Consider the following 110,909-nt stretch of genomic DNA (forward strand, 5'->3'; position numbering starts at 1 on the left):
CCACTTTGATTGGAAGCGCGAACAAGCTAACGATTCACGGCGAGAGGCACATGCATTTGAGATCGGTTCTAAGCGGCACGCTTGCGCTGCTGCTCCTATCAGGCGTCACCGCACTGGCTAGCGGCACAGGGCAATCAACCGACAGCGGCTTTTCCTTTCACCTGCCAACGATCGAGTTGCCCGGTATCTTTGGCGAAAAGAAGCAGCCGGATCAGGTGCAACTGGCTCAGCAGAGCGGCACCGGCGTGACCGCGCTCGAAGAGCAACTGCGGCAGATGAACGGCAAGATCGAGGAACTCAATTTCCAGGTCCTGCAGATGCAGGAGCAGATCCGCAAGCAGCAGGAAGACAATGAGTTCCGCTTCCAGCAGCTTGAAGGCGGCGCGCAGGGCGGACAGCCTCCGGCCCAGAAGAAATCGGACGCCGCCACCGATACCAACACCGACGTGGCGGCGGCTCCGGCAACCCAGGCGCCGGCCGATGCCGGCACCGCGCCCGGCGGCAATCAGTCCACAGGGGGCAAGACGGTCGAGGACGTCATCGTCGAATCACCAGACGGTGACCCCGGCAAGGTTATTCCCGGCACGGGAGCGCCCGAAAAGACCTTCGGCAGCATCACCGTCGACAAGAATGGCAATGTGATCGATGCCGGCGGCAACGTCCAGGCGGCGGCGCCAGCGCAAGACACCGCCCCGGCCACCAGCGCCCCGGCCAAGGCCGGCAAGTCCGACGGCACGGTGGTCGCGGCACTGCCCTCCACCAACGATCCCGAAGAACTCTACCGCAACTCCTATCAGTTCATCCTGTCGGGCGACTACAGCACCGCCGAGCAGGGCTTTCGCGACCATATCGCCCGCTTCCCCCGGGATGCGAAGGCGGCCGATGCACATTACTGGCTGGGCGAATCGCTGCTTGGCCAGCAGAAGTACCGCGACGCGGCCGAGACCTTCCTCGCCGCCAGCAAGGACTACCCGAAGGCCAAGAAGGCTCCCGACATGTTGCTGAAGCTCGGCGTGTCGCTGGTCGGCCTCAAGCAGCATGATGTGGCCTGCGCCACCTTCAGCGAGATCGGCAAGCGCTACCCCGATATTTCCGGTGCGCTCAAGGAACGCGTCAAGCAGGAGAAGGCTCTGGCTGCCTGCTGATGCTCGACATCGAGCCTGATCTTTCGACCAAGCTTTTTTCGCCTATCGACTTTACCAGCGGCGCCGTTGCGGCCGTGTCCGGCGGCAGCGACTCGACTGCCCTGCTCCTTCTTCTCAAACAACATCTCGATCGTGTCGCGCCGGCAACGAAGCTGCTGGCAGTGACGATCGACCACGATCTGCGATCTGGTTCGGCGGCGGAAGCGCAAGCGGTGTCGAGGCTGTGCGCCACATGTGGAATTCCGCATCGCATCCTGACATGGTCGGGACGCAAGCCGTCGACCGGCCTGCCCGCCGCGGCGCGGGAAGCGCGCTACCGGCTGCTGGCCGAGGCCGCGCAGGCGGAAGGCATCGGCCTGATCCTGACCGGCCATACCGCCGACGACCAGGCGGAAACGGTGCTGATGCGGAAAGCACGCGAGGACGGACTGGCCCGTGACGAGGGCCGAGATCATGCCGACGCGGCAGGCCGGGGGCTTGCCGGCATGGCGCCGGCCACTCTGTATGACTGGCGCACCTGGATCGTGCGGCCGTTTCTCGGGGTCCGCCGCGCGGCACTGCGCGATGTCCTGCGGCGTCGAAGCGTCGGCTGGGCCGACGATCCGACCAACGCCAACGAGGCTTTCGAGCGGCCACGCATGCGGGCAGCGCTCGCGGATGGGAACGGCGCGCAGCGCATTGATGAAGCCCTGGCACTGGCCGCGCGTGAAGGCAGCGCGCGCACCCAGCTAGGTCTCGAGGCCGCGGACTTGATCCGCGATCTCGCGACCCAGCCGGTGGCCGGGCTCATCCGCCTCGACCCAGGCTTGCTGAAGGCCGGCAAGGACCGGGCCGCCGTCTATGTGTTGCGCATTCTGCTGGCGACGACCGGCGGGGTTGCCTTCCTGCCGGATCAGGCGCGCGGCGAGGCGCTGTTCGACCGGCTGAAGGCGGGATTTCTTTGCGCCACATTGTCGCGGACGGTTGTCGATTACCGGCGCGCCGGCCTCTTCCTGCGCCGCGAGGCGCGCGGCTTGCCGGACGCCGCCGCAGCCACCGGCAGCGTCGTCTGGGATGGCCGCCGCCGCATCACATTGAACGACGGAAACGGCGCATTGTTGATCGCGCCGTTCGGGGCGGCAGCTGCCAGGCGGCTGGCCGTTGGCGAAGGCGAAACCCCGCCAAGCCTGATGCGCGCGGCGTTCGCCGCCGAGCCGGTCTTGTGGCGAGCCGGTGAATGCCCTGGTTCGCCGGGGGGTGGCCGGGTGCTCACAATGGTCGAGGCCCAACCGGTGGTGGCGCCTTTTGCACGGTTCCTGCCGTCCTTCGATCTGGCACCGGCGCGGGCCGTTGCCGGGCTGATCGGCGCGGCGCCGTTTCCCGCCCCGCCTTTCGGCGGCCACAGTGCCGATTGATGATGGGGCGAAAGCTTAACCCAGACGTGCTGTTCTGCTTGGCAAGGGGAGGCGCTCTCCCTATGTTAGGCCCAAGTTTCCTCTCATGACGCGTGTCCGCCCTGCGGATGCCAACGGGACAATTGATGAATCCGAATTATCGCAACCTCGCGCTCTGGGCGATCATAGCGGTCCTGCTCATTGCCCTGTTCAATCTGTTCCAGACGCCGCAGACGCGTGGGGCTTCGAGCGATGTGCCTTATTCGCAGTTCCTGCAGGATGTCGCGGCGGGCCGGGTCAAGACGGTGACCATTGCGGGCGCCCGCATCACCGGCTCCTACACGGACAATGCCAGCGGTTTCCAGACCTATTCACCGGGCGATCCGTCGCTGGTCTCGCGGCTGCAGGACAAGAACGTCACCATCAATGCGCGGCCTGAGACCGACGGTTCCAATTCGCTGTTCGGCTATCTCATCTCGTGGCTGCCGATGATCCTCATCCTTGGCGTCTGGATATTCTTCATGCGCCAGATGCAATCCGGCTCGGGACGCGCCATGGGCTTCGGCAAGTCGAAGGCCAAGCTTCTGACCGAGGCGCATGGCCGCGTAACCTTTCAGGACGTTGCCGGCGTCGATGAAGCCAAGGAAGACCTCGAGGAGATCGTCGAGTTCCTGCGCGATCCGCAGAAGTTCCAGCGGCTCGGCGGCAAGATTCCGCGTGGCGTGCTGCTCGTCGGCCCTCCGGGAACCGGCAAGACGCTGCTCGCCCGCTCGGTTGCCGGCGAAGCCAATGTGCCGTTCTTCACCATTTCCGGTTCGGACTTCGTCGAGATGTTCGTTGGCGTCGGCGCCAGCCGCGTCCGCGACATGTTCGATCAGGCCAAGAAGAATGCGCCTTGCATCATCTTCATCGACGAAATCGACGCGGTCGGCCGCCATCGCGGTGCCGGCCTCGGCGGCGGCAATGATGAGCGCGAGCAGACGCTGAACCAGTTGCTGGTCGAGATGGACGGCTTCGAATCCAATGAGAGCATCATCCTGATCGCCGCCACGAACCGGCCCGACGTGCTCGACCCGGCGCTGCTGCGTCCGGGCCGCTTCGACCGCCAGGTGGTGGTGCCGAACCCCGACATCGTCGGCCGCGAGAAGATCCTCAAGGTGCATGTGCGCAACGTGCCGCTGGCGCCCAATGTCGACCTCAAGGTTGTCGCCCGTGGCACGCCCGGGTTCTCCGGCGCGGACCTGATGAACCTCGTCAACGAATCCGCGCTGATGGCGGCGCGGCGCAACAAGCGCCTCGTGACCATGGCGGAATTCGAGGACGCCAAGGACAAGATCATGATGGGCGCCGAGCGCCGCTCGTCGGCCATGACCCAGGCCGAGAAGGCGTTGACCGCCTACCACGAAGCCGGCCATGCCATCCTCGCGCTCAACGTGCCGTCGGCCGATCCGCTGCACAAGGCCACCATCATCCCGCGTGGCCGGGCGCTCGGCATGGTCATGCAGTTGCCGGAAGGCGACCGCTATTCGATGAGTTACAAATACATGATTTCGCGCCTCGCCATCATGATGGGTGGCCGCGTCGCCGAGGAGTTCAAGTTCGGCAAGGAGAACATCACCTCCGGCGCCTCTTCGGACATCGAGCAGGCGACCAAGCTGGCGCGCGCCATGGTCACGCGCTGGGGCTTCTCCGACAAGCTCGGCCATGTCGCCTATGGCGACAACCAGGAAGAGGTATTCCTCGGCCATTCGGTGGCGCGCACGCAGAATGTCTCGGAAGAGACGGCGCAGATCATCGATGCCGAGGTGCGCCGACTGATCGACGAGGCCTATTCGACGGCGAAGTCCATCCTGACCAAGAAGAAGAAGGAATGGATCGCGCTGGCGGAAGGGCTGCTCGAATATGAGACGTTATCCGGCGAAGAGATCAAGCAGCTGATCGCCGGCCACAAGCCTTCCCGCGATCTCGGCGACGATACGCCGCCCAGCCGTGGCTCGGCCGTGCCGAAGTCCGGCGGTCGCCGCAAGAAGGGTCCCGAGCCCGAAGGCGGCATGGAACCGCAGCCATCGAGCTGAGGGCCAAGAGGCTGATTTCCAGGAAACGCCGCGGCTTTGTCCGCGGCGTTTTTGTTTGATCATAAAGGCTGTTTCTGACGGTCTATCCTGCTTCAAGGCCGGTCAATTGTTGTAGACGGCGCCGCCCCTCATTGCCCAGCCGGGCGTTCGTCACTCGAAAAGCCAAGCAATTGAATTGGCTTTTCGTCCGCTCGCGGACCGCTCCTCAACCCCCGTATAGTGACGGGGAGAAGGGGCTGGTCGCAACCTTGGTGCCCTTCTTGCACCGCTTGCGATTGGCGAACCATCGATGACAGCGCCCCTCTCCCCGTAGCCACAACGGAGGAGAGGATGCTGGCAGGCAGGGGCGGCGCCATCGAGGGCGGAATGGCTCGCTCGGCATTTGACAAGAAAAAGCCCGCGAACCTTGCGGTTCGCGGGCTTTGCGTTGTTCAGATATTGTTGTCGCTCAGCTCTTCAGCTTGGCATTGCACAGGCTGTAGAAGCCGCCGCCCTTCTGGATCCACTTCAGGCCGCCAAGCGCGTTTGCGTCCTTGAGGGCATAGTACTGGTCGAGGCAAGTATGCATGCGGCCCTTTCCGGGGGTCTCGCTGGCATATTTCGGCGAGATCGCGGACGGGAAAGTGACACCCTTGGGCGCAACCGTCGTCGGCTTTGCCGGCTCCTTGGTGTAGTTTGCCTCGCTGGGCGCAGGCACGGTATCGTCATCGGATGCGCTGGCGCCGCATTCCGTCTTGCGGAAGTCGTTCCACTTCATGCCCTTCAGCGTATTCGCCGTCTTGGCCGCCTGGTACTTGGTGCTGCATTCAGCCATGGTCAGACCCTTGCCGCCATTGTCGGCGGGAGCCGCCGCGGCCTTGGTGGTTGCCGGCTTGGTGTCAGCGGCGGCGGATGCGCCGGCGGCGCATTCGGCCTTGCGGAAGTCGTTCCACTTCATGCCGTTCAGCGTACCGGCTGCCTTTGCCGCCTGGTACTTGGCGCTGCATTCCTTCGCCGTCAGGCCCTTGGCCGTGCTGCCGGCCGCAGCAGTGGTGGCCGCCTTGGCCGGCTTCGTTTCAGCCGCCTTCTTGGTGTCTGTTGTCTTCTTGGTATCTGCTGCCTTGGTGTCGGTGGTGGCCGCGGCGTCGGTGCCGCACTGGGCCTTGCGGAACTGGTTCCAGGTCTGCCCGGCGAGTGTCCCCGCGTCCTTGGCGGCGTTGTACTTCGTGCTGCACTCGGCCATCGTCAGCGCGTTGGCTGGCGCAGCCAGGAACAACGTTACGACGGCGAGGCCGGTCAGAGTGGCAAGTCGGTGGATGAGCATAGCGTTTCTCCGTTGCAGCAGCCCATGATACGTCCCGGCAAATCAATAACGCTCAACGGCCGGTTGCGCCAGATGCTAAGTTGCGTATATATCGCCGAAAGGTGGCTCCTCTCCATAAGGTGATGAAATTGTTGGCCGTTACCGGCTTCCGGACAAGATTTTCCAGGTGCATCTGTGCTGAAGGGCTCGCATAACTGGTATACTGCACTGTCGCAGTCCCAGCATGTTGGACTGGGGCCATATTGTGTGCGGCGCACAACAATGATTTTCTAAGGATTGGTAACATATAATCACACAATGTGATCATAGCGCCCTGGCCAATTGTGGCATGACGTGCCGGGGAAGAACTGTCGAGGAAACTGGTTAGCATGGCAGGGAATTACTTCGGCACGGACGGTATTCGCGGGCGCGCCAACAAGTTTCCAATGACCGCGGAGATCGCCATGCGGGTCGGCATGGCCGCCGGCCTTTCGTTCCAGCGCGGCAACCATCGTCACCGCGTCGTGCTTGGCAAGGATACCAGGCTTTCCGGCTACATGATCGAGAACGCGATGGTGTCGGGCCTGTGCGCCGCGGGCATGGACGTGTTCCTGCTCGGCCCGATCCCGACGCCGGCGGTCGCCATGCTGGTGCGCTCGCTGCGCGCCGACATCGGCGTCATGATCTCGGCTTCGCACAATCCCTACTACGACAACGGCATCAAGCTGTTCGGCCCCGATGGCTACAAGCTCTCCGACGAGATCGAGGAGCGCATCGAGAGCATGCTCGACAAGGATATCGAACTGTCGCTCGCCGATTCCGACGGGCTTGGCCGCGCCAAGCGCGTGGACGGCGTCCATGACCGCTATATCGAATTCGCCAAGCGCACCTTGCCGCGCTCGATGTCGCTTTCGGGCCTCAGGATCGTTGTCGATTGCGCCAATGGCGCCGCCTACAAGGTGGCGCCCGAGGCGCTGTGGGAACTCGGCGCCGAAGTGGTCGCCATCAATGTCGAACCCAACGGCTTCAACATCAACAAGGAGTGCGGGTCGACCCATCCCGCCGGCCTGCAGAAGAAAGTGCACGAGGTGCGCGCCGATATCGGCATTGCGCTCGATGGCGATGCCGACCGTGTCGTCATCGTCGACGAGAACGGCGCGATCGTCGATGGCGACCAGATCATGGCGCTGATCGCCGAATCCTGGCAGCAGAGCGGGCGGCTTGCCGGTGGCGGCGTCGTCTCGACTGTCATGTCCAACCTCGGGCTCGAACGTTTCCTTGGCGACATGAACCTGCAATTGCACCGCACCAAGGTCGGTGACCGCTATGTCGTGGAGCATATGCGCGCGCACGGGCTGAACGTCGGCGGTGAGCAGTCGGGCCATATCGTGCTGTCGGATTTCTCGACCACCGGCGACGGCCTCGTTTCGGCGCTGCAGGTGCTGGCCTGCATCAAGCGACAGGGACGGCCGGTCAGCGAGCTGTCTAAGAAATTCGAGCCGGTGCCGCAGTTGCTGAAGAACGTCCGTATTTCCGGCGGCAAGCCGCTCGAGGAAGCGCCGGTCAAGGCGGCCATTGAAGACGCCCGTCACCGCCTCGGCAAGGCCGGGCGCCTGGTCATCCGGCCATCCGGCACCGAGCCGCTGATCCGCGTCATGGCCGAGGGCGACGACCCGCAACTCGTCGAAGCCGTCGTCAACGAAATTGTCGACATCCTTTCGGAAACACGCAGCGCCGCCTGATCCTCATCGCGCCCGGGACGGCATCGCGCCGCGGCGCCTTCACCTTTTCCAAGCCCGCCATCCGGCGGGCTTTTTTGTTGGCCGCCGGTCAATCCCGTGCCTCGAAAATCATCCCCGAATTCCTCGAATTGTAGAGATTCGTGGTTAAGCAACAGGGTTAAACGCCTTTTAACCTTTGCAATTCATTATCCACGACTGAAAGCCAATCGCATTTCGGACACGATCGCCGTTCCGAACTTCTCAGGGGTGACAGCATGTTCAATACAGCAAGAAGGGCCTTGTTCGCCGCGCTGTTCGCGGGCGTGGGGGGACCGGTGTTCGCAGCCGATCTAGCGGAGCCGCCGGTGGTAGAAGAGGCTCCGCCGCAGGCGGTCTACGAGCAGCCGGCTCAGGAGTATGGTGGCTGGTACATTCGCGGCGACATCGACTATCACTGGTCGAAGTTCGGCGGCGCCGACTACATCACCTATGGCACGCCGCCAAGTACCGGCACCTTCGCGACGGGTACATTGAAAAGTGCCTTCTCGGCCGGCGGCGGTGTCGGTTACCAGATCAACCAGCACTTCCGCACCGACCTCACAGCCGACTGGCTGAGCAATTCGGATTTCCGTGGCTCGACCAATGGTTTCTGCGGTGTGGCACAGACCCCCTGTACTTCGACCGACACGTCTTCCTATTCGGCCTTGCTGTTGCTTGCCAACGCCTATGTCGACATCGGCACCTGGCATGGGGTGACGCCTTACGTCGGCGCCGGCATCGGCGGTGCCTGGATGAAATGGGATACGTTGCACAACAGCGATAGCGATGGTGACTTCTTCCATCGCGGCGGCAAGGGCTGGCGCTTCGCCTACGCCCTGATGGCCGGCGCGTCCTACTGCCTGACGGACCGCGTCAAGCTCGATGTCGGCTACCGCTATAGCCACATCAACGGCGGCAAGATGTTCGACTACGACTCAGCCAGCAATGTCGGCCCCGGCTATGACGATGGCATCAACGTGCACGAAGTGCGCGGTGGCCTGCGCTACCAGTTCGGCAGGTCGGACTGCGCCCCGCCGCCGGAACCCTATGTGCCCGAGCCGGAGCCGGTCTACACCAAGTAGCCGTCTCGAAAGGAATTCGTCGACCGCCCGGCACCAGCCGGGCGGTTTTCGTTTGGGCTTTTTCAAGCGGAGTTCTGTTCGAAATCAATTTGCTAACGCTCTGTTAGCCTTAACCGGCACTTAACCACTATGGTTAACAATGGCTCTTGAAACGATGGCTGCTGTCCTGATTGCGGGCCGCACCAAATTCGGGAGTCGGGGACCATGAAATTCACATCGCGTATGGCGCTTGCCGCACTCGGCCTCATGCCGCTGACGCCCGCGCTCGCTGCCGACTATGATCCGCCGATCTATGTCGACCAGGCGCCAGACTATGTGCCGGTCGAGGTCGGCTCCGGGTGGTATCTGCGCGGCGATGTCTCCTATCTGGTGCAGAAAAGCTTCAAGAACGGGGATTTCACCTTCCCGTCGGCGATCAACAACGAAAACTTTAGCGAGAGCGAAGACGCAATTTTTGCGAGTGTCGGCTTCGGATATCATTTCAACGATTACCTCCGCGCCGATCTTAACTTCGGCTATTTGCCGGGTAACAAGGCCAGCTTCGGCTATGACGATTCAGCGGTCGTAGCACTGCCGACATTGCCGACCCAAGGATCGGGATCGCTGAAGAACTATGCCTTCTCGGGGATACTCAACGGCTATGTCGATCTCGGCACATATGTCGGAATCACGCCTTATCTCGGCGCCGGCATCGGTGTTGTCCGCAGCACGCGCAAGCTTTCGGCGAGTTACACAGATAACAATGACCCCGCGAACAGTTTCAACCTGCAGGACAACAAGACACAGTACTCCTTCGCCTATACGTTGAATGCGGGCCTTGCCTACCAGGTTTCCAAGAATGTTGCCGTCGACCTGGGCTATCAGTATTTCTCCGCTCCGAGCGCGGAGTATGTGACGGCCGAAAGCCTGACGTCCTTCCCGGTCAAGAAGGGGATCAGCAATCATCAGGTCAAGCTCGGACTGCGCTACGATCTCTGGTAGGCCCGGCACAGACCAGGATTTTGGCGGCGGATCTCTCGGTCCGCCGTTTGCGTTTGAAGGCGCGACATCCTGATCACGGAACGCGGGTATCCTGCCAACGACAAAAACTTTCCTCTTGACGCCCGATGCCTGAACGCATATCGCCGTCCGTGGGCCACCCCTCCCCAACGAGGGGCCACTATCTGGAAGGATAGACCACGATGACGACGCATACGAAGCCCGGACTCCGTCCGGCAAATCCCAATTTTTCCTCAGGTCCCTGCGCAAAACGCCCCGGCTGGTCGGTCGAGACGCTGAAGGCCGCTGCGCTCGGCCGTTCCCATCGCGCCAAGATCGGCAAGACCAAGCTCGAGCAGGCGATCACGCTGACGCGGGAGATTCTCCAGGTCCCAGCGGACTACCGAATCGGCATCGTTCCGGCATCGGACACCGGCGCGGTCGAGATGGCGCTGTGGTCGCTGCTCGGCGAGCGCGGTGTCGACATGGTCGCCTGGGAGAGCTTTGGCTCCGGCTGGGTCACCGATGTGGTCAAGCAGCTGAAACTCGCCGATGTCCGCAAGATCGAAGCCGGCTATGGCCGATTGCCGGACCTGGCCAAGATCGATTTCGACCGCGACGTGGTGTTCACCTGGAACGGCACCACGTCGGGCGTGCGCGTGCCGAATGGTGACTTCATCCCGGCGGACCGCAAGGGACTGACGATCTGCGACGCCACCTCGGCGGCGTTCGCGCAAAGACTCGATTTCAGCAGGCTCGACGTCGTGACCTTCTCCTGGCAGAAAGTGCTGGGCGGCGAGGGCGCGCACGGCATGCTGATCCTGTCGCCGCGCGCCGTCGAGCGGCTGGAGAGCTACAAGCCGGCCTGGCCGCTGCCGAAGATCTTCCGCCTGACTTCGGGCGGCAAACTGATCGAAGGCATCTTCAAGGGCGAAACCATTAACACCCCGTCGATGCTGTGCGTCGAGGATTATATCGACGCGCTGCACTGGGCGAAGTCGATCGGCGGCCTCGACGCGCTGGTCGCCAGAGCGGATGCCAATGCGGCCGTCCTCGATGGCTTTGTCGGCAAGTCCTCATGGCTCGGTCATCTCGCCGTTGAGCCGGCGACGCGGTCGAACACCTCCGTCTGCCTGTCCTTCACCGATCCGGATGTCGCGGCGCTCGACGCCGACGGACAGGCGGCTTTCGCCAAGGGGCTGGTGTCAGTGCTCGACAAGGAAGGCGTCGCCTACGACATCGGCGCCTACCGCGATGCGCCGCCAGGCCTACGCATCTGGTGCGGTGCGACGGTCGAAACGTCGGATCTCGAAGCACTGCTGCCCTGGCTCGACTGGGCCTTTGCCGCGCAGAAGGCATCGCTGAAAGCGGCGGCCTGAGATCATTCACGGCGGCCTTCGGGCCGCCGATCCCTAACGGATCAAATCCCATTTTGAAGGAGGCCGCCATGGCGCCCCGCGTTCTCGTCTCGGATAAACTCTCTCCCACCGCCGTGCAGATCTTCAAGGATCGCGGCGTCGAGGTCGACTACCTGCCCGATCTCGGCAAGGACAAGGAAAAGCTGCTCGAAGTGATCGGGCAGTATGATGGCCTCGCCATCCGCTCGGCGACGAAAGTCACCGAGAAGCTGATCAATGCGGCCACCGGGCTCAAGGTCATCGGCCGCGCCGGCATCGGCGTCGACAATGTCGATATCCCGGCGGCGAGCCGCAAGGGTATCATCGTCATGAATACGCCCTTCGGCAATTCGATCACCACCGCCGAACATGCGGTCGCGATGATCTTCGCGCTTGCCCGCCAGATCCCGGAGGCCAACGCCTCGACCCATGCCGGCAAGTGGGAGAAGAACCGCTTCATGGGTGTCGAGATTACCGGCAAGACGCTGGGCGTCATCGGCTGCGGCAACATCGGCTCGATCGTCGCCACGCGCGGCGTCGGCCTGAAGATGCACGTCATTGCCTTCGACCCGTTCCTGTCGGACAAGCGCGCCGAGGAGCTCGGTGTCGACAAGGTGGAATTGGAGGAGCTCTTTGCCCGCGCGGACTTCATCACGCTGCACACGCCGCTGACCGACAAGACGCGCAACATCATCGATGCCGCAGCAATCGCCAAGATGAAGAACGGCGTGCGCATCATCAACTGCGCCCGTGGCGGACTCATCGTCGAGGCCGACCTGGTCGCGGCGTTGAAGAGCGGCAAGGTGGCGGGCGCCGGCATCGACGTGTTCGAAGTCGAACCGGCCGAGAACAATGAATTGTTCGGCATGGAAAATGTGGTGGCGACGCCGCATCTCGGCGCCTCGACCGCCGAGGCGCAAGAGAATGTCGCGCTGCAGGTCGCCGAGCAGATGGCCGACTATCTGATCAAGGGCGCTGTCTCCAACGCCATCAACATGCCGTCGATCACCGCCGAGGAAGCGCCGCGGCTCAAACCCTTCGTCAAGCTCGCCGAAGTGCTCGGCGCCTTTGTCGGCCAGGTTACCGAGGATCCGATCAAGGAGGTGGAGATACTGTTCGACGGCTCGACCGCGACGATGAACACTCGCGCGCTGATCAGCGCCGCCCTTGCCGGGCTGATCCGGCCGCAGGTCTCCGACGTCAACATGGTGTCGGCGCCGATCATGGTGAAGGAACGCGGCATCATCGTCGCCGAGGTCAAGCGCGACAAGTCGGGCGTGTTCGACGGCTACATCAAGCTGACGGTCACGACCGAGCACATGACGCGCTCGATCGCCGGCACCTGCTTCTCTGATGGCAAGCCGCGCTTCATCCAGATCAAGGGCATCAATCTCGACGCCGAGGTTGGCCAGCACATGCTCTACACGACCAATGCCGACGCCCCCGGCATCATCGGCCTGCTGGGCACGGTCTGCGGTGAGAACGGTGTCAACATCGCCAACTTCCAGCTTGGCCGCAACCGGCCGGGCGGCGACGCCATCGCGTTGCTCTATCTCGACGCACCGTTCCCGGAGAATGTGCTGGAGCAGGTCAAGGCGCACAAGTCGATCGATTCGGCCAAGCGGCTGCAGTTCGACGTCAACGCGATGTGACCGGACTTGCCATGGAAGATCGAAAGGCGCGGCGTGGTCCGCGCCTTTTTTATGTTCAGCCTGTTCTGGCCGATGCCAGGTGCGCCATCTTCCGGCCGCTGTATTCGGCAAGCCCGATGCCGCCCAGCACGAGCACCAGCGCCAATGCCTGATAGATCTGGAACGTCTCGCCGACGATGAGCACGGAAAGCAGCGTGCCGAAGATCGGCACCAGATTGATGAACAGGCCGGCGCGGTTGGCGCCGATCAGTTCGTTGCCCCTGATATAGAAGATCTGCGAGATGACCGAAGCGCCGATCGCGGTATAGACGATCACTGTCCAGCCGCGCGCGTCGGGCACGATGACCTTGCCGGCGGCGATCTCCCACAAGAAAAAGGGCAGCGAGGTGATGAGCGCGGCGATCGACATGGCCAGCATCAGGCTCTGCCAGTGCATTACCGGCTTCAGCCGCAACCCGACCGAATAGCCGCTGTAGAGAAGCACGGCGACCAGCATGATGGCGTCGCCGAAATTGAGCTCCAGCGTCAGCAGCCGGCGCGGATCGCCGTGGCAGGCGGTCAGGATCACGCCGGCAATGGTCAGCACGACGCCGGCGATCTGCGCCCAGTTCACGCGCAAGCGGAAGAACACGAAATTGGCGACGATGATCAGGATCGGCATCGCCGCCTGCTCGATCGAGACGTTGATCGCCGTCGTGTAGTTAAGCGCCGTGTAGAAAATGGTGTTGAACAAGGTGAAGCCGCTGGCGCCAAGCGCGGCCAGGACGAACCAGTGCTTGCGCACCACCGGCCAGTCCTTCCGTATCGTCTGAAGGCCGATCGGCAGCATGATCAGCACCGCCAGCACCCAGCGCAGGAAGACGAGCGTCATCGGCGAGACGTGATCGACCGCCAGCTTGCCGGCCACCGAATTGCCGCCCCACAGCAAGGTGGTCAACAGCAGGAATATGTAGGCGCTTCGATGCATCGCGGGATTCCGGCCGCCGGAGGTGAATTGCGGTGTTTGCCGGCCTATTGCCCGCGCTCGCCCAAGTAAATGATGTCAAAGCCGAAAATTGTTGTGCCTCAGGGCATTTTCGGCGGCAAAGAAAGGTCGCGCTCGTGAGATCTTGACGTTATAGAGGCCTGTCGTTTCGAACCATATTCAAGCCGCTTGGCGGCGTCTCAAGGGAAAAGAAACATGGCCAATGTGGTGGTCGTCGGCTCGCAGTGGGGCGACGAAGGCAAGGGCAAGATCGTCGACTGGCTGTCGGAGCGTGCCGATGTCGTGGTGCGTTTCCAGGGCGGTCACAATGCCGGCCACACGCTGGTCGTCGACGGCAAGGTCTACAAGCTGTCGCTGTTGCCGTCGGGCGTCGTGCGCCAGGGCAAACTGTCCATCATCGGCAATGGCGTCGTCTTCGACCCGCACGCTTTCGTCGCCGAAGTGGCGAAGCTCAAGGCACAAGGTGTCGAAGTGACGCCGGATCGCCTGAAAATAGCCGAAAACACAGCGCTTATCCTGTCGCTGCACCGGGAACTGGACGGCTTCCGCGAGGACGCCGCCTCCAATTCCGGAACGAAGATTGGCACGACGCGCCGTGGCATCGGTCCCGCCTACGAGGACAAGGTGGGCCGGCGCGCGGTTCGGGTGATGGATCTGGCGGATTTGGACACGCTGCCCTTGAAGGTCGACAGGCTGCTGACGCACCACAATGCGCTGCGCCGGGGGCTCGGCCATGCCGAAGTCACGCATGACGCGATCATGCATGAGCTGACCTCGGTCGCGGCCGAGATCCTGCCCTATATGGACCGCGTCTGGAAAATCCTCGACGACAAGCGCCGCGCTGGCGAGCGCATCCTGTTCGAGGGCGCGCAAGGCACGCTGCTCGATATCGACCACGGCACCTATCCCTTTGTCACTTCATCCAACACGGTCGCCGGCCAGGCGGCCGCCGGTTCCGGCGTCGGCCCGGGTGCCATCGGCTATGTGCTCGGCATCACCAAGGCCTACACGACACGCGTCGGCGAAGGTCCGTTTCCGACCGAGCAGAGGAATGAGATCGGCGAGTTCCTCGGCACGCGCGGCCATGAATTCGGCGTCGTCACCGGCCGCAAGCGCCGCTGCGGCTGGTTCGACGCGGTGCTGGTGCGCCAGGCCGTCGCCGTCAACGGCATCAAGGGCATTGCGCTGACCAAGCTCGACGTGCTCGACGGGCTGGACGAGATCAAGGTCTGCACCGGCTACCGCCTCGACGGCGAGATGATCGATTATCTGCCGGCCAGCCAGGGCGCGCAGGCGCGCGTCGAACCGGTCTACGAGACGCTGGAGGGCTGGAAAGGCACCACCGCCGGCGCACGCAGCTGGAACGATCTGCCGGCCCAGGCCGTCAAGTATGTCCGTTACATCGAGGAGCTGATCGGCGCACCCGTCGCGCTCCTTTCCACCAGCCCGGAACGGGACGACACGATACTTGTGACCGATCCGTTTCAAGACTAGTTTCTGAAGCCTTTCCGGGCATCGCGGCTGATTTGCGGGGGCCGGCGCGGAAACAAAATACAGGTCGACTGAAGCATGGCAGATTTCGTTGCTGTTCTGAAAAAAACGATAGACAACCTCAGCGATCAGTCGCCGGAGATGCGGGCGAGGGTCTATGACAAGGCCCGCTCGACGATCGCAGCGAAGATTGCCCAGCGCGATCCGCCGCTGTCGCCGTCGGATGCCGCCAAGCAGAAGCGCGGTCTGGAAGATGCGATCTCCAGTGTCGAGCGGGACTATACCAAGGGCGTGCCGGAGACGGATCCGCTCGCCGAGCTGGAACACATCTTTTCCTCCATCGACCGCAACAAGAACCAGCCGAGCCACACGCGCCAGCCGGTGAAGGCGGAGCCTGCGTGGCCGGCGCCTCCCGCCCCCAAACCAGAGCCTTACCGGCCAGCGCCGCCGCCCGTGGCCAAGGCCGAGCCAAGCTGGCCAAAGCCGACGCCGGCCCCTTCCGTGCCTTCCCGCGCCGAGGCGACCCATGCGGGGATGGACGGTGAGGCGGATGACGACGAGGTCGATGTCTTTGCCAGCAACGAAGAGCCGGTGTCGGACACTTTCCAGCGCCTGCGCCCCGCCGAACGCAAGCGCAGCTATGGCGGGCTGATCGCCGCCGTCGCTGTCTTGCTGGTCGTTGCCGGCGGTGGCTACGGCATCTGGCTCAACAAGGATGCCTTCAGCAAGATGCTGGGGCTTGACGGTACCAAGGTCGCGAAGACCGAACCGGTCAAACCGGCGCCGGCCAAACCAGCGACCGACGCCGCAGCTCCGGCGCCCGCGGCGGGCGGCACCGAAGCCGAAGGCACGAAGTTCACCCAACGGCTGACGCCGCAGGGCAGTGAAGTCGACCCCGGCCCGGCCGCTGGACAGAGCGGCATAGGCGAGGGTGAATCGGTTGCCGCGTTGACCACGCCGCCATCGGCGACGAACGCGCCCGCCGCACCACCACCGGCGGTCCCCGTACCGGCCGCCGGCACGCCAGCCGCTGCGGCGCCGGCTGCGACGTCGCCGGCGGCGGGCGCCACGCCTGCGACACCGCCTGTCAACGGAGCCGCACCGGCGGCGCCGGCCGATGCCGCCGCCCCGCCAGCACCGGCGGGTGCCGCGCCGACGGCGCCGGCGCAGGCCGCGTTGCCGGTCGGCCAGAAGGCGATCTTCTATGAAGAGCGCACCAGCACCGCCCAGGGGTCGGCGGAGCCGGGCAACATCGTGTGGTCGCTGGTGCAGGAATCGCCCGGCGGTGACCTGCCGCCGGAACCGGCGATCCGCGCCGAGGCAACCATTCCCGGCAAGGACATCCAGTTGCGCATGACCATCCGCCGCAACACCGACCAGACCCTGCCGGCCAGCCATATCATCGAGATGATCTTCCTGACGCCCGACGGCTTCGAGGGCGGCGGCGTCGACAACATCCTGCGCGTCGCCATGAAAAGCTCCGAACAGGATGCCGGCAGTCCGCTGATCGGCATTCCAGCCAAGATCGCCGACGGCTTCTTCCTCGTCGCGCTCAACGACACCAAGGCCGATGAGGACGCCAATCTGACCTTGCTGCGTGGCCAGGACTGGATCGACGTGCCGGTGGTCTACAAGACCGGACGGCGGGCGCTGCTGACCATGGAAAAGGGCATTCCCGGCGAGAAGGTGTTCGACGAGGCGATCAAGGCCTGGCAGGCGAAGACGGCGGGCTGAGAAGGCCTTCTGGTGGATGCGGTTGGGTGCCCTCCCAGAAGCCGTCAGAGGGCTGGCTGGAGGTTGCGGCGCGGTATCAAAACAGCCGATACTTGGCTAGGGGCAGCCCATTTCGACTGACATAGGCGTTCCAGCCTGCAATGGTGGCCTTGTTCTCTTCCTGCCATCGATGCGTCTTTTCCGCAGCAATCGCTTTCGCGATGCCCGCCTCGGCGGCGCGCGAGATGTCGATGCCCAAGGCTTTGGCATCTTCGATCAGCTGAGAACTGATTGGTATATTGACCGGTCTTGGCTGTGGTTTCGATTTCGGCCGAAGCACGGAGCTTGCCTCCTCTTTACCCTTCCATTTCCTCGCGCAGCATCTCCAGCTCCAGCCATTCCTCCTCCAGCGCAGCCAGCGTCGCGCGCTCCTTGTCGAGGGCGGCGATGGTCTTCTGGAACGAGGCCGGATCGCGCTCGTAATAGGCCGGATCGGCGATGTTGTTTTCCAGTCGCGAGATCGAAGCGGTCACCGCCTCGATTTTCTTGGGCAACGATTCCAGGGCGAATTTCTGCTTGAAAGACAGCTTCTTCGCCGGTCCCTTTGGGGCGGCCGCCTCGCTCTTGGCCTGTGCTGGCGTATCGCCGGCCTCGGCCTTGGCGCGGGCCTTGCGGTCGTCGAGCCCGGTGCCGCCACGCTGCGCCAGCATGTCGGAATAGCCGCCGGCATATTCGATCCAGCGGCCATCGCCGTCGGGTGCGATGATGCTGGTCACGGTGCGGTCGAGAAAATCGCGGTCGTGGCTGACCAGGATGACCGTGCCGGCAAAACCGGCAACCAGTTCCTGCAACAGTTCCAGCGTCTCCATGTCGAGATCGTTGGTCGGCTCATCGAGCACCAGAAGGTTTGCCGGTCGCGCCAGCACGCGCGCCAGCAGCAGCCGCGCCCGCTCACCGCCGGAAAGCTCGCGCACCGGCGTGCGCGCCTGCTCCGGCTTGAACAGGAAATCCTTCATGTAGGAGACGACGTGGCGCTGTTCGCCATTGATGACGAGGTTCTCGCCGCGCCCGTCGGTGAGGTACTGCGCCAGCGTCTCCTGGGGGTCGACCGCCTCGCGTTTCTGGTCGAGCGTGGCGATTTCAAGATTGGTGCCGAGCCGCACGGAACCTGCATCGGGCTTCATCTCGCCGGTCAGCATCTTCAGCAGCGTCGTCTTGCCGGCGCCGTTCGGCCCGACCAGGCCGACGCGATCGCCGCGCTGGATGCGGGTCGAAAACCCCTTGACCACGGTCAGATCGCCAAAACTCTTCTCGATGTTCCTGGCTTCGATCACCAGCTTGCCGGACTCGGCGGCGTCGCTCGCCACCATGGTGGCCGAGCCTTCGGCGCCGCGATGGCCGCGAAAACGCTGGCGCATGGTCTGCAACTCGCCAAGCCGGCGCATGTTGCGCTTGCGCCGCGCCGTCACGCCATAGCGCAGCCAGTGTTCTTCGCGCACGATCTGGCGGCCGAGCTTGTGCTGCTCGCGTTCTTCCTCTTCCAGCACCTGGTCGCGCCATTCCTCGAAGTGGCCGAAACCCTTGTCCAGCCTGCGGGTCTGGCCGCGATCGAGCCAGATGGTGGCGCGCGATACGCGCTCGAGGAAGCGGCGGTCGTGCGAGATGACGACCAGTGCCGAGGAGGTGCGGACGAGCTCCTCTTCCAGCCATTCGATGACAGACAGATCGAGATGATTGGTCGGCTCATCAAGCAGCAGGATGTCGGGCTCCGGCGCCATGACGCGGGCAAGGGCCGCGCGCCTGGCCTCACCGCCGGAAAGATCGTTCGGCCGCTCCTCGCCTGTGAGACCGAGATGCTCCATCAAATAACTGGCGCGGTAGGGATCGTCGGCAGGACCAAGTCCCGCCTCGACATAGGCGCGCACCGTCGCGAAACCCTCCATGTCGGGCATCTGCGGCAAATAGCGGACGGTCGCCGAAGGCTGGCGGAAAACCTCGCCGTCCTGCGGCTCGATCAGGCCGGCGGCGATCTTGAGCAGCGTCGACTTGCCAGAACCGTTGCGGCCGACTAGCGCGATCTTGTCGCCGGCGGAAGCCGTCAAGGTGGCACCATCGAGCAGCGGCGTGCCGCCGAAGGTCAGTTTTATCCCGTCGAGATTGAGAAGGGGCGGGGCCATATCAGCTTTCGGGTAATGGATAGGGGTGAGCGAGCAGCATCGCGCGGCCATGATCCAGGGCGATTCCGAGGCGGCCCTTGACCTCGTTGGAAATGGTCAGCGACGAGCCGAACGCCACCTTCACGTGGTTCAGCGGCCATTTGGCGCCCGTGACGGTCAGGCCGGCAAGCTCGGAAAAGCCGAGCACCGAAAACAGCGTGCCGTCGGCATAGTCGAAGCCAGCCGTTCCGTACAGCAGGGGGACAGCTTCCTGGGCGCCGCTGGTCAGAAGCACCTCGGTCCCGGCTTCGGCCAGCCGCAGGCCAAGCGCCATATGCAGGAAGGCGTGGTCGGCGCGCTTGCCGCCGAAAGCGCCGGCGAGCACAAGGCTGGTCGCGCCGCGTTCGAACGCGGCGGCGATGGCCAGTTCGCCGTCGGTCTTGTCCTTCTCCGCCGGAAAGGTCCGGCGGGGCACGGCGGCGAGAGCATCCGGCAGATTGGCCGGCACCGAATCGAAATCACCCACCCACAGTTCCGGGACAAGGCCGAGCAGCCGCGCATGACCGATGCCGGCGTCGGCGGCGATCACGCGGGAACCCTCGACCTGGCGGTCGAGCCGGGGCGTGCGGATGAGATCGCCGCCAAGCAGGATGGTGAATGTGCTCATATCTTGTGGCCCTTACCAGCCCGGCAACGGAAACGGAAGGCCGGCAGACTCCCACTTGCGCGGTTCATCGGCCGGGCCTATGTGTCGAAACGCTCTAACGGGGTGCCGGACGCGATCTTCGCGGACCGGCTGAGAGGCAGTCTCGCCAACCCGCTGAACCTGATCCGGTTTGTACCGGCGGAGGGATTAGACGTTTCGGACAGTCCGACGCCTCAATTCCTTTCAATTCGAACGAAGGAGGCGCCGATGCGCACGCTTTTATACTCTCTTGTCTCGGCAATGATCGTGGTGCTATCCGGGCCGGCCTTGGCCAAGGACAAGCTCACCATCTACACTTATGAGAGCTTCACCGCCGACTGGGGGCCCGGTCCGGTGGTGAAGAAGGAATTCGAAGCCGAATGCGGCTGCGATGTCGACTTCGTTTCGGTCGCCGATGGCGTGGCGCTGCTCAACCGCGTCAAGCTGGAAGGGGCATCGACCAAGGCCGATATCGTGCTTGGCCTCGACACCAATCTAACCGCCGATGCCAAGGCCACCGGCCTGTTCGCGCCGCATGGCGCGGTGGCGGACATCAACGTGCCGGGCGGCTGGAGCGACGACACCTTCGTGCCGTTCGACTATGGCTATTTCGCCGTCGTCTACGACACCGAGAAGCTTAAGACACCGCCCAAGAGCCTGAAGGACCTGGTCGAGGGCAGCGCCGACGACAAGATCGTCATCCAGGATCCGCGCACCTCGACGCCGGGCCTCGGCCTGCTGTTGTGGGTGAAGTCGGTCTATGGCGACAAGGCGCCGGAAGCCTGGGCCAAGCTCAAGGCGAAGGTGCTGACCGTGACGCCGGGCTGGAGCGAAGCCTATGGCCTGTTCACCAAGGGCGAGGCGCCAATGGTGCTGTCCTACACCACCTCGCCGGCCTACCATATGGTCGCCGAGAACACCGAGCGCTACCAGGCGGCGTCCTTCGAGGAGGGCGAGTACCTGCAGATCGAGGTTGCCGGCATCACCACGACAGGCGCGAAAAATCCGCTGGCGGAAAAGTTCATGACCTTCATGACCGGACCGAAATTCCAGGACGCCATCCCCGAGACCAACTGGATGTTCCCCGCCGGCAAGACCGACAAGCCGCTCAACCCGGCCTTCGACAAACTGGTCAAGCCGACCAAGACCTTGCTGTTCAGCCCGGAGGAGGTCGCGGCCAACCGCAAGGCCTGGGTCGATGAATGGCTGGCGGTGATGAGCAAATAGGGTTCAAACCGCGTCGGATGTTTATGCCAAGCCACCCCCCTCTGGCCTGCCGGCCATCTCCCCCGCAAGGAGGGAGATTGGCAGCTCTTTCGCCTCGCTCATTCCTGTCACTTCGCAGATTGGCCCAGGCGGTGGAACGCGCAATCTCCCCCCTTGCGGGGGAGATGTCCGGAAGGACAGAGGGGGGTGGGTGGGAACTCGAGCCGAGCCAAGAATTTACTTCGATCAGCACCCGTTGCGGCGTTGGGTAGCGCGACATGCATACGCGCCATCCGACCGATCCCCGCATCACCGTCGGCATTGTCGCGCTTGCCGCGATCGCGCTGCTGATTGGCGGCGCGTTTGCCGGCCTGCTTTTCGAAGGCGCCCATGACTTTTCTGGCGCATGGGCAGCCTTCGATCCCTACCTCCTGCGTATCGTGCGCTTCACGCTGTGGCAGGCGGCACTTTCGACGCTGCTTTCCGTCGGCCCGGCACTGTTCGTGGCGCGCGCCCTGTCGCGCCATCCACGTTTCCTAGGCCGCGCCTTCATCCTGCAGCTTTTCGCCGTGCCGTTGGCGCTGCCGGCCATCGTCGCGGCTCTCGGCATCCTCGCTCTCTATGGCCGCGCCGGCTATTTCGCCGGCGCGCTCACGATGATCGGTGGTGGAACCTGGCCGGGCATCTATGGCCTGTCCGGCATTCTCGTGGCGCATGTCTTCTTCAACCTGCCGCTGGCGACAAGGCTGTTCCTCGAGGCGCTACAGACCATCCCGGCCGACCAATGGCGGCTGGCGAGCCAGCTCGGCATGGGAGCCCGGCCGGCATACCGGCTGATCGAGTGGCCGACGCTGCGGGCATCCGTGCCAGGGGTTGCCGGGCTTGTCTTCATGCTCTGCATCACATCCTTCACGATCGTGCTGACGCTTGGCGGCGGCCCGGCCGCGACGACACTCGAAGTCGGCATCTATCAGGCGCTGCGCTTCGACTTCGATCCCGCGCGGGCCATCACGCTGACATTGCTGCAGATCGCGTTGACCTTTGTCGCGGCGCTGGCACTGACGCGGCTCGGTGCCAGCGCTGTCGGCGACACCAGCCTGCCGGTCGCGCCGCGCCGCTATCTTTCCGTCAGTGGGACCGAGACCTCGCTGAACGTCGTGCTGATCGTGCTTGCGCTGGTGTTCGTTGTCGGACCGATGGCGGCGACGGTGATGGCCGGGCTTGGCGCCGATCTCGGCCGGCTGGCCGGTGAGGCCGCGGTGCGACAGGCGACGCTGACCAGTGTGGTGCTCGCCTTCCTGTCAGCCCTGCTTTCGGTGATGCTGTCGCTGGCGCTGACCATCGCACGCCGTGCGCTGGCGCTGGCTCGCCGCGCCGGCGCAAGGACGCTGCTCGAACATGCCACCGATACGGGCGCCGGTTTCGTCCTCGTCGTGCCGCCGGTCGTCATCGGCGCCGGCTGGTTCCTGTTGCTGCGTCATGTCGGCGATGTCTTCGCCATCGCCCCGGTCATGGTCGTCACCGTCAACGCCGTGATGGCAATGCCGTTCGCGCTGCGCGCTGTCCGTCCCGCCTATGATGCGGCAAGCGAGCGCCACGAACGGCTCTGTGACCAGCTCGGCATTGCGGGCTGGAACCGGCTCATTCTGGTCGACTGGCCGTCGCTGCGGCGGCCGCTCGCGACTGCTTTCGCTTTTGCCATGGCGCTGTCGCTCGGCGATCTCGGCGTCATCGCGCTGTTCGGCAGTGATTCCGTGCAGACATTGCCCTACCTTCTCCTGGCGCGCATGGGCAGCTACCGCACCGAGGACGCCGCCGGCCTGGCGCTGCTGCTCGGCCTCGTCTGCCTCGCATTGATCATGGCGGCGCACTGGCTGGGAAGGGAGAAGATCCGGGATGCCTGACGGGGCGGCTAGCGGGCTTGAAAAAGGCGCTTCGGTGCGGCTGGACAAGGTGTCGTTCAGCTATGGCGAAGCGCCGCTCTTCTTCGATGTCGATTTCGCCACGGCGAAAATCACCGCCATCATGGGGCCGAGCGGTTCCGGCAAGTCGACGCTGCTCAATCTGATCGCAGGGTTCGAGATGCCGCAGTCCGGCCGCGTGCTGATCGGCGGCGCCGATGTCAGTGCCGAGCCGCCTTCGGCGCGGCCGGTGTCGATGGTGTTCCAGGAAAACAACCTTTTCGCCCATCTTTCCGTCGAGCAGAATGTCGGGCTCGGCCGTTCGCCGTCCCTGCGGCTGACCGAGGCTGATCAGACCGCCATCGCCGAGGCGTTGGAGCGCACCGGCCTTGCCGGTAAGGAAAGACGCCTGCCGCGCGAACTCTCCGGGGGTGAACGCCAGCGCGTCGCACTGGCTCGCGTGCTGGTGCGCGATCGTCCGGTGCTCCTGCTCGACGAACCCTTCGCTTCGCTCGGGCCGGCCTTGCGCGACGACATGCTCGACCTCATCGCCGCTGTGCACGCCGAACGCGGCATGACGGTGCTGTTCGTCACGCACCAGCCCGAAGATGCCCGCCGTATCGGTCAGCACGTGGTGTTCCTGGACAATGGCGTGGTGGCGGCGACCGGCAGGGCGGAAGATTTCTTTGCCGGGGCTGGTCCGGACGTGTTCCGGCGCTATGTCGGTGCAAGCGCCAGGGATGCCGTATCACGAGATGTTGCCCGGAAGCGGACATAATTTACGGCCAAACCGGATTCAGGCGATGCGGCGCTTGCTTGCCATGACTGGGGTAGTGTGGCTAGGTCCGCGCTACTGGTCCGGCACTGGCCGTGATTTGCCTACAGCATTCGCCGCCGTCCGGAAGGACGCACGACGGATACTGTAGCAGTTTGTTTTTTGCGCGTGACACGTTCCGAAGATCGCCCCCGATTTTCGTGGTCATGCGCCGGGACCTGAAAGGAAGCCGTTCTGGCGATCGGCATTAACAGATTACGAATGAATCCGCTGGCGCGCTTTTTGGCACTGGCCGGCTTTGCCGTGGCGCTGGCAAGCTGCCAGATGTTCACGCCTCCGGAAGTGCAGGAATCCGGCTTCCAGCCGTCCGACAGGCCGATCACCGTCGACAATGTCGGCGCCAACAACAAGCTTGCCGAACTGGCCAAGGCGCAGCATCCGCGCATCCTGGCCACCTATGGCGGCGAATATTCCGACCCCAAGCTCGAGCGCATGGTCGCCAAGGTGGTCGGCAACTTGACCGTGGTGTCGGCCAATCCGACGCAGACCTATCGCATCACCATCCTGAATTCGCCCAACGTCAACGCTTTCGCGTTGCCGGGCGGCTATCTCTACATCACCCGTGGCCTGCTGGCGCTGGCCAATGATTCGGCCGAGCTTGCGGCGGTCATCGCGCATGAGATGGGCCACGTCACCGCCAACCACGGCTTGCAGCGCCAGCAGCTGGAGGCCGAGGAAGGCCTCGCGACCAAGGTCGTCTCGGACGTGCTCGGCGACAGCCCGACCGCCAAAGCGGCGCTGATCCGCGGCAAGCTGAGACTCGCGCAGTTCTCGCGCAACCAGGAGCTGGAGGCCGACGCCATCGGCATCAAGTCGATCGGCGAAGCCGGTTACGATCCTTTCGCCGCCGGCCGCTTCCTGCAGTCGATGTCGGCCTATACCGACTTCCGCTCGATCAGCGGTGCCACCGATGCCAGCCTCGACTTCCTGGCGACGCATCCCAACACGCCGCAGCGCATCGATCTGGCGCAGCGCCACGCCCGCCAGTTCGGCGCGCCCGGCTTTGGCACCCGCGACCGCGATTCCTTCCTCGCCGGCATAGACGGCCTGCTCTATGGCGACACACCCGAAGAAGGCTATGTGCGCGGCGAGACCTTCCTGCATCCGGGCCTCGGCGTGTCCTTTTCGGTACCCGAGGGCTTCATTATCGACAATTCGGCGGCCGCGGTGACGGCAACCGGGCCGGGCGACATCGCGATCCGCTTCGATGGCGTCTCGATCGACAAGAACCGCGCGCTGACCGACTATATCCGCAGCGGCTGGGTGGCCGGTCTCGACGACAGCAGCGTCAAGCAGGAAACGATCAACGGCAACGAGGCGGCTACCGCGCATGCCGGCGCCGAAGGCTGGCAGTTCGACATCGCGGTGATCCGTGCCGGCGGCCAGGTCTATCGGCTGCTGACCGCGGCACCCTCGGCCAGCACATCGCTGGACACCGTGGCGCGTTCGGTGAGCGGGTCGTTCCGTATCCTCAGTGCTGCCGAAAAGGCGGCGTTGAAGCCGCTGCATATCCGCGTCGTCACGGTCCAGCCGGGACAGACGATGGGTTCGCTTTCGGCCCAGATGGTCGGCGTCGACCGCAAGCTCGACCTGTTCCGCGTGCTCAATGCGCTGTCGCCGGGCGCCGCGGTTTCGGCCGGCGACAAGGTCAAGATCGTCACTGACAAGTAAGCGTTCGTTGCAAGCTGGCGCGGGCGCCGATGCGCCCGCACGGCCTCAAGCGGCAGTCGCCAGAAATTCCGGGTTCTGCTTCACCAGCGCGACCTTGAGCTTTTCCATGGCACGGGCTTCGATCTGGCGGACGCGCTCCTTGGAAATGCCGAGCGTCTCGCCGAGCGCCTCGAGCGTCGCCCCCTCTTCACTCAGCCGGCGCTCCTCGATGATCCTCAGTTCGCGCGCGTTGAGCGCGCCAAGCGCTGCTCTGAGCCAGACCAAACGGCGCTCGACATCGATCGTGTCGCCGGCGACCTCGTCGGGCAGCGGATCGTCCGAGACCAGGAAATCCATGCGCTCGGTGGCACCCGCATCGTCGGCCAGCGGCATGTTGAGCGAGGAGTCGGGCGCCGACAGCCGTGAATCCATCATGGCGACATCGGCTTCGGAGACGCCGAGCGCGGCCGACACTTCCCGGTACAGCGTCGCATTGGACAGCGGTTCGGCACCATTCGCCAGACGGGCACGCAGGCGCCGCAGATTGAAGAACAACGCCTTCTGCGCCGAGCTGGTGCCGCCACGCACGATCGACCAGTTGCGCAGGATGTAGTCCTGCATCGAGGCGCGGATCCACCAGGTAGCGTAGGTCGAGAACCGCACTTCGCGCTCCGGCTCGAAGCGAGCCGCCGCTTCGAGCAGCCCGACATGACCCTCCTGGATCAGATCGCCAAGCGGCAGACCGTAGTGGCGGAATTTGGAAGCCATGGAAATGACCAGCCGCATATGGGCAACGGTGATGCTGTGCAGCGCGTTCTGGTCGTTGTCTTCCTTCCAGCGCAATGCGAGCCGATGTTCCTCGTCACGTTCGAGATAGGGCGCCTTCATTGCCGCGCGGACCATGATCCGTCCTGCTGTGTCTTCCATCATGAGGCGCTCCCTGGCTCAGGCGATACGGATGACTTGCAAGTTTGGCCAGGCGCCGGGTTGAAATGGCGGCGTCGTGCCCTAGAAACCCAGAACGTGCCATGCGCGGGAATGGTTCCGTGGCTGTTGCGAGGCGGATCGTGGTGCCTGAGAGGCGTCGGCGCTGACCGACAAGGGCGTCAATCGCCGCTGGAAACGGCCATCTAGAGAATCTGGTTTCAGAAACCCATTGTTTTTGAAATCCTGTTCCTTATTTTTTCGTCTTGCATCTGTCAGTTTCCAGCGCTCACAACATGCCGGATATCAGGCCAAGGACGGGATCACAGAAAAATGAAATGGCTCAAGTCGCTTATCGTCGCCGGAACGCTGCAGGTTCTGGCCGTCACCGCTGGCCATGCCGGCGCCAATCTCGACCAGATCAAGCAGGCCGGGGTCATCAAGGTCGGCACGGAAGGCACCTACGCACCGTTCACCTATCATGATGCAGCCGGCGCGCTGGTCGGCTTCGACGTCGAGATCGCCAAGGCGATCGGCGAGAAGCTCGGCGTCAAGGTGGAGTTCCTCGAAGGCAAGTGGGACGGGCTGATAGCCGGGCTCGACGCCAATCGCTATGACGCCGTCATCAACGAAGTCGGCATCACCGACGCCCGCAAGGCCAAGTATGACTTCTCCGATCCCTATATTGCCTCCAAGGCGGTGCTGATCGTGCGTGGCGACAACACCGACATCAAGACCTTCGCCGATCTCAAGGGCAAGAAGTCGGCGCAGTCATTGACCTCGAACTTCGGCAAGCTGGCCGAGACGAACGGCGCAGAGCTCGTCGGCACCGATGGGTTCGACCAGTCGATCCAGCTGCTTTTGACCGGCCGCGCAGACGCCACCATCAATGACAGCCTGTCGTTCCTCGACTTCAAGAAGCACAAGCCGGACGCCAATGTGAAGATCGCCGCGCAGGAAGAAAACGCCGACTATTCCGGCGTCATCGTGCGCAAGGGCGATCCGGAGCTGGTCGCCGCCATCAACAAGGCGCTGGCCGACATCAAGGCCGACGGCACCTACAAGAAAATCGCCGACACCTATTTCGGTCAGGACGTCTCGAAGTAGTTTCACGAGGCGGGCCGGTTGCCGGCCCATGCAAGGATGCCTGGCGGCGGACCGTCTTTTGACGGCCCGCCGCCTTTCGCGTGATATGGCGTGTTTGTTCGCGCTTCGATGAAGCCGTCTCGCCTGGAACGGCAATCGCAAGGAGGGGCCTTTCGTGCCGCACTGGCTGCAACTGATGCTGGAGTCGCTGCCTTCGCTTTTGTGGGCGGCGCTGATTTTCACCGTGCCGTTGACACTGCTTTCCTTCGCTCTTGGTCTGACTGTCGGCCTGGGCGCGGCACTTGCCCGGCTGTTCGGCCCGAAGCCGCTGGTCGCGCTTGTGCGCTTCTACGTCTGGATCTTCCGTGGCACGCCGCTCCTGGTGCAACTGTTCCTGATCTTCTACGGCCTGCCCTCGGCCGGTATCCTGCTTGATGCCTTTCCGGCGGCGTTGATCGGCTTCACGCTCAACATCGGCGCCTACACGTCGGAAATCATTCGCGCCGCCATCGGCTCGGTGCCGAAGGGCCAGTGGGAAGCCGCCTATTCGATCGGCATGACATGGAGCCAGGCGATGCGGCGCACCATCCTGCCGCAGGCCGGCCGGGTCGCGGTGCCGCCGCTCTCCAACACCTTCATCTCACTGGTCAAGGACACGTCGCTGGCCGCCGCCATCACCGTGCCGGAGATGTTCCAGGCGGCGCAGCGCATCGTCGCCACCACCTACGAGCCGCTGATCCTCTATGTCGAAGCGGCGATCCTCTACCTGGCGCTGAGCTCGGTGCTGTCGGCCTTGCAGACGCGGCTGGAGACCCGACTCAACCGCTATGGCGGCTTCCTGGAGGCGCGCTCATGATCGGCCTCACCAACATCGAAAAGCGCTTCGGCGACAATCTCGTGCTGAAGGGGGTGACGGTCACCATCGCCGAGGGCAGCGTCACCGCGCTGGTCGGCCCTTCGGGCGGCGGCAAGAGCACGCTGCTGCGCTGCATCAACCTGCTGGAGATCCCGACCTCGGGCACGGTGCGCATCGGCGATGAGATGCTTGAGTTCCGCCCCGGTGGCAAGGTCGCGGCAAAGGACATCCAGCGACTGCGCCTGCAGACCGGCATGGTGTTCCAGAACTTCCAACTGTTCCCGCATCGCACCGCGATAGAGAATGTCATGGAAGGGCTGGTGACGGTGCTGAAATGGCCACCCGAGAGGGCACGCGAGCGGGCGCTCGCCCTGCTGGAAAAGGTCGGCATGGCGCACAAGGCCGACGCCTGGCCGGCGACGCTGTCGGGCGGCCAGCAGCAACGCGTGGCGATCGCCGGGGCGCTGGCGCCATCGCCGAAAGTGCTGCTGTGCGACGAGCCGACCTCGGCGCTCGACCCGGAGCTGGCGCAAGAGGTGGTCGACGTGCTTGGCAAGCTTGCCAGCGAAGGAACGACCATGGTGATGGCGACGCATGATCTGCGCCTCGCCTCCAAGATCGCGCAGGAAGTAGTGTTTCTCGATGCCGGCGTCATCGTCGAGAAGGGGCCGGCCGCCGTGCTGTTCGGCAATCCCGAGCACCAGCGCACCAGGCGTTTCATCGCGACGCTGAAGCAGGAGGCGGAGAAGGAAGGTGGCGGCGAGGCATAGGCGCGGCTTTCACCTCGACTTCCCAAGAAAAACAAAAAACCCGGCGCGAGGCCGGGTTTTTCATGAACTCAAGGGCGGAAAAGCTCAGGCAGCTTCTTCCTGCTCGGCTTCCTCATTGTCGGCCTTGGCACCGCGCTTAGGGCCCTTGTTGAGGTTAACCTCGATCAGGCGCACGGCTTCGGTTTCCGACATGCGGTTGACGGCCGCGATCTCGCGGGCCATGCGGTCGAGCGCCGCCTCGTAAAGCTGGCGTTCGGAATAGGACTGCTCCGGCTGGTTGTCGGCGCGGTAGAGGTCGCGCACAACTTCCGAGATCGAGATCAGGTCGCCGGAATTGATCTTCGCATCATATTCCTGGGCGCGGCGCGACCACATGGTGCGCTTGACGCGGGCGCGGCCCTGCACGACCTTCAGCGCGCGCTCGACATAATCCTCTTCCGACAGCTTGCGCATGCCGATGGAGGTCGCCTTGGCGACCGGCACCTTCAGGCGCATCTTGTCCTTCTGGAAGTCGATGACAAACAGTTCCAGCTTGTGTCCAGCAACTTCCTGCTCGTCGATCGAGACGATCTGGCCGACGCCATGCGCCGGATAGACGATGTACTCGCCGGTCTTGAAACCGTGACGCGCAGCGGTGGACTTCTTCTGCGGGGTGATCGTTGCCATTACGCCCTGAACTCCTTGTTGTGGCGCCGGCGTCCTGCCGGCCCGAACTCGCGCGATCGGGGAAACCGATCGTTAGCCGCACAACAGACGAACCCACCGGAAAAGCCGGGACCGGCAAACCGCAGAGATTGCGACCGCCTGGCCCAGATCGCTCTGGTCCGGAATGGGATTTTCACCTTTCAGTGATTTGGGGCGTCTGCGCCATCAATCGACGTTGTGTCACCGGCATGTTTTGCTGATGTAGCACAAAAAGTCGGAAGAATCAAGGTTTTGCTGCGTAAGCGAAGGCCACACGCAATCGCCGCCTGTCAAGGCGGTCAATGTGTCGTCCCTGTTACGTTGCGTAATACCGCTCTTTACGGCGGTGTTGTCAATCACCTTCGCCCGGCTCGGCCGAGAAGTATTTCTCGAACTTGCCGGCCTCGCCGTCGAACGATTTGGCGTCGGCTGGCGGCTCCTTCTTGGCGGTGATGTTAGGCCATTTCTCGGCATATTCGGTGTTGATCTGCAGCCATTTGTCGAGGCCGGGCTCGGTGTCGGGCTTGATCGCGTCTGCCGGACATTCCGGCTCGCAGACGCCGCAGTCGATGCACTCGTCAGGATGGATGACGAGCATGTTCTCGCCTTCGTAGAAACAGTCGACCGGACAGACTTCGATGCAGTCCATATATTTGCATTTGATGCAATTGTCGGTCACGACATAGGTCATCGGTCGGCTCCGGGACGTCCCATTTTTGTTGGGCTTTTTCCGTCAGGTAACGCCTTTGCCCGCCGCTTGCAAGGGCGGCGGTCGCCAGTGGCGCCAGGGTTTTCGGAATGAAATTCCAGACGGCCGGCGCGGCCGAGGCCCGACATGCCCGGCGGAGTGTCCTGTTTGCCGGTTCCGGGGTTTGTTTTGTGCATGTCGTTGGCCCAAAACCGCTGCGCGCCATGGGCCGGCATGCATCAGTCGTCGCCGAGCAAGTGGTCGGTCTGGCGGCGTTCCTTCTTGGTCGGGCGGCCGCTACCGGCCTCTCGCAGTGCCGGCATAGCGTCGGGAATGGCTTCACCCTTTTGCGCCGGCGGTGGCGACATATCCTCGTAGAGGGTGCGGGCTTCCTCGGCAGGGCCGCGCCGCGCACCGGCGCCGAGCACCTTCCAGATGAAGATGCGCCGTTCGAGCGTGATGGTCAGGACGTCGCCAGGCTTGACCAGATCGGAGGCCTGCGCTGCTTTGTCGCGATTGATGCGCACGCGGCCGGCGACCACCAGTTTCGCCGCCAGCGAGCGCGATTTCACGGCGCGCGAGAAGAACAGCCATTTGTCGATGCGCTGGCGGTCTCTCGCGGCGGTCGGGGCAACCATCGAAGCGCGCCGAGCCTACTTCTTCAACTGATCGCGCAACGCGGCGAGCTTGGCAAAGGGCGAGTCCGGATCGAAGCGCGCCGGGCGCTCTTCGCGCGGCTTTGGCTGGAAGGCGGGCTTTCCGCCTTGCGGACCACCCTTGCCTTCCGGCCTGCCGCCCTTCCAGTCGGGCCGGCCTTCGCGGCGGTCTGGACGCTCGCCTTGCGGCCGGCCTTCACGCCGCTGTTCGCCTTCGCCCTGCGGCTTGGGTTTGAACTTCGAGCGGTCGAAGCGCGGCTTGCCGGCGCCGTCGCGCCGGCCTTCATGGGCAGGACGCTCTCCAGGCGTGGCTGCAGCCTGCGTGCCTCCGGCATCGGCCGGGGCATCGCTTCGGCCGCGCGCGGCTTGTCCGTTGCGCGGGCGATTGTTCCTGCGGTTGTCTTCGCGATGGCGCGGCCGCTGATCGAAACGGCCCTGACGCCACAACAGGATGGGCTTCGGAGCTTCCGCTTCTGGTGCGGGTTCGCCGTCCGTGGCCTCCGCCACCGCGGGCTCCGCCGCGTCCGTCGCAGGCGCAGCATCCGACGCCAGCCCGGCCGGTGCGGCTTCTGCCACCGGTGCGGCTTCAATCTCGGCGGCCTCAGGCTCTGCCTGCGGTTCAACCGGCGCGGGTTCGGCGGTTTCGGCCGCGGCCAAGGCTGCGGGCGCGTCGTCTTGCACCGTTTCGACCTGAGCGCCCGGCTGTTCTTCCACGGCAGGTTCCGCCGCAGCGTCCACGGTGATTTCGGCTGCAATTTCAGTTGCCGTTTCTGAAACGTCTACCGCGTCCGATGCCGGCTCTGAACCTTCGGCTGGCGTTTCGGCGGCGGCATGCGCCGCCGCGTCTTCCGCTGCCTTGGCCTGCTCCGCGCGTGCTGTCTCTTCCGCCGCCAGCTTCGCCGCCGCCGCCTCGCGCGCGGCGTTGTCCTGCGCTTCGAGCCGGGCCTTCACTTCGGCCGGCGGCTTCGGCTCGGCGCGATAGCCGAGGCCTTTCAGGATTTCTTCCATGTCGTCGGCGGTGGCGCCGAGGATCGACATCATCGGCGGCGTCACCATGAAGGACTGGCCGTCATACGCACCGTCCGGCCGCTGGCCGAGACCGGGTTTCCAGTTGGTCGCCGGACGGATCAGGTCCGCCAGCCGCTCCAGAATGTCGATGCGCACGGCGCGGCGGCCGAGATTGCGGTAGCCGGCGAGCTTGTAGAACGTCTTGTCGAAGGTCGGGTCGATAACCACCGAGGTGCGGCCGGAAGCGAGCGCATGGACCACGTCGCCAAAGCCGGGCTTGTCCTTGCCGTCATTCTTCAGCGCCCACAGCAGCGTCACTAGTCCGGCCGGTGCCGGCTTGATCAGCGCCGGCACGAAGACATGATAGGCGCCGAAGCGCACGCCAAGCCGGCGAAGCGCGGCACGGCCCTCCTGGTCGAGCGACTTCATCTCCTCGGCGATGTCGCGGCGGTTTATAAGGCCAAAATTCTCGACAAGCTGGAAAGCAATGCCACGGCCTATGCCGGAAATCTGGTCGGCGTTCTTCAGGTCGACCAGCGGCTTCAGCAGCGTTTCGATCTGGAAATTGACGAAACGCTCGGCACGCGCCGCGACCTTGTCGCGCGCCGGGCCGGTCAGTTGTTCGTCGGCCAGCAGCACTAGGCGGGGCTTCAGCGCGTCTTCGCCAGCGACCAGCGTGCCGATCGGCGCGCCGATCCAGCGCAGCGTGCCATCCGAGCCGAGCGCGATATCGCCATTGGCGCAAGCGCCGAAGCGTTCGGCACGCGCCTCGAATTCGGCGGCCAGCGCCTTCTGGGCGGCGGTGCGTACCGCCTTGGCGTCCTCGCCGCCGGCGCTCTGGTCGGCGGTGAAGCGGAACCCTTGCAACTCGCCGACATGATGGCCTTCGACAAGGACGGTTCCGGTTGGGCTTATTTCGGCTTCAGGCATGGTATTTTCTCTAAGGCGCCGCATGAGGACGGAAGTCCTGCGGTCTACGAAGCGTTTCGTCAACCGCTCATGCAGCGCATCCGACAATCTGTCTTCGATTTCGCGCGTCTTTTCCTGCCAGTGTGCCTGATCGGCCAGCCAGCCGGGCCGGTTCGACACGAATGTCCAGGTGCGGATCTGGGCGATGCGATGCGACAGCGTGTCGATGTCGCCCTCGGTGGTGTCGGCGCGGCGCACCTGCTCAGCCATGTAATTCTCGTCGACATGGCCATGCCGGGCGAGGTCCATATAGATGGAGGCGATCAGGTCGGCATGCTGGGCCGGCGCGATCTTGCGGTAATCGGGCAGGGCACAGGCTTCCCACAGCAGCGCCACGCGTTTGGCATCGGTGGCGAGGGCGCGGATGTCCTCGTCGCGCGACAGATATTCAAGCGCCTGGGCATCGACCGCCGGCAGCGCGCGGGTCAGGCCTTCGACCGGGGCGTTGGTCTCGATCGAGCGCTTCAACGTATCGAGGCTGGCGAAGTCGAAATGCGCGGTACGCCACTGCAGTACCTTCACCGGGTCGAAATCATGGCCTTCGATCTTCTTGACCAGATCCTCGTCCAGCGGATCGACCTGGCCGGTGACGCCAAAGGTGCCGTCGCGCAGATGCCGGCCGGCGCGGCCGGCGATCTGGCCGAGCTCGGCCGCCGACAGGTTTCGATATTGGAAACCGTCGAACTTGCGGTTCTGGGCAAAGGCGACGTGATCGAGATCGAGGTTGAGACCCATGCCAATGGCGTCGGTGGCGATGAGATAGTCGACATCGCCGGACTGGAACAGCTCCACCTGCGCGTTGCGGGTGCGCGGGCTAAGCGCCCCGAGCACGACGGCGGCACCACCTTGCTGACGGCGGATCAGCTCGGCGATGGCGTAGACCTCGTCGGCGGAGAAGGCGACGATCGCCGTGCGGCGCGGCAGGCGCGTCAGCTTCTTCGAGCCGGCATAGGCAAGATGCGACAGCCTTGGCCGCGTCACCACCGAGACGCCCTTCAGCAGGCGCTGAAGGATGCCCTGCATGGTGGCCGCGCCCAGCAGCAGCGTCTCCTGGCGGCCGCGCAGATGCAGGATGCGGTCGGTGAAGATGTGGCCGCGCTCGAGGTCGCCGGCAAGCTGTACTTCGTCGATGGCGACGAAGGCGGCGTCGGTCTCGCGCGGCATCGCTTCGACGGTGCAGACCGAGTATCTGGCGCCGGCCGGCTGGATCTTTTCCTCGCCGGTGATCAGCGCGACCTTGTGAGCGCCGACCTTTTCGCAGACGCGTGCGTAAACTTCCCGCGCGAGCAGCCTGAGCGGCAGGCCGATGATACCGCTCTCGTGCGCCACCATGCGCTCGATGGCGAGATGGGTCTTGCCGGTGTTGGTCGGCCCAAGCACGGCGGTCACGTCGCGTCCCGACAAGATCAGCGGCTCAGTGTGTTTCGGCTGGATGTTCATCGACCTGGAAATAAGGCTTTCTGGCCTCTCGTTGTCGGGAGCGTGCCTCGAGTGGCGCGTATGACAGCCGACACATAGGGATTTAAGGCGCGAAGCGAAAGCGGAATGTTCCGGCGAGGGCCCGAAGGCGGTCCTGTCAAGCTCTCAACCGGCCGCGGATTAACAGTTGGAACGAGTCTGGAACGAATCGGCGACGAATCAGTGACTCATCCAGATTCAGGTTTTGTTCACGGCTATATGTGGACTTTGCGACCGCGACTCTTACCACATGCTGAATCGCCGAACTGGCCCGTTTCATGCAGGGTGAGCCCTGTCGTTAACTTTGCCGGTGAACGACTGCAACGTTCTGGTTCGCCTCATCCAAGATAATGAAATTGTTGGTCTTTCTTAATTCGCGTTAAGGATCCGGCAGGCGATTCCGGCCGCTATCGTTAACGTTCCGCTCAAAGCCGGAACGAATCGGCGACGAATCAGCGATCGCGGAATATTCCTGTTTTGTTCACCACAATATCTTGTGTTGTAAACAGGTTATCCACCGAGAATCCACAGGTTTGCGGACGAGTTTCGCACAAGAGGTGTCACCGCCGTTAACCTTTGCGTGCCGGATTGGATCATCGCCCCGCAGCGGGGCCTTCACGGCAGCCGGGCTGCCTTAAAAACGGACCGGTTCCCGATCCGCCTGTCGCAGTGCGATTGCCTGTATGAGGCCGTTGTCCGGGTTTCAGGCGAAGTACTGGCCGCCATTGGCTGAGATGGTAGAGCCGGTGATGAAGCCGGCATCGTCGGAAGCGAGGAAGACGACGCAGCGCGCAATCTCTTCCGGCTCGCCGAGGCGGCCGACCGGGATCTGCGGGATGATGCGCTCGTTGAGCACCTTCTCGTCGATTGCCTTGACCATCTCGGTGGCGATGTAACCGGGGCAGATGACATTGACGGTGATGCCGGCTCGAGCGCCTTCCTGTGCAAGCGCCTTCGAAAAGCCGATGTCGCCGGCCTTGGCGGCGGAATAGTTGACCTGGCCGGCCTGACCCTTCTGGCCGTTGATCGACGAGATGGTGATGACGCGGCCGAACTTACGGTCGCGCATGCCGCTCCACAGCGGATGCGTCATGTTGAAGACGCCCGACAGGTTGGTGTCGATGACCTCTTTCCACTGTTCGCGCGTGATCTTGTGGAACATGGCATCGCGGGTGATGCCGGCATTGTTGACCAGCACCGAGATCGGGCCGAGATCGGCTTCGACCTGTTTGATGCCGGTGGCACAGGCGTCGTAGTCGGCGACCGACCATCTGTAGACCGGAATGCCGGTCTCGGCCTTGAATTTCGCCGCCGCGTCGTCGTTGCCGGCGTAGTTCGCCGCAACCGAATAGCCGGCGTTCTTCAATGCGATCGAGATCGTCGCGCCAATGCCGCGCGACCCGCCCGTAACGATTGCAACCTTGCTCATGCGTTTCCCCTTTTTGATATCGCCCTGTTGTCGGGCTTGGCAGGCACTGGATATGGACCGGGCGGCCAAAACGCGTCACCTGAAGTAAATTCAGGCGACGCGCTTTAGCTGTCTGTTTTCATTCATGTCGTCTTCCCAAAACCGCTGCGCACTTTTGGGCGACATGCATTCGCCGCCCGTCCAGTGCTCTCGTCAGAGCGCTTCCACGCACATGGCGACGCCCATGCCGCCGCCGATGCATAGGGTGGCGAGGCCTTTCTTGGCGCCACGGCGGCGCATCTCATAGACCAGCGTGTTGAAGATGCGGGCACCCGAAGCGCCGATCGGATGGCCGATGGCGATGGCGCCGCCATTGACGTTGACGATCGAAGGATCCCAGCCCATGTCCTTGTTGACGGCGCAGGCCTGGGCGGCAAAAGCCTCGTTGGCCTCGATCAGGTCGAGATCGCCGGCCGACCAGCCGGCCTTGGCCAGCGCCTTGCGCGAAGCCGGAATGGGTCCGGTGCCCATGATCGCCGGATCGACGCCGGCGGTCGCCCAGGAGGCGATGCGCGCCAGCGGCGTGATGCCGCGCCTTGCGGCTTCCGCCTCGGTCATCAGCAGCGCGCCGGCGGCGCCGTCATTGATGCCGGAAGCGTTGGCGGCAGTCACCGTGCCGTCCTTGTCGAAAGCCGGCTTCAACTTGGTCATGGCGTCGATCGTGGCGCCGTGGCGGATGTATTCGTCCTGGTCGACGATGGTGTCGCCCTTCTTGCCCTTGATGGTGAAGGCGACGATCTCGTCCTTGAACTTGCCGGCCTTCTGTGCGGCCTCGGCCTTGTTCTGGGAGGCCAGCGCGAACTGGTCCTGGTCGTCGCGGGTGATCTGGAACTGGCGGGCGACGTTTTCGGCGGTGTTGCCCATGTGATAGCCGTTGAAGGCATCCCACAGCCCGTCCTTGATCATGGTGTCGATCATCTTGTAGTCGCCCATCTTGACGCCGGCGCGCAGGTGTTCCGCGTGCGGCGACAGCGACATCGATTCCTGGCCGCCGGCGACGATCACCTTGGCGTCGCCGGTGGCGATCTGCTGCATGCCCAGAGCAATGGCGCGCAGGCCCGAGCCGCAAACCTGGTTGAGGCCCCAGGCGGTGGTTTCCTTGGGCAGGCCGGCAATGATCGAAGCCTGGCGGGCCGGGTTTTGGCCCTGGGCGGCGGTCAGCACTTGGCCGAGGATAACCTCGTCGACCTCGGCGGCTTCGACACCGGCACGCGACAAGAGTTCCCTGACGACGACAGCACCGAGTTCATGCGCCGGGGTAGCGGCGAAGGCACCATTGAAGGAGCCGACGGCCGTGCGTGCGGCACTGGCGACAACGATGGAATTGGCAGAGGACATGTTCTTCTCCAGACTTCGAGCTGTCGTGTTTTTGGGCATTGTTGGGGGACTTTTCTTGCCCTTTCCATGATCCAAGTCAAACCTGAAAATGGACATGGCGCCCACGCGCCGCAACCAGGCCGCATGTCGCCACGGCGGCGGTCCCTGCATTGCTGCGCAGCATATTTTGCCTGCTATGCAGCATTATATGATCCCGCACTGCACAAACTGCTTGGAATTATGAGGCTTTTGCGCATATCCTCGAAAAAGGCACAATCGTTACCGGCGGCTTACTCAGCGCGTGCCGGTGTCCCGGGGAGGATGCAGATGGCCGCGAAAGACGATCCGATCATCATCAAGAAATACGCCAATCGCCGCCTCTACAACACCGGCACCAGCACTTATGTGACGCTTGAGGACCTCGCCGAGATGGTCAAGAAGGGCGAGGAGTTCACCGTCCAGGACGCCAAGACCGGTGACGACATCACGCATCCGGTGCTGACCCAGATCATCTTCGAGCTGGAGAACAAGGATGGGCAGAACATGCTGCCGATCCCGTTTCTGCGCCAGTTGATCGCTTACTATGGCGACCAGATGCAGATGATCGTGCCGAGCTTTCTCGAACAGTCCATGCTGGCCTTCTCCAAGGAGCAGGAACGGTTTCGCGAGCAGATGAAGGGCGCGCTCGGCAAGTCGCCGCTGGACATGATGAAGATCACCACGCCCATCAAGGCGCTGGAAGAGCAGACACGCCGCAACATGGAAATGTTCCAGAATGCCATGCGTCTGTTCACGCCGTTCCCGCCCGTGGGTCCCGGTGCCGCCGCCGCGCCGACGCCCGAGCCGGCCAGGAAGGAAACGCCGGAAAAGCCCGATGACCTTCAGGAACTGAAGGACCAGATCGCGGCCATGCAGCGCAAGCTCGACACCATGTCGTGAGACATCCGGATCGAAAGATCCAATAGGCAGCGGCGCGTCGGATTGCCGTGAGCCTTGAGCGCGTGGCGCTGAAACGAGTTCAGTCGGCGCGCCTTTAGCCTTTGTTTTTTGTATGCGGTGTCCCAAAACCGCGCTGTGCACTTTTGGGTGGCATGCATCAGGGCAGCAATCCCTGATAACGACCGCGCGGCCTGATGGCGCCTCCGCTTGTTATCTGTTCGACCGTGTGCGCGGCCCAGCCGACGCTGCGTCCGAGCGCGAACAGGCGGAACGGTGCATCGCGCGGCAAGCCAAGGCCGCGCGTCAGCGCGGCCAGGGCAAGGTCAATGTTGGGGCGGGCGCCGGTCGCGACAAAGGCGGCGTTTTCCAGGGATCGCAGTGTCTCGTCGGCATCAATAGCCGCCAGCAGGGCGACGGCCCGGGGATCGCCGTCGGGATAGAGCGGATGGCCGAACCCCGGCAGCGGCCGGTCGTGGCTGAGCCAGCGCCGGATCGCCGCATCGGCGCCATGCCGCGCCGCATCCTCGGCCAATTGCATCACCGCTTCGCTGGCGCCGCCATGGCGCGGGCCCGATAGCGTCGCGAACCCCGCGAGCAGGCAAGCGGCCAGCGGCGCGCCGGTGGAAGCGGCGACACGGGCGGCGAAAGTCGACGCGTTCAGCTCATGATCGGCGAGCAGGACAAGCGTGCGGCGGATCGCTTCCGCGCCGCCAGCATCCACGGACCAGCCTTGCGCCAACCGCCGATGGACCGGATCCGGTCCCGCCGGCGCGCCGAAGGCGCTGGCCAGAACGCCGACCGCCTGCGCGGCATCGGCATGCAGCGAGGTGGCGCCGCGCCCAAGCGACGGACGCCCCTGTGCGGCAGCCAAGGCAAGCTGCGCGAAGGCGGCCGCCCTGCCGCCCCGATGCGGCGCGTCGGGCGGCGGGGAAGCGAAAACCGCCGGCTCTGACAGCTCCCACAGGACGGCGGCGGTTTCCTCCAGCGTGGCGTGCCCTGAGAGCGCGACGGCATCCCGGCCACGATAGATGAGGCGACCGTGCCAAACGGTCGAGATCGAGGTGGCGATCGACGGCTCGCCCCACGCGATGGCGCTTTCGGCGATGGCCGACGGGCTGCGTCCGCGTGCCCGGCGGGTCGCCAGGGCGGCGATATCGTCGGCGCGATACTGGCTGCGGCGCGGATCGGCGCGGTCGGGCCGCATGCCGATGCGCCCACGGCTGACATAGGCATAGAGCGTCTGTGCCCGCACATTGAGGCGTTCAAGCGCTTCTTCCCGAGACAGCCACTCCGACAGGGTCGAATCCTCCTGGATATTGATTCTATTGATCAAGATTGATGACCATGTTGACTACCCTTATCTGCGATGTGGAAACGGTTCAAGGAGACAGGCGATGGCAAATGGGCTCGATGACGTGGTGGCGGCGGAAACCGTCCTTTCCGACGTGGACGGTCTTGGCGGCCATCTGACCATCCGCGGTCATTCGCTGCCGGAACTGGCCGGCCGCTGGAACTATGTCCAGGTGGTTCGGCTGTTGCTGGACCGTTTCTTCGAAGACCTTCCCGGCGATGCGGAACTGGCGCAGAGGATCGGCCAGGCGCGCGTCGAGGTGTTTGAGCGGCTTTTGCCCTCGCTGCCGTTGCTGGCATCGCTCGACGTCTACAGCGCGATGCGCGCCGGCATTGCCTTGCTGCCGGACGGCGAGACCTTGGCCGACGCCCTGAGGCTGATCGCGGCGCCAGCGGTGCTGACGCCGGCCTTGCTGCGCCTGCAGCGTGGCGAGGAGCCATTCGCGCCGGACAAGGCGGCCGACCATGCCGGCGATATGTTGAGCATGCTCAATGGCACCGTCGCCTCGCCAGCGCTGGCGAAGGCGCTCGACACCTATCTGGTAACTGTCTGCGACCACGGCCTCAACGCCTCGACCTTTGCGACCCGCGTCGTCGCCTCGACCAAGGCGGGCCTGACGTCGGCGGTATTGGCGGGTCTCGGCGCGCTCAAGGGTCCGCTGCATGGCGGCGCGCCGGGTCCGGTCATCGAGATGCTGGATGCAATCGAGGCGCATGGCGACGCCGCCGGCTGGCTGCGCCACGAGATCGCGCATGGCGAGCGCATCATGGGGTTCGGCCACCGTATCTACCGGGTGCGCGACCCGCGTGCCGACGTGCTGAAGGCGGTGGTGCGCAAACTCGGCAGCGAGGGCGAAACCGGTCGCCGGCTGGCCTTCGCGGAAAGGGTGGAGCAAGCGGCGCTCGATGTCCTGCGCGTCGCCAAGCCGTCGCGTTCGCTGCAGACCAATGTCGAATTCTACACCGCGCTGCTGCTGGAGGCCGCCGGCTTCCCCAGGCAAGCGTTCAGCAACGTCTTCGCCGCCGGGCGTGTCGCCGGCTGGATCGCCCATGCGCGCGAGCAGCAGACGACCGGACGGCTCATCCGTCCGCAGTCGCGCTATGTCGGGCCGGTGCCGGACCTCGTCGCCTGAGGCCATGTTGCGGCCCGAGGCCAACGTTACTCGCCCTTTCGCGGGAGTGCCGGCCGGGATTCGGCGAGCGCAGCGTTGCTGGCCGTCTCGCGGCGGCGGGCAGCCTCTTTGCATGACGAAAATTTCATGTCCTCTCGCAACGGAACCGCTGTTCTTGCGCCGATCAAGGCATATATGTTGCAGTGCAACATAGGCCTGTTCGTGCCGCAACCAGAGGATTCCGCCCTTGGCCATCAGAAAAACCGCCGTCGTCACCGGCTCCACATCGGGCATTGGCCTGGCCATAGCCCAGGCGCTGGCGGCCGAGGGCCATGATGTCGTCGTCAACTCCTTCTCCGACACAGCCGCCGACCACGCCATCGCCGATGCGATCGCCAAACAGCACAAGGTAAAGACAGCCTACATCAAGGCCGACATGTCGAAACCGGCCGAATGCCGGGCGCTTGTCGCCAAGGCGGCCGAGACATTTGGTTCGGTCGACATTCTCGTCAACAATGCAGGCATCCAGCATGTCGCGCCGGTGGAAGAGTTCCCGATCGAGAAATGGGACGCCATCATCGCCATCAACCTGTCGTCGGCATTCCACACCATCGCCGCCGCCATCCCGCTGATGAAGAAGGCCGGCGGCGGCCGGATCGTCAACATCGCCTCGGCGCACGGCCTGGTCGCCTCGCCGTTCAAATCGGCCTACGTCTCGGCCAAGCACGGCATCATGGGACTGACCAAGACCGTCGCGCTCGAGCTCGCGCGTGAGAAAATCACCTGCAATGCCATCTGCCCGGGCTATGTGCTGACGCCGCTGGTCGAGGCTCAGATTCCCGACCAGATGAAGGCCAACAAGATGGATCGCGAGACCGTCATTCGCGAGGTCATGCTGGACAAGCAACCAACCAAGGAATTCGTCACGGTCGAGCAGATCGCAGCGGCGGCGGTGTTCCTGTGCTCGGACGCGGCGGCGCAGGTCAACGGCACACATCTCTCGGTCGATGGCGGCTGGACGGCCGCATAAGTCCGGACATTTTCCCAGCTACCCACAGGGCCGGCCAAACAGAACCGACAAACCCGAAACAAGCCAGTTCGACAGATCAAGGACGACGCCATGACGAAAAACGGCAAGGCGGAGGAGAAGAAGAAAATCAACATCGCGCTTCAGGGCGGCGGCTCGCACGGCGCCTTTTCCTGGGGCGTGCTCGACCGGCTGCTGGAAGATGGCAGGCTGGAGATATCAGCGGTGTCCGGCACCAGCGCCGGCGCGATGAACGCGGTGGCGCTGGCCGATGGCTTCGTGCGCGGCGGGGTCGACGGGGCGCGGCAGAAGCTCGAGGATTTCTGGCGCGCGGTGGCCGCGAAGGGCCGGTTCAGCCCGGTGCAGCGCATGCCGTGGGATGTCGCCTGGGGCAACTGGTCGATCGAGAACACGCCGGGCTATGCTTTCTTCGACACCATGTCACGGGTGTTCTCGCCCTATGTCGCCAACCCGCTCGGCCTCAACCCGCTGCGCGACGTGGTTCAGCAGGAGATCGATTTCGCCAATGTGCGCGCCTGCAATTCGATGGAATTGTTCATCTCCGCGACCAATGTCGAAACCGGGCAGTTGCGTGTCTTTTCCGATGGCGAGATCGACCTCGACACGGTGATGGCTTCGGCCTGCCTGCCGCAATTGTTCCGCGCCGTCGAGATCAAGGGCGTACCCTATTGGGACGGCGGCTATGGCGGCAATCCGGCGTTGTTCCCGTTCTTCAAGACGGCAGCGACCGAGGACGTGCTCCTGGTGCAGATCAACCCGGTGGTGCGGGAAGGAACGCCAAGGAGCGCCAACGAAATCCAGAACCGCATCGACGAGATCACCTTCAACGCCGGGCTGCTGCGCGAATTCCGCTCGATCGCCTTCGTCAAGGAACTGATCGCCGCTGACCGTTTGCCGCATGGCGAATACCGTGACATCCGCATGCATCGCATCGATGCCGACGAGGCGTTCAAGGATTTGTCGGCGTCGTCGAAGGTCAATGCCGAATGGGCGTTCCTGGTCTATCTGCGCGATCTCGGCCGCACCGCCGCCAGCGACTGGCTGGAGGAGAACTACGACGCCGTCGGCAATCGCCCGACGCTCGATCTTTCCGGCCAACTGGATGACGGCTTCAAGCCGGTGCATGGTCCCGCACCCGGCCGGCGGGTGAAGGAATTCCTGGCGGCGCGCAAGAACCCGGAGGCGGTACGGCGTCAGGCCTGAGGCGGGCACTGAAAGTGACGGAGGTATTTTCTACCTCAACCCATGCGCTATTTTTTTCGCTGCCGGCTGGCGCCGCAGCATCAGCATTGCGACCACGCCAAGCAGCGGGCCGGGCGCGAGGACCAGAAAACTCCAACGCCAGCCGATGTTCTCCGCCAGGAAAGAGGTCAGGTGGATTGAGACAAAGGTAAGCGCGATGCCGATACTGAGTTGCAGTGACAGAGCCGTACCGACATAGCGCGGATCGCTCAATTCCGTTGCCATGGCCGAAAACTGCGCGGAATCGCCGATCACGGTCATTCCCCAGAGCGCGGCCACGGCGACGAACAGCCAAAGCGGTCCGTCGAAGGCAAAGCCGATCGTCAACGCACAACATCCAGACAGCGCCATCATCAGGGCGGCGGTCGCCGTCCGGCCGATGCGATCCGCTAGAACGCCGCCCAGGATCGAGCCGATCCCGCCCAACGCCACGACGATGAATGTCAGCAATGACGCGGCTTTCGCGTGACCGATGCCCAGACCGGGGCTTCCCGCGCTGACATAGGCCAGCATCCAGCCCCACATGGCGTAAAGTTCCCACATGTGCCCCAGATAGCCGAGATTGGCGAGCGCGAGCGGGCGGTTTTGCAGGACTGCTCCGATGTGGCGCGGATCGAAAGTCGATTTTCTGAACGGATAGGGCCCTTCGGTGCCGAGGCGCACGATCAGGACGCCACCCGCCAGTGCCGCTGTCGAGGTCGCTATGACGACCGCCTGCCAGGCGAGGCTGGCCGCGAGCGCGGACAGCAGGTGGGGAAACGCGGATCCGAGCGTCAACGCAGCAAGCAGGACGCCGAGCGCTGTCCCTCTTTCTCGGCTGAACCAGGTCGAGACGAGTTTGAGCGCCGGCGGATAGACTCCCGCAAGCGCCACGCCCGTGGCAAAGCGGGCAAGCAGCAGAACGCCCGCGGATGGCGCGAAGAGCAGACAGAGGTTCGCAGCGGCAGCGATCATGGCGCTAACCCCGATCACCTTGCGCAGCGAAATCACGTCGAGCAGACCGCTAATGCTCGACGCAAGTGCGCCGACAGCGAAACCGATCTGAACGGCACCGGTAATCCAGGCGCCCTGCACTGGAGACAAGTGCCAGACCTCCGTCAACTGTGGTGTGATCGCCGTGGCCGAGAACCACGTGGTCATGGCCGGAAGGCGCTGGCGCTGATCAAGGCAAGGATCCACCAGCGCCGGTCCGCAACGACGTCCACGGGTTTTACTGCGGTCACTGGGTCAACCTCCGACGAGCTTGAGAGAACAAACCCCAAGCAGGGGCGGCCACCGGTGTCGAGACGGACGCCTGGGCCATCGGGCGTTCACGCGGCGACGGAACTCTTCAGCCGCTCGAGGACGGGGAGCAGATCGGTGGGGTCGGGTCTGCGGGTGTAGTCCGGGCTGACCTCGGCATAGACAATGACACCGTCCCGGGCGACCACGAAGCGCGCCGGCATCGGCAACGTCCATGAAGGGTCGTCGTTCACCACCGCCAGGTCGACGCCGAAGCTCTTATACAGTGCGATCAGATCGTCAGGCAGGCGGAAGCGGAGGCCGAAGGCGTTGGCGACTTCGCCATTCGGGTCGCTCAACATTGGGAAAGTGACCTGCTTTTCACGTTTGGCCTTGCGGCCATTCATCAGGGATTGCGGGGAAATGGCGACCAACTGCGCCCCTGTGGCACGGATGGCGGCCGAAGCCTCCTGCAAGGCTTCGAGTTCAATGTTGCAATAGGGACACCAAACACCGCGATAGAAGCTGAGCACCAGCGGGCCGCGAGCCAGCAGGTCGGTCGAGGATAGCGGGCCGTCGTCAGCCTCCGCCAATGTGAAGCTCGGGGCGACGGCACCAGCCTTCAGGGCGTTATCAACCTGACCCGAAGCGATGAGTTCGGCGGTCGCGCGATGCATGATCTCGACCGCCTGTTTGGGGGCCTTCTTGCCTTCAAAGTCAGCTTTGAAGGCATCAAGCTTGTCTTGAAGCGACATGGGACTACTCCGGTTGTTCGCCGCTCTGGCAGCGGCAGAAACGTCCTCGCCTATTTCGAAAAAGAGGGGTAGCCTGCCGGAAAGGATAGCAATCATCCGGAAAATGAATGGCTGACAGGCTCCAGGAACTGGAAGTGTTCGTGCGCGTGGCGGAACGGGGTAACCTTTCGCAGGTCGCTCGCGAAATCGGCCTGTCGCAACCTTCGGTGTCTCGGATCCTCAACGATCTGGAGGCTCGCATCAGTGCCCGGCTCCTTGTTCGCTCCAGCCGAAAGGTCGGGCTGACAGAGGCGGGGCAAGTTTACCTCGAGCAGATTCGGCCGCTGCTCGCCGAGCTCGGGGCGGCAGCCGACACCGCTGCCGGCAATGAGGAACTGCGGGGACTGCTGCGCGTCGAGTTGTCGGTCACTTTCGCCATGCGCGCGCTCATTCCTCGCCTGCCCGTCCTGCTGGCCGAGCATCCAAACCTATCTGTCGAGCTGATGATGGACGATCGCCGGCGCAGCCTCGTCGAGGAGGGCGCCGATGTCGCGATCAGGCTGGGCGTGCTGGACAATTCAAGCCTGATGGCACGCCGGGTCGGGCAGACGCCGAGGCTGCTCGTCGCGGCGCCGGATTATATCGCCCGCCATGGCTTGCCAGTCAGTCCTGCCGACCTGGCCCGGCACCATGTCATTTTCGGCCCTTCCGACACTTCCGGCGCGACTTTTCAAGGTCCGATCAATCCGGAGGCAAACTTTGTCCTGCCCGAAAATCCACGCATCCGGGTCACGAGCTCGGCCGGTGTCACCGCATGCGTTTTGGCGGGCCTTGGCGTAGCGTTCGGATCTGGCTGGATGTTCGACGCCGAACTCAGGGATGGCCGTCTTTGTCGGCTGCTGCCGGAATTCCCGCTACCTGCCATACCGATCCACGCCTTGTTTCCGGCCGGTCGCCAGCCTAGCAAGCGGGCCAGGGGATTTGCAGACTGGCTGAGCAAATCGTTGGACTCGTAGCGCCAGGCTGCTGCGCGAATTCCGCTCGATCGCCTTCGTCAAGGAGCTGATCGCCGCTGGCCGTTTGCCGCATGGCGAATACCGTGACATCCGCATGCATCGCATCGATGCCGACGAGGCGTTCAAGGATTTGTCGGCGTCGTCGAAGGTCAATGCCGAATGGGCGTTCCTGGTCTATCTGCGCGATCTCGGCCGCACCGCCGCCAGCGACTGGCTGGAGGAGAACTACGACGCCGTCGGCAATCGCCCGACGCTCGATCTTTCCGGCCAACTGGATGACGGCTTCAAGCCGGTGCATGGTCCCGCACCCGGCCGGCGGGTGAAGGAATTCCTGGCGGCGCGCAAGAACCCGGAGGCGGCTCGCCGGCAGGCCTGAGGAGCGCCGGCGTCGGCAAGACGACAACCGCCGCGTGTGACGATCGCCTCATCATCCTGACGCCTGCTGCCATGCTGTTTTCGCGGCGCTGCCCCCAACCGCCAGAAACGAGCTGGCGGGACGGTCGGCGCAGCCGCTCCGAATGGCACAGGATATCGGCGGTGTTCTTGCCTCCGCGTTTCTGCGCGCCATGTCGCGAACGGCAGGTTGCGCTGGCTCAGTGCATCTCGTCGCCTCTCGCGTTCGCCCCCGCAACGTTTGGCTCGACGCTGGCCCGTCGGGCTTCGGCAATCAGGACCCGAGTTCGGCATTCCGCAATTTGTATAGCGATTTCAATTGATTGCTTGGATAGCCAGGCGCAGGGGGCTGGCATCTCTCGTCGCCCGAGGTTGTCCGGTACGACAAATTCCCGGCCGGAAATCCGCATCCAGATCAAGAAATCCGGCGCATCGGCGGCTTCATGTCGACGGTTGTCGCGCTGCATGTCGGCTGAGGAGAGGCCAGTCGTTCGCAGCTGGCACAGGGGCCGATCGGGAGCCGTTCCCTGGCACGACGACTGCCACCCACCAGGCGACCGGCAAAACCTGATGGCGGCAGGCGTGTCTTGTCCGGCCATGTAATGGTCTTGCAACTTTCAGACTATATTGCGGTGCAACTTTGATGTAAAAGCGCGCTTCGCCGATCACGGCAAATTGAACACGGCCTGGCGCGCACCCATATCGGCCACGCGCCCGCGTTACGAGGACGCTGGCCGAACCCGCAGTGGAAAAAATGACGATGCCGAGAATCAGGTTTCACAAGCTTGCAGCCGTTGTTGTGCTCATTGGTTTCGCGGCCTGGATGGCGACAGGCGAGTTTTCGTCCGTCGGCAGCGTAGCGGCGAACAAGGCCAAGGCAGCCGAGGTCGAGCAGGGCAAGGCGCCGGACGCGAGCAAGCCGAAGACGGCGGAAGCCGAGCCAAAGGCACCGCTGCGCACCGTCGCGGTGGTGACGCCGCCGCGCCGCACCTATGCGCGCGCCATCCGCATTTCCGGGCTGACCGAAGCCGACAAGCGGGCCGTGCTGGCGACACGCGTGGCCGGTATCATCGACAAATTGCCGGTCAAGCAGGGCCAGCACGTCAAGACTGGCGATTTGGTGCTGATGCTGGCCGCCGAGGACAAGATCTCGACGGTCGACAATGCCAGTGCAATTGCTGGTGCAGCGTCAGGCCGAGCTCGACGCTTCCGAGCGGTTGGCCAAGACCGGCAATCTGCCCAAGCTGCAACTCGACACCGCCCGCTCCAACCTGACCGCGGCGCAATCCATGCTGGAGACGGCCCAGGCCGAACTTGATCGCAACGAGGTGAAGGCGCCTTTCGATGGCGTCATCGACCGGGTGCCGGTGGAACTTGGCAGTTCCATCATGCAGGGCAGCGAGGTGGCGACCATCCTCAAGCTCGATCCGGTGATTGCCCGCGGTGAGGTCAGCGAGCGAGATCTCGGCTACCTCAAGATCGGCGACAAGGCCAGCGTAAGGCTGGTCAGCGGCCAGACCGTCGAGGGTACCGTGCGCTACATCAGCCGCGACGCGTCGTCGGCGACCCGGACCTTCCGCGTCGAGGTCGCGATCCCCAATGCCGATGGCTCCGTGCCGGCCGGCATGACGGCGGAAATCGCGCTCAGCGCGTTGCCGACGGACGCCATCATGCTGCCGCGCTCGGTGGTGACGCTCGGCGACAAGGGCGATCTCGGCATCCGTGCCGTCGACAAGGACAACAAGGTTGTGTTCTTCCCGATCGATCTGGTCGACGACACGCCGACCGGCCTCGTGCTCGGCGGCATTCCGGCCGACACGCGCATCATCGTCGCCGGCCAGGAACTGGTGAAGGAAGGCGATGAGGTCAAGCCGGTCGAGGCTGACCAGGCGACCATCCAGAAGCTGTTGGGCGAGGCGACCGCCGGGACGCAGTAGCGCGACTTGCGCCGGAAAGCCCTGGGCGGAGACAATCGGCTGCGACGCAGCTCCTGAAATTCAAGAACAGGCAGTAGCCATGGATATCGTCAGACTCGCAATCAACAATGCCCGCCTGACCATCTCGGTGCTGGTCTTCCTTCTGCTCGCTGGCTGGGTCGCCTATCAGTCGACGCCGAAGGAAGCAGAACCCGACGTTCCGATTCCGATGATGTATGTCAGCCTGATCTATCAAGGCATTTCGCCGGAGGATTCGGAGCGCCTCCTGCTGCGGCCGATGGAAAGCAAGCTGAAGAGCCTGAAGGGCCTCAAGGAGATGCGCTCTGCCGCCTTCCAGGGCGGCGGCTATGTGCTGGTCGAGTTCCAGCCGCAGACCAACCTGGCGACGGCACTGCAGGATACACGCAGCAAGGTGCAGGATGGCAAGGCCGACCTGCCGCAGGCGGCCGAGGAGCCTGTCGTCACCGAGGTCAATATTTCCGAATTCCCCGTGCTCGTCGTCACCCTGTCGGGCGAATTGCCCGAGCGTGTGCTGACCGCCGCGGCGCGCGAGTTGCGCGACCGTATCGAGGAAGTGCCCGGCGTGCTCGAAGGCTCGCTGCAGGGCTCTCGTGACGATCTCGTCGAAGTCGTCATCGATCCGATGAAACTGTCGTCTTATGGGCTGCAACTCGACCAGCTGATCGGCGCCGTCGGCGCCTCCAACAGCCTGGTCGCCGCCGGCAACATCGAAGGCTCGCAGGGCAAATACGCGGTCAAGGTGCCGTCGCTGATCGAGACGCCGGAGGATGTGGCGGCGCTGCCCGTGGTCGCCGGTCCCAATGCCGTTGTGCAGGCCAAGGACATCGCGACGATCCGCTCGACCTTCGCCGATGCCGAGACGATCACCCGTCTCAACGGCAAGCCGGCCATCGCCATCGAAGTCAAGAAGCGTATCGGCGCCAATCTGATCGACACGCTGACCAAGGTGCGGGCGGTGTCCGACGCCTTCGTCAAAACCATGCCGCAAGGCATGAACGTCACCTACACCCAGGACAAGTCGGTCTTCGTCAACCAGCTGCTCGGCGACCTGCAGAACCATGTGATGATCGCCGTGATCCTGGTGTTCATCGTCATCCTCTATGCGCTGTCCGGCCGAGCCTCGCTGCTCATTGGCCTCGCCATTCCGTCATCGTTCCTGATCGGCATCCTGCTCCTGGCGATGATGGGCTACACGATCAACATGATCGTGCTGTTCAGCCTCATCCTGGCGGTCGGCATGCTGGTTGACGACGCCATCATCGTCACCGAGTTCGCCGAACGGCGGATGAGCGAGGGCATGCCGAAGGCGGACGCGTTCGCGCTTGCCGCCAAGCGCATGGCCGGTCCGGTCATCGCGGCGACGATGACGCGCATTGCCGCCTTTTCACCGTTGCTGTTCTGGCCGGGCATCATCGGCGACTTCATGAAATACATGCCGATCACGCTGATCGTCACGCTGTCGGCCTCGATGCTCTATGCGCTGGTGTTCGCGCCGACGCTCGGAGCGATCTTCGCCAAGGCGCCGCAGCACCACGAGGATGACAATCGCGACGGCTGGTACATGGCCATCGTCAAGCAGGCGGTACGCTTCCCAATCACCGTGGTTTTGCTGACCGTTGCGTTGCTGTTCGGCGTCGGCTTTGCCTATTCCAAATATGGCGCGGGTGTCGAGTTCTTCCCCAGTGTCGAACCCGACTACGGCCTGCTCTACGTGCACGCCCGCGGCAACCTTTCGCTGGCCGAAATGGATACCGCGACGAAGATCGCTGAAAACAGGCTGCTCGGCTGGCCCGGCATCAAATCGGTCTATACCCGCGTCGGCAAGACGCAAGGCGGCGGCCAGGACGTTCCGGAAGACGTTGTCGGCGTCATCCAGTACGAGTTCGTCGACTGGCGTGAGCGCAAATCGGCGAACCAGATCCTGAGCGATCTGCGCGGCGTCATGGCCGGCATTCCCGGCGTCGATGTCGAGGTGCGCGTGCCGGAGGCCGGCCCGCCGACCGGCAAGCCGATCCAGATCAGGCTTTCGGCCGTCGACCCCAAGGGGCTGGACGAGAAGGCCCGCGCCGTCGCGGCGCGTATTGCCAAGGTGCCCGGCGTCATCGACATTTCCGACGGCCTGCCGCCACCCGGCGTCGACTGGGCGCTCGAGGTCGACCGCGCGAAGGCAGCCCAATACGGCATCAGCCCGACCTCGGTTGGAACGGTCGTGCAGCTCGTCACCAACGGCCTGAAGCTCAGCGAATATCGGCCGGCCGGTGCCGACAAGGCGGTCGACATCCGGCTGCGTCTGCCGGAGGATCGGCGCACGCTGTCGACGCTCGACGAACTCAGGGTGCAGACCGCGCAAGGCTCGGTGCCGATCTCGAACTTCGTCGTCCGCAAGGCGAAACCGAGCGTCGGCATCCTCAACCGCATCGACGGCGCGCGCACCGTGGTGGTGCAGGCCAACGTTGCCGCCGGGGCCCAGGTCGCCGCCGTGCAGCAGGAGGTTACCCAGGCTGTCGCCGACATGAATCTCGGCAGCGGCATCCGCTGGAAGCTGGCCGGCTCGAACGAGGACAGCGCCGAAGCCAGCGCCTTCCTCGGCAAGGCCTTCGGGGCGGCGATCTTCCTGATCTTCCTCGTGCTCCTGATGCAGTTCAACAAATTCACCAGCGTGCTGATGGTGCTGTCCTGCGTGGTCATGGCGACGATCGGCGTGTTCCTGGGACTGCTTTTGACCGGAGAGGCATTCGGCATCGTCATGTCGGGCATCGGTGTCATCGCGCTGGCCGGCGTCGTGGTGAACAACAACATCGTGCTGATCGACACCTATGACAGGCTGCGCGAAGAAGGCTGGGACAAGATGGAGGCGGTGCTGCAGACCTGCAGGGAACGCGCTCGGCCGGTGGTGCTGACGGCGGTGTCGGCGATCCTTGGCGTGTTGCCGATCGCCTTTGGTCTCGGCCTCGAGATATTCCATCACGAGACGACGATCAACGCGCCGTCGACGCAATGGTGGATTTCGCTGTCCTCGGCAATCGTCTTCGGCCTGTCCTTCGCCACCCTGCTGACGCTGGTGGTGACGCCGTCGATGCTGATGATCTTCACACGCAGCAAGAACAGCCGCTTCTACGCGTTTTTCCGCCGGCTATTCCGGCGCGGCAAGGGTACGGTTTCGTCGACCGACACGCCGAGCCCGGACGCGGGCGACGAGCCGGCGATCGCCTTTCCAAAGGCGGCCGAATAAACCTGTCTGCGAATTCCCGACTCAAAGGCCGCCCGGAACAACCGGGCGGCCTTTTGCATTGTGCCCTGGAGCAATGCCCAGCATTGCGCCGTGGCAGAACGTCAGATGCGGGGAATTTCTCATGCCGATCACCACCATCATCATCATCGTCCTGATCCTTGTCCTCATAGGCGCGGTGCCGACCTGGCCGCATTCGCGCTCCTGGGGTTACGGGCCGTCGGGCATTGTCGGCGTGGTGCTGGTGGTGCTCCTGGTGTTGCTTCTGATGGGACGGCTCTGAGCTGCCGCCCTCAGTCTTCTGTTCAGGCAGCCTTTAACGTGCCGGTCACGGTGGCGATGCCGATATCCTTCAGCGCCTCCGCGACCGCCTGGTCCAGCGGCGTATGCGGGATTTCGCCGATGATGCCGGCAAGCCGCGTCGAGGTCAGTTGGTGCGGTTCGAAGCGCAGATAGGACATCGAGACGATTTCGCGCCACATCGCCACGAACGGACTGCCGGCACGCAGCACCCACCAGGGCATCGAGGTCATCTTGAGCGGCCGGCCAACTGCCTTCTCGGCGGCGGCCTTGATCTGAAGGTCGGTGACCGCGTGGCCCGGAAAGTTCAGCGCTTCATAGGAGCCGAGCTTGTCGAGATTCCTGGCCAGCGCGACGAAGCCTACGGCGAAGTCCGGCAGGTAGGCCCATTCGTGCACCAGATCGACCGGGCCGGGGGCGGTGTAGATGCCCTTGCTGATCTTGGCGGCGACGACCAGGTCGAACCATGATCCGCTGCCGGTGCCGCCGAAGAAATCGCCGGCTCTGAGAATAATGGTGCGGACACGGCCGGCTTCGGCCTCGCGGCGAAACAGTGCTTCCATGGCGGTGCGGATGCGGCCCTTCTCGGTCGTCGGCCGGAACGGTGTGTCCTCGGTGACGATCGCCGGCATCGGCGAGCCGTAATTGTAGACGGTGCCCGGGAAGAGATGCAGGGCGCCGTTGGCATGGCAGGCGGCCATCACGTTCTCGGCCATCGGCAGGCATTTGCCCCAGTCGGTGTAGATCGGGTTGAGGCCGTTGAAGATGATGTCGACGCCCTGGGTGGCGCGGATCAGCGCCTCACGGTCGAGCGCGTCTCCGGCAACGGCGGTGGCGCCCTTGAGTTCGGCCGGCACCTTGCCGCTGCGGGTAATAGTGCGGACATCATAGCCGGCGTCGATGAAGGCCCCGGCGACGACGCGGCCGAGGCGGCCATTGGCGCCGAGAATTGCGATCTTGGTCATTGTTCGTCTCCTTGTTTGACGCGACGGGACAAGCCCGCCGCTTTCTGGATATTCCGAAGACCGCCGTTCAGCGGCTGCCGAAGAGGTCGCGGTTGCTGCCCTGGGGCTTCTGACCGGTGGTCTCGGACGTCTCGATCGACGTGGTGGTCGTGATGTCAGTGTTGACGACGGCCGGCCGGCTGGCGTCGTTCGAACCAAACTTGTCGCTGCCGGCAAAAGCAGTGCTGGCGGCGATGAGGAGGGCAGCGGCGGTGAGAGCGATCTTGGTCATTTTGAGTTCTCCTGGTTGGTGGTTGCAGTCCGTATCGGTGTTTGCAGGGTGAATATGATTGCCTCATTGATGAATTGAAATTGACCATGGATGCAGTTCTGATATTCATTATTGAATGGCAGACATCGATTGGAACCTGATCAAGAGCTTCGTCACGGTGGCGGAAACCGGCAGCCTGTCAGCCGCTGCGCGAAAACTGTCGGCCAGCCAGCCGACGCTTGGCCGCCACATCGGAGAGCTGGAACAGGCGCTCGGCGTCACGCTGTTCCGGCGTGGGCGCAGCGGCTATTCGCTGACGGAAGCCGGCGCCACGCTGTTTGAGCGCGGCAAGGCCGTCAGCGAGCAGGCGAGTGCGTTTTCACGACTGGCACTTGGCTCGGTCGAGGCAATCGAAGGCACGGTGCGCATTGCCGCCAGCGAAGTGGTGGCTGCCTATGTGCTGCCCAGCATGATGGCACGGCTCGGCATCGAGGAGCCCGGCATCGAGGTCGAGATCGTCGCTTCAAACCAGGTCGAGAACCTGCTGCGCCGCGACGCCGATATCGCCATCCGCATGGTCAAGCCGGCACAGAACGAACTGGTGGCGCGCAAGGTCTGTGATATTCCCCTCTGCGCCTGCGCGGCTATTTCCTATCTCGACCGGCGCGGCCGCCCGCTCGGGCCGGCTGATCTCCTCAATCATGCCCTGATCGGCTTCGATCGCAGTGACGAGATGATCCGAGGCTTCACGCAATCCGGAATCCCTGTCAACCGTGGCAGTTTCCGCTTCAGGGCCGACAACCAGATCGTCCTGTGGGAGGCGGTACGGGCGGGGAATGGTATCGGCCTCGGCCAGGAGCCGCTGGCCGATCGCGATCCGCTGGTGGAGAGGCTGCTGCCGGGCCTACCGCTTCCAAGCCTGCCGGTGTGGCTGGCCATGCATCGCGATGTGCGCGGCAGCGTGCGCATCCGCCGCGTGGCGGATTTTCTCCACGAGGAACTGAAACGCTATTCGGCGGGCGCGGGCGCGAATTCGGCGCGGTGAGCGAGGCCCGCCATCAACAGGACGACGATCAGCAGCCCCGACATGGCAATGAAGATCGGCCCGAAGCTGGAATGTTCGGCAACGAAGCCGATCGCCGATGGCGCCACCAATATGCCGGAATAGCCCATGGTGGTGACCACGCTCATGCCGGTGCCCGACGACATGCCTTCCTGGTTGCCGCCAGCAGAAAAGATGATCGGCACCATGTTGGCGATGCCGAAGCCGCACAGGGCAAAGGCCGCGATGGCAAGCCAGGCCGAGGGCGACAGGCCGGCGATCAGCATGCCGGCCGCGGCGACGACCGCCGAGCCGCGCAGGGTCATGACCGCGCCGAAGCGGTTGCGCACGCCGTCGCCGAAGAAACGCATGATCGCCATGACACCGGAAAAGGCAGCGTAGGCAAGGCCGGCAACGGCGAGGTCGGCGCCGAGTTCCTGCCGCAGATACAGCGCTGCCCAGTCGAGCACCGCGCCTTCGGAGATCATCGTCAGCAGCGCCATCAAGCCGACGAGATAGACCAGCGGGTTTGCCGGCAACGCGAATTTATGGTGCTCGGCCGCCTGCGGCCTGTCCTCGGCGATCAGATGGCCGACCGCTGCGGCGATCACCGCGAAAGCGAGCGCCGTCACCACCGCCGCATGGGCGAGGTGGCCGTAGGTCTGGATGGCGAAGCCGCCGAGGGCGCCGCCGGCGAAACCGCCGAGGCTCCAGAAGCCGTGCGAGGACGACATGATGGCGCGGGAGAGCCGCCGTTCCACCACCACCGCATTGGCATTCATGGCGACATCCATGCCGCCGATCGAGCCGCCGAAGATGAACATGGCGATGGCCGCCAGCGGCACGTTGGGTGCCAGCGCCACGACCAGCAGGCCGAGGCTGCCGCACAGCCCGAACCAGCGCAGCACGCTGCGCGAGCCATGTTTGGAGATCAGGTGGCCACACCAGGTCATGGCGGTGACGGCGCCGGCGCCGAACAGCAGTATCAGCAGGCCAAGCGTGAATTTCGATATGTCCAGCCGGGTCAGGAACACCGGGATCTGCGGCGCCCAGCTGCCGGTCAGGAAGCCGTTGGCGAGGAAAATGGCCGCGACGGCCCATCGTCCGCGAATGGCAACCTGCATGGCGTCTGATGCGTTCATCGGGCGAATCCGGTCAGAAAATGGCTTCGCGCGGCAAATTAGATCGATTCAATTCGCAGTCAAGCGCTCGCTACCGAAAGTTTTTGGACCAGACACGGCGTTGAAACGATCGAGGGGTGCCGACGGTTGACCTAGTGGTCCTTGGGTCGCCTTGCCTCGAATTCGGCCTTCTTGGCGTCGGAGGCCTCGGTCTGGTTGAGTGCCTGCCATTCGGCATAGGGCATGCCGTAGACGATCTCGCGCGACTGGTCCTTGGTGAGGTCGACGCCCTCGGCATTGGCTGCTTCGCGATACCAGTTCGACAGGCAGTTGCGGCAGAAGCCAGCGAGGTTCATCAGGTCGATGTTCTGCACGTCGTTGCGCTCGCGCAAATGCTCGACCAGCCGGCGGAAGGCGGCGGCCTCGAAATCGCGCTGCTGCTCGTTGCTGAGTTCGGTCATCGAAACCTCCGTCATATCGGCCCGGTGCGTGAGCCGAACATCTTCACGACATGTATATCGGGGCGGCGGTCGATCGCGTCAACGATAGGTGCCAGGCGATCGGCCCATGCAAGCGCGTCCTTGCCGCTGGCGATCAGGTCCTGGCGGATCTCGATTAGCGCATGGGCAAAGCCGTTGACGATGGCATGCCGGAACATGGTGTCGCCACGCAGCGCGCCGTCATAGGGTTCATTGTCGCCAACGATAAGGGTCTTGTCCTCGGCCAGCATGTCGATCAGTGGCCGCGCCACCCGCTCGTCGCGGTCCCACAGGATGCCGACATGCCAGGGACGTTGGATCCCTTGCATGACCGGAGTGAAGGAATGCACCGAGAAAATGAAGGGCGCCTTGGCTGAGGCCTGCGCGACCGAGGCGATCATGGCGCCGACCGCGTCGTGATAGGGCCGGTAGAAACTGTCGAGCCGCCTCTCGCGTTCTTCCGGGGCAAGAGGGTAGTTTCCTGGCACGACCGTGCCGTCATAAAGCTGACGTATCAGCGTTGGATCGTCCTCGCCGCGATTGGGATCGATCAGCAGCCGCGAAAAATTGGCGAGCACCGCCGGCACGCCGAGCAGCGAGGCCAGTTCGCGCGTCACCGTCTCGACGCCGATGTCATAGGCGATGTGGCGGTCGAATTCCGCCGCTGGCAGGCCAAGGCTGCCATAGTCGTCGGGCAAGTCGCGGCGGGCATGATCGGCCAGAAGCACGATGCCCCGCTTGCGGTCGCCCTCGATAATGTCGAAAGGCGCGAAAACTGTGGATCGGGTCATTGGCGGGAAATGGTCTGTTCGCTGGCTTCCGGGGAGGGTGCTATCGTCATTCCACGAAGACGACGCTCGCGCAATGCCGTTGTTTGGCCAAGGTTTCCCGGGAAATCTGGCAGAAGTCGGCGAATTGTGCGCCGGAGCCTTTCTAAATCGATTGGAATTGGACAAAACGGCGCGTTGACATGCGCCCGGACTTTTCCGAAAAGGGGCGCAGAGAGATGCAGATGTGGTTCTTGAGGGGTTTCGGGATGAGTTCCGCCGGCGGGCAGCGCAGGCGCTTTGCCTTCGCCATGCCGCTCCTGACGCTCGCCGTGGGCTTGTCGGCGATGGCCGTGGCCTCGCCAGCCCGCGCCGATTTCCGCGTCTGCAACGCCACGCAGAATCTCGTCGGCGTCGGCATCGGCTACCGCGCCAAGGCCGGCTGGATCACCGAAGGCTGGTGGCACATCGAAGGATCGAGCTGCAAGACGCTGATCGAAGGGCCGCTGTCATCAAGGTTTTACTATCTTTATGCAGAAGACGCCGAGCGCGGCGGACGCTGGGACGGCCCGATCAACATGTGCGTGGCCGAAAAAGAGTTCAAGATCGCCGGCGTAACCGACTGCGTCGCCCGGGGCTTCCAGCGCGCCGGATTCCAGGAATATGACACGGGCGAACAGGCAAGCTGGATGGTCCAGCTGACCGATGAGCCCGCAACGGGAGGCGCTCCAGCCGCCCCGGGAACAAACAGTCAATGAGACGCAGCCGCAAGGTCAAGATCCTAGCCACCATCGGTCCGGCCTCTTCTTCGGAGGAGATGCTGAAGAAGCTGTTCGAAGCGGGCGCCGATGTGTTCCGCATCAACATGAGCCACACCGACCACGAGCTGATGCGCACGCTGGTTGGACGCATCCGCTCCGTCGAGGAAGCGGTTGGCCGGCCGATCGGCATCCTTGCCGACCTGCAAGGCCCCAAACTGCGCGTCGGCAAGTTCGCCAATGGCAAGGAAGTGCTGACCGTCGGCCAGACCTTCACGCTCGACGACAATCCCGAGCCCGGCACCTCGACCAGGGTCTATCTGCCGCATCCGGAAATCCTGAGCTCGGTCGAAGCCGGTCATCGCCTGTTGATCGACGACGGCAAGCTCGAGCTGCGGGCGGTACGGAGCAACGGCAAGGCAATCGTGTGCACCGTCATTGCCGGCACCACGATTTCCGACAAGAAAGGCGTCAGCCTGCCCGATACCGACCTGCCGGTCGGGGCGCTGACCGACAAGGATCGCAAGGACCTCGATGCCGTGCTGGCCACCGGCGTCGACTGGGTGGCGCTGTCATTCGTGCAGCGGCCGGAAGACCTGGCCGAGGCGCGCAAGATCGCGCGCGGCCGGGCGTTGATCATGGCCAAGATCGAAAAGCCGCAGGCCGTCGCCCGGCTGGCCGAGATCATCGACCTGTCAGACGCGCTGATGGTCGCCCGCGGCGATCTTGGTGTCGAGATGCCACTCGAGGCCGTGCCCGGCATCCAGAAGCAGATCACGCGCGCCGCGCGCCGCGCCGGCAAGCCGGTGGTGGTCGCCACGCAGATGCTGGAATCGATGATCACCGCGCCGGTACCGACCCGCGCCGAGGTCTCCGACGTCTCGATCGCCGTCTTCGAAGGCGCCGACGCCATCATGCTGTCGGCGGAATCGGCGGCGGGCGCCTACCCGGTCGAGGCGGTGGCGATGATGAACCGCATTGCCACCAAGGTCGAAACCGACCCGACCTATGCCGGCATCATCAACGCGCAGCGTTCCGAGCCGGAAGCGACCGGCGCCGACGCCATTTCGCTGGCTGCCCGTGAAATCGCCGAGACGCTGAAACTGGCGGCGATCATCACCTACACGGCGTCCGGCAACACCGGCCTGCGCGCCGCCCGCGAGCGGCCGCAAGTGCCGATTATCGCGCTGTCGCCGATCGTCAACACGGCGCGTCGACTGTCGCTGCTGTGGGGTACGCATTGCGTCGTGTCGCCCGATGCCATCGATCTCGACGACATGGTCGATCGTGCCTGCCGCATTGCCCTGGAGGAAGAGTTCGGCAAGCCGGGCGACCGCGTCATCATCACCGCCGGCGTGCCGCTGAGGACGCCTGGCTCGACCAACATGCTGCGCATCGCCTATGTCGGATCGGACGGGCAGAGGAGCCGATAGAGCCGGTTCAGGCGGCCGCTCAGGTCGGCGCGAGCTCGGCTTCGGGCGCTTTGGTATCGGCGCATTTGCCGGCATCGTAGGCGTCGTTGGCGATCCTCGCCTCGACGGCCTTCGCCATTGCCTGCAGATCAACTGTCTTGCCGGCGACCTTCTCGATGGCGCCGACCACGAGGTCGGACGCAATCCAGTCCGGCTTGTGGCCGAGATTATGCACCCAGACGAGTTCGGCGCCTGAAATGTCGCGCTCGAGGCCGATCGAATGGATATGCGCATAGACGACCTTGTCGCGGTCGCCCGAGATGACCACCGTTGGCGCCTTGATATCGGCGTAGTGCGGTGCGGCGCCAAGAGCATAGCGATAGAGCCCGGCGACATCAGTGGCGTTGTCGCGGAAGGCCGATGGCCGCAGCACCAGCGAGATCGACGCGGCGGCGAGATAATTGTCCGGCGCCTTGTTGGGCGAGAAGACGCAGGTCGTGGCATCGGCCATCCGCAGCGCTCCGGCCGGATAGGCCAGTGTCTCGGAAAACAACCACCCGAGGACCGGAACGGTCGTCAGATCGTAGTACCAGGAGGTTGCGCCGCCCGGCCAGGGATGGGTCGCCGGCGCCAGGAAGACCAGCCCAAGTGTCTTCTCGGGATGCTCGCGGCCAAGGGCCGTGGTTACCGCGCCGCCGAAGGAATGGCCGACGATGACAGCCTTTTTGATGCCGAGACGGTCCATCAGCGCGGCGATGGTGTTGGCCTGGGCCGACGGATCCTCGTTGTTGCCCGGGCCGCGCTCCGACCAGCCAAAGCCCGGCCGGTCGAAGAACAGCATCTCGGCGCGGCCCTCGAGCAGTGGCCGCAGCGGCAGCATCTGGTCCCCGAGATTGGCGCTGGCGCCATGGATGAAGACGATCGGCGGCAGGTCCGCATTGGCAGGCGCCGGAACATGGACATAGTGGATGCGCGCGCCACCGATGTCGGCAAATTCGCCGATCGGCGGATTGCGGCGCTCGATCAGCCATGAGCCGACGCGGGTGACGCCGACGAGGCCGAATACAAGCGCCATCAGGAAGGCGAGCATGGCGTAGATCAGGTTCATGCGGGGAGATACGGGGGTGGAGGGGGATAAGTTCTGGAGTAGGGGAATAGGCAGTAGGCAGTAGGCAGTAGGGGGTGTGTGTTCCGCGGTGCGATCTGCACCTACTGCCCAATCCCTACTTCCTATTCCCTTAGCGCAATCAAATTAGCGCAATCAAATGCCTTCGCCGGCAAGCTCTTCCGAAAGCGTGGCGACCTGGTCCTGGGCGCTGCGCAGCATCGGATAGATGGCCAGCACCTTCTGCCAGGCCTCGAGCGCCGATTGCTTGTGGCCGGTCAGCGCCATGATCTGCGCCAGGCCTGACAGCGCGCCGAAATGGCGCGGCTCTAGCTGCAGCGTATGGTCGATGTCGGACATCGACTTGCCGTAGTTCTTCATCATGAAATGCACGGTGGCGCGCCGGTTCCAGCCTTCGGCATAGGTCGGCTGCAAGGTCACCACCTGATCGAGGAAATCGAGCGCGACGTCGAACTTCTGGCTCTCGATGGCCTTCTGCGACCATTGCATCATCAGGTCGATCGAGGCGCTGCCGGACTGGAACCATTCGCTCCAGATGTTGCCGGCGATGCGCTCGGCCGCCCTTTCGTTGCGCTCGCGCTTCAGGTCGCTGAACAACTGATCGAGACGGGCCTGTTTCGTGACGGGGGCGGCCTGCGGCGCGACCGCGTCATCCGCCCATGCCGGCAAGCCAATGGCGCCGGATAGAAGCAGGCTTGTGAAAAATGCAAAAAGAAACCGCATCGCCGGACTCTAGTCCCGGACGGCGGAACGTCAAACTGAATTTGGCGTGAAACGACCGGCAGGACCGGCGACAAGCATCAATTGGGCGGAGGCGACAAGCCTCCGGCCGAAACTCAGCCCTGGCGTGCCTTGTAGCGCGGGGCGGTCTTGTTGATGATGTAGACGCGGCCCTTGCGGCGAACCAGCTGGTTGTCGCGGTGACGCGCCTTCAGCGCCTTGAGCGAATTCTTGATCTTCATGGTCTTGCCTGTCGGTGTGGACCCGGTCCGGGTCGAGATTTTAAGGCGCGCCAGAAGACGCGCCTTTGAACTGTGGGTGGCTCATAAACGAGGAGCGTTGTCTGTGTCAACCACAAGCATGCGCCATGGCGGGTGTGAACGATCCCTGTCATCAAATATCCGCCATCGATGCCCTGCGGCATTGCGTGGCCAGAGTCCGGCTGGGATGATGCGGCCGCCGTAAAGTGATTTGGGGACGATTATGCGCCGAATTTTCCTGTCTGCCTGCCTTGTCCTGCTGGCGGGAGCTTCGGCTGCCCGCGCCCAGGAGTGCGACCGCGGCGACGACAGCCAGCAGATGATGAACATCTGTGCCGCCGAGGATTATCAGGCAGCAGACGCCAAGCTCAACCAGGCCTATCAGGACCTCATCAACTCCGATGATGCCGATGACAAGAAATTGCTGCAGGTAGCGCAACGCGCATGGATCAGTTTCCGCGACGCCGAGTGTGCACACTCGACCGCGGCCAGCAGCGGTGGTTCGATCCATCCGATGGAGGACTCGCAATGCCTGACCAGGCTGACCAACGACCGCATCAAGCAGCTTGCCGCAGCGGCCAACTGCCAGGAAGGCGATGCGAGTTGCGCCAGTCCCGACGAGGACGAGGGCGACGTCCAGTAGGTTGCCGGCCTCTCTCTTGTTCTGACGCAATTCCGGACTGAAAGCCGCTCCACGCTTTTCCTGGAAATGCCTAAGGGCGGCGGCTGATCCGGGTGAAATGGCCCATCTTGCGGCCTGGCCGCGCCTCGGCCTTGCCGTAGAGGTGCAGCATCAGATCGGGCTCGGCGAGCAGTTCGGCAACGCGCAGCACATCGTCGCCGACGAGATTTTCCATCACGCAATCGGAATGACGCCGGGGATCTCCCAGCGGCAGGCCGGCTACGGCACGGACGTGCTGCTCGAACTGCGAAACGATGCAGGCGGCCTCCGTCCAGTGGCCGGAATTGTGCACGCGCGGCGCGATCTCGTTGGCCAGCAGCGAGCCGTCGGCGAGCACGAAGAACTCGACGCCGATGACGCCGACATAGTCCAGCGCTGACAGTATCCTGGCCGCCGCTGCCTGGGCCGCCATCGTCGTCTCGGGTTTTATGCCGGCCGGCAAGGTCGATGTGTGGAGAATGCCGTTGCGGTGGACATTCTCGGCCGGATCGTAGCTGGCGACGGCGCCGTCCATGCCACGCGCGGCGATCACCGAAATCTCGCGCTCGAAGGGCACGAAGCTTTCAAGGATCAGCGGTACATTGCCCATCGCCTCGCAGGTGCCGGCAAAGCCGCCCGCTTCCATGTTGCGGAAGACGCGCTGGCCCTTGCCGTCATAGCCCATGCGCCGTGTCTTGAGGATGCCGCTGCCGCCAAATGCCTTCAGTGCCGCGGTCAGATCGTCGTCATTGTCGACCGGGCGGAAATCGGCGGTGGCAATGCCGATGCCATTGAGGAACGTCTTCTCGGTGACGCGATCCTGCGCCACTTCCAGCGCTCGCGCTGGCGGATAGACCGAGGCCTTGTCCGCAAGCGCGCTGGCGGCCGCGACCGGAACGTTCTCGAATTCGTAGGTGATGACGGAACTCGCCGCCGCCAGTTCCGCAAGTGCCGCCGGGTCGTCATAGGCGGCTGTTATCTGCCGGTTGGCCACCTGTGCCGCCGGGCAATCGGGTTGCGGCTCGAGCACCACCGTGCGGTAGCCGAGGCGGGCGGCTGATATCGCCAGCATGCGGCCGAGCTGGCCGCCGCCGATGATGCCGATGGTCGATCCGGCGGGCAGGCTCACGGCGTATCCGTCGGTTCGGTCGCGACCTTGGCGGTCTGCGCGGCGCGCCAGGCATCCAGGCGCGCGGCAAGCTTGTCGTCGTGGAGCGCCAGCACGGCGGCGGCCAGAAGTGCTGCATTGGTCGCGCCGGCCTTGCCGATGGCCAGCGTTCCCACTGGAATGCCGGCCGGCATCTGGACGATGGACAGCAGCGAATCCTGGCCGGAGAGCGCTTTGGATTCCACCGGCACGCCGAACACCGGCAGTGGCGTCATCGCCGCCGTCATGCCGGGCAGATGCGCGGCACCGCCGGCACCGGCAATGATCACCTTGTAGCCGGCTGCCTTGGCGCCCTTGGCGAACTCATAGAGCCGGTCCGGCGTGCGATGCGCGGAGACAATCAGCCGCTTGTGCGGGATGGCCAGGGCCTCCAGCGTTTCAGCGGCGTGGCGCATGGTCGCCCAGTCGGACTGGCTGCCCATGATAATGGCGACGTCGGCGCGTTGATCGTCCAAGTCTGTGCTCCCCGGCGACAAAGGCGCGCCTTAGCGGAATTCGGCAGCGACGGCAAGGATAGGCGGTCATTGCTGCTGTCCGGCAGGCGGAAACCAGCCCATCAGACGCCTTGGCGCTCGGCCTCGGGTGTCGAGACCAGCAAGGCCGAAGCGGCGTTGGCGGCGGTCACTGCCACCCGCATGGCGTCGCCACGGGCGAGCCCCGCGGCCAGCGCGCCGACGAATTCATCACCCGCGCCATGCGTGCTGACGACCTTGACCGGGACGGCCGGCAGCGCCAAGGCCGCGCCGGTTCGGTCGCAACAGGCGACGCCCTCGCCGCCTGCCGTGACGATCGCGACCGGGCAGAGATCGATCAGCCGCCGCGCCGCCTGCGCGGCGCCGTCGAGCGTCTCGACCACCGCCACGCCGGCCAGGAATTCCGCCTCGATGGCATTGACGACGAGGATGTCGACCAGCGCGAGAAAGTCGTCGGAGAGTTTGCGGGCGGGTGCGGCGTTGAGCACGACTCGGCCGCCCCTTGCCTTCACCGCGCGCGCTGCCGCAATGTTCGCGGCCTCCGGCACCTCGTTCTGCAGCAGCAGCACCGCTGTGCGTGCAACCACATCGGAAGCGGCCGTAACGTCCGCCTCGCCAAGCGTGAGATTGCTGCCCGAAACGATCACGGCGCCATAGTCGCCGCCTGCGTCGAAGATCGCCACGCTCATGCCGGAGCCGGCACCCGAAGCCACCCGCACGAAGCGGCGATCGACGCCGGCGCGATCGAGATTGCCCAGCAACGCCCGCCCGAAATCATCGTCGCCGACGGCACCGATCATCACCGCGCGCATCCCGGCCCGTGCCGCCGAGACCGCCTGGTTGCCGCCCTTGCCGCCGCATTTCGGATGCCGGGCATGGCCGGTTACCGTCTCGCCCTTGCGCGGTCGGTCGGGGGCATCGACCATGATGTCGTAATGCAGGCTGCCGAACACGGTGACCAGCGGCATCGTTGGCAGCGTCATGAGCCCCGGTCTTTTCGTTTCGATGTCACCGCCGACATGGTGCGGCCGAGATTGCGCTCCGCCGCCTGGTAGTCGCGCTGCGCCACCGCCACGAACAGCGCGTCGAGTATGTTGAGCTGAGCAATGCGCGCCGCCGCGTTCTCGCCCATCAATGGCGAGCCCTGCGCGGTCGAGCACAGCACGATGTCGGCCATCTGGGCCAGCGGCGAGTTGTCGTAATTGGTGATGGCCAGCGTGCGGGCACCGTTCTTGCGGGCCAACTGGATGGCGTCGATGACGGCCGACGTGTTGCCCGAATGCGAGAAGCCGACGGCGATGTCGTCCGCGCCGAGCAGCGAGGCCGACATCAGCATCATGTGCGAGTCATCGTAGACCGATGCGCGGATGCCGATGCGCAGGAATTTGTGCGAGACGTCGCGCGCGATCTGCGCCGAACCGCCGACGCCGTAGAAATCACGGTTCTTCGCACGGAAAAGCAGTTCGGCGGCGCGGTCGAAATCCTCGATATCGAGGATGGCCAGCGTCTCTTCGAGAGCCTGGATCGAGGTGCGGAACACCTTTTGCACGATCTCGGCCGAGCTGTCGTCGGACGACAGTTCCTGATGCATCTCGGTGGTCGGCAGGCGGCTGTATTCGTAGACGGCGGTGCGAAAGTCGCGATAGCCGGAGAAGCCGAGCTTCTTGGCGATCTTGACCACCATCGCTTCGGACACGCCGGATTCCTCGGCGATCTGCTTCAGTGGGATGCTCTCGTCGAAGCCGCGCCGGCCGAAGACCGTCTCCACCACCTTCGCCTCCAGCGGGGTGAGATGGGGCATCATCATGCGGATGCGCGGTCCTACCGCTTTCAGGTCCAGCCCGCTCAAGGTCATCCACGCCCCCTCGTCACGCGTCCGGCCCGAGCATGATTTCCTGGATGATGGCCTGCGATGTCACCGCGTCCTGGCTGTTGACGGCGGCGGACAGGCGGTTGTCACGGTCGATCCGGTCGACAACGCGCAGCATGCGCTTGACGGTGGCGATGTTGACCTGGCACTCATGCACCGGGTCGAGTCCGGTCATGTCCGGAAAGGTGTCGAAATAGATGGCACCCGCATAACCGTCGCGGCGGATCTGCCTGAGCAGTTCGATGGTCTGTAGCGTATGCACGGCGCCGACCATGAGGCCGTCATCGCGCTTGGCATAGCCGTCGTTGAGGTGCACGCCGAGCAGCTTACTGTGACGCGCAACCAGGGCGGCGGCGAAGGCCGGCTGTTCGTCGGCATAGAGCACATGCGCGAAGTCGAGCGTGACGCCGAGATTGGGCAGGCCGACATCGCGGATCGCCAGCAGGGTCGTCGCCGCATCCGGCATCAGGCTGTAGGAGCGCGGCTCGTTCGGTTTGTACTCCAAGCTGATCTGGCAGTCGGGATCATGTGCCGCAACTTCACGAATCCCGTCTATTTCGTGTTGCCAGAGCGTGGCATAGTCGGCCTGGAAAGCGTAGTCGAAGCCGTCCTGGCCGAGCCACAGCGTCATCAGGCTGGCGCCCGCCTCGCGCACGGCATCGATGCCGGCCTTGGTCAGGTCGATGGCCTCACGGCGCACCGCCGGGTCAGGATTGGTGAAGGCGCCCAGCTTGAAGGCCGGATTGGAATAGTAGCGCATGGCGAAGCCATTGATGGAAAGGCCGAGATCGCCAAGCTTGCGGGCAATTTCGGCGGGTTTTTCGCCGACATGATCAGGAAAATTGAGATCGAGGTCGGTCAGCCCGGCAACCTTGGCGGCGCGCGCAGCCATCTGCATCAGCGACGGCTTGCCGGCGAGACCGGGCCATTCGGCCTGCGGCCGCGAGGCAAAGGAATTCAGGCGCGTGGCGAAGCGATTGGCGGTCATGGTCGATCCTTCAATTATCATAACTTCACACAAATCCAAAAGCTTATAAAGTTACTATTTGAAGGTTGCAGGAGCCGCCGGCCGCAGTTGCGGCCGGGCTGAGCCACACAAAGGTGAGCCGGCAGTTTCCGGCCGGCGTCGTAGGCTGGAGGATCCGTCAGGCGGTGGGATCAGTTGCCGAGCAAAAACGCCTCACACGGCCGCCTTGCGGAAGCGGGCGACGAAATCGTCGAGTTCGGGCCGCTCCATGTCGGAGATCGCCCAGTAGGAGAAGGCACCGTCGCTCCAATGCACCATCGAGAAGCCGCCCGACGAAAGATCTTCCGGCGCGGTGGTGCTGCCGCCCTGCTGCGGTTCGGCGACCAATGTGATCAGGTGTTCGCGGTGACGGTAGACCAGTGCCGGCACCGGCCGGTCGGCGATCACCTCGACCCGTCCGCCGATGAGTGCGAAGCCGTCCTGCGCAAGGTCAGGCGCCGGCGGCGAAACGCCGATCCGGGCGTCGAGCCACGGCTTGACTGTATGGCGGTCGGACGAGACGATGTCGATCGGGCTGGCGGCAAGCAGGCTGCGGCGATGGCCGCTGGCGACCGCTGCGGCGAAGCCGTCGGACGCGCTGTTGAACATCACCCATTGCGTCGCGCCGCTGGCCAGCACCGCGCTGATCATGATCGACGCGGCCATGGCGCGCCAGTCGAACGAGCCGAAGCGACGCGCCCTTGGCAGCGCCCACATCTGCGACGGCCTTGTCTGGGCCTCCCGCCTCGCGGTTCCGCGGGGTTGGTCCCCCCTTGGCTGATCCGGTCGGGCCGACGGTATGTCCCGCCGCGGCTCCACCAGTTCGTCTCGCGCCGGCTCGTCTTGTGTCGGCGCGTCTTGGGCTGGCTGTGCCGTGGCTGTCGCACCAAGTGCGGCGATACGCGCCCGAAAGGCGTCGCTGACATCGGGGCGCGGCAAGCGGGTGACCGCCGCCCGCAAGGCGACGATGCGGGCATGTTCGGCGGCAAGCCGCGGGTCGGCGGCAATGCGCCGTTCCAGCGCCAACGCCGCCGCCGCGTCGAGTTCGCCATCGATCAAAGCGTGGATCATCAGCTTGATCCCTTCCGCGTCGTTGGGCAGTCCGTCGTCGCTCATGGCGCACTCCCAAGTTCAGATATAAGCAGGCTCCGCGCCCGCGCCAGCCGTGACATCACCGTGCCCATCGCCACGCCGAGCATGACCGATATCTCGCGATAGCTGAGGCCGTTGATGTCGCGCAGCACCAGCGTCTCGCGAAACGGCTGCGGCAGGGCGGCGATCGCCGCTTCCAGTGCCGCCGTATCGGCCCTGGCGATCAGGCTCGCCTCCGGACCGTCCTCGTCCGGCAGGCTGGTGCCATGTGCCGCCGCCATGTCGTCGAGATCACCGAGGTCGCCGACGGCCATGATGCCGCGCGGCCGGTTGCGCGACATCCAGGTGTAGGAGGTATTGCGCACGATGGTCAGCAGCCAGGCACGGGCATTGCCGCCGGCATAGCCTGATATGCCGGCATGTGCCTTGATGCAGGCATCTTGCACGACATCCTCCGCGTCGGCGGCATTGCCGGTCAGCCAGCCGGCAAGCGCCAGCGCGTCGCCAAGGTGCGGCAGCACCACTTCGTTGAAGCGCTCGGCCAAGGCCTTCTCGCTCAAAGCAGCACCATGATCCGATACTCCGGGACGGACAGGCCGGGCGCTCTCAAGCAGGGACGGTGATCTTGCGCTGCCTGTGCGGGCGAACCCCGCAGAAACAGGCAAAGTCGCCTGCCTGGGTGAAAGTGAATTCATCTGTGTCACCAGTGTCAAGCGCTATGGAAGGGAAGGGCGCTATGGCAGGGAAGGGTGCCATGGAGGAAGGACTGGCGACGATCATGCGCTTCAGCGCATGACGACGGCTGGTGCCGCGGCCATGTTCGCCGTCGTCCTCGCAATGATGGGGCATGCCGGTCTCCTCAACGCCTGCAGGTGGCGTATGTCAAGGAGACCCGGGACGGCGTTGGTTTATTCCCGCCGCGTGCAGATTCGCCTGTTCACAGTCGCGTGATCGGTCGGTGCATTTCAGTCCGTGGTCCGCTTGACGCTCAGTCCGGCCAGCGCAACACGCCTGACGAATCCTTGCGGACAGGCCTCATCGCATCGGCGGGACGATCCTTCGCGGTCAAAATGGCGCGCAGCCGTTCGGCGACGATCTCCGCCTCGCCGGGGTGAAGATTGCACGGGTCGAGGAAGAAATGGCCGCGCTCCACCTCGTGGTTGCGCACGATGATGGGTGGCGAGCCCGTCGCGAGTGCCGAGGTTAGACCTGCCGCCGTGAACCGGCTGTCGGGCGACACGAAGACCTGCAGGCGGTCGAGCGGATTGGCGGTCGGGTCGGGAATAATCTGCGCGACGATGCCCGGCAGTCCCTGCAGCGCGTCCTTCCACAGGTTGAGCGCCGCTTCCTCACGCCGGCGGATGCCGGCATGGTCGCGCTTTTCCCAGGCTTCGAGCGCGGCCATGGTGCCGGCGATGCTTTCCTTACCGACCTTCATGGCGCGCGCGACGCCACGGTTCTGCAGATAGGCTGATCGCACCAGGTCCTTGCGCCCGGTAACGATGCCGCTGGTCGGTCCGCTGAGGAATTTATGGCCGCTGTAGACGACGATGTCGGCGCCGCGCGCCAGGAAACCTCGCAGATCGTATTCGGACGCCGCGTCGACGATCACCGGAACGTCCTTGGCGTGGCAGATCTCGCAGAATTCCTCGAGCGACAACATGCCGTACTGCACGGTGTGGTGGGCAACGACGTAGAGGCCGGCTGCGGTACGGTCGTTGATCGCTTCGCGCACATGATAGTCCTGCGTCACGCTGACCGTCCCGGCGGGCACCACCTTGGCGCCGGCGACGCGTACCGACTGATCGATCGGGGCGCCGTAATTGACGATGTGGCCAAGCTGAATGACGACCTCCGACTTCAGGTCGCCTGTGTCATCGGGCAGACGCTCGATGGCGAGCAGGTTGGTTCCGGTCATCGCGCCGGCTATGGCCATGGTGATGCCGCTGGCGCAGCAGGCGGTGATGAAGCCGGCCTCGCTGCCGGTCAGGCGCGCGACGACCGTGCTTGCCGCACGCTGGAGATCGTCCATCTCCACCCATTGCGAGGCCATTTCGGCCATGGCGCTGATCGCGTCTGGGACGATGATCGACGCGCCGAGCGCGGTCATCGTGCCGGAGACGTTGATGATCGGGCGAAGACCGAGCCGTTCGCGGATTGTCGAGTTGGAGCCGCCGGCGGAAGTGGTTTTCATCTCTGTTGATCCCATTGAGGAGAAGTCAGGCGGCGATCTCGACGACCGCCTCGATTTCGACTGTGATGTTTCCGGGCAAGGAGCCGACGCCGATCGCCGAGCGTGCATGCCCGCCGATGCCGTCGAAGACGTCGGCGAAGAGGTCGGAACAGCCATTGACCACCTTCGGGTGGTCGCTGAAGGTCGGTATCGCGTTGACGAAGCCGAGCAGCTTGACGATGCGCACGATGCGGCCGAGGTCGCCAGCGGCCGCATGCATGACCGCGAGCAGATTGAGACCGGTGAGGCGGGCATGGCCGTAGGCCTCCTCGACCGTGACGTCTTCTCCCACCTTGCCGGTGAAGAGCGTGCCGTCGGCCCGCAGCGGCCCCTGGCCGGACAGGAAGATCAACCGTCCGCTTTCGGCGTGGGTGACGAAGTTGGCGATGGGCGTCGGCGGTTCGGGCAGCGTCAGGCCCAATTCGGCGAGCCGGATGTAAGGCGTCATGAAAAGGCTCCTTGCGACAGCTTTCGCCGTCTGGTGTCAGAAATGCGAAGCGCGGAAGCGCGCCAGGAAGGTGCGGAGGCGCTCATTATCGGTGTCCGCCGCCAGAATTTCGGCGGGTGGGCCGGCCGCGCTGACGCCGCCGTCGGCCATGAAGACGATGCGGCTCGAAGCATCGCGGGCAAAGGCCATCTCATGCGTGACCATCACCATCGTCATGCCATCCTCGGCAAGGCTGCGCACGACCTCGAGCACCTCGCCGACAAGTTCGGGGTCGAGCGCGGACGTTATCTCGTCCAGAAGCAGGATCTTCGGTCCCATCGCCACGGCACGGGCAATGCCGACACGTTGCTGCTGGCCACCGGACAGTTCGGCGGGAAGGCTGTCGGCCTTGTGGGCGAGGCCGACCCGACCGAGCCAGTGTTCAGCGATAGTGCGCGCTTCCGCGCTGCTTTTGCCGCGCACCTTGCGCAAACCAAGCATGATGTTGCCAGCCGCTGTCAGATGCGGAAACAGGTTGAAGCTCTGGAACACCATGCCGGTTTCGGCGCGCATCGTGGCGAGGTCACGTTCGCTGCGGCGCTGCCGGGTTCCGGTGTCGCGAAAGCCGACCTCCTTGCCGTCGATGCGGATCGAACCGCTATCGTAGCTTTCCAGGAAGTTGACGCAGCGCAGCAGCGTGGTCTTGCCGCTGCCGGAGGGGCCGATGACAGTCACCACTTCGCCGCGCGCCACCTGCAGGCTGACCGAGCGCAGCACCTCCACGGGACCGAAGGACTTGGAAACATTGGCGACGTCGAGAAGGGCCGGGGTGTCGTTCTTGGAGCTGGTGGACATCGTGCTATTCCCGGATGAAGGAGAAGCGCTTCTCGAGCCGCCGGCTGGCGAGCGAGAGCGCGTAGTTGACGGCGAAGTAGATGAGCGCGCCGAGAATGTAGAGCGGCATGGCCTCGTAGGTGCGGCCGATGACCTGGTTGATGGCCTGCATCAGGTCGGTGATGCCGAGCAATGACACCAGCGCGCTGCCCTTGACCGCATCGGTGACGCCGTTGATCCAGGGCGGCAGGAAGCGCCTGAACGCCTGTGGGAAGATGACGTAGGCAAGGCGCTGGCGAAACGTCAGTCCGATCGCCATTGCCGCCTCGGATTGCCCTTTCGGAATGGAACCGACCGCCCCCCTGAGGTATTCGATGACCTGCGCCGTCTTGAACAGGGTGAGCGCCAGCACGGCGGCCCAGAAAGACGGCAGATGAAGCCCGACGGCAGGCAGGCCGTAATAGACAAAGAAGATCAGCACCAGGATGGGTATGCCGCGGATGGTGTCGCTGAAGATGCGCACCGCCCAACGCAGTGGGGCGGGACCATAGACAAGGCCGACGCCCATGATCACGCCGGCGACCAGCGAGAACACCACGACCAGCAGTGATACCCACAGCGTCAGGGCGAAGCCCTGGGCGAGAAAAGGCAAGGCATAGGCGATCTGGGTGAGCATGTCAGCGCGCCGCCCTGAACCGGCGCTCGACAAGCCGAAGCGCGAAAAGCAGTGCATAGCCGGTCAAGAGATACATCGCCGTGGTGACCAGGTAGACCTCAACGATGCGGAAAGTGTTGAAGTTGATCCACTGCGCGCCATAGGTGAGCTCGGGCACCGAGATGACCGAGGCGATCGAGGTGTCCTTGAACAGCGAGATGAAGGTGTTGGACAGCGCCGGCAAAGTGATGCGCAGCATGGTCGGCAGGCGTACATGGAGCAGCCTTTGCCAAGGTGTCAGCCCGATTGCCTTGCCGGCGTCCATCTGTCCGCGCGGCACGGCCTCCAGCCCGGAACGAAACACCTCGACCAGATAGGCGCCGCTATAGAGCGCCAGCGTCGCGACGAACGAGGTCTGGGCGCTGTAGGCGATATCGACCACCGTCGGCAGGCCGTAGAAGACAAGGTAGACGAGCAGGATCAGTGGCACGTTGCGGATGAATTCGACATAGGCGGCGATGATGGTACGCACCACGCGCCCGGCCGAGACGTACCAGACCGCCAGCACCAGACCGATGACGATGCCAATGGCGATCGAGATCACGGCGAGCTCGAGGCTGAGCAGCAGCCCGCCCCACAGCTTGTCGAAATGCCGCCAGATCAGGTTGAAGTTGAGGGCATAGCCCATGCGTCCGCCTCAATGCGAAGGGCGTCGAAAAGAAGCAGGCGGAAGGGCGCTGAATGCCGCCCCTCCGCCGGCGGGATCAAATAACCGGGAAACCGGGATGCCCGGCCGGCGGCTCCTGGCCGAAATAGTCCTTGAACGCCGCATCGTAGAGCGCCGTTTCATGGCCGAACATGGCGATGGTGAAGGTCTGGTTGACGAAGGTCAGCCAGTCGAGATCGCCTTGCCGCAAGGCTGCGCCGTAAAGCATCGAGAACCAGCTCTTGCCGGCATCGAAGTATTTGTCGGGATTGCGCGAGGCGAGCCAGCGCACCGTGGAGAGATCGACTGCAGCTGCGTCGACGCGTTTCGATTCCAGTGCCTGCAGTACGTTGGCCTGGGTGTCGATCTGCATCACCTGCGACTGCGGCAGAGCGATGTGCACCGATGCTTCGGCGTCGACATTCTGCAGGATCGACACACGCGTCGCCGAACCGGCGGCAAGCAATTTGTCGAAGGTCTTGTTCTCGGCGGTCGGCAGCGTCAGCAAGGCAACGCCTTCGACATAGTAGGGTCTGGAGAAGTTGATGAGCTGCGAACGCTGCGCGCTCATGGTCATGAACTGGATGGTGATGTCGACCTTGTTGGTGGTCACGTTCGGAATGCGCTGCGCGGGGTCCTGCATGACAAATTCGACCTTGGTCGGATCGTCGAAGAGCCCCTTGGCAAGAATGCGTCCCATGGTGATGTCCATGCCGACGAGTTCGCCGGCATCGTTCTCGAAGTGCCAGGGCGCATTGGTGCTGCCGGTGCCGACGATCAGCTTGCCGCGGTCGAGCACCGTGCGCAGCAGGCTGTCGGATGCTGCCTGGGCAGCGGCCTTCTGAGCATCGACGGTAGCCAGCACGCCGGCCGTGGCCAGACCTGCCATTCCCAATTTCAGAAAATCACGTCTTCCGGATGTGTCGTTCACGGCGACCTCCTTTCGTGTTGTGTTCCCCTATGCACAGACAATACACGCGTCGGTGGACTTCAGAGCGATTGTCTCTTACAAGAGACGTTTGTATCCTGTACAAGACAGATACTAACATCAGGAATCAACAATGCAAGATGGCAGTGCCTTGGCAATTTCGGTTGGCCAGAAGACGGGAGGCTCCCGTGAAAAGGGCCTTAACCGGGTGCTCGAGATTCTGGAGTTTCTTCACACGACGCAGCGCGCGATCGGCATTGGCGACCTTGCCAAGGGGGTGAACGCACCCCGTTCGACGACCTACACGGTCGTGCGTTCGCTGGTCGAGGCCGGCTTGCTGGAGATGGCCGGCGACGGCAATCGCGTCTATTTCGGCAAGAAGCTCTACCTCTACGGAATGGATTATGTGCGGGGTAACGACCTGATGAGGCGAGGGCGTCAGGAGGTCGACCATCTTTCGCGCGAAACCGGCGAGACCTCGGAATTGTGCATGCTGCAGAGCGGCCGCTACACGATCGTCCATTCGAGTCCGGGAACCAGACCCTTCCGTATCAGTTCGGCCACTGGCCTGCAGATACCGCTGCCCTGGACCGCCTCGGGCCGGCTGCTGCTGGCGGGCCTGGAAAGGGCTGATATCGAGGCCATGGTGTCGGAAGACGATCTCACGCTGCCCGACGGCCGCCGACTGCTGTTGGACGACTTCATCACCGATATCGCGACCGCTCGGGCGACCGGCTATTGCGTCACATCAGGCCTGGTCGACGCCTATACAAAATGCCTGGCCGTTCCGGTGTTTTCAGCGCCCGGCAAGATTGAGGCGACGATGTGCCTGGTGGTTCCCATCGACACGTCAGAGGAACGGACCGGCAATCTCCTGGGCCTGCTGCGCGACCGCGCGGCCAGACTTTCGATCGGCGGATAGGTAAGTGACGAGAAGCGCCCGGGCGTTGCCGCTCACGCGATGATGTCGGGAATGATCCGGTCTTCCAGCGCCATCAGCCGGTCCTTGAGGACCAGTTTCTTCTTCTTCATGCGCTGGATCTGGAGCGGGTCGCAATTCGTGGCGATCATCGCGTTGATCGCCGCGTCGAAATCGGCGTGTTCCTGCTTCAGCCGGGAAAATTCGAGGCGAATATCGGCCTGTTCCTGATCGGACATTCTCTACCGTCTGCACGTCTGCGGCGCCCAAAAATGGGCCTGATTTGGGCGGGGCCGGCAACTTCTGGCACCGGCGCGCAGCCCATATCACATTTCACATTGTCGTGGAATGCTACCACGCAGCATTCGACATCGATGTCGGATGGTGGCACAGTGTCATGGTGCCGTCACAGAAGCGAGCCTGCGGTGGACGCGCCTTTGGCGGCTGCAATCGAGGAAACCATGAAAGGGAGAACCAATCATGTCTCTTGCTTCCCATCTTGATGAGTTGCAGCGGAAACACGGCGACATCGAACGTGAAATCGATGACGCGATGAACCACCCGTCGGTGGACGACCTCGAAATCGTGAATCTCAAGCGACGCAAGCTGGCACTCAAGGACGAGATTGAAAAACTGAGGGCGCAACCAACCACGCATTGATGCCCTTCTGACATAGCCGCTCACCATCCGCGGCCTCTCTTGCCGGCGGCAACTGCCGCCGGTGTGGTGGTTTTTGATTTTCAGTGCTGGCCACGATGCGAGTTGGACCTCCGTTCAGCTCCATTTTTGCTTCGACCGTCTCAAGCTCCATGGGTTGTTTCTGATCCCGGCGACAGGCCAATTGCGGCCAGTGGCGACCTGTCGCCATTGACAAGCCATCTTTGCTCCTCCACCTCATGCCGAACTTTAGCGCATCGGCCCGGGGCGCATTTTTGTGCGTCCAAGTGGACGCACAGCGCTCCAGAGACAAAAGGCTGCCGGCATGACCGGATATTTTTCCTCTCCCTTTCCTCGCCGCACGTCGGTCGGCGTTGATGTCGGCGGCGTGGTCGTCGGTGGCGGCGCGCCAGTTGTCGTGCAGTCGATGACCAACACCGACACGGCCGACATTGACCAGACGGTCGCGCAAGTCGCGGCGCTGCATCGTGCCGGCTCCGAGATCGTGCGCATTACCGTCGATCGCGACGAGAGCGCCGCCGCCGTGCCGCGCATCCACGAGCGGCTTCAGCGGCTTGGCATCAACGTGCCGCTGGTCGGCGATTTCCACTATATCGGCCACAAGCTGCTGGCCGACCATCCGGCCTGCGCCGAGGCGCTTGCCAAATATCGTATCAACCCCGGCAATGTCGGCTTCAAGGACAAGAAGGACCGGCAGTTCGCGGCGATCGTCGAGATGGCGATCAAATACGACAAGCCGGTGCGCATCGGCGTCAACTGGGGCTCGCTCGACCAGGAGCTGCTGACCCGGCTGATGGACGACAACCAGGCGCAGGGTTTTCCGCTGACCGCGCAGGAAGTGACCCGCGAGGCGATCGTGCAGTCGGCCATTCTTTCGGCCGAAATGGCCGAAGAGATTGGCCTTGGCCGCGAGAAAACCATCCTATCGGCCAAGGTCAGCGGCGTGCAGGACCTGATCGCCGTCTATACCGAGCTTGCCACCCGTTCCGATCATGCGCTGCATCTTGGCCTCACCGAAGCCGGCATGGGGTCGAAAGGCATCGTGGCTTCGTCCGCCGCGATGGGCATCCTGCTGCAGCAGGGCATCGGCGACACCATCCGCATCTCGCTGACGCCGGAGCCGAATGGTGACCGCACGCGCGAGGTGCAGGTGTCGCAGGAGCTGCTGCAGACCATGGGCTTCAGGCAGTTCGTGCCGATCGTCGCGGCATGTCCGGGATGCGGTCGCACGACCTCCACCGTGTTCCAGGAACTCGCTCAGGACATCCAGGCTGATTTGCGGAAGAACATGCCGGTGTGGCGCGAGAAATATCCCGGCGTCGAAAACCTCAAGGTCGCGGTGATGGGTTGCATCGTCAACGGTCCGGGCGAGTCCAAGCATGCCGATATCGGCATTTCGCTGCCCGGCACCGGCGAGACGCCGACGGCGCCCGTCTTCGTCGACGGCAAGAAGGCGGCGACGCTGCGCGGCCCATCGATCGCGGCGGATTTCGAGAAAATGGTCGCCGACTATATCGAGCAACGGTTTGGTCGCGGCAAGGCCGCGGCCGAATGAGCCCATGCGGAAACTCTACTCCGGCGGCCACCTGAAGGCGTCTTCTGCGCTTCCGGTGCTCACGGACCAAATGTCCGCAGCGCTCCGGTTCTCGAAGCCACCATCATGTGGCGCGCCGGAGCGACTTTCGGCACGGGCTCAGCGCGCGATGCAGGGTTTCCTCAGGGTGATGCGGGTTCTGCTTTGCGCCCTGGTCTGCTCGACGGCTGTCCAGGCCGATCCGCCGCAATCGGCCAGGCAGAGGCTCATCGACAGGATTTGCAACCTGATCCAGACCCATGCCGACCAAAACGGCCTGCCGCGCGATTTTTTCGCCCGCCTGATCTGGAAGGAAAGCCGTTTCGATCCCGATGCCGTCAGTCCGGTTGGAGCCGAAGGCATCGCCCAGTTCATGCCGGGGACCGCCAAGATGCGCGGCCTCGCCAATTCCTTCGACATCAACCAGGCGATCCCGGCGTCGGCGAAATACCTCGCCGAAATGAAGACCAGCTACGGCAATCTTGGCTTGGCGGCCGCCGCCTACAATGCCGGCGAAAGCCGGGTGTCGCGCTGGCTGGGCTCCGGCGGCTTCCTGCCGATGGAGACCGAGAGCTATGTTTTCGACGTGATGGGCGAGCCGGTCGACAATTTCGCCGACCGGGCCCATGCCGGAAAGGTCGAGCCGCTCGACGCAAAGGCGGATTTTGCCGTGGCTTGCCGCAAGCTGCCGGTGATCATGTCGCAAACCGTGGCGATGGCTTCGATCAATATAAAGCCGTGGGGCATCCAGGTGGCCGGCAACTTCCGCCGCAGTGCCGCGATCAGCCAGTGGCTGCGGGTGAGAGGCCGGTTTCCGGCCCTGCTTGGCGGGCATGATCCGGTGGTCAGCCGGGTGCGCACGCCGATCGGCCGGCGCGGCATCTACGCGGTCAGGATCGGTGTCGACGACCGCGCCGCCGCCAATGTCATCTGCCAGAAACTGCAAAGCGTCGGCGGGGCGTGCGTGGTGGTGCGCAACCGGTAAGGCCAAACAGACAAGCCCGCAGTCGCATCTAATAGAAATTTCGGTTATAGGCGCCCGCCATGACCGACAGACTCTACAGCGACCCCGATCTCGTCCAGTTCTACGATATAGAGAACACAGGCGGCGACGATTTCAATTATTGTCTTGGATTCGCTGGCAATGCCCGCTCAGTCCTCGACCTCGGCTGCGGCACCGGTCAGCTGGCCGCAGCGCTCAGCGACGGGCGCAGCGTCACCGGCGTCGATCCGGCATCGCCGATGCTCGATGTCGGGCGCGGCAGGCCTGGCGGAGACAAGGTCGATTGGGTCGAGGGCGACGCGCGAACCGTACGGCTCGGGCGACGCTTCGATCTGGTGCTGCTGACCGGGCATGCTTTCCAGGTCTTCCTGACAACGAACGATCAAGCGTCGGTGCTGCGCACCATCGCTATTCATCTTGCTCCGGGTGGACGCTTCATTTTCGACACCCGAAATCCCGCCGTCGAGGAATGGCGCGAATGGACGCCTCAGCGCTCCGAACGGAAGGTGGTGCATCCCAGTCTCGGCACCGTCAAGGCCTGGAATGACGTGGAACACGATGCCGCCACTGGCATTGTCACCTATTCGACCTTTTATGAAATTCCAGGCGGCGGATCGGCTCTAGGCGCTGAATCGAAGATCGCCTTCCCGGCAAAGGAGGATCTTGCCGCAATACTGGATGAAGCCGGCCTGCTGGTGGAGCAATGGCTCGGCAGCTGGCAGGGCGAACCTTATGTCGCCAACTCGCCGGAAATCATCCCGATCGGCCGGCTGCGCTGATCCGCCGGCCGGGCCTGACCTACCCTGGAGCGCACCGAGAGACGCGCTTTAAGTCTCTGTTCTTGCGCAAGTCGTTGTCCCAAGACCGTGCTCACTTTCGGGCGACATGCGCTACGCCGTCTTGGCCACCACCGTCTCGCTGAGCCAGGTGCCGATCTTGGTGCCGAGGCGGTCGGGCGAAACCGGTTTCGGCAGGTAGTCGTCCATGCCGGCCTCGATGCACTTGTCGCGATCACCCTTCAGCGCATGCGCGGTGACCCCGACGATCGGGATGTGCGTGCCCGTCGAGACCTCGATCGCCCGGATGGCGCTGGTCGCCTCGTAACCGTTCATTTCCGGCATCGAGACGTCCATCAGGATCAACTTGGGGCGAAGCGCCCGGTACATCTCCACCGCCGTGCGGCCGTTGCCGGCGATGCGATAGCTGAGGCCCAGTCCATTGAGGATCTGGCCGAACACCAGCTGGTTCACGTCATTGTCCTCGGCAATGAGGATATCGATCGGGCCGTTCGGCGTGGCTGTCGACGCCGGTGCCGTCGCGGCCCGTATTGCCGGGCCGCGGATGACGGTGAAGGCGGGCGGCGGCGCCTGTGGAAGCGGCGGGACCGGTTCGCGGACGAACTGCGCCTTGCCAACCTGCGAACGGGCCTTCTGGACGACCGAAATGACGGTGCCGAGCAGGACGGCGGAGCGCGCCGGCTTGGTCAGGTGCGCGGCAATGCCGAAGTCGAGGATCATCTTGCCGAAATCGACCTGGTCGACCGAGGTCAGCAGCACCACCGGAATCGACGACAGCCGGCTGTCGGCTGCAATGGCCCTGGCGACGTCGGCGCCGTTCATGCCCGGCATCTGGTAGTCGAGGATGATGCAGTCGACGGCGGCTCCCAGCTGGCAGGCGCGATCGAGGAAGGCCAGGCCCACGGCGCCGCTTTCGGCGGCGGCACAATCGAAGCTCCAGCTTCTGAGCTGCTCGAGCAGGATTTCGCGGTTGACCGGATTGTCGTCGATGACCAGCACGCGCGCGCCGGTGACGTCGACCGGCACGATTTCATCGCGCGCGGCGGCATGATGGGCGGGCAGCGGCACGGCGAACCAGAACACGGAGCCGCGACCAATCTCGCTCTCGACGCCGATCTTGCCGGCCATCAGGTCGACGAGGCGGGCGGCGATGGCGAGGCCGAGGCCGGTGCCTTCGTGGCGGCGGGTCGATGAGCCGTCGACCTGGGCGAATTTCTCGAACACGTCCTGCAGCTTCTCGGCCGGTATGCCGATGCCGGTGTCCTCGACGCGGACCTTGAGCTGGACGACATCATTGACGATCTCGCCGCCGACATCGATCAGCACATGACCCTTCTCGGTGAATTTCACCGCATTGCCGAGCAGGTTGGTGACGATCTGCCGGAACCGCCCCGCGTCGCCGACGACATAGGCCGGCAGGCGCGGGTCGACGCGCACGATCAGCTCGAGGTTCTTTTCGGCGACGCGCGCCGATACCAGCGTCGCCACATCCTCGACCGCTTCGGCGAGGCGGAAGGGGGCTGGATCGAGGGTAAGCTGGCCGGCATTGATCTTCGAGAAATCGAGGATGTCGTTGATGATGGTGAGCAACGCATTGCCGGATTTGACGATGACTTCGGTGAAGGTCTTCTGGCGCGGGGTCAGGTCGGTCTTGGCCAGCAGTTCGGCCATGCCGAGCACGCCGTTCATCGGCGTGCGGATCTCGTGGCTCATATTGGCGAGGAATTCCGACTTTGCGCGGTCGGCGGCCTCGGCCTTGAACAGGGATTCGGCGGATTCGGCAAAGGCGCGGCGGATTGCCGATTCCATGGGGCGGAAGATCCAGAAGGCGACGATGGCGAGCGCTGCGAACAGGATGCCGCTCGCCCAAAGCAGCAGCCTGTCGCTGGAGGCATCGGCCAGATGACGCTCATCGTCCATGGCGGTGCGGACGCGAACCAGCATGGGCTGGGCAAACAGGTCGTTCTGGTTGCGGATTTCGCGATAGCTCCATTCATCGACCTTCTGCGCCATCGACATCAGGTTGAAGTTGCGCACCATGTCGCGCGGCGACCAGAACAGATCGCCGTTGACGGAAGCGGATTCGAGCTCGTTGATGGTCTTGCGCGAAAGGCGCGGCTTTATCGCGGCAAGCTGCGCGGTCAGCATCTCGATTTCGCCGGTCAGCCGCTCCGAATGGCCGCGCGCCGATGAGGTCAGGGCATCGCGTGTCTCGGCCCGCCAGGCGGTACCGGTGGTTTCGGCAAAGCTGGTCGCGTTGCGCAGGTCGCGGGTGAATGCGACGAGATTACTGCTCAGCGCGTCGATGTCATGGCGAAAGGAATTGACGCGATCGAGCGCAATCATGATGACGGCCGAGGCCAGCGCGAAGATCAGCAATCCTGAAATATAGCGCATCCGGACCGACCGGATGAAGGACGAATATTCCGGCATGCGCAACCCCAACACATACGCAACATTTTAATGGCCGGGATTACGCTTCATTTACATTAAAATTTCGTTCGTGCGGGAGCCGCATGTCAATGGTGGATAGCCAAAGCTGATGCTTACGCAAGATGCTCTGAATTGCTTGGGCGTCAAAGGTGGACCTTAACGCGCGGCCCGTAAATCTGGCCGTAAAACTTTGTTTGGTCGAGGCAGGGCGGATTGGGGTCACCGCCTGCCGCCGGCCATCTTGGTGGCGACCGGCAACCCGCGCAGCACGAGCATCGCGGCGGCACCGACGAGCGGCCCGGGCACCAGCATCAGGAACGCCCAGCGCCAGCCGCCAAGCAGGGTCGCGACATGCGGCAGCAGCCAGATCGCCAGAACGGTCAGGGCAAAGCCGAGGCCAAGCTGGACCGACAGTGCCGTGCCGACAAAACGGCGATCGCCAAGCTCGGTCACCGCCGCCGAGAACTGCGCGGAATCACCGATGACCGAAATGCCCCAGATGAGCGCGATCAGTGCGAACAGCCAGAGCGGTCCATCGAAAACGAAGCCGATCGTCAGCGCGCAGGAGCCGGAGACGATCATCATTGCGGCCGTGGTCAAGCTGCGGCCGAAGCGGTCGGACAGCACGCCGCCGAGCAGGCAACCGCCGACGCCGGCGGCAATCGCGCAGAACGTCAGCAGCGACGCCAGGAAAGGAGAGGCCTGTTGCTGTGTCTCGAGGGCCGCGCGGGTATAGGCCAGCAGCCAGGCCCACATGGCATAGAGTTCCCACATGTGGCCGAGATAGCCGATGTTGACCAGCACCAGCGGCCTGTCGCGGAAGATCGCGCCGATCTGGCGCGGATCGAACACCGCCTTGCCGAACGGATACGGGCCTTCGCTGGCAAAGGACCAGAAGAGCGCGGATCCAATGAGGGTCGCGATGCTTGCGGCCAGCACGACCGACTGCCAGTCGAGCGTACCGGCGAGTGCCCGGAACAGATGCGGCAGCGAAGAGCCCAGCGTCAGCGCCCCTATAACGACGCCGAGCGCCACTCCCCTGCCCCTTGTGAACCAGGTCGAGACCAGCTTCAGCGCCGGCGGGTAAACGCCGGCCAGCGCCACGCCGGTGAGGATGCGGGCGGCGACGAGGCCGACCGGCCCGGGCTGCAACAGCAGGCACGCGTTGGCGGCGGCGGCAAGCAGGGCCGAGACCGCCATCAGCCGGTTCAGCCTGACCACGTCAGGCAGGTTGACGAGGCTTGAGACAAGCGCGCCGACAACGAAGCCGATCTGCACGCCATTGGTCAGCCAGGCCTCGATCGTGCCCGACAGATGCCATGCCGCCTTCAGCTCGGGCGTGATCGCGGTTGCCGAGAACCAGGTGGTCAGCGACAGGACGACGGCAAGACAGAGCAGGCCAAGGACGCTCCAGCGATGCACGTCCTCGGCAAGCACTGCCGGCGAAGCCGCATTGGAATCCCGCCAGAGCGTCATTGCCAGAACTCAGGCCTTGGCCAGCGGCACGGTGAACACCGTCGCGGTGCCGGTCAGGCAGACATCGCCGGCTTCGTTGCGCACGGAGGTCTCGATCTTGCAGATCGGCTTGTCGGGCCGCACCTCCTTGATCTCGACGCGGCCCGTGATCATCTCGCCGACGCCGACCGCCTTGACGAATTTCCAGGCCACTTCGAGAAACACGGTTCCGGGGCCGGGAAGATCCTCGGCCACCAGCGCATTGAGGATGCCGGAGGTGACGCCGCCCTGGACGATCAGCTTGCCGAACACGGACGCCTCGGCCAGCGCCTTGTCATAGTGCAGCGGATTGCGGTCGCCGGTCATCTCGGTGAAGGCCTCGATGTCCTCGAGGCGCGTGCGCCGCGAACGCTCGGCGAAAGCGCCGACTTGCGGCCGTCCCTTGACGACGCCGATCCAGCCGTCCTTCGTCTCTGTGCTCATGAGCGTCTCCCATTCCGGTTGGTTTGCGTGGTTGAGCCGGCCAAAGGCGGGCGTTTGAAATCGGGCAGCAGGCGGTCGCGTCGCTAAACGGGACCTGGCTCTGGCAGAAACGGCCGGCAATCGTTGAAATCACCTGATCGATACGATCCCATCATGGTTCGGCCCGGACCTGGTTCGCCCCGACGGCATGATTGCCGGCGGCTGCCACCCGACCAGCGGGAGGGTACGGACGGGCATCTCCCACGCGGCCAATTTCTCAAATTCAACCTTCATCACACTGCTGAACTGCCGGTGCCTGTTCTCGATGTCGAGAAGCGTCCAGTCGAACGAGGCGATGGCGTCGGTGGCGTCGAGAATTGGCCCGGCGATGACATCGCGTTCGCGTTGATAGGCCGCGAAAGCTCGATCCGATCCATCGAGGATCGCCCGTGCCAGACTTTCGCTGTCGCGTAGCGCATCGGAAATGCCGTGCGAGGTAATCGGGTCGCGGAAGAACCCGGCATCGCCAACCAGTGCCCAGCCCGGACCGTACGCCTGGCGCAGGAAGCCCGGCACGCCGCGAAACACGCGCGTGTGCCCGTCATCGGCACCGCCGCCATGAGCCGTCTCAGCCTGCGCGGCTAGCGTAGGGGAAAGCGCGCGCAGCACAGCCATGCGAGCGTCTTGGTGGCCATCGCGAAAGCGTTTGTCGAAGTATTCTGTCGGCACTGAGGCGACGATGCAGGCGAGGCCGTCATTGGTCGGGATGAACGAGCCGCTCATGCCGTCGCGAAAATACCAATGGTAGCTGCTCTCCAAATCGGCCGGGGCATAGGTGTAGAGATGGGCCGCCGAGACTTTGCCGCGGCGGAGCGTTCGGGCACCACAGCGCTTCGCCACCAGCGAGCCAATCCCGTCAGCGCCGATGACGATGTCGGTTGTGACGGTAAGAGGCATTCCATCAGAGGTGTGAAGTTGAACGCCGCGCATCCTGCCCTCGGCGCCGCTGACAAGATCGGCAACGACCGTGTCGTGTAGCACTTCGGCGCCAGCCGCGCGCGCCGCATCGACCAGCGTCTTGTCGAGCAGCGTGCGCCTCGGCGCGATCAGGCCGGGCAGCTGCGGGCTCGCGCGCAGCGGTATGGTGATTTCCTCATCGCCATAGTGGAACGCGGTCGCGGTTATCAGGGGTGTGCCAGCGTCGAGCAGCCGCTGCAGCAGGCCCCAACGGGACAGTTGGAGAACAGCTGGACGCATCAGAGCATGCGTCGACAACGTGTCCGATCCATAGGCCCTGCGATCGAGCGCGAGTACCCGTAGGCCGGCTCGGGCAAGCAGCATGGCGGTCGAGGCACCGGCGCAGCGGGCGCCGACGACGATGGCGTCGTAATGGGAATGGGCTGGTTTGGTGCGCATATTAATGTCCTTACGCAGTAGGAAATTCGAGCGGCTATCGCTTGTGCATCCGCGCCGACGCCGCCGAGTTGGAATCGCGCCGCGCGGGATACGGAAGTCAGGCGCGGGATGGCCGTACTGTATTGCTCTGTCCTTGTGAGCAACTCACCGTCGGCGGTTAACACCGGTGCCCTGTATGGTTTGGAGCCGATGGCGTCCCTCTCGCCACCGGCAATCACCATGGGCAGCAATGTTGAAGCGTCCTCCAAAGCCGCCCTAGACTGCCATCGCGCGAAGACTCGACTTTGTTTGGCTCATCGACCTGTCGAGGTAGCCGGCGATATGGGCGCTGAGCTCGCGTACGTCGTCCTCAGCGCCGTGAATGAAACTCGATTTCCGGCGACGTAGGTATGGCAGCCCCAGCACATACACCCCAGGAGCGTCAACGACACCGCGATCATGCTTTAGGTCGCCCTTGCGATCGAAGACGGGCAAGTCCAACCATGAAAAATCCGGCCGAAAGCCGGTGGCCCATATCACCGTGCGAACGTCCTTGCCGAGTTGAAGCTCCAACTGTGGCGCCTCGCCAACGGAAGTGGGCGCGTAGCGTTCAATGGGACCTAAGTCAGACAGCGTGTTCCGCTCGGCCCATTGGTCGATCCAGGCGAGCAGCCGGTTCATCTTCAGGTCGGCGAGCGCGCAAACGTTGCGCAGCGATCCGGAGAATTGTGCCTTGGAGTCGCGGATGCCCATAAGGCGACCCACCACCTTAACCCCCTGTCCTTGCAGGACATTGAGGTCGAGCGTAGCGTGCTGGGGCGTGCCAACAAGCTGCGGGGATGGTACCCTACGGGCACGGTCGGGCTCGTCTACCTCCTCGATGCGCTGGTCCAATACTCCCGACGCAAGCATCCACCACTGGATATCGCGGTCTCGATAGACGCGCGGCAAACGCACGTGCTCTCCCACCGCGATCGTAACGGGCCGCCCGCTTCGCTGGATCTCCTCCGCAAGTTGCACGCCCGTGGCTGACCCGCCCACGACCAATACCCCGGCCCGAGCGAGTTGCTCCGGATTGCGGTAGGTGTGAGCCGAGAGCTGTTCGACGCTGGCAGGCATAGCCGATGCCAGGCGCGGCACGGTGGGTTTATTGAAGGCACCTGTCGCGAGCACGACGGCGCGGCACAGCCAGTCGCCGCGTGGCGTCGCTACCAGGTAGCCATCGCGGACTGGTACGACGCCGGTAACCGTAGTGCGCGTCACAACGGGAGCTGACGTATAGGTGGCATAAGCGGAGATGAAATCACCGACCTCGCCGACACTCATGTAGCCGTTAGGGTCGCCGCCTTGGTAGCCGTAGCCGGGAAGTCGCGTCATCCAGTTGGGCGTGAGCAGTCTCATGGAATCCCAGCGCTCTGTGCGCCAGGTGTTCGCGACCTCACCACGCTCAAGAACCACGTGCTTGAGCGAGCGCTGGCCGAGAAAATGGCTCATCGCCAGGCCGGAATGCCCGGCACCGATGACGACCACGTCAACGGTGCTGGCCACCCCGCGCAATGCGCGGGGTGTCATCACGATTTGCTCGTGGTGACCGTGACGTCGGTCGGATTGGAGATGACGTCGAAAACGGCCGAACGCTTCTGCGACTGCGCCACGAGTGCGGCGATATCCTCAGCGGTGGCATCCGCCTTGATGTCGTAGTGCACCTTGATGCCCTCGAATCCATTGCGCACTTCCGGGTCAATGCCGAGGATACCTTGGAGATCCATGCCGGCCTCGAGCGTCGCCTTGACTGAGTGGAGCTGGATGTTGCGGTTCTGCGCCACCGCTGCGATGCCCGCAGTCAGGCAACCTGCCAGGCCGACCAGCACAAACTCGACGGGCGTCGCGCCTTTGTCCTCGGATGCAAAGACCTCCGGGTGATCAGAGTCAAATTTGTAGGTTTGGCGATGCTGGTGTTCTTCGCCCAAGCCAAAAAAACCGTCGACGGTGGCTCGGTTGTGGGTTCCCTTGACCCATTCGCTGGTCGCGCGCCATTTGAAGCGGGCGGCTTCTGGGGTTTCTTTCAACGCCTCGCGAGCGCCAAGCAAGGCTGCGACGTTGACGCCATTCTGGGCGGTTTCTGTCTGGTTGGTCATTGATGTACTCCATAGAACATGAGGCCGAATTGATCGGCAGACGGGGGGACTTCGCATGGCTGTGTTGTACTTGGCGTGGGAGGGTGCGTGGAATCGTTCGGCATGGTCGGGGAAATTTGTAGGTGTCCTCTCGGTTTCGGCGACTTATGGACGGAACTGGCGGACGCCTAGACGCGCTGACGGAAGCCCCTCGCGACGCGGTGCTAGGCGACGCACCCAGACAGTCAGGGAGCTAGGCTCGCAAGCATGGTGGACCGCCAGCGCGTGGTGCTATCACGTGTTCGTGCGGACCGGCATCAGCCTGCCGTTTTCGCGTTCGGACAAGGGCGCGCCATGCCCTCCTGTGCGAAGCCGGAAGGCGGCATGAAATATTTTGCAGTGCAACATTGTGCGCTGCAGCAATCTCTGTTTTAGTCGCGACTAATGACGGGGCGATTGGAGTCGCGGCGACTCGCACAACGTGCAAGTTCGCTGCTGGCGATTGGGGTAGTGGAAAACATATGGCTGATCGAGAGATTTGGCTTGATGCCGCCAGGAGAGCCGGCGTCTTGCCCGACTTTGCTATGTCGAACGAGATTGTCCTCATCGTCGCTTCTATATCGATCCCTTGCGCGATCTATGTCCTGTTTCGACAATCACCGGACCCATGGTTTCGGGGAGCGCCCTTCGGCGCGCTGGCCCGTTTCATTGCCACGATACGGCATGGAATCGGGTGGAGGCTCGACGCATATGCCCGGTATGCGTCACTTCACCTCAAAGGCTATATAGCCAAGCAGTCGATTTCCCTGAGGTGGCTTTTCAGGCGGAAGGGCCGGCCAAGCGGATTGCAGGAGGGATTGATCATTTCCCTGACCTCATACCCGCCCCGTTTTGCCAGCCTGGCGCTTACGCTTCGATGCCTGCTTTCGCAGACCGTCTCCGCCGACAGGACCATTCTTTGGGTCACCGCGGAGGATTACAGGCTGCTGCCGGCGTCCGTTATCGATCTCAGGGATGAGGGACTGGAAATCCGATTTTGCAAGAACATCCGGTCATACAAGAAAATCATACCGGCGCTCCTGGCTTTTCCCAATTCCTATATCGTCACGGCGGATGACGATGTTTATTATTCTTCCAGGTGGCTCGAGGAACTTGTCGAGCTTGCCGGCAAGGGCACCATCGTTTGCCATCGCGCCCACTCCGTCAAATTCGACGAAGGTGGTCAGATGGAGCCCTATGACAAATGGGGCTACGAAGCAGCAGGCAAGGGGTCACTGCTTTTTCCAACCGGCGTCGGAGGCGTGCTTTATGGTCCGGGCTCGCTTTCTCCCGATGTGCTGGACGACGAAGCCTTTATGCAGCTTTGTCCCCAGGCTGACGATGTATGGCTGTTCTGGATGGGCCGGCGCGCGGGCAGCGACTACGTCAAGACCAGGAAACGCTGGTCCGAGGTGCCGTGGAGCGGGACGCAAGGGTCCGCGTTGCATCTGACCAATGTCGCCGGCAAAGGGAATGACGAGCAGATCAAGTCGATGGTGAACCGGTATGGGTTGCCCAGTCGGTCGGGTGAGCTGAAGCGACGGCCTTTCAATGCCGACGAGATGATCGCCAGGATTCAGCGGATGCTCGACACGCAGGGCATTTTGACCGCGGACGAATGTCGTTCGATATGGGCGGATGGCCCGACAAACACCGCGCCAATCCCACTTGCCGTGCCTTCGCCCGATATTACCGGAGTGGTCGAGGCGCCGGCGGAGGTCACGGCCGATGCGGCTATTCCAGCCGCCCACTCCTGAGGCAAATCGGTGCCGAGGTGACGCAATGTCCGGCGCCTCTCGCGGTCAGCTGTTACGCGCAGCCACGAATTTCGCCGCTTCCTTCAGAAGCAGGGCACTGTCGCCGTAAGGCTCGAGCAATTCATGGGCCTGTTCGACGAGGCCGTTAAGCTGACCGCGCGCCCAGGCCGCACCGTGCAGCGCCACCAGCGTCGCCTTGCCGGCGGCGGCGTCCTTGCCGGTCGCCTTGCCCATCTGGCTGGCATCCGCGGTCAAGTCGAGCAGGTCGTCGGCGAGCTGGAAGGCGAGGCCGATCGCGGAGCCGAATTCGGCCAGCCGCTCACGATCCTCGGCGGCAGCGCCGGCAATGAGCGCGCCGGCCTCGCAGGCAAAGCGGATCAGCGCGCCGGTCTTCATCGCTTGCAGCCGGATGATGCCGGTCTCGTCCGGCGGCGCCTGTTCAGCTTCGAGATCGAGCGTCTGGCCGCCGACCATGCCGCCGGCGCCGGCCGCGCGAGCCAGCGCCAGCACAAGGGCGGCCCGCCGCTCCGCCGGCAACACGGTCGCCTCGCCGGCGATGATGTCGAAGGCCAGCGTCAGCAAGGCGTCGCCGGCCAGGATTGCGGTTGCCTCGTCGAACGCCCTGTGCACGGTCGGCTGGCCACGGCGCAAATCGTCGTCGTCCATGGCGGGCAGATCATCGTGGATCAGCGAATAGCAATGCACGCATTCAAGTGCCGCCGCGACGCGCAGCGCTGCCTCGCCATCGGCGGAAAAAAGTGCCGCACTTTCCATGACCAGGAAAGGGCGCAGGCGCTTGCCGCCGTTCAGCACGCCGTGACGCATCGCCGCCATCAGACGGTCGGGCCGCGCGATCTCGCCCGAAAGCGCGCGGTCGTCGAGCAGCCGCCGCAGCAGCGCCTCGACGGCGGCTGCCCGTGCAATAAGCGCCATTTCGAACGCTATTTCGTCGTCATTCGTCATGGTCGGGACCGGTAGCCGACACTCAGACGTTGCGCAAGAAGCCAAGCGCCATTATGCCGGAGCAGGGAGAAGCACGGGTTGGGCGGCTTGGCGGAACCGATCGTCGATCATGAAACCGAAAAGCTGGACATGGCGACGAGATCGAGAGGCGTGAACCGTCGCGGTCTCAAACGCTGGGTCCGGCGTGGCATCGTCGTGGCCGCGGTGCTGGCGCTTATACCTATGGTGCTGACGTTCCTCTATCTGCCATCGTTCGTGCATCCGATATCGACGCTGATGCTGAAGGACCTGGCGACGTTCTCCGGCTATGACCGCCGCTGGGTTTCGATCGATGATGTCGCGCCGGTGCTGGCGCATTCAGTCATCATGTCGGAGGACGGGCAATTCTGCTTTCACCGTGGCGTCGATCTCGGCGAGTTGAGGGGCGTCGTCGACGACGCGCTGGCTGGCGAGGCGACGCGCGGCGCCTCGACCATCACCATGCAGACGGTGAAGAACCTCTATCTCTGGTCGCGGCCGCTGGGCTCGGTGCGCAAGATTGTCGAACTGCCGCTGGCCATCTATTTCGACGCGGTGATGTCGAAACGGCGCATCATGGAAATCTATCTCAACATCGCCGAGTGGGGGCCGGGCATCTATGGCATCGAGGCGGCGGCACAGCACCATTTCGGCATTTCGGCAAAACAGCTGTCGCGAAGGCAGGCGGCACTGCTCGCCGTCACCTTGCCAAATCCGATCGCCCGCAATCCGGCCAAGCCCGGGCCGGGCCTGAGACGGCTCGCCAATTTGATCGAGCGGCGCGCCGGCCGCTCGGGCGCCTATGTCGGCTGTCTGCAGTAGCCAGCTCAAAAAAATTCAAGGCAGTGCTGGCCAAAACGGCACAGGGCGTGTATAGGCACCCGACTTTCTCAGATTTAGGCCCCGACATGGCCCTTTCACGAGGGCGGGCGGGGCTTTTGACCATGTAGTGGAGCATATCCATGGCCGTTCCGAAACGCAAAACCTCTCCGTCCAAGCGCGGCATGCGCCGCTCGGCCGACGCCCTCAAGGCCCCGACCTATGTCGAGGACAAGAATTCCGGCGAAATGCGCCGTCCGCATCACATTGACCTGAAGACCGGCATGTATCGCGGTCGCCAGGTGCTGACGCCCAAGGAAAGCTGAGAGCAGCTTTTTTTGAAGTCCTGAGTTAGCGAAGACCGGCCAGTGGCCGGTCTTTTTGCGTTTGGCGGTGCCGATAGCCTGCGTCTCACGGCTCGGGGTCATCGCCGGCACCTTCCAGGCCTTTGCGGTTGAAGCCCGCTTTTCTTTGGCGGTGAAGGGCCAGCGCCCCGATCCATTCAAGTGTCGAGCTGCAACCGTGTCGGCAGGGCAGCCGGCTGACACGGTTGTTGCATGCGGTCTTCGACCGTGTTCGACGCTCCAGCCGAAAAATCTTGACGGCGTGCCTGTGGCGCATTCTACAAAGGATTGCCCCACATGGAGACGCCAGATGTTCGGTGCCGTCCCGCTGCTTATCGTGCCTTTCGTGCTCTACAATCTCGGCCTGCTGGGGATATTCGGCAGCGGTGACGATCCGTGGGCGAGCGAAATCTTCTCATTCAGCATGATGTCGGGCGGTGTGTTCACGATGACGCTGGGCGACCTGATCGTTCTGATCGGGCTGATCTTCCTGTTCGTCGAAATGGTGAAGTCGGTGCGCACGACCAGCGCCTCGATCATGGACCATCTTCTATCGACGCTGGTCTTCGTCGCCTTCCTGGTCGAGTTCCTGCTGGTGAAGGGCGCGGCCCATTCCGTCTTCTTCACGCTGATGGTCATCGCGCTGTTCGATGTGCTGGCCGGCTTCGCGGTGTCGATGCGGTCGGCGAGCAGGGACATCAACGTCAATTAGAGCCGAGGCTCCGGCGTCTCAGCCTGGATCGGCGGTGAAGCCGGCGGCCTCGATGCCGGCGATGGCGGCGTCTTCATCATTGTCCGACGTGTCGCCGGAAATGCCGACGGCACCGATGATGGTGCCGGCCTTGTCGCGGATCAGCACGCCGCCGACCACCGGCAGCACGCGTCCACCCGACACGTCGGAGATGCCGGCGACGAGATGCGGACGCTCCTTGGCGAAGGCCTCGACCCGGCGCGAACCCATGCCGATGGCCAGCGCGCCATAGGCCTTGCCTGCCGACATCTGCGGGCGCAGGAACGAGGCGCCGTCTTGGCGCTGGAAGGCGACCAGATGGCCGCCGGCGTCAAGCACCGAGACGCCGAGCGGCTTGAGCTTGAGATCGGCGCCCCTGGCGAAGGCGGCATCGATGATCTGGACGGCTTTTTCGAGCGGCAGTGCGGTCATGGCAGTCTCCTGGTTGAAAGCGCGTCAATCATTGACCGTCGACCGGCAAGGGCGAAATCCCGGTTTCGGTTGAAATTGCTTCGCGCGATGAGGTGGAATGGAAAGCGGCGGCATGGCCTGGATCGTGTCCTTTACCGACACCATCCGGACTTGGCGTTGCCGTTTGCATGGTTCCAGACAGGCAGCCGATGGTACCGGCCGGTCGCGCTATTTCTTCTTGGCGCGTGCCGGCTTCTTGGCCGGTGCGGCAGGCGGGTTGGCAAGGTCTTCCGCTTCCTTGGCGAGCCGGAGCGCCCGCAGCTTGTTGGTCTTGGCCTGGCGGGCGTCGCTCTCGGCGACGTATTCGGCCATGGCCTTCTGGCGGACGGTCGCCGCCTCTTCCTGCTTCTTGAAGCGCAAGTCGGCGCGCGCGCGGGCAGCATCCCGAGAGTTCTCAACCAAGACCTTATCCAATCCCGTGAATTGTGATTTTCCGCTTCTTCTAGCAGAGCCGGGCTCCAAACGGGAAAATAAGTTGGTCAAGCGGCCGTGCTGGCCCCGAGGGCCTTGCTGGCGACCACGGCCTCGTAGGCGGCCTGCAAGGTCGCGCGCACGGTGGCGTCCGCCGGCGTATCGAGCGGCATGCCGAGATGCTCATGGCGCAACTCGTCCATGAACTTGTCCCACATCGGCGGCCCGCCCTTTTCCAGCAGTTCGGCGCGGATCGAAAGTTCCTCGCTAGTCGGCAACCAGACGCGGCCCCAGGCACCGAGATGGGCGAGGATCGGCACCAGCGTGATGGCCATCTCGGTCAGGCTGTAGATCGCCTTCTGCTTGTGGCTGGGATCGTCGGCCTTGGTCAGCATGCCGAGTTCCATCAGCCGCTTCAGCCGGTCGGCGAGGATGTTGGAGGCAATGCCTTCCATCGATCCGTTGAGCAGCTCGCGAAAATGGCGTTTGCCGCCGAAAATCATGTCGCGAAGGATGATCAGGCTCCAGCGATCGCCGAACACTTCGAGCGACAGATTGATCGGGCAGCCGGACCGGTGATCGAGGCTCATTCAAATTTTCTCCACAAAACCGGTTGCATTATCGTATCGGTCTGACTATTGTGCAACCGATTGCAAAATGCAATCGGTATTGCAGGAGAGGAGACAGCGCCGCCATGACGACGATCGAACGCCCCGAAATCATCTCCGAGGCCTTTGGCGATCCGGCAAATCCACCGCTGCTGCTGATCATGGGCGCGATGGCCTCGATGCTGTGGTGGCCGGAGGCGCTGTGCCGGAAGCTCGCCGACGCTGGCCTGTTCGTGATCCGCTATGACAATCGCGACACCGGCCGCTCGACCAAATATCCGCCGGGAAAGCCGCCCTACACGTTCGACGACATGGCGGACGATGCGATGCGTGTTCTCGACAGCCATGGTCTCCAGAGCGCGCATGTGGTCGGTATGTCCGCGGGCGGGATGATCGCCCAGCTGGTGGCGTTGAAACACCCCTCGCGCGTCATCTCGCTGACGGTGATCAGCAGTTCGCCAATGGGGATGGACACGTCGCTTCTGCCCGGCACGACCGCGGCCTATATCGAGCACTCCACCGAGGGAGTGAAGGTCGACTGGTCGAACCGCGACCAGGTGGTCGATTTCATCGTCAAGGACGCGCGGGCGATCGCAAGCACCGCGCATCCGTTCGACGAGGCGCGGATGAGAGCCTTCGTCGAGCAGGACTACGACCGCTCCGGCGGCTTCGAGAGCGCGACCAATCATTTCATGCTCAAGGGCGGCGACGCTTGGAAGGGCCGCCTGCGCGAGATGACGGCGCCGCTGTTGGTCATCCACGGCACGGCGGATCCGATCTTTCCGGTCGAGCATGGCGAGGCGCTGGCCGAGGGGGTGTCCGGCGCGAAAATTGTCCGCATCGAAGGCGGCGGCCACGAACTGCATCCGGAAGACTGGACGGTGATATCGGCGGCAATCGTCGCCCACACCCGAGCCAGCTAAGGCGGGATGGGTGGGGTCTTGACGAGCAAGGCTCGCCGCAATAGTTAAGTAAATGCTTCAGTGTTTAACCCTTGGCAGATGGCAAGGCACCCGCCACCGACGACCCTTGAAACAGGCGAGAAAAAATGTCCCTGACGCTTCATTTCCATCCGCTGGCCTCCTTCTGCTGGAAGCCGCTCATCGCGCTCTACGAGAACGGCATACCGTTCACACCGGTCATCGTCGATCTCGGCAATGCCGAGTCGCGCGCGGCCTTCCTGAAGATTTCGCCGAGCGGCAAGATGCCGGCGCTGCGCGACGATGCGCGCCACCGCACGGTGCTGGAATCAACCATCGTCGTCGAATATCTGGCCGCGCACTATCCGGGGCCGGTCGAACTCGTTCCCGCCGACACCGATCTGGCGCTGGCAGTCCGCCAGGCTGATCGCTTCCATGATTTCTATGTCCAGGAGCCGATGCAGAAGATCGTCGGCGACCGGTTGCGCCCGGAAGGCAAGACCGACCCATTCGGCGTCGAGCAGGCTCGCGCCCAGCTGCGCAATTCCTACGCCATCATCGAAGAGGACATGCGGTCGAAGAGCTGGGCGATGGGCGAGGTCTTCACCATGGCCGATTGCGCGGCGTCTCCCGCGCTGTTCTACGCCAACAAGGTCGAGCCGTTCGGAGACAGATATCCCGCCGTGAAACGTTATCATGACCGCCTCGTGCAGCGGCCCGCCTTCGCGCGCGTGATCGAGGAAGCGCAGCCCTACTTCAAGCTTTTTCCCTACAACAATGGCTGATCGCGATGCTGCATGATCCTGCCCAGCTCGACCTGATGTTCCAGGCGCTCGCCGATCCGGCACGGCGACAGATGGTCGACCGGCTGTCGCGAGGTCCTGCTTCGGTCAGCCAGCTGGCCGAGCCGCTGGCGATGTCGCTGTCGGCCGTCGTTCAGCATCTGAACCTGTTGGAGGCGAGCGGCCTTGTCCGCACACAGAAGCTTGGCAGGGTGCGCACCTGCCAGATCGAACCCACGGCGTTGAAAGCGGCGGAACACTGGATCAATGAGCGGCGTCGCGCCTGGGAGCGCCGGCTGGACCGGCTGGGCGAGTTTCTCGCCGAAACCAAGGATGAGACTTGAAGGAGGCGATCATGACCAAACGTTCCGTCGTCCATTCCACCTTCGTCGTCGAGCGCCTCTACCCGGCGGCGCCGTCGAGGGTCTTCTTCGCGCTCAGCAATCCGGCCGCAAAGCGGCGCTGGTTCGTCGATCCTCACGACCCGACACCCAGCCGGCATGAAATGGACTTCCGCGTCGGCGGCAAGGAGGTCAATGCCGGCTGCCCGAGCGACGGACAGATGCATTATTTCAACGCGGTCTATCAGGACATCGTGCCCGACCAGCGCATCGTCTACAGCTACGAGCTGCTGTTCGGAGAAACCCGCGTCTCGGTGTCGCTGACAACGATCGAACTTGTTGCCGAGGGCAATGGCACACGGCTCGTCATGACGGAACAGGGCGCCTTCCTCGACGGCCATGATATTTCCGCCACGCGCGAACATGGCACGGGTGAGCTGCTCGACGCGCTCGGCGCGTTCCTGGGTGCCGAAGCCTGATCGTGTGCTGCTTCAGTCAGGCTTCCCAGAACTGATCGAGCCAGATGTTGAGTTTGAGGAAGCCGGCGTTGCTGACCGCATAGACGCGCCTTGTTCCTTCCGGCCTGGCGTTGACCAGGCCGGCATTGAGCAGCACTTTCAGATGCTGCGACACGGCTGGACGCGAGACCGGCAGCCCGGCGGCCAATTCGTTGACGGTTTTAGGGCCGCGCCGAAGTTCTTCCAGAAGATGGCGCCGGTGGGGGTCGGCAATCGCCATGAAGGCGTCGGAAAAGATCATGCCTCATTTGTGAGGCAAAGCTTTTCGAATCTCAACCGTCTGCTTCTGCTTTTCTTCGCGGGTCAAGCCGCAATGCTTCCGGTGTCACCGAGCGATCGGCTGGTTGCGTGGTGAACGCGTCGCGATCTCCGACCGGCACCGGGGCACGGCGGCTGATGCGCAGCAGTGTATAACCCGCCAGGCAAAGATGCGCGAAGGCGGTCGCCAGGAACAGGCCTTCCGGGCGCATCCAGCCCATCAGGGCCGCGGCCAGCAAGGGGCCGATCATCGTGCCGAAGCCATAGAGCAGCAGCAGGCCGCCCGATACCTTGACGAAATCCTCTGATCGGGCGTGGTCGTTGGCGTGCGCCACCGCGATCGAATAGAGCGTGTAGGCGAACGCGCCGTAGGCGGCGGTGAAGACGATGACAAAAATGCCCGAGCGTGGCTCGAAAAGGAAGATCGCCAGCGCAAAAAAGGCCGCGCCGAAGGCCGCGCCGGCCAGCACGAAACGCCGATCGGTCTTGTCGGAGAGACGTCCGGCCGGAAGCTGCATGGCCGCACCGGCAACGACCACCAGGCTCATCATCAAGGCGATCTCGGCGGTGGAAATACCGATGCGGGCGCCATAGACGGCGCCCAGCGTGCCCCAGGCGCCGTTGGCGATGCCGATCAACACGCAAGCGACCGCCGACACCGGCGAGTTCGCATAGAGCCCCCTGACGTCGAGCGAGACATCCTGCAGCGGCTTGGGGTGCGAGGCGGTCGAGACCGCGGTCGGAATGAGCGACAGGCAAAACAGGATGCCGGTGATCATGAACAGTGATGCCGATTTCACGTCGCCTCCGGCGACGATCATCTGCCCGCCCATGATCGAAGCGTAGGTGACCATCATGTAGAGGCCGAAGACGGTGCCGCGGTTCTCGTTGGTGGCCTTCTCGTTGAGCCAGCTTTCGATGACCATGAAGGCGCCGGCCATGGTGAAGCCAGTGAAAGCGCGCAGCAGGATCCAGACATATTCATCAATGATCAGCCCGGTCAGCAGCGCCACGATGGCGCCCGACGCGGCAAAGGCGCCGAAGGCGCGCACATGGCCGGCTCGGCGCACGATGCGCGGGGCGAAGAAACAGCCGGTTACGAAGCCGCCGGCCCAGGCCGTGCCCATCAGGCCGAGCGATGCGGTCGAGAAGCCTTCCAGTTGACCCCGCAGCGGCAACAGCAGCCCGTGTAATCCAGACGCCGCGAGCAGGAAGGCGGTGCCGCGAAGCAGCGAGAGGATCGGTCTGTAGGTTGCGAACATTTTTTGATCCGGCTCGAGTTTGGCGGGGCGGTGGGTCTGAAGACAGTCGCATTCGGGCTTTTCGGCGGCGAGCTCTCCGGCCCACCCGTCTATCCGCGGCGGAACAGGGCCTCGGCGGCCGATTTGGTGTTGTCCTTGGCCCTGAGTTCGCTTTCCAGCCGGACGATCTCGTCGCGCAGGATGCCGATCCGCTCGGTCAATTCACCGACCGAAAGCAGCGACAGGTCCTGCCCGATCTCGTGCGGGCGGGCCTTCTTCTTGGGTTCGTCGTCGAAGATCGCCATCGTCGCTCCTCCCTCCGCTAAACCGGATTGGCCATTTGCCTGATTTGCCAATGAGCATACATAGGGCAGGGGCGTCGATGCAAACAGCCGATCGGAACGGCGAGGAAAGACGGGAAACTTCATGGCGAGCGGACAGAGAATTCCGGCAAGGATGACGGCCATAGCGATCTCGGAACCCGGTGGTCCCCGGGTGCTGAAACCGGAAACGCGTGACGTGCCGCAGCCGGGACCCGGCGAGATCCTGATCAAGGTGCATGCGGCCGGCGTCAACCGGCCCGACGTGCAGCAGCGCAAGGGCGCCTATCCGCCGCCGCCCGGTGCGTCGGACCTGCCGGGCCTCGAGGTGTCGGGCGAAGTGGCCGCCCTTGGCGACGACATATCGCGCTGGCGCATCGGCGACCGCGTCTGCGCGCTGACGCCGGGCGGCGGCTATGCCGAATATGTCAAGGTTCATGCCGGCAGCGTGCTGCCGTTGCCCGCCGGCTTTACCCATACCGAAGCGGCGGCGGTGCCGGAAAACTACTTCACGGTCTGGCACAATGTGTTCGAGCGGGGCGGCCTGAAGAGCGGCGAGACGCTGCTCGTCCATGGCGGCTCGTCCGGCATCGGCACCACGGCGATCCAGCTTGCCTCGGCCTTCGGTGCCTATGTCATCACCACTGCCGGCAGCAAGGAAAAGTGCGACGCCTGCCTGAAGCTCGGCGCCGCCCGGGCGATCAATTATCGCGAAGAGGATTTCGTTGCCGCGGTGAAGGAGGCAACCGACGGCAAGGGCGCCAATGTCATCCTCGATATGGTCGGGGGCGACTATGTGGCGCGAAACTACGAGGCCGCGGCGATAGAAGGCCGCATCGTCCAGATCGCCGTGCAAGGCGGCGCGGTGGCCAGCGCCGACTTTTCGAAGATCATGGTCAAGCGGCTTACCCACACCGGGTCGACGCTGAGGCCGCGCACGGTCGAGTTCAAGGCGGCGATCGCGGCCGCGCTGGAGGCGCAAGTGTGGCCGCTGCTCGGCACGCGCAAGGTGGCTCCGGTCATGGATATGATCCTCCCGCTCAGCGAGGCCTGGCGGGCTCATGAGCGGATGGAGGAAGGCGAGCATATCGGCAAGATCGTGCTCGATGTCGGTTAGGCCGTATCGATATCCAGGTGATGCCGGCCTGCTAATGACGGCGCCCTGCGCTTCCGGTGCTCACGTACTTAAGGACGCTCCGCTCCGGTTCTCGGAAGCCACCATTTTCGACTCGGCCTGACCTGAATCTCGAGACGTCCTGGGCGTGCGCGTCCCTGCCTAAAAGCTGAACAAGAGCTTAATGGTGCAATGCAGCATTTGCATCATTGCTATGCAAAATCGGTCATTCAAGTCCCGATCGATGATCACTATTTGTGCATCATCGAAACGAACAATCCTTGGAGGACTATCATGAACCCGATCCGCGCTTTCCGTAACTGGCGCATGTACACCGAGACCGTGCGCGAACTGAACCGCCTCAATGCACGTCAGCTCAGCGACCTCGGCATCAACCGCGCCGACATCGAAAAGATCGCCCGCAGGGCCATCTGATGTTGAGCATGGTCCGTTCCAAGAACCGGACCATGCTGTAGAAGCAAGAGCCGAAGCAGGCGGTTTTGCCGTCGCCGGTTCCGAGCCCGCTGGACCCTGTCCGGCGGGTTTTGTCTTTTGGGGCCGGTTGGCCTCAGTTTCCCGCAAGAAATCTCGGCAGGCGAGGGATCGGTTGCCGCCGACGCCGCCATCAAGACCGGGCGTGCCTATCTCGGTCGGATTTTCGCCAGACAGACACCCGCCAGCATGGCCAGCTTGTCTGGCTGCCAAGGAGCGGGGAGCCGTTTCGATAGCCGCAGGGTCCCCGGCTTCTGGCCGATTGCTTCCAAAAACATTGCGAAACGACCCGAGAGCGGTTATACAGGCCGCGAATTTCCCATTTTGGTGGCTCTAAACCACCGCCCGCGCGGGAACGCGGGCGAACGAGAAGGATTTTTGAATGGCCAATACGCTGCTGATGCCCAAGGCGACCGCCGTCTGGCTGGTCGACAACACCGCGCTCTCCTTCGAGCAGATCGCACAGTTCTGCGGGCTGCATCCGCTCGAGGTCAAGGCGATCGCCGACGGCGAATCGGCGCAAGGCATCAAGGGCATGGATCCGATCATGACCGGCCAGTTGACCCGCGACGAAATCGCGCGTGCCGAAAAGGACCCGAACCAGCGCCTGAAGCTTTCGGATCCCAAGGTGCGGGTGCCGGAGTCCAAGCGCAAGGGGCCGCGCTACACGCCGCTGTCGAAGCGCCAGGACCGGCCGAACGCAATCCTGTGGCTGGTGCGCAACCATCCCGAGCTCAAGGACGCGCAGATCTCGCGTCTGGTCGGCACCACCAAGTCGACGATCGAGCAGATCCGCGAGCGCAAGCACTGGAACTCGGCCAATCTGCAGCCGATGGATCCGGTAACCTTGGGCCTTTCCTCGCAGATCGACCTCGACATGGAAGTCAACCGTGCTTCGCGCGGCCGCGAGCAGGCGCAGCCCGTCGGCGATACGCTGCTGCCGGCGGCCTTGACCGAGCGGCTGGTGCCGGCTCCCGAGAAGCCGAAGGATGAGGATGCCGAACTGGATGCCAACGCCGTCTTCGCCAAGCTCTCGGCCCTGAAGTCGAAGAATACAGACAACGACGACGACCAGTGAGGTCTTTTGACCACGCAAGAAAAAAGCCCGCTTCGAGCGGGCTTTTTTGTGCGGTCCGGCAGTCTCAGGTTCGCGCCGCGCGATCCGGCGCCATGCCGTAGTCCTCGCTACGCTCCACGGCCCGGTAGAAGTCGGCAAGCTGCTTGCCGCGCTCCGGCTTGAAGATGCGGCCGGCGATGACCACCGAGGCGATGCGATCGATGCGGAAGGCGCGAAAATCGTCGCGCATCTCGCACCAGGCGACCAGCGTCCACACCTTGCCCCAGAACCACAGGCCGAGCGGGCGGATATCACGCGCGGTGCCGCGCCCGGCCTCGTCCGAGTAGTCGATGGTCAGCACCTGCCGCTTCTCGACCGCGCGCTCGATCAGGTCAATCGCTTCGCGGGCGGCGTCGCTGACCACCCACATCGGCGTGTGGATCTCGGTGCGGGCGATGCGGTCCTTTTCGGCGTCGGGCAGCACGGCGCCGATCTTGACCAGCGCCTCGTCGGCGGCACGCGCCATGGCAGCGCCGCCAAAGGCGCGCACCATGCGGGCGCCGGCAACCAGCGCTACGATCTCATCACGCGTGAACATCAGCGGCGGAAGGTCGAAACCCTCCCTCATCATGTAGCCAACGCCGGCCTCGCCGTCGATCGGCACCCCGGTCGACTGCAGGTCGGCGATGTCGCGGTAGATGGTTCGCTCGGAAACCTCGAGCCACGTGCCGAGCTTCTGGGCGGTGACCAGACGGCCACCACGCAGATGCTGCACTATCTGAAAGAGCCTGTCGGCGCGGCGCATCGTATGGTTCCTCAGTGTTGTTTCTATGCATGTCGTGGCCCCAAAAGCGGTGCCCGTTCCTGGGCGGCATGCACTATGGTTTCAGTCCTTCGCGCTTGCGCTGCGCGGCGACGAATTCCGCGCCGAAGGACAATTTCCTCGTTGTCGGCGTCTTCGCGTCGAGCACGCGCCAGAAGGGTGCTATGTCGCTCAACGCCATGCCGCGCTCGAGATCCTCAATGGCCGCTTCAGCGACAGTGCGCAAATGATAGCCTGTTGTGACCGGGCATGTCACTTCGGCGCCATGCTCGACGGCAAGTGCCGTGCGCAGTGCACGGACGTCCATCTCGACGCCTTCGGGAATCGAGCGGATGAAATCGTCGACCTGTCGCGGCGTCGGGACCAGCATCGGCTGGCCCTCGATGACGTCTCCCATCGTGCGTGGTGTCGGCTTGACGCCATTGATACCAGGCGTGTTCAGCCTGTCATTCCAGCTTTTCATCGATCGTCAACTCCACAGCCGATGTGCAGTGATCTGCACCATCGCACGCGGCTCCTGACAGCATTCTGTCAGGAGCCTTCAGCATATTCCTTGGCAAACAGCGTCCGCATCTGCGCGAGATCGCTGCCTCTTCCGGGATAGAGCGTCTTCAGAAAGGCAAGAGCGAAGGTGCCGGGCGCCGAACCCGGCGCGGAAACGACCGTGCCGTCGGCCACCGCATGCGGCACGTCCTGATAGTTGCGGTCGCCGGCATAGCCGGCTTCGTGACGGTTGATCCAGTCGCGGCCATTGCTGGTGTGCCTGACCTTTTCGAACACGCCGGCCCGGGCCAGCGCCAGCGTCCCAGCGCAGATGCCGCCAACGACGCTGCCGCGCGACGCAACGGATTGGAGCAGTTCGGCGACATCCGGTGGCGCCTTGCCAAACCACTGGTCGGAGCCAATGACGGCGACGGCGTCGAGATCGGCATTCTCATCGGCGCCGGCCGAGCGGTCAGGCACCAGCCGAAAACCGCTGATCCCTGTCACCGGCTTGCCGTCCGGCGTCAGCGACACGGCGCGGGCACCGAACCACTCGACCGCCGATGCCGCCAACAGCCCATACTCCCAGTCGGCAAAGCCTTCGATGAAAAGAAAGCCGATTGTCTTCTGCTCGGACATAAGCTCGCTCCATCCCACGCGCGCCGGACCTTGTTTTCATATCTGGGCGTTGGCGCGCCCACATCCAACCGCTGTGTCGAAGAATTCGTCTCAATTGCCGCGAGGGCGACGGTCGGCATACATGTCCGGCCAGCCGATATCCTTGCGAATGTCCGCCGGTAGCGAGTTCATGAACCGCTGGGTGCGGATCTCATTGCGCATCGTGCGTATCTTGCCGACATACTGCTGCATGCCGCGCAGAATGGTAAAACCGTTCATGGCTATTCTCCTCTCTATGACTGGAGGCACTATCGCATACCCCTCCTGACAGCAGTCTGTCAGGAGGATGGCAGGGCGCGCGGCGACAGTTGAGACCGGCGCGTTTCGCTGGGAAAGCATCGATCTTGAAACATCACACCGTGCTCTCGGCAGGCTGCGCAGGCAGCCGATCGTTCACCGCTAGAAGAACGGTTCGGTCGCTATTGTTCATCGCCCGGCGACGGACCGTCAGGATATATGGCCTTCAGCGCCTTGGCCGCGGTTCTGATATGAAGGGAGAAAATTCTTCCCCAGAAACAGGGAGACGACCATGAGCCTGCAACTGACAGGAATCCATCATCTGACCGCCATCACCGCCAATGCGCCAGGTAATCTTCACTTCTATACGAAGGTGCTGGGCCTGCGGCTGGTCAAGAAGACGGTGAACCAGGACGATACCTCGGCCTACCATCTCTTCTATGCCGATGGCGAAGCGACACCGGGCACCGACCTCACCTTCTTCGACTGGCCGGTTGGCCCTGAGCGGCGCGGGACGCACAGCATCGCGCGGACCAGCCTCCGGGTCGGCAGCCGGGAGAGCCTTGCCTGGTGGAAGCAGCACCTCACCGGTGAAAACGTCGTGACCGGAGAGATTGCCGATATTGGCGGCTATCCGTCGCTGGATTTCGAGGACCCCGAAGGCCAGCGCCTGCGGCTGGTCAGCGATGGCGGCAACGGCGACAGCCATGCCTGGGCGCAAAGCCCGGTGCCGGTCGAACACCAGATCCGCGGGCTTGGGCCGATCGTCATCAGTGTTCCCGACATCACCAACACCGAAGCGGTGCTGACAAGGGTGATGAACATGCGCAAGGTCCGCGACTATGCCTCACCGGACGGCGAGGGCCACGTCCATGTCTTCGAAATGGGCGAGGGCGGGCCGGCGGCGGAGCTTCATGTCGCCGTGCAGCCTGGGCTGGCGCCCGCAAGACAAGGCGCGGGCGCGGTTCATCACGTTGCCTTCAGGGCGCCAGACCAGGAGACGCTGCATCAATGGACCGCCCGTCTGGCCGAGTTCCATCTGCCGTCGAGCGGCGAGGTCGAGCGTTACTACTTCCGCTCGCTCTATTTCCGCGAGCCGAACGGCATCCTTTTCGAGATCGCCACCGACGGGCCGGGGTTCACCGCCGACGAGCCGCTTGAAACATTGGGCGAAAGCCTTGCCTTGCCGCCGTTCCTCGAACCGAAACGCGCCTCGATCGAGGCAGGGCTGAAGCCGCTAAGATAATACGTCTCTCGGGGACGAGCGCGGGGAGCGCTTTGACAGCCGGCCGTGATGCTGGTCAAAAAGACGGCATGTCGAAGCTCCTTGCGTCCGTTGTCAGGCCATGATCGTCGGCCAGCCGATCAAGCCGGCCGGCTGGGTCGGTCTGGCGAAGCGGGCCGATTCCCAAGTGCCGGCTATCCTGGTGCTGGCAACGATCTCGGCATCGCTCGCCTTCTACAACATCGACTTCCCGTTCGGGATCCAGCCGGACGAGTCGCTCAAAGTGGCGTTTGCCGCGGGGCAGCACGACAATTACGCGCATCCGCCGTTGATGATCGTATTGGCCCGCTTTGCCGGATGGCTTTCCGGGGCGTCGAACGAACACAACTACTTGCTGGCCGGCCGGAGTGTCAGTGCCTTGGCCTGCGTCGCGGCAAGCGTCCTCTTCCATGTCATCTTGCGACGCTACGCAGACGGTATCAACGCCTTCCTATGGGCCTGTGTTTTCGCGACGTCGCCAGCCATCGCGGTTCATGCGCATTATTTCAAGGAAGACGCTGTCCTGGTCTTCGCCATCTGTGTCGGGCTGCATGCACTGGTGCGGTTGAAGGAGCAGGTCACCGCGGTCAATCTCGTCTATTTCGGATTTGCGCTCGGGCTTGCCGTTACGGCGAAATATGCGGGCGCCGGCAACAGCCTCGTTCTTTTCATCGTGGCGATAGTCTACTGCAGGCTCAACATCAGACAGGGCATCATCGTTGCCGCTACGGACGCGCTGACGGTGGTCGCGATATTCGGCGTGTCGCTGTTGACCGAGACCGGAAGCGGACTTTCAACCGTCATCAAAGGCCTTGGCTCGGAACTGAAACACGCTGAAACGGGCCACGATCTCAAGGAATGGTTCTGGGAGGGCTACGGGCTCACGCATTTCCGCTACCATCTGATTCCCAGCCTCACCGGCCCGACCGTGGCTATCGCCCTTGGGACAATCGCCGTCGCCATCATCGCCGACCGCAACAGATATGTCGCCACTTACGCGGGTGCGGCTTTGCTTTGGCTCTTCCTGCTCGAGCTCTCGCCGCTCAAGCTGGTCGGCTTGATGCGTTACATCTTGCCGGTGGTGGTCTATCTGCTGCTGGCGGCCGGTATCGCCTGCTCCAGGTCGATTGCACCCCGAAACCGGCTGATCGCCACCGCGCTTGGGCTCGTCGCCATTATTGCGAGCGCGCATGCCGGCATGGCCTATGTCGCGAACCTGGACCGGGAAACCGATACCCGCTTTGCGGCGATGCGCTTTCTTGAACGGCAAGGCATCACGCGCTTTGTGGTGGATTTTCCAATGGGAGAACCGGCTCCAGAAACCAGGGACTATCGCAATCTTTCGTCAGTCGACTACCTCGTGTCGCTGAAATTTCAGCGATACCTGCGTGGCGGGGGGCTGAGCGAGCAAGACCCGAGAATATATGAGCTTGCCGGCATGTTCCGCTGCCTCGATGGTCATATGGCAGCGCAATTTTCGAAACCATATGGCGACTATGGCTACGTCGCGCCGACAGTCAGGATCTATGACCTGCGCGATGCGCGAGCCTGCGCCCCCGAGCACGGACCGTAGGCGACCGGGGTCAGTCCCTGCGGAGACATGGAGCTTCTGGCTGCGACCTGCGTTTTGGAAGCAGGTTTTGACAGCCGGCCGCGTTGCTGGTCAAAGGCGGCATGTCGAAACTCCTCGCGCTCGTGATTGTTGGCATCATGGTCATCCAGCTGATCAAGCCGCTCGGCTGGCCGGGGCTGAAACGGCGCAGTGACTTCTGGAAGCTCGCGCTGCTGGCGATGGCGGCGATTTCGATAACCGCTGTTCTGGGGCATTGGGCGTAGCGAGGTGGCGACGGGTGTTGCCGGTTGCCGCTACACCGGGCGTTGCTCGCCCAGCACCAGGCCGACCAGATGTTCCGCCCAGGCCCGGTAGCCAGCCTCCGAGGCATGAAAACCGTCGGAAGCAAAACCGGCTTCAGGGTTGGTGATCGGCAGGCGGGTCGCCGGCACCGCGCCGCGTTCAAGGCAAAGGCGTTCGCCCATGCGGTTCATCTCGGTGGCGCGGATCTCGAGGATCTTGCCGAGCAGCGAGGGCATGGCCGGTGCGCGGGTGAATTCCAGTACCGGCGACCAGACCACGCGCGCTTCCGGCCATTTCGCACGCAGCGCGTAGAGCAGGCCGCCGAACTCCTTCTTGAAGCGCGGCACCGAATGAAAATTCTTGGTGTCGTTGGTGCCGATGGCCAGCACGATATGCGTCCACGGATCCGCCGACAGATTGGGCAGGACATGGTCGCGGATCTGGCCCGATGTCGCCGAATTGAAGCCGGCCGCCCGCCAGCGCACGGCGCGGCCGGTGCGCTGCGAAATCAGCACGGCGAGTTGCGCGGCAAGTCCGTCCTCGGAATTGCCGATGCCGACCGAGGCGGCCGAGGAATCACCAAGCACCAGAAGCGAGATCGCCGGCGCCTTGCCGGCGAGATCGTGCATGACCGGCCCCTGCGCAGGCAACATGCGCGTGGTGCGGCGGCGCACGCCGAGGCCTTGCCAGACGTAGATCGGGAAGGCGAGCCAGGTGAGAAGGGCCGGGAAGCGCATGGCAATACCGTGGAATGATCTGCGGCAGCTTTAGCGCATGTTTTGCCGAAGATGAACGCTCTTCAATCGCAGCAACTTGGCGGCGCTACCAGCCTGTCCTGATATTCGTCGTGCAGCCGCACCCAGTCCATCAGGCCGTTGTAGGGGCCAGTTTCGTTGCGGCCCTTCGGTGTCATGTCGAGGTAATCATAGGTGCCGATCAACGCCTCGCCGCCGCGGGCGCGCGACATGAAGGTGAGGAAGATGTCGCCATTTTCATCTCGGTAGAAAACACTGGTGCCGGGAAGTTCCTTTGACGTCCGCGGACGGGTCTCGAAATTGTACGTGGTGTCACCGGCGGCGATCTGCTTGTCGGTGAAGGAGACCTGCATATCGAAGTTGAAATCCGAGGCGTAGGACGACACCCAGTCGAACTTCCAGCCCATGCGTTGCTTGTAGGGCAAAAGCTCAGCCAGCGGCGCGCGCGAGACCACAATCAGCGACACGTCGTGGTGCCTCAGATGCTGGTTTGCGCCGTCGATATGGTCTGCAAGGAACGAACAACCCTCGCAATGATGCGTGCACCCCGGTCCGAACATGAAGTGATAGACGATCAGCTGGCTATTGACGCCAAACAGGTCGGCCAGTTTCCTTGGCCCTTGCCCGGTCTCGAAAACATAGTCCTTCCTGATCTTCAGCCAGGGCAGTTCACGCCGTTCAGCCGCGATGCGTTCGCGAAGTCGCGTCAGTTCCTTCTCACGCGCCAGATGCGCCTTGTGCGCCTGGTACCAGTCTTCGCGCGAAACCACTTTGTTGCGATGCATGAGCCTCTCCCTGTCTGTCATCCCAAGGACGTTTGGGAAGGGCACAAACCGACATCGCCACTGTTTGTTTGAGCGTGATCTCTGGACAAACGGGCTCCCGTTTGTCCGAGAAAACCGGATTCCCCCTTTCGGGATCATGCTCAGCGCCAATGGGAAATAAGGATGACGCTGCATCCCAAGCCCGAACAAGCCACAAACAAAAACCCGGACGCATCGGCCCGGGTTTGAGGAGAGACGGAAGAAGACCTGCGGTCAGGCGGCCTGTTCGAGGCTCGCCTCCCATTTTCCGAGCGCGGCCAGGTAATTCATGTGGGCGCGATGGGTGAAGGCGGCCTGGCCGGCGGCGACATTCGAGGCCTTGCCGCTCCATGCTTTCTGCGGCGCGGCCTGCAGCGCGCGGCCATAGGAAAAGGTCAGCTTCCAGGGATGTGGCCCGATGGCGTTGATGGCGTTGAGATTGGCGGTCGCTTCCTCGTCTTCCTGGCCGCCGGAGAGGAAGGCGATGCCCGGCACCGCCGCCGGTACGGTCTCGCGAAACAGTTTTATGGTCTTCTCCGCGACTTCTTGCGGGCTGCTCACCTTGCCCGATTTCTTGCCGGCCAACACCATGTTGGGCTTCAGGATCGTGCCTTCGAGGACGACGCGCGCCGCGTAAAGCTCGTCATAGAGTTTCGTCAGCGTCGCCTTCGACACCTCATAACAAGTGTCGATGTCGTGCGCGCCGTCCATCAGCACTTCAGGCTCGACGATCGGCACGATGCCGGCTTCCTGGCAAAGTGCGGCGTAGCGGGCAAGCGCGTGGGCGTTGGAACCGATCGAGGTGGCCGAAGGCACGCCCTTGGTTGTATCGATGTCGATCACCGCGCGCCATTTGGCGAAGCGGGCGCCGAGCTTGTGGTAGTCGGCAAGGCGCTCGCGCAGGCCGTCCAGACCCTCGGTGATGGTATCGCCGGGAAAGCCGGCCAGAGGCTTGGCGCCGGCGTCGACCTTGATGCCGGGAATGGCACCGGCCGATTTGATGATGTCGACCAGCGGCGTGCCGTCGGCGGCCTTCTGGCGGATGGTCTCGTCATAGAGAATGACGCCGGAGATGTATTTCGTCATCGCGTCGGAGGCGCGGAACATCATCTCACGATAGTCGCGGCGGCTGTCCGCAGTCGATTCGACGCCGATGACATCGAAGCGTTTCTTGATGGTGCCGGAGCTTTCGTCGGCAGCCAGCAGGCCCTTGCCACCGGCCACGATCGCGGCGGCAATGTCTTCGAGACGTTCGCTCATTGTGCTTCTCCTGAAGGGTCTGTTCCGCGCTTAACGGAAGTCTACCGCCAAAGGAATGGCATCGGAAAGCTCGAATCGATTGAAAGTCTCCGGCGCCCCTGTTCGCTATCCTTTAGCGCTTCAGCACGTCGACGCCGGGCAGCGGCTTGCCTTCCATCCATTCCAGGAAAGCGCCGCCGGCGGTCGAGACATAGGTGAAGTCGTCGGCGACGCCGGCATGGTTGAGCGCCGCCACCGTATCGCCGCCGCCGGCGACGGAGACCAGCTTGCCTTCCTTGGTGCGCGCCGCAGCGTGCTTCGCCGCCGCCACGGTCGCGTGGTCGAAGGGCTCGATCTCGAAGGCGCCGAGCGGGCCGTTCCAGACCAGCGTCGCGGCGCGGTCGATCCATTCGCCGACGGCTTTCACCGTCTTGGCGCCGACATCGAGGATCATGCCGTCGGCGGGCACGTCCGAGATGGCGACGGTCTCGCTGGCCGCGCCTGCCTTGAATTCCACGGCGACGACGCCGTCGACCGGCAGGATGATGGCGCAGCCGGACTCGGCGGCCTCGATCATGATCTGCTTGGCGGTCGAGGCCAAGTCATGCTCGCACAGCGACTTGCCGACATCGGTGCCGCGCGCGGCCAGGAAGGTGTTGGCCATGCCGCCACCGATGACCAGGGCGTCGACCTTCTTCACCAGGTTCATCAGCAGGTCGATCTTGGTCGAGACCTTGGCGCCACCGACGATGGCGACGACCGGACGGACCGGATTTCCCAGCCCCTTCTCCAGCGCTTCGAGTTCGGCCTGCATGGTGCGGCCGGCGAAGGACGGCAAGAGATGCGCCAGCCCCTCCGTTGAGGAGTGGGCGCGGTGCGCTGCGGAGAAGGCGTCGTTGACGAAGATGTCGCCATTGGCGGCGAGCTTTTCGGTGAAGGCCGGGTCATTCTTCTCCTCGGCCTTGTAGAAGCGGGTGTTTTCGAGCAGCAGCACGTCGCCCTTGTTCATGGCGGCGACGGCGCTCGCCGCCGTGTCGCCGACGCAATCGCTGGCAAAGCCAACGGGACGGCCGAGCACCTCAGCTGTGGCCCTGGCGATCGGCTCCAGCGAGAATTCAGGCGAGGGGCCATCCTTGGGCCGGCCGAAATGGGCGAGCAGGATGACCTTGGCGCCCTTGCCGGACAGCTCCGCGATGGTCGGGGCGATGCGTTCGATGCGGGTGGCGTCGGTGACCTTGCCGCCAGCGACGGGAACATTGAGGTCGACACGCACCAGAACGCGCTTGCCGCTGATGTTGCCGATATCGTCCAGGGTCTTGAAGGCGGCCATGCGGGTTCCTTTCGCGGAAAAATCGCCGGGACCATACCCCGCGCCAACGATGATGCAAGCCTCCAGACGCGGGCCACGCGGAAAAATGATCCCGCCCGCCTGTCAGGCGCGGTCAGCCTTCGGTTGTCGCCTTTTGTGTCTCAGGCCCCGGGGGCGGCGGCGCCTCGGCCTGCGCCTCCGCCATCTGCGTTTCAGTCGGCTTGCGCCAGTTGCGGACAAAGGCGGAGACACGGTCGCCGATTTCGCCGGCGCTCAGGAAAACCGGCACCCGTGCCACGGGTGCGGTCGGCTCGAAGGAAAGGCCGAGGCCGGTGATCCTGCCCTTGTCGTCGACGTCGCGGACGATCAGCTCGATCGGACCGAGCAGCACGCGGTCGGCATATTCGGCATGGCCGCCGAGCCGTGCCGTGACCAGGGCGCCGACGGTGAGTTTTTGCTCGGCTTCGGTCAGTCCCGGCGCGTAAGCCGCCTCCAGTTCAGCGGCGGAGCGCGCCGGATCCACCGCGAAGGCGCCGAAGAAATCGGCATCTTCGGGATCGACCACGGCGCGACTGGCGAACAGCTTGTCGAGCAGGCGCGGATAGCGGTCCGGCACGAAGATGTAGACCTGATCGCCGGCGGCGAGCCGGCCCATGTCCTGGAAGCGCATCGAGCGGCCATCGCGCAGCACCAGCGAGGGCCGCGCCCAGCGCGGGATGCGCTCGCCGCGCGCCACCGGGCTGCCGGGCGCCACGCGGTAGGCAAGAAGCTCGTGATGGGCGGAGCCGGGCAGCTCGAGCTCGACCTTGTCCAGCGGTCCGAGCCGCGCCGGTACGATGAGGCCGAGGCGACGGGCCAACGGCCCGACCGTCCAGCCCTGGATGACCAGCGACACCAGGACGATGATGAAGGCGGTGTTGAAGATGAGGCGGCCGTTTTCCAGCCCGCCGAGCAGCGGGGTGATGGCAAGCAGGATCGAGACGGCACCGCGCAGGCCGACCCAGGAGACGAAGGCGACCTCGGGGCGCGGCAAACGGAACGGGACCAGGCAGACCCAGACCGCGATCGGCCCGGCGACGAACATCAGGAACAGGCCGAGCAGAACCGCTGGCACCAGGATCGCCGGAAATTGCGAGGGCGTCGCGAACAGGCCCAGGATCAGGAACATGATGATCTGCGCCAGCCATGACATGCCGTCCTGGAAGCGCTTGAGGATGGTGACGGCGCGGATGTCGGAATTGCCGGCGACCAGGCCGGCAAGATAGACCGCCAGGAAACCCGAGCCACCGATGGCGCCGGCGGCGGCAAAGACCATCAGCGACAGAGTGAGCACGAAGATCGGCAGCAGGCCGTGGTCGAGATTGAGCCGGTCGACGAGGCGCACGATGGCGAGGCCGCCGAGCACGCCGACGACGGCGCCGAGCCCCATGTTGAGGAGGAAGCCGAGGATCAGGTTGGTGACCAGGACATTGGTCTCGGGATTGGCGTGAGCGGCGATGATCTCGACCAGCGTGATGGTCAGGAAGATGGCGATCGGGTCGTTGGTGCCGGATTCGACCTCGAGCGTCGAGCGCACGCGTTCGCGCAGATTGATCTCGCCCGCGCGCAGCAGGAAAAATACCGCCGCGGCATCGGTGGAGGCCACAGCGGCGCCGAGCAGGAAGGATTCCAGCCAGGTGAGGTCGAGTAGGTAATGGGCGGCGGCGCCAAACAGGCCGGTGGTCAGCAGCACGCCGAAGGTCGCCAGCGACAGCGCCGGGCCCGCCGCCTGCCGCAAGGCGTTGAGCGGCGTGCCGAAACCGGAATCGAACAGGATGACAGCCAGCGCCAGTGAGCCGGCAAAATAGGCGATGCGGGCATTGTCGAACTGGATGCCGAGGCCGTCCGTTCCTGTAGCGAGCCCTATGCAGAGAAACAGGAGCAGAAGAGGAGCGCCGAAGCGGAAGGCGATCAGGCTCGAAAACGCGGCGGCGACAACAAGCGCGGTGCCGACCAGCGTCACGACATAGATCGCATGCTCCATCCGAAAATCAGCCCCTCAAATTCGTCTCTCTCCTGGTTTAAGGGAGAGTGGGGCGAAGACGTGACCAGTGCAAGGCGGTGGGGTGGCTTTTTGACCTATGCCGCTGATTTCCGGCTGTTTTGGCCCTCAGGACACAGATCGGGAAAGTGTCCCTCATCCTCATGAAAAACGCCCGGACAAAGCCGGGCGTTCGAGGTCTCGAAAAGGAGAGTTCTTGCGATCAGGCGATGGTCTTGCCGAAGGCGACCGACGTGTCGGACATGCGGTTGGAAAATCCCCATTCATTGTCGTACCAGGACAGCACCGATACAAAGTTGCCGTCCATCACCTTGGTCTGGTCGAGCGCCATGATCGAGGAACGCGGATCGTGGTTGAAGTCGATCGACACGTTCGGGTGATGGGTGACGCCGAGAATGCCCTTCAGCTTGCCGTTGGAAGCGGCGATCACCGCCTCGTTGATCTCCTGGACGGTGGTCGACCGCTTGGCGATGAACTTGAAGTCGACGACCGAGACATTCGGGGTCGGAACGCGGATCGAGATGCCGTCGAGCTTGCCCTTGAGATCGGGCAGGACCAGGCCGATCGCCTTGGCCGCACCGGTCGAGGTCGGGATCTGCGACAGGGCGGCGGCGCGGGCGCGGTAAAGATCCTTGTGCATGG

Annotated in this window: 107 protein-coding genes, 3 pseudogenes and 1 riboswitch (1 of these 111 only partly in view); of the genes and pseudogenes, 49 read left to right on the plus strand and 61 right to left on the minus strand. The window is 63.8% G+C overall.

Annotation, left to right across the window (positions count from 1 at the left end; all coding sequences use genetic code 11):
• Positions 1-50: 50 nt before the first annotated feature.
• The 3 genes from ybgF to ftsH all read left to right on the plus strand — a co-directional run bounded on the left by ybgF (position 51) and on the right by ftsH (position 4,593).
• Positions 51-1,145, plus strand: coding sequence for a tol-pal system protein YbgF (gene ybgF / locus AC56QQ_RS05230; protein ID WP_497125820.1), 1,095 nt, complete (start codon positions 51-53; stop codon positions 1,143-1,145).
• Positions 1,145-2,539, plus strand: coding sequence for a tRNA lysidine(34) synthetase TilS (gene tilS / locus AC56QQ_RS05235; RefSeq protein WP_497125821.1), 1,395 nt, complete (start codon positions 1,145-1,147; stop codon positions 2,537-2,539). The genes ybgF and tilS overlap by 1 nt, the downstream gene beginning before the upstream one ends.
• 125 nt (positions 2,540-2,664) lie before the next feature.
• Entirely contained in the window at positions 2,665-4,593 is a 1,929-nt protein-coding gene (ftsH, locus tag AC56QQ_RS05240) for an ATP-dependent zinc metalloprotease FtsH (RefSeq protein ID WP_489858235.1), read from the plus strand.
• A 448-nt stretch (positions 4,594-5,041) separates the two neighbouring features.
• On the opposite strand, the gene AC56QQ_RS05245 is transcribed toward ftsH, so the two are convergent.
• Positions 5,042-5,896 (minus strand): hypothetical protein, encoded by an 855-nt coding sequence (locus AC56QQ_RS05245; RefSeq protein WP_489858234.1) that lies wholly within the window; start codon positions 5,894-5,896, stop codon positions 5,042-5,044.
• A 368-nt stretch (positions 5,897-6,264) separates the two neighbouring features.
• Between AC56QQ_RS05245 and glmM the strand changes: the two genes are divergently transcribed.
• The 5 genes from glmM (at position 6,265) to serA (ending at position 12,744) form a co-directional block, all read left to right on the plus strand.
• The gene (gene glmM / locus AC56QQ_RS05250; protein WP_489858233.1) at positions 6,265-7,617 is read left to right on the plus strand and encodes a phosphoglucosamine mutase; all 1,353 of its coding nucleotides are present in this window, start codon (positions 6,265-6,267) and stop codon (positions 7,615-7,617) included.
• A gap of 254 nt (positions 7,618-7,871) precedes the next feature.
• A complete protein-coding gene (locus AC56QQ_RS05255) occupies positions 7,872-8,717 on the plus strand; it encodes an outer membrane protein (protein ID WP_489858232.1) in 846 nt (281 codons plus the stop codon).
• Between the two features lie 204 nt (positions 8,718-8,921).
• The gene (locus tag AC56QQ_RS05260; RefSeq protein WP_489858231.1) at positions 8,922-9,698 is read left to right on the plus strand and encodes an outer membrane protein; all 777 of its coding nucleotides are present in this window, start codon (positions 8,922-8,924) and stop codon (positions 9,696-9,698) included.
• A 200-nt stretch (positions 9,699-9,898) separates the two neighbouring features.
• Positions 9,899-11,074: a phosphoserine transaminase gene (locus AC56QQ_RS05265; protein ID WP_489858230.1), complete on the plus strand. Its 1,176-nt coding sequence runs from the start codon at positions 9,899-9,901 to the stop codon at positions 11,072-11,074.
• A gap of 68 nt (positions 11,075-11,142) precedes the next feature.
• A complete protein-coding gene (gene serA, locus AC56QQ_RS05270) occupies positions 11,143-12,744 on the plus strand; it encodes a phosphoglycerate dehydrogenase (protein WP_497125822.1) in 1,602 nt (533 codons plus the stop codon).
• A gap of 55 nt (positions 12,745-12,799) precedes the next feature.
• On the opposite strand, the gene AC56QQ_RS05275 is transcribed toward serA, so the two are convergent.
• On the minus strand, positions 12,800-13,711 hold the full coding sequence (locus tag AC56QQ_RS05275; RefSeq protein WP_489858229.1) for a DMT family transporter: 912 nt from the start codon (positions 13,709-13,711) through the stop codon (positions 12,800-12,802).
• Between the two features lie 213 nt (positions 13,712-13,924).
• On the opposite strand from AC56QQ_RS05275, the gene AC56QQ_RS05280 reads away from it, so the two are divergent.
• Both AC56QQ_RS05280 and AC56QQ_RS05285 read left to right on the plus strand, forming a co-directional pair.
• Entirely contained in the window at positions 13,925-15,223 is a 1,299-nt protein-coding gene (locus tag AC56QQ_RS05280; RefSeq protein WP_489858228.1) for an adenylosuccinate synthase, read from the plus strand.
• Positions 15,224-15,298: 75 nt separating this feature from the next.
• Positions 15,299-16,954, plus strand: a complete 1,656-nt coding sequence (locus AC56QQ_RS05285; RefSeq protein ID WP_497125823.1) for a hypothetical protein — start codon at positions 15,299-15,301, stop codon at positions 16,952-16,954.
• 76 nt (positions 16,955-17,030) lie between these two features.
• Here the strand turns inward: AC56QQ_RS05285 and AC56QQ_RS05290 are convergent, their stop codons facing one another.
• From AC56QQ_RS05290 to AC56QQ_RS05300, 3 genes are read right to left on the minus strand one after another with little or no spacing between them, the layout of a single operon-like run.
• A complete protein-coding gene (locus AC56QQ_RS05290) occupies positions 17,031-17,273 on the minus strand; it encodes a type II toxin-antitoxin system CcdA family antitoxin (RefSeq protein ID WP_497125824.1) in 243 nt (80 codons plus the stop codon).
• Positions 17,274-17,289: 16 nt separating this feature from the next.
• Positions 17,290-19,110: an ABC-F family ATP-binding cassette domain-containing protein gene (locus AC56QQ_RS05295; protein WP_497125825.1), complete on the minus strand. Its 1,821-nt coding sequence runs from the start codon at positions 19,108-19,110 to the stop codon at positions 17,290-17,292.
• A 1-nt stretch (position 19,111) separates the two neighbouring features.
• Entirely contained in the window at positions 19,112-19,756 is a 645-nt protein-coding gene (locus AC56QQ_RS05300) for a thiamine diphosphokinase (protein WP_489858224.1), read from the minus strand.
• Positions 19,757-19,844: 88 nt separating this feature from the next.
• Positions 19,845-19,959, plus strand: a riboswitch (TPP riboswitch).
• A 43-nt stretch (positions 19,960-20,002) separates the two neighbouring features.
• On the opposite strand from AC56QQ_RS05300, the gene thiB reads away from it, so the two are divergent.
• The 4 genes from thiB (at position 20,003) to AC56QQ_RS05320 (ending at position 25,387) form a co-directional block, all read left to right on the plus strand.
• Positions 20,003-21,001 carry a thiamine ABC transporter substrate binding subunit gene (gene thiB, locus AC56QQ_RS05305; protein ID WP_497125826.1) on the plus strand — a complete coding sequence of 333 codons (999 nt, stop codon included), beginning with the start codon at positions 20,003-20,005 and terminating at the stop codon, positions 20,999-21,001.
• Between the two features lie 257 nt (positions 21,002-21,258).
• Positions 21,259-22,884 (plus strand): thiamine/thiamine pyrophosphate ABC transporter permease, encoded by a 1,626-nt coding sequence (gene thiP, locus AC56QQ_RS05310; protein ID WP_497125827.1) that lies wholly within the window; start codon positions 21,259-21,261, stop codon positions 22,882-22,884.
• Positions 22,877-23,659, plus strand: a complete 783-nt coding sequence (gene thiQ, locus AC56QQ_RS05315; protein WP_497125828.1) for a thiamine ABC transporter ATP-binding protein — start codon at positions 22,877-22,879, stop codon at positions 23,657-23,659. Before thiP ends, thiQ begins: the two co-directional genes overlap by 8 nt.
• A 258-nt stretch (positions 23,660-23,917) precedes the next feature.
• Entirely contained in the window at positions 23,918-25,387 is a 1,470-nt protein-coding gene (locus tag AC56QQ_RS05320) for a M48 family metalloprotease (RefSeq protein WP_489858220.1), read from the plus strand.
• 45 nt (positions 25,388-25,432) lie between these two features.
• Here the strand turns inward: AC56QQ_RS05320 and AC56QQ_RS05325 are convergent, their stop codons facing one another.
• Positions 25,433-26,296, minus strand: a complete 864-nt coding sequence (locus AC56QQ_RS05325; protein ID WP_497125829.1) for an RNA polymerase factor sigma-32 — start codon at positions 26,294-26,296, stop codon at positions 25,433-25,435.
• A 327-nt stretch (positions 26,297-26,623) separates the two neighbouring features.
• Here AC56QQ_RS05325 and AC56QQ_RS05330 point away from each other — a divergent pair, with 327 nt between their 5' ends.
• From AC56QQ_RS05330 to AC56QQ_RS05340, 3 genes are all read left to right on the plus strand, one after another.
• Entirely contained in the window at positions 26,624-27,397 is a 774-nt protein-coding gene (locus AC56QQ_RS05330) for an amino acid ABC transporter substrate-binding protein (protein ID WP_091578743.1), read from the plus strand.
• A gap of 154 nt (positions 27,398-27,551) precedes the next feature.
• Positions 27,552-28,232: an amino acid ABC transporter permease gene (locus AC56QQ_RS05335; protein WP_497125830.1), complete on the plus strand. Its 681-nt coding sequence runs from the start codon at positions 27,552-27,554 to the stop codon at positions 28,230-28,232.
• Entirely contained in the window at positions 28,229-29,002 is a 774-nt protein-coding gene (locus AC56QQ_RS05340; RefSeq protein ID WP_497125831.1) for an amino acid ABC transporter ATP-binding protein, read from the plus strand. Before AC56QQ_RS05335 ends, AC56QQ_RS05340 begins: the two co-directional genes overlap by 4 nt.
• An 84-nt stretch (positions 29,003-29,086) precedes the next feature.
• Here AC56QQ_RS05340 and AC56QQ_RS05345 read toward each other — a convergent pair whose 3' ends face one another.
• From AC56QQ_RS05345 to AC56QQ_RS05370, 6 genes are all read right to left on the minus strand, one after another.
• A complete protein-coding gene (locus tag AC56QQ_RS05345; RefSeq protein ID WP_006327799.1) occupies positions 29,087-29,668 on the minus strand; it encodes a CarD family transcriptional regulator in 582 nt (193 codons plus the stop codon).
• Positions 29,669-30,038: 370 nt separating this feature from the next.
• Positions 30,039-30,377 (minus strand): ferredoxin FdxA, encoded by a 339-nt coding sequence (gene fdxA / locus AC56QQ_RS05350; protein ID WP_091578737.1) that lies wholly within the window; start codon positions 30,375-30,377, stop codon positions 30,039-30,041.
• A gap of 236 nt (positions 30,378-30,613) precedes the next feature.
• On the minus strand, positions 30,614-31,012 hold the full coding sequence (locus AC56QQ_RS05355; RefSeq protein ID WP_497125832.1) for an RNA-binding S4 domain-containing protein: 399 nt from the start codon (positions 31,010-31,012) through the stop codon (positions 30,614-30,616).
• Between the two features lie 15 nt (positions 31,013-31,027).
• Positions 31,028-34,447, minus strand: a complete 3,420-nt coding sequence (locus AC56QQ_RS05360; RefSeq protein WP_497125833.1) for a helicase-related protein — start codon at positions 34,445-34,447, stop codon at positions 31,028-31,030.
• A 721-nt stretch (positions 34,448-35,168) separates the two neighbouring features.
• Positions 35,169-35,894 carry an acetoacetyl-CoA reductase gene (gene phbB / locus AC56QQ_RS05365; RefSeq protein WP_497125834.1) on the minus strand — a complete coding sequence of 242 codons (726 nt, stop codon included), beginning with the start codon at positions 35,892-35,894 and terminating at the stop codon, positions 35,169-35,171.
• Positions 35,895-36,086: 192 nt separating this feature from the next.
• Entirely contained in the window at positions 36,087-37,271 is a 1,185-nt protein-coding gene (locus AC56QQ_RS05370; protein ID WP_497125835.1) for an acetyl-CoA C-acetyltransferase, read from the minus strand.
• A gap of 306 nt (positions 37,272-37,577) precedes the next feature.
• Between AC56QQ_RS05370 and phaR the strand changes: the two genes are divergently transcribed.
• Positions 37,578-38,189 (plus strand): polyhydroxyalkanoate synthesis repressor PhaR, encoded by a 612-nt coding sequence (gene phaR / locus AC56QQ_RS05375; RefSeq protein WP_489858212.1) that lies wholly within the window; start codon positions 37,578-37,580, stop codon positions 38,187-38,189.
• Positions 38,190-38,346: 157 nt separating this feature from the next.
• Here phaR and AC56QQ_RS05380 read toward each other — a convergent pair whose 3' ends face one another.
• Positions 38,347-39,486: a citrate/2-methylcitrate synthase gene (locus AC56QQ_RS05380; protein ID WP_497128887.1), complete on the minus strand. Its 1,140-nt coding sequence runs from the start codon at positions 39,484-39,486 to the stop codon at positions 38,347-38,349.
• Between the two features lie 97 nt (positions 39,487-39,583).
• Here AC56QQ_RS05380 and AC56QQ_RS05385 point away from each other — a divergent pair, with 97 nt between their 5' ends.
• The 3 genes from AC56QQ_RS05385 (at position 39,584) to AC56QQ_RS05395 (ending at position 42,902) form a co-directional block, all read left to right on the plus strand.
• Entirely contained in the window at positions 39,584-40,672 is a 1,089-nt protein-coding gene (locus tag AC56QQ_RS05385; RefSeq protein WP_497125836.1) for a citrate synthase/methylcitrate synthase, read from the plus strand.
• A 226-nt stretch (positions 40,673-40,898) separates the two neighbouring features.
• Positions 40,899-41,681, plus strand: a complete 783-nt coding sequence (locus AC56QQ_RS05390; protein WP_497125837.1) for a 3-hydroxybutyrate dehydrogenase — start codon at positions 40,899-40,901, stop codon at positions 41,679-41,681.
• A 90-nt stretch (positions 41,682-41,771) separates the two neighbouring features.
• On the plus strand, positions 41,772-42,902 hold the full coding sequence (locus AC56QQ_RS05395; RefSeq protein ID WP_497125838.1) for a patatin-like phospholipase family protein: 1,131 nt from the start codon (positions 41,772-41,774) through the stop codon (positions 42,900-42,902).
• Between the two features lie 30 nt (positions 42,903-42,932).
• Here AC56QQ_RS05395 and AC56QQ_RS05400 read toward each other — a convergent pair whose 3' ends face one another.
• Together AC56QQ_RS05400 and AC56QQ_RS05405 are read right to left on the minus strand one after the other, a co-directional pair.
• Entirely contained in the window at positions 42,933-44,081 is a 1,149-nt protein-coding gene (locus tag AC56QQ_RS05400; RefSeq protein WP_497125839.1) for an MFS transporter, read from the minus strand.
• A 170-nt stretch (positions 44,082-44,251) separates the two neighbouring features.
• Positions 44,252-44,917 (minus strand): peroxiredoxin-like family protein, encoded by a 666-nt coding sequence (locus AC56QQ_RS05405; protein ID WP_497125840.1) that lies wholly within the window; start codon positions 44,915-44,917, stop codon positions 44,252-44,254.
• A gap of 107 nt (positions 44,918-45,024) precedes the next feature.
• Here AC56QQ_RS05405 and AC56QQ_RS05410 point away from each other — a divergent pair, with 107 nt between their 5' ends.
• The 5 genes and pseudogenes from AC56QQ_RS05410 (at position 45,025) to AC56QQ_RS05430 (ending at position 51,775) form a co-directional block, all read left to right on the plus strand.
• Entirely contained in the window at positions 45,025-45,912 is an 888-nt protein-coding gene (locus AC56QQ_RS05410) for a LysR family transcriptional regulator (protein WP_497125841.1), read from the plus strand.
• Positions 45,905-46,288: pseudogene (locus AC56QQ_RS05415) on the plus strand (patatin-like phospholipase family protein); the annotation flags it as partial. The gene AC56QQ_RS05410 and the pseudogene AC56QQ_RS05415, both read left to right, overlap by 8 nt.
• 777 nt (positions 46,289-47,065) lie before the next feature.
• Positions 47,066-48,242, plus strand: a pseudogene (locus tag AC56QQ_RS05420) (efflux RND transporter periplasmic adaptor subunit).
• Positions 48,243-48,321: 79 nt separating this feature from the next.
• On the plus strand, positions 48,322-51,495 hold the full coding sequence (locus AC56QQ_RS05425) for an efflux RND transporter permease subunit (protein WP_489858205.1): 3,174 nt from the start codon (positions 48,322-48,324) through the stop codon (positions 51,493-51,495).
• Positions 51,496-51,616: 121 nt separating this feature from the next.
• Positions 51,617-51,775, plus strand: coding sequence for a DUF3309 family protein (locus tag AC56QQ_RS05430; RefSeq protein WP_489858204.1), 159 nt, complete (start codon positions 51,617-51,619; stop codon positions 51,773-51,775).
• A gap of 22 nt (positions 51,776-51,797) precedes the next feature.
• Here AC56QQ_RS05430 and AC56QQ_RS05435 read toward each other — a convergent pair whose 3' ends face one another.
• A complete protein-coding gene (locus tag AC56QQ_RS05435; protein ID WP_497125842.1) occupies positions 51,798-52,757 on the minus strand; it encodes an SDR family oxidoreductase in 960 nt (319 codons plus the stop codon).
• Positions 52,758-52,824: 67 nt separating this feature from the next.
• Complete coding sequence (locus tag AC56QQ_RS05440) at positions 52,825-53,028, minus strand: DUF680 domain-containing protein (protein WP_497125843.1); 204 nt, start codon at positions 53,026-53,028, stop codon at positions 52,825-52,827.
• 115 nt (positions 53,029-53,143) lie between these two features.
• On the opposite strand from AC56QQ_RS05440, the gene AC56QQ_RS05445 reads away from it, so the two are divergent.
• The gene (locus tag AC56QQ_RS05445; RefSeq protein WP_497125844.1) at positions 53,144-54,052 is read left to right on the plus strand and encodes a LysR family transcriptional regulator; all 909 of its coding nucleotides are present in this window, start codon (positions 53,144-53,146) and stop codon (positions 54,050-54,052) included.
• Here AC56QQ_RS05445 and AC56QQ_RS05450 read toward each other — a convergent pair.
• The 3 genes from AC56QQ_RS05450 to AC56QQ_RS05460 all read right to left on the minus strand — a co-directional run bounded on the left by AC56QQ_RS05450 (position 54,016) and on the right by AC56QQ_RS05460 (position 56,440).
• Positions 54,016-55,191 carry an MFS transporter gene (locus AC56QQ_RS05450; RefSeq protein WP_497125845.1) on the minus strand — a complete coding sequence of 392 codons (1,176 nt, stop codon included), beginning with the start codon at positions 55,189-55,191 and terminating at the stop codon, positions 54,016-54,018. The two genes, AC56QQ_RS05445 and AC56QQ_RS05450, sit on opposite strands and share 37 nt — an antisense overlap.
• Positions 55,192-55,322: 131 nt before the next feature.
• Positions 55,323-55,631: a DUF1244 domain-containing protein gene (locus AC56QQ_RS05455; RefSeq protein ID WP_489858199.1), complete on the minus strand. Its 309-nt coding sequence runs from the start codon at positions 55,629-55,631 to the stop codon at positions 55,323-55,325.
• 11 nt (positions 55,632-55,642) lie between these two features.
• Positions 55,643-56,440 (minus strand): N-formylglutamate amidohydrolase, encoded by a 798-nt coding sequence (locus AC56QQ_RS05460; protein ID WP_489858198.1) that lies wholly within the window; start codon positions 56,438-56,440, stop codon positions 55,643-55,645.
• 245 nt (positions 56,441-56,685) lie between these two features.
• Between AC56QQ_RS05460 and AC56QQ_RS05465 the strand changes: the two genes are divergently transcribed.
• Positions 56,686-57,174, plus strand: a complete 489-nt coding sequence (locus tag AC56QQ_RS05465; protein WP_497125846.1) for a DUF1036 domain-containing protein — start codon at positions 56,686-56,688, stop codon at positions 57,172-57,174.
• The gene (gene pyk, locus AC56QQ_RS05470; protein ID WP_497125847.1) at positions 57,171-58,607 is read left to right on the plus strand and encodes a pyruvate kinase; all 1,437 of its coding nucleotides are present in this window, start codon (positions 57,171-57,173) and stop codon (positions 58,605-58,607) included. Before AC56QQ_RS05465 ends, pyk begins: the two co-directional genes overlap by 4 nt.
• A 19-nt stretch (positions 58,608-58,626) precedes the next feature.
• Here the strand turns inward: pyk and AC56QQ_RS05475 are convergent, their stop codons facing one another.
• The 3 genes from AC56QQ_RS05475 to ykgO all read right to left on the minus strand — a co-directional run bounded on the left by AC56QQ_RS05475 (position 58,627) and on the right by ykgO (position 60,674).
• Entirely contained in the window at positions 58,627-59,694 is a 1,068-nt protein-coding gene (locus AC56QQ_RS05475) for an alpha/beta fold hydrolase (protein ID WP_497125848.1), read from the minus strand.
• Between the two features lie 153 nt (positions 59,695-59,847).
• Positions 59,848-60,435 carry a tetratricopeptide repeat protein gene (locus AC56QQ_RS05480; protein ID WP_497125849.1) on the minus strand — a complete coding sequence of 196 codons (588 nt, stop codon included), beginning with the start codon at positions 60,433-60,435 and terminating at the stop codon, positions 59,848-59,850.
• A 113-nt stretch (positions 60,436-60,548) separates the two neighbouring features.
• Positions 60,549-60,674: a type B 50S ribosomal protein L36 gene (ykgO, locus tag AC56QQ_RS05485; protein ID WP_006327841.1), complete on the minus strand. Its 126-nt coding sequence runs from the start codon at positions 60,672-60,674 to the stop codon at positions 60,549-60,551.
• 241 nt (positions 60,675-60,915) lie between these two features.
• On the opposite strand from ykgO, the gene AC56QQ_RS05490 reads away from it, so the two are divergent.
• The gene (locus AC56QQ_RS05490; protein ID WP_497125850.1) at positions 60,916-61,335 is read left to right on the plus strand and encodes a lysozyme inhibitor LprI family protein; all 420 of its coding nucleotides are present in this window, start codon (positions 60,916-60,918) and stop codon (positions 61,333-61,335) included.
• Between the two features lie 70 nt (positions 61,336-61,405).
• Here the strand turns inward: AC56QQ_RS05490 and AC56QQ_RS05495 are convergent, their stop codons facing one another.
• From AC56QQ_RS05495 to AC56QQ_RS05560, 14 genes are all read right to left on the minus strand, one after another.
• A complete protein-coding gene (locus AC56QQ_RS05495; protein ID WP_497125851.1) occupies positions 61,406-62,482 on the minus strand; it encodes a 5-(carboxyamino)imidazole ribonucleotide synthase in 1,077 nt (358 codons plus the stop codon).
• On the minus strand, positions 62,479-62,976 hold the full coding sequence (purE, locus tag AC56QQ_RS05500) for a 5-(carboxyamino)imidazole ribonucleotide mutase (protein ID WP_497125852.1): 498 nt from the start codon (positions 62,974-62,976) through the stop codon (positions 62,479-62,481). The genes AC56QQ_RS05495 and purE overlap by 4 nt, the downstream gene beginning before the upstream one ends.
• 101 nt (positions 62,977-63,077) lie before the next feature.
• Positions 63,078-63,977: a ribokinase gene (locus tag AC56QQ_RS05505; protein ID WP_497125853.1), complete on the minus strand. Its 900-nt coding sequence runs from the start codon at positions 63,975-63,977 to the stop codon at positions 63,078-63,080.
• Positions 63,974-64,849 carry a MurR/RpiR family transcriptional regulator gene (locus AC56QQ_RS05510; protein WP_497125854.1) on the minus strand — a complete coding sequence of 292 codons (876 nt, stop codon included), beginning with the start codon at positions 64,847-64,849 and terminating at the stop codon, positions 63,974-63,976. Before AC56QQ_RS05510 ends, AC56QQ_RS05505 begins: the two co-directional genes overlap by 4 nt.
• Positions 64,850-64,862: 13 nt before the next feature.
• Positions 64,863-65,852, minus strand: coding sequence for a sugar phosphate isomerase/epimerase family protein (locus AC56QQ_RS05515; protein ID WP_497125855.1), 990 nt, complete (start codon positions 65,850-65,852; stop codon positions 64,863-64,865).
• Positions 65,853-66,044: 192 nt separating this feature from the next.
• Positions 66,045-66,986: an anti-sigma factor family protein gene (locus AC56QQ_RS05520; RefSeq protein ID WP_497125856.1), complete on the minus strand. Its 942-nt coding sequence runs from the start codon at positions 66,984-66,986 to the stop codon at positions 66,045-66,047.
• Positions 66,983-67,522 carry a sigma-70 family RNA polymerase sigma factor gene (locus AC56QQ_RS05525; protein WP_497125857.1) on the minus strand — a complete coding sequence of 180 codons (540 nt, stop codon included), beginning with the start codon at positions 67,520-67,522 and terminating at the stop codon, positions 66,983-66,985. Before AC56QQ_RS05525 ends, AC56QQ_RS05520 begins: the two co-directional genes overlap by 4 nt.
• Positions 67,523-67,568: 46 nt before the next feature.
• Positions 67,569-67,811 (minus strand): cupredoxin domain-containing protein, encoded by a 243-nt coding sequence (locus AC56QQ_RS05530; RefSeq protein WP_497125858.1) that lies wholly within the window; start codon positions 67,809-67,811, stop codon positions 67,569-67,571.
• Between the two features lie 139 nt (positions 67,812-67,950).
• A complete protein-coding gene (locus tag AC56QQ_RS05535; RefSeq protein WP_497125859.1) occupies positions 67,951-69,156 on the minus strand; it encodes an aminotransferase class V-fold PLP-dependent enzyme in 1,206 nt (401 codons plus the stop codon).
• A 25-nt stretch (positions 69,157-69,181) separates the two neighbouring features.
• Complete coding sequence (locus tag AC56QQ_RS05540) at positions 69,182-69,643, minus strand: RidA family protein (RefSeq protein WP_489858183.1); 462 nt, start codon at positions 69,641-69,643, stop codon at positions 69,182-69,184.
• A gap of 36 nt (positions 69,644-69,679) precedes the next feature.
• Positions 69,680-70,477, minus strand: coding sequence for an amino acid ABC transporter ATP-binding protein (locus tag AC56QQ_RS05545; RefSeq protein WP_489858182.1), 798 nt, complete (start codon positions 70,475-70,477; stop codon positions 69,680-69,682).
• Positions 70,478-70,481: 4 nt separating this feature from the next.
• Positions 70,482-71,132: an amino acid ABC transporter permease gene (locus AC56QQ_RS05550; RefSeq protein WP_497100375.1), complete on the minus strand. Its 651-nt coding sequence runs from the start codon at positions 71,130-71,132 to the stop codon at positions 70,482-70,484.
• 1 nt (position 71,133) lies between these two features.
• Entirely contained in the window at positions 71,134-71,799 is a 666-nt protein-coding gene (locus AC56QQ_RS05555; RefSeq protein WP_489858180.1) for an amino acid ABC transporter permease, read from the minus strand.
• 76 nt (positions 71,800-71,875) lie between these two features.
• Positions 71,876-72,748 carry a transporter substrate-binding protein gene (locus AC56QQ_RS05560; protein ID WP_497125860.1) on the minus strand — a complete coding sequence of 291 codons (873 nt, stop codon included), beginning with the start codon at positions 72,746-72,748 and terminating at the stop codon, positions 71,876-71,878.
• 130 nt (positions 72,749-72,878) lie between these two features.
• On the opposite strand from AC56QQ_RS05560, the gene AC56QQ_RS05565 reads away from it, so the two are divergent.
• Positions 72,879-73,667, plus strand: a complete 789-nt coding sequence (locus tag AC56QQ_RS05565; protein WP_497125861.1) for an IclR family transcriptional regulator — start codon at positions 72,879-72,881, stop codon at positions 73,665-73,667.
• A 32-nt stretch (positions 73,668-73,699) separates the two neighbouring features.
• On the opposite strand, the gene AC56QQ_RS05570 is transcribed toward AC56QQ_RS05565, so the two are convergent.
• Positions 73,700-73,903: a YdcH family protein gene (locus AC56QQ_RS05570; protein ID WP_269907730.1), complete on the minus strand. Its 204-nt coding sequence runs from the start codon at positions 73,901-73,903 to the stop codon at positions 73,700-73,702.
• A gap of 241 nt (positions 73,904-74,144) precedes the next feature.
• Here AC56QQ_RS05570 and AC56QQ_RS05575 point away from each other — a divergent pair, with 241 nt between their 5' ends.
• The 4 genes from AC56QQ_RS05575 (at position 74,145) to AC56QQ_RS05590 (ending at position 77,697) form a co-directional block, all read left to right on the plus strand.
• Positions 74,145-74,324: a YdcH family protein gene (locus tag AC56QQ_RS05575; protein ID WP_027023510.1), complete on the plus strand. Its 180-nt coding sequence runs from the start codon at positions 74,145-74,147 to the stop codon at positions 74,322-74,324.
• A gap of 322 nt (positions 74,325-74,646) precedes the next feature.
• The gene (gene ispG, locus AC56QQ_RS05580; RefSeq protein WP_497125862.1) at positions 74,647-75,897 is read left to right on the plus strand and encodes a flavodoxin-dependent (E)-4-hydroxy-3-methylbut-2-enyl-diphosphate synthase; all 1,251 of its coding nucleotides are present in this window, start codon (positions 74,647-74,649) and stop codon (positions 75,895-75,897) included.
• A 148-nt stretch (positions 75,898-76,045) separates the two neighbouring features.
• Complete coding sequence (locus tag AC56QQ_RS05585) at positions 76,046-76,900, plus strand: transglycosylase SLT domain-containing protein (RefSeq protein ID WP_497125863.1); 855 nt, start codon at positions 76,046-76,048, stop codon at positions 76,898-76,900.
• A 59-nt stretch (positions 76,901-76,959) separates the two neighbouring features.
• The gene (locus tag AC56QQ_RS05590; RefSeq protein WP_497125864.1) at positions 76,960-77,697 is read left to right on the plus strand and encodes a class I SAM-dependent methyltransferase; all 738 of its coding nucleotides are present in this window, start codon (positions 76,960-76,962) and stop codon (positions 77,695-77,697) included.
• A gap of 111 nt (positions 77,698-77,808) precedes the next feature.
• On the opposite strand, the gene AC56QQ_RS05595 is transcribed toward AC56QQ_RS05590, so the two are convergent.
• The 6 genes from AC56QQ_RS05595 to AC56QQ_RS05620 all read right to left on the minus strand — a co-directional run bounded on the left by AC56QQ_RS05595 (position 77,809) and on the right by AC56QQ_RS05620 (position 85,598).
• Positions 77,809-80,148, minus strand: coding sequence for a response regulator (locus AC56QQ_RS05595; protein WP_497125865.1), 2,340 nt, complete (start codon positions 80,146-80,148; stop codon positions 77,809-77,811).
• Between the two features lie 219 nt (positions 80,149-80,367).
• On the minus strand, positions 80,368-81,624 hold the full coding sequence (locus tag AC56QQ_RS05600) for an MFS transporter (protein WP_497125866.1): 1,257 nt from the start codon (positions 81,622-81,624) through the stop codon (positions 80,368-80,370).
• 9 nt (positions 81,625-81,633) lie between these two features.
• Positions 81,634-82,086, minus strand: a complete 453-nt coding sequence (locus AC56QQ_RS05605) for a MaoC family dehydratase (protein ID WP_489858172.1) — start codon at positions 82,084-82,086, stop codon at positions 81,634-81,636.
• Positions 82,087-82,215: 129 nt separating this feature from the next.
• Entirely contained in the window at positions 82,216-83,481 is a 1,266-nt protein-coding gene (locus AC56QQ_RS05610; protein WP_497125867.1) for an NAD(P)/FAD-dependent oxidoreductase, read from the minus strand.
• A 255-nt stretch (positions 83,482-83,736) separates the two neighbouring features.
• Complete coding sequence (locus AC56QQ_RS05615; RefSeq protein WP_497125868.1) at positions 83,737-85,032, minus strand: NAD(P)-binding domain-containing protein; 1,296 nt, start codon at positions 85,030-85,032, stop codon at positions 83,737-83,739.
• Positions 85,032-85,598 carry an OsmC family protein gene (locus AC56QQ_RS05620; protein ID WP_489858170.1) on the minus strand — a complete coding sequence of 189 codons (567 nt, stop codon included), beginning with the start codon at positions 85,596-85,598 and terminating at the stop codon, positions 85,032-85,034. The genes AC56QQ_RS05615 and AC56QQ_RS05620 overlap by 1 nt, the downstream gene beginning before the upstream one ends.
• A gap of 386 nt (positions 85,599-85,984) precedes the next feature.
• On the opposite strand from AC56QQ_RS05620, the gene AC56QQ_RS05625 reads away from it, so the two are divergent.
• Positions 85,985-87,373: a hypothetical protein gene (locus AC56QQ_RS05625; RefSeq protein WP_497125869.1), complete on the plus strand. Its 1,389-nt coding sequence runs from the start codon at positions 85,985-85,987 to the stop codon at positions 87,371-87,373.
• A gap of 45 nt (positions 87,374-87,418) precedes the next feature.
• Here AC56QQ_RS05625 and AC56QQ_RS05630 read toward each other — a convergent pair whose 3' ends face one another.
• A complete protein-coding gene (locus AC56QQ_RS05630; protein ID WP_489858168.1) occupies positions 87,419-88,336 on the minus strand; it encodes a polyprenyl synthetase family protein in 918 nt (305 codons plus the stop codon).
• A 78-nt stretch (positions 88,337-88,414) separates the two neighbouring features.
• Between AC56QQ_RS05630 and AC56QQ_RS05635 the strand changes: the two genes are divergently transcribed.
• From AC56QQ_RS05635 to AC56QQ_RS05645, 3 genes are all read left to right on the plus strand, one after another.
• Positions 88,415-89,176, plus strand: coding sequence for a transglycosylase domain-containing protein (locus AC56QQ_RS05635; protein WP_489858167.1), 762 nt, complete (start codon positions 88,415-88,417; stop codon positions 89,174-89,176).
• A gap of 140 nt (positions 89,177-89,316) precedes the next feature.
• Positions 89,317-89,499 carry a 50S ribosomal protein L32 gene (gene rpmF, locus AC56QQ_RS05640; RefSeq protein ID WP_008834724.1) on the plus strand — a complete coding sequence of 61 codons (183 nt, stop codon included), beginning with the start codon at positions 89,317-89,319 and terminating at the stop codon, positions 89,497-89,499.
• A gap of 328 nt (positions 89,500-89,827) precedes the next feature.
• On the plus strand, positions 89,828-90,229 hold the full coding sequence (locus AC56QQ_RS05645) for a hypothetical protein (RefSeq protein ID WP_497125870.1): 402 nt from the start codon (positions 89,828-89,830) through the stop codon (positions 90,227-90,229).
• An 18-nt stretch (positions 90,230-90,247) separates the two neighbouring features.
• On the opposite strand, the gene AC56QQ_RS05650 is transcribed toward AC56QQ_RS05645, so the two are convergent.
• The 3 genes from AC56QQ_RS05650 to AC56QQ_RS05660 form a co-directional block, all read right to left on the minus strand.
• Positions 90,248-90,679 carry a GlcG/HbpS family heme-binding protein gene (locus tag AC56QQ_RS05650; protein ID WP_497125871.1) on the minus strand — a complete coding sequence of 144 codons (432 nt, stop codon included), beginning with the start codon at positions 90,677-90,679 and terminating at the stop codon, positions 90,248-90,250.
• A 207-nt stretch (positions 90,680-90,886) separates the two neighbouring features.
• On the minus strand, positions 90,887-91,120 hold the full coding sequence (locus AC56QQ_RS05655) for a hypothetical protein (protein WP_256752658.1): 234 nt from the start codon (positions 91,118-91,120) through the stop codon (positions 90,887-90,889).
• A 77-nt stretch (positions 91,121-91,197) separates the two neighbouring features.
• The gene (locus AC56QQ_RS05660; RefSeq protein ID WP_497125872.1) at positions 91,198-91,719 is read right to left on the minus strand and encodes a winged helix-turn-helix transcriptional regulator; all 522 of its coding nucleotides are present in this window, start codon (positions 91,717-91,719) and stop codon (positions 91,198-91,200) included.
• 104 nt (positions 91,720-91,823) lie between these two features.
• Here AC56QQ_RS05660 and AC56QQ_RS05665 point away from each other — a divergent pair, with 104 nt between their 5' ends.
• The 4 genes from AC56QQ_RS05665 to AC56QQ_RS05680 all read left to right on the plus strand — a co-directional run bounded on the left by AC56QQ_RS05665 (position 91,824) and on the right by AC56QQ_RS05680 (position 94,259).
• Positions 91,824-92,660 carry an alpha/beta fold hydrolase gene (locus AC56QQ_RS05665; protein WP_497125873.1) on the plus strand — a complete coding sequence of 279 codons (837 nt, stop codon included), beginning with the start codon at positions 91,824-91,826 and terminating at the stop codon, positions 92,658-92,660.
• Between the two features lie 125 nt (positions 92,661-92,785).
• Entirely contained in the window at positions 92,786-93,442 is a 657-nt protein-coding gene (locus AC56QQ_RS05670; RefSeq protein ID WP_497125874.1) for a glutathione S-transferase family protein, read from the plus strand.
• 5 nt (positions 93,443-93,447) lie between these two features.
• On the plus strand, positions 93,448-93,783 hold the full coding sequence (locus AC56QQ_RS05675; RefSeq protein ID WP_489858161.1) for an ArsR/SmtB family transcription factor: 336 nt from the start codon (positions 93,448-93,450) through the stop codon (positions 93,781-93,783).
• Positions 93,784-93,794: 11 nt separating this feature from the next.
• On the plus strand, positions 93,795-94,259 hold the full coding sequence (locus AC56QQ_RS05680; RefSeq protein ID WP_489858160.1) for an SRPBCC family protein: 465 nt from the start codon (positions 93,795-93,797) through the stop codon (positions 94,257-94,259).
• A gap of 16 nt (positions 94,260-94,275) precedes the next feature.
• Here AC56QQ_RS05680 and AC56QQ_RS05685 read toward each other — a convergent pair whose 3' ends face one another.
• The 3 genes and pseudogenes from AC56QQ_RS05685 to AC56QQ_RS05695 form a co-directional block, all read right to left on the minus strand.
• Positions 94,276-94,539, minus strand: coding sequence for an ArsR/SmtB family transcription factor (locus AC56QQ_RS05685; RefSeq protein ID WP_497125875.1), 264 nt, complete (start codon positions 94,537-94,539; stop codon positions 94,276-94,278).
• Between the two features lie 31 nt (positions 94,540-94,570).
• Positions 94,571-95,830: pseudogene (locus tag AC56QQ_RS05690) on the minus strand (MFS transporter); the annotation flags it as partial.
• Positions 95,831-95,907: 77 nt separating this feature from the next.
• Positions 95,908-96,102: a DUF1192 domain-containing protein gene (locus AC56QQ_RS05695; RefSeq protein ID WP_497125876.1), complete on the minus strand. Its 195-nt coding sequence runs from the start codon at positions 96,100-96,102 to the stop codon at positions 95,908-95,910.
• Between the two features lie 121 nt (positions 96,103-96,223).
• Here AC56QQ_RS05695 and AC56QQ_RS05700 point away from each other — a divergent pair, with 121 nt between their 5' ends.
• The 3 genes from AC56QQ_RS05700 (at position 96,224) to AC56QQ_RS05710 (ending at position 98,801) form a co-directional block, all read left to right on the plus strand.
• Positions 96,224-97,234, plus strand: a complete 1,011-nt coding sequence (locus tag AC56QQ_RS05700; protein WP_497125877.1) for an NAD(P)H-quinone oxidoreductase — start codon at positions 96,224-96,226, stop codon at positions 97,232-97,234.
• A 291-nt stretch (positions 97,235-97,525) separates the two neighbouring features.
• Positions 97,526-97,666 carry a DUF1127 domain-containing protein gene (locus AC56QQ_RS05705; protein WP_013529236.1) on the plus strand — a complete coding sequence of 47 codons (141 nt, stop codon included), beginning with the start codon at positions 97,526-97,528 and terminating at the stop codon, positions 97,664-97,666.
• Between the two features lie 439 nt (positions 97,667-98,105).
• Complete coding sequence (locus AC56QQ_RS05710; protein ID WP_091578658.1) at positions 98,106-98,801, plus strand: DUF1013 domain-containing protein; 696 nt, start codon at positions 98,106-98,108, stop codon at positions 98,799-98,801.
• A gap of 64 nt (positions 98,802-98,865) precedes the next feature.
• Here AC56QQ_RS05710 and AC56QQ_RS05715 read toward each other — a convergent pair whose 3' ends face one another.
• The 4 genes from AC56QQ_RS05715 to AC56QQ_RS05730 form a co-directional block, all read right to left on the minus strand.
• Positions 98,866-99,585, minus strand: coding sequence for a helix-turn-helix transcriptional regulator (locus tag AC56QQ_RS05715; RefSeq protein ID WP_091578656.1), 720 nt, complete (start codon positions 99,583-99,585; stop codon positions 98,866-98,868).
• A gap of 73 nt (positions 99,586-99,658) precedes the next feature.
• Entirely contained in the window at positions 99,659-100,066 is a 408-nt protein-coding gene (locus AC56QQ_RS05720; RefSeq protein ID WP_489858157.1) for a hypothetical protein, read from the minus strand.
• A 68-nt stretch (positions 100,067-100,134) separates the two neighbouring features.
• Complete coding sequence (locus AC56QQ_RS05725; protein WP_497125878.1) at positions 100,135-100,725, minus strand: DJ-1/PfpI family protein; 591 nt, start codon at positions 100,723-100,725, stop codon at positions 100,135-100,137.
• A 90-nt stretch (positions 100,726-100,815) separates the two neighbouring features.
• Positions 100,816-100,983 (minus strand): hypothetical protein, encoded by a 168-nt coding sequence (locus AC56QQ_RS05730; protein WP_497125879.1) that lies wholly within the window; start codon positions 100,981-100,983, stop codon positions 100,816-100,818.
• A gap of 310 nt (positions 100,984-101,293) precedes the next feature.
• Here AC56QQ_RS05730 and AC56QQ_RS05735 point away from each other — a divergent pair, with 310 nt between their 5' ends.
• From AC56QQ_RS05735 to AC56QQ_RS05745, 3 genes are all read left to right on the plus strand, one after another.
• Positions 101,294-102,247: a ring-cleaving dioxygenase gene (locus AC56QQ_RS05735; protein WP_497125880.1), complete on the plus strand. Its 954-nt coding sequence runs from the start codon at positions 101,294-101,296 to the stop codon at positions 102,245-102,247.
• A 100-nt stretch (positions 102,248-102,347) separates the two neighbouring features.
• Entirely contained in the window at positions 102,348-103,838 is a 1,491-nt protein-coding gene (locus AC56QQ_RS05740; RefSeq protein ID WP_497125881.1) for an ArnT family glycosyltransferase, read from the plus strand.
• Between the two features lie 83 nt (positions 103,839-103,921).
• Positions 103,922-104,101 (plus strand): hypothetical protein, encoded by a 180-nt coding sequence (locus AC56QQ_RS05745; protein WP_032906964.1) that lies wholly within the window; start codon positions 103,922-103,924, stop codon positions 104,099-104,101.
• 30 nt (positions 104,102-104,131) lie between these two features.
• Here the strand turns inward: AC56QQ_RS05745 and AC56QQ_RS05750 are convergent, their stop codons facing one another.
• The 6 genes from AC56QQ_RS05750 to gap all read right to left on the minus strand — a co-directional run.
• Positions 104,132-104,857 (minus strand): SGNH/GDSL hydrolase family protein, encoded by a 726-nt coding sequence (locus AC56QQ_RS05750; protein WP_497125882.1) that lies wholly within the window; start codon positions 104,855-104,857, stop codon positions 104,132-104,134.
• 62 nt (positions 104,858-104,919) lie between these two features.
• Complete coding sequence (locus tag AC56QQ_RS05755) at positions 104,920-105,660, minus strand: DUF899 domain-containing protein (protein WP_489858152.1); 741 nt, start codon at positions 105,658-105,660, stop codon at positions 104,920-104,922.
• Positions 105,661-105,912: 252 nt separating this feature from the next.
• Positions 105,913-106,938 carry a class I fructose-bisphosphate aldolase gene (locus AC56QQ_RS05760; RefSeq protein ID WP_497125883.1) on the minus strand — a complete coding sequence of 342 codons (1,026 nt, stop codon included), beginning with the start codon at positions 106,936-106,938 and terminating at the stop codon, positions 105,913-105,915.
• Positions 106,939-107,050: 112 nt separating this feature from the next.
• Entirely contained in the window at positions 107,051-108,247 is a 1,197-nt protein-coding gene (locus AC56QQ_RS05765) for a phosphoglycerate kinase (RefSeq protein WP_497125884.1), read from the minus strand.
• Between the two features lie 112 nt (positions 108,248-108,359).
• Entirely contained in the window at positions 108,360-110,249 is a 1,890-nt protein-coding gene (locus tag AC56QQ_RS05770) for a potassium/proton antiporter (protein ID WP_497125885.1), read from the minus strand.
• 220 nt (positions 110,250-110,469) lie between these two features.
• A protein-coding gene (gap, locus tag AC56QQ_RS05775) for a type I glyceraldehyde-3-phosphate dehydrogenase (protein WP_497125886.1) crosses the window boundary here: on the minus strand, positions 110,470-110,909 show its end. The gene runs 571 nt beyond the window's last position; only the last 440 of its 1,011 coding nucleotides appear in the window; the start codon falls outside the window, past its right edge; its stop codon occupies positions 110,470-110,472.

The organism is Mesorhizobium sp. RCAM 05099 (assembly GCF_059683685.1).

Excerpts from the sequence above, each read along its gene's own strand:
- ybgF (WP_497125820.1), top strand. The coding sequence starts at position 51 with ATGCATTTGAGATCGGTTCTAAGCGGCACGCTTGCGCTGCTGCTCCTA.
- tilS (WP_497125821.1), top strand. The coding sequence starts at position 1,145 with ATGCTCGACATCGAGCCTGATCTTTCGACCAAGCTTTTTTCGCCTATC.
- ftsH (WP_489858235.1), top strand. The coding sequence starts at position 2,665 with ATGAATCCGAATTATCGCAACCTCGCGCTCTGGGCGATCATAGCGGTC.
- AC56QQ_RS05245 (WP_489858234.1), bottom strand. The coding sequence starts at position 5,896 with ATGCTCATCCACCGACTTGCCACTCTGACCGGCCTCGCCGTCGTAACG.
- glmM (WP_489858233.1), top strand. The coding sequence starts at position 6,265 with ATGGCAGGGAATTACTTCGGCACGGACGGTATTCGCGGGCGCGCCAAC.
- AC56QQ_RS05255 (WP_489858232.1), top strand. The coding sequence starts at position 7,872 with ATGTTCAATACAGCAAGAAGGGCCTTGTTCGCCGCGCTGTTCGCGGGC.
- AC56QQ_RS05260 (WP_489858231.1), top strand. The coding sequence starts at position 8,922 with ATGAAATTCACATCGCGTATGGCGCTTGCCGCACTCGGCCTCATGCCG.
- AC56QQ_RS05265 (WP_489858230.1), top strand. The coding sequence starts at position 9,899 with ATGACGACGCATACGAAGCCCGGACTCCGTCCGGCAAATCCCAATTTT.
- serA (WP_497125822.1), top strand. The coding sequence starts at position 11,143 with ATGGCGCCCCGCGTTCTCGTCTCGGATAAACTCTCTCCCACCGCCGTG.
- AC56QQ_RS05275 (WP_489858229.1), bottom strand. The coding sequence starts at position 13,711 with ATGCATCGAAGCGCCTACATATTCCTGCTGTTGACCACCTTGCTGTGG.
- AC56QQ_RS05280 (WP_489858228.1), top strand. The coding sequence starts at position 13,925 with ATGGCCAATGTGGTGGTCGTCGGCTCGCAGTGGGGCGACGAAGGCAAG.
- AC56QQ_RS05285 (WP_497125823.1), top strand. The coding sequence starts at position 15,299 with ATGGCAGATTTCGTTGCTGTTCTGAAAAAAACGATAGACAACCTCAGC.
- AC56QQ_RS05295 (WP_497125825.1), bottom strand. The coding sequence starts at position 19,110 with ATGGCCCCGCCCCTTCTCAATCTCGACGGGATAAAACTGACCTTCGGC.
- AC56QQ_RS05300 (WP_489858224.1), bottom strand. The coding sequence starts at position 19,756 with ATGAGCACATTCACCATCCTGCTTGGCGGCGATCTCATCCGCACGCCC.
- thiB (WP_497125826.1), top strand. The coding sequence starts at position 20,003 with ATGCGCACGCTTTTATACTCTCTTGTCTCGGCAATGATCGTGGTGCTA.
- thiP (WP_497125827.1), top strand. The coding sequence starts at position 21,259 with ATGCATACGCGCCATCCGACCGATCCCCGCATCACCGTCGGCATTGTC.
- thiQ (WP_497125828.1), top strand. The coding sequence starts at position 22,877 with ATGCCTGACGGGGCGGCTAGCGGGCTTGAAAAAGGCGCTTCGGTGCGG.
- AC56QQ_RS05320 (WP_489858220.1), top strand. The coding sequence starts at position 23,918 with ATGAATCCGCTGGCGCGCTTTTTGGCACTGGCCGGCTTTGCCGTGGCG.
- AC56QQ_RS05325 (WP_497125829.1), bottom strand. The coding sequence starts at position 26,296 with ATGATGGAAGACACAGCAGGACGGATCATGGTCCGCGCGGCAATGAAG.
- AC56QQ_RS05330 (WP_091578743.1), top strand. The coding sequence starts at position 26,624 with ATGAAATGGCTCAAGTCGCTTATCGTCGCCGGAACGCTGCAGGTTCTG.
- AC56QQ_RS05340 (WP_497125831.1), top strand. The coding sequence starts at position 28,229 with ATGATCGGCCTCACCAACATCGAAAAGCGCTTCGGCGACAATCTCGTG.
- AC56QQ_RS05345 (WP_006327799.1), bottom strand. The coding sequence starts at position 29,668 with ATGGCAACGATCACCCCGCAGAAGAAGTCCACCGCTGCGCGTCACGGT.
- fdxA (WP_091578737.1), bottom strand. The coding sequence starts at position 30,377 with ATGACCTATGTCGTGACCGACAATTGCATCAAATGCAAATATATGGAC.
- AC56QQ_RS05355 (WP_497125832.1), bottom strand. The coding sequence starts at position 31,012 with ATGGTTGCCCCGACCGCCGCGAGAGACCGCCAGCGCATCGACAAATGG.
- AC56QQ_RS05360 (WP_497125833.1), bottom strand. The coding sequence starts at position 34,447 with ATGAACATCCAGCCGAAACACACTGAGCCGCTGATCTTGTCGGGACGC.
- phbB (WP_497125834.1), bottom strand. The coding sequence starts at position 35,894 with ATGAGCAAGGTTGCAATCGTTACGGGCGGGTCGCGCGGCATTGGCGCG.
- AC56QQ_RS05370 (WP_497125835.1), bottom strand. The coding sequence starts at position 37,271 with ATGTCCTCTGCCAATTCCATCGTTGTCGCCAGTGCCGCACGCACGGCC.
- phaR (WP_489858212.1), top strand. The coding sequence starts at position 37,578 with ATGGCCGCGAAAGACGATCCGATCATCATCAAGAAATACGCCAATCGC.
- AC56QQ_RS05385 (WP_497125836.1), top strand. The coding sequence starts at position 39,584 with ATGGCAAATGGGCTCGATGACGTGGTGGCGGCGGAAACCGTCCTTTCC.
- AC56QQ_RS05395 (WP_497125838.1), top strand. The coding sequence starts at position 41,772 with ATGACGAAAAACGGCAAGGCGGAGGAGAAGAAGAAAATCAACATCGCG.
- AC56QQ_RS05400 (WP_497125839.1), bottom strand. The coding sequence starts at position 44,081 with ATGACCACGTGGTTCTCGGCCACGGCGATCACACCACAGTTGACGGAG.
- AC56QQ_RS05405 (WP_497125840.1), bottom strand. The coding sequence starts at position 44,917 with ATGTCGCTTCAAGACAAGCTTGATGCCTTCAAAGCTGACTTTGAAGGC.
- AC56QQ_RS05410 (WP_497125841.1), top strand. The coding sequence starts at position 45,025 with ATGGCTGACAGGCTCCAGGAACTGGAAGTGTTCGTGCGCGTGGCGGAA.
- AC56QQ_RS05425 (WP_489858205.1), top strand. The coding sequence starts at position 48,322 with ATGGATATCGTCAGACTCGCAATCAACAATGCCCGCCTGACCATCTCG.
- AC56QQ_RS05430 (WP_489858204.1), top strand. The coding sequence starts at position 51,617 with ATGCCGATCACCACCATCATCATCATCGTCCTGATCCTTGTCCTCATA.
- AC56QQ_RS05435 (WP_497125842.1), bottom strand. The coding sequence starts at position 52,757 with ATGACCAAGATCGCAATTCTCGGCGCCAATGGCCGCCTCGGCCGCGTC.
- AC56QQ_RS05440 (WP_497125843.1), bottom strand. The coding sequence starts at position 53,028 with ATGACCAAGATCGCTCTCACCGCCGCTGCCCTCCTCATCGCCGCCAGC.
- AC56QQ_RS05445 (WP_497125844.1), top strand. The coding sequence starts at position 53,144 with ATGGCAGACATCGATTGGAACCTGATCAAGAGCTTCGTCACGGTGGCG.
- AC56QQ_RS05450 (WP_497125845.1), bottom strand. The coding sequence starts at position 55,191 with ATGAACGCATCAGACGCCATGCAGGTTGCCATTCGCGGACGATGGGCC.
- AC56QQ_RS05455 (WP_489858199.1), bottom strand. The coding sequence starts at position 55,631 with ATGACCGAACTCAGCAACGAGCAGCAGCGCGATTTCGAGGCCGCCGCC.
- AC56QQ_RS05460 (WP_489858198.1), bottom strand. The coding sequence starts at position 56,440 with ATGACCCGATCCACAGTTTTCGCGCCTTTCGACATTATCGAGGGCGAC.
- AC56QQ_RS05465 (WP_497125846.1), top strand. The coding sequence starts at position 56,686 with ATGAGTTCCGCCGGCGGGCAGCGCAGGCGCTTTGCCTTCGCCATGCCG.
- pyk (WP_497125847.1), top strand. The coding sequence starts at position 57,171 with ATGAGACGCAGCCGCAAGGTCAAGATCCTAGCCACCATCGGTCCGGCC.
- AC56QQ_RS05475 (WP_497125848.1), bottom strand. The coding sequence starts at position 59,694 with ATGAACCTGATCTACGCCATGCTCGCCTTCCTGATGGCGCTTGTATTC.
- AC56QQ_RS05480 (WP_497125849.1), bottom strand. The coding sequence starts at position 60,435 with ATGCGGTTTCTTTTTGCATTTTTCACAAGCCTGCTTCTATCCGGCGCC.
- ykgO (WP_006327841.1), bottom strand. The coding sequence starts at position 60,674 with ATGAAGATCAAGAATTCGCTCAAGGCGCTGAAGGCGCGTCACCGCGAC.
- AC56QQ_RS05490 (WP_497125850.1), top strand. The coding sequence starts at position 60,916 with ATGCGCCGAATTTTCCTGTCTGCCTGCCTTGTCCTGCTGGCGGGAGCT.
- AC56QQ_RS05505 (WP_497125853.1), bottom strand. The coding sequence starts at position 63,977 with ATGACGCTGCCAACGATGCCGCTGGTCACCGTGTTCGGCAGCCTGCAT.
- AC56QQ_RS05510 (WP_497125854.1), bottom strand. The coding sequence starts at position 64,849 with ATGACCTTGAGCGGGCTGGACCTGAAAGCGGTAGGACCGCGCATCCGC.
- AC56QQ_RS05515 (WP_497125855.1), bottom strand. The coding sequence starts at position 65,852 with ATGACCGCCAATCGCTTCGCCACGCGCCTGAATTCCTTTGCCTCGCGG.
- AC56QQ_RS05520 (WP_497125856.1), bottom strand. The coding sequence starts at position 66,986 with ATGAGCGACGACGGACTGCCCAACGACGCGGAAGGGATCAAGCTGATG.
- AC56QQ_RS05530 (WP_497125858.1), bottom strand. The coding sequence starts at position 67,811 with ATGCCCCATCATTGCGAGGACGACGGCGAACATGGCCGCGGCACCAGC.
- AC56QQ_RS05535 (WP_497125859.1), bottom strand. The coding sequence starts at position 69,156 with ATGAAAACCACTTCCGCCGGCGGCTCCAACTCGACAATCCGCGAACGG.
- AC56QQ_RS05540 (WP_489858183.1), bottom strand. The coding sequence starts at position 69,643 with ATGACGCCTTACATCCGGCTCGCCGAATTGGGCCTGACGCTGCCCGAA.
- AC56QQ_RS05545 (WP_489858182.1), bottom strand. The coding sequence starts at position 70,477 with ATGTCCACCAGCTCCAAGAACGACACCCCGGCCCTTCTCGACGTCGCC.
- AC56QQ_RS05550 (WP_497100375.1), bottom strand. The coding sequence starts at position 71,132 with ATGCTCACCCAGATCGCCTATGCCTTGCCTTTTCTCGCCCAGGGCTTC.
- AC56QQ_RS05555 (WP_489858180.1), bottom strand. The coding sequence starts at position 71,799 with ATGGGCTATGCCCTCAACTTCAACCTGATCTGGCGGCATTTCGACAAG.
- AC56QQ_RS05565 (WP_497125861.1), top strand. The coding sequence starts at position 72,879 with ATGCAAGATGGCAGTGCCTTGGCAATTTCGGTTGGCCAGAAGACGGGA.
- AC56QQ_RS05570 (WP_269907730.1), bottom strand. The coding sequence starts at position 73,903 with ATGTCCGATCAGGAACAGGCCGATATTCGCCTCGAATTTTCCCGGCTG.
- AC56QQ_RS05575 (WP_027023510.1), top strand. The coding sequence starts at position 74,145 with ATGTCTCTTGCTTCCCATCTTGATGAGTTGCAGCGGAAACACGGCGAC.
- ispG (WP_497125862.1), top strand. The coding sequence starts at position 74,647 with ATGACCGGATATTTTTCCTCTCCCTTTCCTCGCCGCACGTCGGTCGGC.
- AC56QQ_RS05585 (WP_497125863.1), top strand. The coding sequence starts at position 76,046 with ATGCAGGGTTTCCTCAGGGTGATGCGGGTTCTGCTTTGCGCCCTGGTC.
- AC56QQ_RS05590 (WP_497125864.1), top strand. The coding sequence starts at position 76,960 with ATGACCGACAGACTCTACAGCGACCCCGATCTCGTCCAGTTCTACGAT.
- AC56QQ_RS05595 (WP_497125865.1), bottom strand. The coding sequence starts at position 80,148 with ATGCCGGAATATTCGTCCTTCATCCGGTCGGTCCGGATGCGCTATATT.
- AC56QQ_RS05600 (WP_497125866.1), bottom strand. The coding sequence starts at position 81,624 with ATGACGCTCTGGCGGGATTCCAATGCGGCTTCGCCGGCAGTGCTTGCC.
- AC56QQ_RS05605 (WP_489858172.1), bottom strand. The coding sequence starts at position 82,086 with ATGAGCACAGAGACGAAGGACGGCTGGATCGGCGTCGTCAAGGGACGG.
- AC56QQ_RS05610 (WP_497125867.1), bottom strand. The coding sequence starts at position 83,481 with ATGCGCACCAAACCAGCCCATTCCCATTACGACGCCATCGTCGTCGGC.
- AC56QQ_RS05615 (WP_497125868.1), bottom strand. The coding sequence starts at position 85,032 with ATGACACCCCGCGCATTGCGCGGGGTGGCCAGCACCGTTGACGTGGTC.
- AC56QQ_RS05620 (WP_489858170.1), bottom strand. The coding sequence starts at position 85,598 with ATGACCAACCAGACAGAAACCGCCCAGAATGGCGTCAACGTCGCAGCC.
- AC56QQ_RS05630 (WP_489858168.1), bottom strand. The coding sequence starts at position 88,336 with ATGACGAATGACGACGAAATAGCGTTCGAAATGGCGCTTATTGCACGG.
- rpmF (WP_008834724.1), top strand. The coding sequence starts at position 89,317 with ATGGCCGTTCCGAAACGCAAAACCTCTCCGTCCAAGCGCGGCATGCGC.
- AC56QQ_RS05645 (WP_497125870.1), top strand. The coding sequence starts at position 89,828 with ATGTTCGGTGCCGTCCCGCTGCTTATCGTGCCTTTCGTGCTCTACAAT.
- AC56QQ_RS05650 (WP_497125871.1), bottom strand. The coding sequence starts at position 90,679 with ATGACCGCACTGCCGCTCGAAAAAGCCGTCCAGATCATCGATGCCGCC.
- AC56QQ_RS05660 (WP_497125872.1), bottom strand. The coding sequence starts at position 91,719 with ATGAGCCTCGATCACCGGTCCGGCTGCCCGATCAATCTGTCGCTCGAA.
- AC56QQ_RS05665 (WP_497125873.1), top strand. The coding sequence starts at position 91,824 with ATGACGACGATCGAACGCCCCGAAATCATCTCCGAGGCCTTTGGCGAT.
- AC56QQ_RS05670 (WP_497125874.1), top strand. The coding sequence starts at position 92,786 with ATGTCCCTGACGCTTCATTTCCATCCGCTGGCCTCCTTCTGCTGGAAG.
- AC56QQ_RS05675 (WP_489858161.1), top strand. The coding sequence starts at position 93,448 with ATGCTGCATGATCCTGCCCAGCTCGACCTGATGTTCCAGGCGCTCGCC.
- AC56QQ_RS05680 (WP_489858160.1), top strand. The coding sequence starts at position 93,795 with ATGACCAAACGTTCCGTCGTCCATTCCACCTTCGTCGTCGAGCGCCTC.
- AC56QQ_RS05685 (WP_497125875.1), bottom strand. The coding sequence starts at position 94,539 with ATGATCTTTTCCGACGCCTTCATGGCGATTGCCGACCCCCACCGGCGC.
- AC56QQ_RS05695 (WP_497125876.1), bottom strand. The coding sequence starts at position 96,102 with ATGGCGATCTTCGACGACGAACCCAAGAAGAAGGCCCGCCCGCACGAG.
- AC56QQ_RS05700 (WP_497125877.1), top strand. The coding sequence starts at position 96,224 with ATGGCGAGCGGACAGAGAATTCCGGCAAGGATGACGGCCATAGCGATC.
- AC56QQ_RS05705 (WP_013529236.1), top strand. The coding sequence starts at position 97,526 with ATGAACCCGATCCGCGCTTTCCGTAACTGGCGCATGTACACCGAGACC.
- AC56QQ_RS05710 (WP_091578658.1), top strand. The coding sequence starts at position 98,106 with ATGGCCAATACGCTGCTGATGCCCAAGGCGACCGCCGTCTGGCTGGTC.
- AC56QQ_RS05715 (WP_091578656.1), bottom strand. The coding sequence starts at position 99,585 with ATGCGCCGCGCCGACAGGCTCTTTCAGATAGTGCAGCATCTGCGTGGT.
- AC56QQ_RS05720 (WP_489858157.1), bottom strand. The coding sequence starts at position 100,066 with ATGAAAAGCTGGAATGACAGGCTGAACACGCCTGGTATCAATGGCGTC.
- AC56QQ_RS05725 (WP_497125878.1), bottom strand. The coding sequence starts at position 100,725 with ATGTCCGAGCAGAAGACAATCGGCTTTCTTTTCATCGAAGGCTTTGCC.
- AC56QQ_RS05730 (WP_497125879.1), bottom strand. The coding sequence starts at position 100,983 with ATGAACGGTTTTACCATTCTGCGCGGCATGCAGCAGTATGTCGGCAAG.
- AC56QQ_RS05735 (WP_497125880.1), top strand. The coding sequence starts at position 101,294 with ATGAGCCTGCAACTGACAGGAATCCATCATCTGACCGCCATCACCGCC.
- AC56QQ_RS05740 (WP_497125881.1), top strand. The coding sequence starts at position 102,348 with ATGATCGTCGGCCAGCCGATCAAGCCGGCCGGCTGGGTCGGTCTGGCG.
- AC56QQ_RS05750 (WP_497125882.1), bottom strand. The coding sequence starts at position 104,857 with ATGCGCTTCCCGGCCCTTCTCACCTGGCTCGCCTTCCCGATCTACGTC.
- AC56QQ_RS05755 (WP_489858152.1), bottom strand. The coding sequence starts at position 105,660 with ATGCATCGCAACAAAGTGGTTTCGCGCGAAGACTGGTACCAGGCGCAC.
- AC56QQ_RS05760 (WP_497125883.1), bottom strand. The coding sequence starts at position 106,938 with ATGAGCGAACGTCTCGAAGACATTGCCGCCGCGATCGTGGCCGGTGGC.
- AC56QQ_RS05765 (WP_497125884.1), bottom strand. The coding sequence starts at position 108,247 with ATGGCCGCCTTCAAGACCCTGGACGATATCGGCAACATCAGCGGCAAG.
- AC56QQ_RS05770 (WP_497125885.1), bottom strand. The coding sequence starts at position 110,249 with ATGGAGCATGCGATCTATGTCGTGACGCTGGTCGGCACCGCGCTTGTT.